The sequence below is a fragment of the Paraburkholderia sp. BL10I2N1 genome (assembly GCF_004361815.1).
Taxonomy (GTDB): Bacteria; Pseudomonadota; Gammaproteobacteria; order Burkholderiales; family Burkholderiaceae; genus Paraburkholderia.
This window is the reverse complement of the sequence record NZ_SNWA01000002.1, coordinates 2,120,097-2,235,439: the sequence shown is the minus strand read 5'-3', so window position 1 is coordinate 2,235,439 and position 115,343 is coordinate 2,120,097. Positions and strand designations below refer to the sequence as shown.

General features: G+C 63.0%; 96 protein-coding genes, 1 tRNA gene and 4 pseudogenes (1 of these 101 only partly in view). 47 read left to right on the top strand and 54 right to left on the bottom strand.

The genetic code is table 11. The features are described from left to right. The first annotated feature begins 630 nt into the window (after nucleotides 1-630). From B0G77_RS32170 to B0G77_RS44765, 4 genes and pseudogenes are all read left to right on the top strand, one after another. Entirely contained in the window at nucleotides 631-900 is a 270-nt protein-coding gene (locus tag B0G77_RS32170; protein WP_133665909.1) for a hypothetical protein, read from the top strand. 50 nt (nucleotides 901-950) lie between these two features. Beyond that, nucleotides 951-1,229, top strand: a pseudogene (locus B0G77_RS32165) (hypothetical protein); the annotation flags it as partial. A 351-nt stretch (nucleotides 1,230-1,580) separates the two neighbouring features. Further along, a complete protein-coding gene (locus B0G77_RS32160) occupies nucleotides 1,581-2,885 on the top strand; it encodes an IS110 family transposase (RefSeq protein ID WP_166656312.1) in 1,305 nt (434 codons plus the stop codon). Between the two features lie 37 nt (nucleotides 2,886-2,922). Continuing rightward, a pseudogene (locus B0G77_RS44765) lies at nucleotides 2,923-3,753 on the top strand (IS4 family transposase); the annotation flags it as partial. A gap of 229 nt (nucleotides 3,754-3,982) precedes the next feature. Here B0G77_RS44765 and B0G77_RS32145 read toward each other — a convergent pair. The 3 genes from B0G77_RS32145 to B0G77_RS32135 all read right to left on the bottom strand — a co-directional run bounded on the left by B0G77_RS32145 (nucleotide 3,983) and on the right by B0G77_RS32135 (nucleotide 5,956). Continuing rightward, nucleotides 3,983-4,342: a DnaJ domain-containing protein gene (locus B0G77_RS32145; protein WP_133665904.1), complete on the bottom strand. Its 360-nt coding sequence runs from the start codon at nucleotides 4,340-4,342 to the stop codon at nucleotides 3,983-3,985. Further along, nucleotides 4,339-4,953 (bottom strand): hypothetical protein, encoded by a 615-nt coding sequence (locus B0G77_RS32140; RefSeq protein WP_133665903.1) that lies wholly within the window; start codon nucleotides 4,951-4,953, stop codon nucleotides 4,339-4,341. The genes B0G77_RS32145 and B0G77_RS32140 overlap by 4 nt, the downstream gene beginning before the upstream one ends. Nucleotides 4,954-5,071: 118 nt before the next feature. Next, nucleotides 5,072-5,956, bottom strand: coding sequence for a DUF2167 domain-containing protein (locus tag B0G77_RS32135; RefSeq protein ID WP_133665902.1), 885 nt, complete (start codon nucleotides 5,954-5,956; stop codon nucleotides 5,072-5,074). Between the two features lie 130 nt (nucleotides 5,957-6,086). Here B0G77_RS32135 and B0G77_RS32130 point away from each other — a divergent pair, with 130 nt between their 5' ends. Together B0G77_RS32130 and B0G77_RS44760 are read left to right on the top strand one after the other, a co-directional pair. Further along, complete coding sequence (locus B0G77_RS32130) at nucleotides 6,087-7,115, top strand: IS4 family transposase (protein WP_243751291.1); 1,029 nt, start codon at nucleotides 6,087-6,089, stop codon at nucleotides 7,113-7,115. After that, entirely contained in the window at nucleotides 7,090-7,467 is a 378-nt protein-coding gene (locus B0G77_RS44760; RefSeq protein ID WP_243751290.1) for an IS4 family transposase, read from the top strand. The genes B0G77_RS32130 and B0G77_RS44760 overlap by 26 nt, the downstream gene beginning before the upstream one ends. 62 nt (nucleotides 7,468-7,529) lie before the next feature. Here B0G77_RS44760 and B0G77_RS32125 read toward each other — a convergent pair. From B0G77_RS32125 to B0G77_RS32090, 8 genes and pseudogenes are all read right to left on the bottom strand, one after another. Then, nucleotides 7,530-8,794, bottom strand: a pseudogene (locus B0G77_RS32125) (IS110 family transposase). 270 nt (nucleotides 8,795-9,064) lie between these two features. Then, a complete protein-coding gene (locus B0G77_RS32120; protein ID WP_133665900.1) occupies nucleotides 9,065-10,027 on the bottom strand; it encodes an IS5 family transposase in 963 nt (320 codons plus the stop codon). A 931-nt stretch (nucleotides 10,028-10,958) separates the two neighbouring features. Beyond that, nucleotides 10,959-11,046, bottom strand: a tRNA-Ile gene (locus B0G77_RS32115). 141 nt (nucleotides 11,047-11,187) lie between these two features. Further along, nucleotides 11,188-13,581 (bottom strand): RNA polymerase sigma factor RpoD, encoded by a 2,394-nt coding sequence (rpoD, locus tag B0G77_RS32110; RefSeq protein WP_133665899.1) that lies wholly within the window; start codon nucleotides 13,579-13,581, stop codon nucleotides 11,188-11,190. Nucleotides 13,582-13,660: 79 nt separating this feature from the next. Further along, a complete protein-coding gene (dnaG, locus tag B0G77_RS32105; protein WP_133665898.1) occupies nucleotides 13,661-15,538 on the bottom strand; it encodes a DNA primase in 1,878 nt (625 codons plus the stop codon). Nucleotides 15,539-15,616: 78 nt separating this feature from the next. Beyond that, nucleotides 15,617-16,063, bottom strand: a complete 447-nt coding sequence (locus B0G77_RS32100; RefSeq protein ID WP_133665897.1) for a GatB/YqeY domain-containing protein — start codon at nucleotides 16,061-16,063, stop codon at nucleotides 15,617-15,619. A gap of 259 nt (nucleotides 16,064-16,322) precedes the next feature. After that, nucleotides 16,323-16,535: a 30S ribosomal protein S21 gene (gene rpsU, locus B0G77_RS32095; RefSeq protein ID WP_133665896.1), complete on the bottom strand. Its 213-nt coding sequence runs from the start codon at nucleotides 16,533-16,535 to the stop codon at nucleotides 16,323-16,325. 69 nt (nucleotides 16,536-16,604) lie between these two features. Then, complete coding sequence (locus tag B0G77_RS32090) at nucleotides 16,605-17,822, bottom strand: NAD(P)/FAD-dependent oxidoreductase (protein ID WP_243751289.1); 1,218 nt, start codon at nucleotides 17,820-17,822, stop codon at nucleotides 16,605-16,607. A 101-nt stretch (nucleotides 17,823-17,923) separates the two neighbouring features. Here B0G77_RS32090 and tsaD point away from each other — a divergent pair, with 101 nt between their 5' ends. Then, nucleotides 17,924-18,949, top strand: a complete 1,026-nt coding sequence (gene tsaD / locus B0G77_RS32085) for a tRNA (adenosine(37)-N6)-threonylcarbamoyltransferase complex transferase subunit TsaD (protein ID WP_133665894.1) — start codon at nucleotides 17,924-17,926, stop codon at nucleotides 18,947-18,949. 77 nt (nucleotides 18,950-19,026) lie between these two features. On the opposite strand, the gene folE2 is transcribed toward tsaD, so the two are convergent. The 4 genes from folE2 to B0G77_RS32065 all read right to left on the bottom strand — a co-directional run bounded on the left by folE2 (nucleotide 19,027) and on the right by B0G77_RS32065 (nucleotide 23,150). After that, on the bottom strand, nucleotides 19,027-19,836 hold the full coding sequence (gene folE2, locus B0G77_RS32080) for a GTP cyclohydrolase FolE2 (RefSeq protein WP_133665893.1): 810 nt from the start codon (nucleotides 19,834-19,836) through the stop codon (nucleotides 19,027-19,029). 132 nt (nucleotides 19,837-19,968) lie between these two features. Next, the gene (gene dxs, locus B0G77_RS32075; RefSeq protein ID WP_133665892.1) at nucleotides 19,969-21,876 is read right to left on the bottom strand and encodes a 1-deoxy-D-xylulose-5-phosphate synthase; all 1,908 of its coding nucleotides are present in this window, start codon (nucleotides 21,874-21,876) and stop codon (nucleotides 19,969-19,971) included. 87 nt (nucleotides 21,877-21,963) lie between these two features. Further along, nucleotides 21,964-22,845, bottom strand: coding sequence for a farnesyl diphosphate synthase (locus tag B0G77_RS32070; protein WP_133665891.1), 882 nt, complete (start codon nucleotides 22,843-22,845; stop codon nucleotides 21,964-21,966). Next, the gene (locus B0G77_RS32065) at nucleotides 22,842-23,150 is read right to left on the bottom strand and encodes an exodeoxyribonuclease VII small subunit (protein ID WP_133665890.1); all 309 of its coding nucleotides are present in this window, start codon (nucleotides 23,148-23,150) and stop codon (nucleotides 22,842-22,844) included. Before B0G77_RS32065 ends, B0G77_RS32070 begins: the two co-directional genes overlap by 4 nt. 277 nt (nucleotides 23,151-23,427) lie before the next feature. Here B0G77_RS32065 and B0G77_RS32060 point away from each other — a divergent pair, with 277 nt between their 5' ends. Further along, the gene (locus B0G77_RS32060; RefSeq protein ID WP_133665889.1) at nucleotides 23,428-24,534 is read left to right on the top strand and encodes an aromatic ring-hydroxylating dioxygenase subunit alpha; all 1,107 of its coding nucleotides are present in this window, start codon (nucleotides 23,428-23,430) and stop codon (nucleotides 24,532-24,534) included. A gap of 154 nt (nucleotides 24,535-24,688) precedes the next feature. Continuing rightward, a complete protein-coding gene (locus tag B0G77_RS32055; RefSeq protein WP_133665888.1) occupies nucleotides 24,689-25,558 on the top strand; it encodes a sulfurtransferase in 870 nt (289 codons plus the stop codon). 95 nt (nucleotides 25,559-25,653) lie between these two features. Here B0G77_RS32055 and B0G77_RS32050 read toward each other — a convergent pair whose 3' ends face one another. The 3 genes from B0G77_RS32050 to polA form a co-directional block, all read right to left on the bottom strand. After that, a complete protein-coding gene (locus B0G77_RS32050; protein WP_133665887.1) occupies nucleotides 25,654-26,526 on the bottom strand; it encodes a dienelactone hydrolase family protein in 873 nt (290 codons plus the stop codon). Nucleotides 26,527-26,613: 87 nt separating this feature from the next. Further along, nucleotides 26,614-27,963, bottom strand: coding sequence for an NAD(P)/FAD-dependent oxidoreductase (locus B0G77_RS32045; RefSeq protein ID WP_133665886.1), 1,350 nt, complete (start codon nucleotides 27,961-27,963; stop codon nucleotides 26,614-26,616). 176 nt (nucleotides 27,964-28,139) lie between these two features. Beyond that, the gene (gene polA, locus B0G77_RS32040; protein WP_133666961.1) at nucleotides 28,140-30,893 is read right to left on the bottom strand and encodes a DNA polymerase I; all 2,754 of its coding nucleotides are present in this window, start codon (nucleotides 30,891-30,893) and stop codon (nucleotides 28,140-28,142) included. A 1-nt stretch (nucleotide 30,894) separates the two neighbouring features. Here polA and B0G77_RS32035 point away from each other — a divergent pair, with 1 nt between their 5' ends. Beyond that, nucleotides 30,895-31,638, top strand: coding sequence for a TIGR00730 family Rossman fold protein (locus tag B0G77_RS32035; protein WP_133665885.1), 744 nt, complete (start codon nucleotides 30,895-30,897; stop codon nucleotides 31,636-31,638). Between the two features lie 63 nt (nucleotides 31,639-31,701). On the opposite strand, the gene B0G77_RS32030 is transcribed toward B0G77_RS32035, so the two are convergent. Then, nucleotides 31,702-32,583, bottom strand: coding sequence for a transcriptional regulator GcvA (locus B0G77_RS32030; protein WP_133665884.1), 882 nt, complete (start codon nucleotides 32,581-32,583; stop codon nucleotides 31,702-31,704). A 101-nt stretch (nucleotides 32,584-32,684) separates the two neighbouring features. Between B0G77_RS32030 and B0G77_RS32025 the strand changes: the two genes are divergently transcribed. Both B0G77_RS32025 and B0G77_RS32020 read left to right on the top strand, forming a co-directional pair. Next, nucleotides 32,685-33,248, top strand: coding sequence for a chromate transporter (locus B0G77_RS32025; RefSeq protein ID WP_133665883.1), 564 nt, complete (start codon nucleotides 32,685-32,687; stop codon nucleotides 33,246-33,248). Then, nucleotides 33,245-33,772, top strand: a complete 528-nt coding sequence (locus B0G77_RS32020; protein ID WP_133665882.1) for a chromate transporter — start codon at nucleotides 33,245-33,247, stop codon at nucleotides 33,770-33,772. The genes B0G77_RS32025 and B0G77_RS32020 overlap by 4 nt, the downstream gene beginning before the upstream one ends. A gap of 24 nt (nucleotides 33,773-33,796) precedes the next feature. Here B0G77_RS32020 and B0G77_RS32015 read toward each other — a convergent pair whose 3' ends face one another. Then, complete coding sequence (locus B0G77_RS32015) at nucleotides 33,797-35,323, bottom strand: AMP nucleosidase (protein WP_133665881.1); 1,527 nt, start codon at nucleotides 35,321-35,323, stop codon at nucleotides 33,797-33,799. A gap of 186 nt (nucleotides 35,324-35,509) precedes the next feature. Here B0G77_RS32015 and B0G77_RS32010 point away from each other — a divergent pair, with 186 nt between their 5' ends. From B0G77_RS32010 to B0G77_RS45625, 6 genes and pseudogenes are all read left to right on the top strand, one after another. After that, nucleotides 35,510-35,905 carry a hypothetical protein gene (locus tag B0G77_RS32010; RefSeq protein ID WP_133665880.1) on the top strand — a complete coding sequence of 132 codons (396 nt, stop codon included), beginning with the start codon at nucleotides 35,510-35,512 and terminating at the stop codon, nucleotides 35,903-35,905. Nucleotides 35,906-36,054: 149 nt separating this feature from the next. Continuing rightward, a complete protein-coding gene (locus B0G77_RS32005; protein ID WP_133665879.1) occupies nucleotides 36,055-37,050 on the top strand; it encodes a homoserine kinase in 996 nt (331 codons plus the stop codon). Next, a complete protein-coding gene (locus B0G77_RS32000; RefSeq protein ID WP_133665878.1) occupies nucleotides 37,041-37,841 on the top strand; it encodes a BPSS1780 family membrane protein in 801 nt (266 codons plus the stop codon). Before B0G77_RS32005 ends, B0G77_RS32000 begins: the two co-directional genes overlap by 10 nt. Before the next feature lie 180 nt (nucleotides 37,842-38,021). Next, nucleotides 38,022-38,474, top strand: a complete 453-nt coding sequence (locus B0G77_RS31995; RefSeq protein WP_133665877.1) for a MarR family transcriptional regulator — start codon at nucleotides 38,022-38,024, stop codon at nucleotides 38,472-38,474. A 141-nt stretch (nucleotides 38,475-38,615) separates the two neighbouring features. After that, entirely contained in the window at nucleotides 38,616-39,035 is a 420-nt protein-coding gene (locus tag B0G77_RS31990; RefSeq protein ID WP_133665876.1) for an organic hydroperoxide resistance protein, read from the top strand. Between the two features lie 148 nt (nucleotides 39,036-39,183). Next, nucleotides 39,184-39,571 (top strand): annotated as a pseudogene (locus B0G77_RS45625) (FAD-binding domain-containing protein); the annotation flags it as partial. Between the two features lie 50 nt (nucleotides 39,572-39,621). Here B0G77_RS45625 and B0G77_RS31980 read toward each other — a convergent pair. Both B0G77_RS31980 and B0G77_RS31975 read right to left on the bottom strand, forming a co-directional pair. Next, nucleotides 39,622-39,798 (bottom strand): DUF3563 family protein, encoded by a 177-nt coding sequence (locus tag B0G77_RS31980; protein ID WP_133665874.1) that lies wholly within the window; start codon nucleotides 39,796-39,798, stop codon nucleotides 39,622-39,624. A gap of 125 nt (nucleotides 39,799-39,923) precedes the next feature. Then, on the bottom strand, nucleotides 39,924-41,084 hold the full coding sequence (locus tag B0G77_RS31975; RefSeq protein ID WP_133665873.1) for a PHB depolymerase family esterase: 1,161 nt from the start codon (nucleotides 41,082-41,084) through the stop codon (nucleotides 39,924-39,926). 305 nt (nucleotides 41,085-41,389) lie between these two features. Here B0G77_RS31975 and B0G77_RS31970 point away from each other — a divergent pair, with 305 nt between their 5' ends. From B0G77_RS31970 to B0G77_RS31955, 4 genes are all read left to right on the top strand, one after another. After that, the gene (locus B0G77_RS31970; RefSeq protein WP_133665872.1) at nucleotides 41,390-42,091 is read left to right on the top strand and encodes a phosphatase PAP2 family protein; all 702 of its coding nucleotides are present in this window, start codon (nucleotides 41,390-41,392) and stop codon (nucleotides 42,089-42,091) included. A gap of 112 nt (nucleotides 42,092-42,203) precedes the next feature. Then, nucleotides 42,204-42,989, top strand: coding sequence for a molybdate ABC transporter substrate-binding protein (modA, locus tag B0G77_RS31965; protein WP_133665871.1), 786 nt, complete (start codon nucleotides 42,204-42,206; stop codon nucleotides 42,987-42,989). A 43-nt stretch (nucleotides 42,990-43,032) separates the two neighbouring features. Next, a complete protein-coding gene (gene modB / locus B0G77_RS31960) occupies nucleotides 43,033-43,707 on the top strand; it encodes a molybdate ABC transporter permease subunit (protein WP_133665870.1) in 675 nt (224 codons plus the stop codon). Between the two features lies 1 nt (nucleotide 43,708). After that, nucleotides 43,709-44,410 carry an ATP-binding cassette domain-containing protein gene (locus B0G77_RS31955; protein WP_133665869.1) on the top strand — a complete coding sequence of 234 codons (702 nt, stop codon included), beginning with the start codon at nucleotides 43,709-43,711 and terminating at the stop codon, nucleotides 44,408-44,410. 73 nt (nucleotides 44,411-44,483) lie between these two features. Here the strand turns inward: B0G77_RS31955 and B0G77_RS31950 are convergent, their stop codons facing one another. Together B0G77_RS31950 and B0G77_RS31945 are read right to left on the bottom strand one after the other, a co-directional pair. Then, a complete protein-coding gene (locus tag B0G77_RS31950; RefSeq protein WP_133665868.1) occupies nucleotides 44,484-45,323 on the bottom strand; it encodes a TOBE domain-containing protein in 840 nt (279 codons plus the stop codon). A 57-nt stretch (nucleotides 45,324-45,380) separates the two neighbouring features. After that, nucleotides 45,381-46,967: a CHAD domain-containing protein gene (locus tag B0G77_RS31945; protein ID WP_133665867.1), complete on the bottom strand. Its 1,587-nt coding sequence runs from the start codon at nucleotides 46,965-46,967 to the stop codon at nucleotides 45,381-45,383. 365 nt (nucleotides 46,968-47,332) lie between these two features. On the opposite strand from B0G77_RS31945, the gene B0G77_RS31940 reads away from it, so the two are divergent. Both B0G77_RS31940 and B0G77_RS31935 read left to right on the top strand, forming a co-directional pair. After that, on the top strand, nucleotides 47,333-48,811 hold the full coding sequence (locus B0G77_RS31940; protein ID WP_133665866.1) for an alkaline phosphatase family protein: 1,479 nt from the start codon (nucleotides 47,333-47,335) through the stop codon (nucleotides 48,809-48,811). A gap of 109 nt (nucleotides 48,812-48,920) precedes the next feature. Then, nucleotides 48,921-49,562, top strand: a complete 642-nt coding sequence (locus B0G77_RS31935; RefSeq protein WP_133665865.1) for a transglycosylase SLT domain-containing protein — start codon at nucleotides 48,921-48,923, stop codon at nucleotides 49,560-49,562. Between the two features lie 188 nt (nucleotides 49,563-49,750). Here the strand turns inward: B0G77_RS31935 and B0G77_RS31930 are convergent, their stop codons facing one another. Beyond that, complete coding sequence (locus tag B0G77_RS31930) at nucleotides 49,751-50,134, bottom strand: tautomerase family protein (RefSeq protein ID WP_133665864.1); 384 nt, start codon at nucleotides 50,132-50,134, stop codon at nucleotides 49,751-49,753. Between the two features lie 97 nt (nucleotides 50,135-50,231). Between B0G77_RS31930 and B0G77_RS31925 the strand changes: the two genes are divergently transcribed. Next, nucleotides 50,232-51,083 (top strand): LysR substrate-binding domain-containing protein, encoded by an 852-nt coding sequence (locus B0G77_RS31925; protein WP_133665863.1) that lies wholly within the window; start codon nucleotides 50,232-50,234, stop codon nucleotides 51,081-51,083. A gap of 47 nt (nucleotides 51,084-51,130) precedes the next feature. On the opposite strand, the gene B0G77_RS31920 is transcribed toward B0G77_RS31925, so the two are convergent. Further along, the gene (locus tag B0G77_RS31920; protein ID WP_133665862.1) at nucleotides 51,131-51,565 is read right to left on the bottom strand and encodes a hypothetical protein; all 435 of its coding nucleotides are present in this window, start codon (nucleotides 51,563-51,565) and stop codon (nucleotides 51,131-51,133) included. 231 nt (nucleotides 51,566-51,796) lie between these two features. Between B0G77_RS31920 and B0G77_RS31915 the strand changes: the two genes are divergently transcribed. The 4 genes from B0G77_RS31915 (at nucleotide 51,797) to B0G77_RS31900 (ending at nucleotide 54,902) form a co-directional block, all read left to right on the top strand. Then, nucleotides 51,797-52,768 (top strand): helix-turn-helix domain-containing protein, encoded by a 972-nt coding sequence (locus B0G77_RS31915; RefSeq protein ID WP_133666960.1) that lies wholly within the window; start codon nucleotides 51,797-51,799, stop codon nucleotides 52,766-52,768. A gap of 128 nt (nucleotides 52,769-52,896) precedes the next feature. Next, a complete protein-coding gene (locus tag B0G77_RS31910) occupies nucleotides 52,897-53,598 on the top strand; it encodes a fumarylacetoacetate hydrolase family protein (RefSeq protein WP_133665861.1) in 702 nt (233 codons plus the stop codon). Nucleotides 53,599-53,766: 168 nt separating this feature from the next. Next, nucleotides 53,767-54,204: an MbcA/ParS/Xre antitoxin family protein gene (locus B0G77_RS31905; protein WP_133665860.1), complete on the top strand. Its 438-nt coding sequence runs from the start codon at nucleotides 53,767-53,769 to the stop codon at nucleotides 54,202-54,204. Then, on the top strand, nucleotides 54,201-54,902 hold the full coding sequence (locus B0G77_RS31900; RefSeq protein ID WP_133665859.1) for an RES family NAD+ phosphorylase: 702 nt from the start codon (nucleotides 54,201-54,203) through the stop codon (nucleotides 54,900-54,902). The genes B0G77_RS31905 and B0G77_RS31900 overlap by 4 nt, the downstream gene beginning before the upstream one ends. A 36-nt stretch (nucleotides 54,903-54,938) precedes the next feature. Here B0G77_RS31900 and B0G77_RS31895 read toward each other — a convergent pair whose 3' ends face one another. The 4 genes from B0G77_RS31895 to B0G77_RS31880 form a co-directional block, all read right to left on the bottom strand. Next, a complete protein-coding gene (locus B0G77_RS31895; protein ID WP_133665858.1) occupies nucleotides 54,939-55,676 on the bottom strand; it encodes a metallophosphoesterase in 738 nt (245 codons plus the stop codon). Nucleotides 55,677-55,838: 162 nt separating this feature from the next. Beyond that, nucleotides 55,839-57,254 (bottom strand): cytochrome c, encoded by a 1,416-nt coding sequence (locus B0G77_RS31890; protein WP_133665857.1) that lies wholly within the window; start codon nucleotides 57,252-57,254, stop codon nucleotides 55,839-55,841. Between the two features lie 25 nt (nucleotides 57,255-57,279). Continuing rightward, entirely contained in the window at nucleotides 57,280-58,881 is a 1,602-nt protein-coding gene (locus B0G77_RS31885; RefSeq protein ID WP_133665856.1) for a GMC family oxidoreductase, read from the bottom strand. Between the two features lie 152 nt (nucleotides 58,882-59,033). Beyond that, on the bottom strand, nucleotides 59,034-59,606 hold the full coding sequence (locus tag B0G77_RS31880) for a sugar dehydrogenase complex small subunit (protein ID WP_133665855.1): 573 nt from the start codon (nucleotides 59,604-59,606) through the stop codon (nucleotides 59,034-59,036). 380 nt (nucleotides 59,607-59,986) lie between these two features. Here B0G77_RS31880 and B0G77_RS31875 point away from each other — a divergent pair, with 380 nt between their 5' ends. From B0G77_RS31875 to treY, 8 genes are all read left to right on the top strand, one after another. Then, entirely contained in the window at nucleotides 59,987-60,649 is a 663-nt protein-coding gene (locus B0G77_RS31875) for a DUF1345 domain-containing protein (protein WP_208116527.1), read from the top strand. Nucleotides 60,650-61,097: 448 nt separating this feature from the next. Next, nucleotides 61,098-64,541 (top strand): maltotransferase domain-containing protein, encoded by a 3,444-nt coding sequence (locus B0G77_RS31870; protein ID WP_133665853.1) that lies wholly within the window; start codon nucleotides 61,098-61,100, stop codon nucleotides 64,539-64,541. Further along, complete coding sequence (gene treS, locus B0G77_RS31865; RefSeq protein WP_133665852.1) at nucleotides 64,538-67,984, top strand: maltose alpha-D-glucosyltransferase; 3,447 nt, start codon at nucleotides 64,538-64,540, stop codon at nucleotides 67,982-67,984. The genes B0G77_RS31870 and treS overlap by 4 nt, the downstream gene beginning before the upstream one ends. After that, nucleotides 67,977-70,187: a 1,4-alpha-glucan branching protein GlgB gene (glgB, locus tag B0G77_RS31860; RefSeq protein ID WP_133665851.1), complete on the top strand. Its 2,211-nt coding sequence runs from the start codon at nucleotides 67,977-67,979 to the stop codon at nucleotides 70,185-70,187. The genes treS and glgB overlap by 8 nt, the downstream gene beginning before the upstream one ends. Before the next feature lie 93 nt (nucleotides 70,188-70,280). Beyond that, the gene (gene glgX / locus B0G77_RS31855; protein WP_133665850.1) at nucleotides 70,281-72,479 is read left to right on the top strand and encodes a glycogen debranching protein GlgX; all 2,199 of its coding nucleotides are present in this window, start codon (nucleotides 70,281-70,283) and stop codon (nucleotides 72,477-72,479) included. A 69-nt stretch (nucleotides 72,480-72,548) separates the two neighbouring features. Then, the gene (treZ, locus tag B0G77_RS31850) at nucleotides 72,549-74,459 is read left to right on the top strand and encodes a malto-oligosyltrehalose trehalohydrolase (protein ID WP_133665849.1); all 1,911 of its coding nucleotides are present in this window, start codon (nucleotides 72,549-72,551) and stop codon (nucleotides 74,457-74,459) included. After that, nucleotides 74,456-76,648: a 4-alpha-glucanotransferase gene (gene malQ, locus B0G77_RS31845; RefSeq protein WP_133665848.1), complete on the top strand. Its 2,193-nt coding sequence runs from the start codon at nucleotides 74,456-74,458 to the stop codon at nucleotides 76,646-76,648. Before treZ ends, malQ begins: the two co-directional genes overlap by 4 nt. Next, the gene (treY, locus tag B0G77_RS31840) at nucleotides 76,645-79,494 is read left to right on the top strand and encodes a malto-oligosyltrehalose synthase (RefSeq protein WP_133665847.1); all 2,850 of its coding nucleotides are present in this window, start codon (nucleotides 76,645-76,647) and stop codon (nucleotides 79,492-79,494) included. The genes malQ and treY overlap by 4 nt, the downstream gene beginning before the upstream one ends. Nucleotides 79,495-79,649: 155 nt before the next feature. On the opposite strand, the gene B0G77_RS31835 is transcribed toward treY, so the two are convergent. Next, on the bottom strand, nucleotides 79,650-80,096 hold the full coding sequence (locus B0G77_RS31835; protein ID WP_133665846.1) for a hypothetical protein: 447 nt from the start codon (nucleotides 80,094-80,096) through the stop codon (nucleotides 79,650-79,652). Nucleotides 80,097-80,392: 296 nt separating this feature from the next. Between B0G77_RS31835 and B0G77_RS31830 the strand changes: the two genes are divergently transcribed. Then, nucleotides 80,393-80,641 (top strand): hypothetical protein, encoded by a 249-nt coding sequence (locus B0G77_RS31830; protein WP_133665845.1) that lies wholly within the window; start codon nucleotides 80,393-80,395, stop codon nucleotides 80,639-80,641. A 144-nt stretch (nucleotides 80,642-80,785) separates the two neighbouring features. On the opposite strand, the gene B0G77_RS31825 is transcribed toward B0G77_RS31830, so the two are convergent. Next, on the bottom strand, nucleotides 80,786-82,546 hold the full coding sequence (locus B0G77_RS31825) for a winged helix-turn-helix domain-containing protein (protein WP_133665844.1): 1,761 nt from the start codon (nucleotides 82,544-82,546) through the stop codon (nucleotides 80,786-80,788). 366 nt (nucleotides 82,547-82,912) lie between these two features. Continuing rightward, on the bottom strand, nucleotides 82,913-83,095 hold the full coding sequence (locus tag B0G77_RS31820) for a hypothetical protein (RefSeq protein WP_208116526.1): 183 nt from the start codon (nucleotides 83,093-83,095) through the stop codon (nucleotides 82,913-82,915). Nucleotides 83,096-83,372: 277 nt separating this feature from the next. On the opposite strand from B0G77_RS31820, the gene B0G77_RS31815 reads away from it, so the two are divergent. From B0G77_RS31815 to B0G77_RS31800, 4 genes are all read left to right on the top strand, one after another. Beyond that, nucleotides 83,373-83,693 carry a DUF4148 domain-containing protein gene (locus tag B0G77_RS31815; protein ID WP_133665843.1) on the top strand — a complete coding sequence of 107 codons (321 nt, stop codon included), beginning with the start codon at nucleotides 83,373-83,375 and terminating at the stop codon, nucleotides 83,691-83,693. 166 nt (nucleotides 83,694-83,859) lie between these two features. Then, the gene (locus B0G77_RS31810) at nucleotides 83,860-85,062 is read left to right on the top strand and encodes an amidohydrolase family protein (protein WP_133665842.1); all 1,203 of its coding nucleotides are present in this window, start codon (nucleotides 83,860-83,862) and stop codon (nucleotides 85,060-85,062) included. Between the two features lie 79 nt (nucleotides 85,063-85,141). Continuing rightward, nucleotides 85,142-85,603: a RidA family protein gene (locus B0G77_RS31805; RefSeq protein WP_133665841.1), complete on the top strand. Its 462-nt coding sequence runs from the start codon at nucleotides 85,142-85,144 to the stop codon at nucleotides 85,601-85,603. 95 nt (nucleotides 85,604-85,698) lie between these two features. Then, the gene (locus tag B0G77_RS31800; RefSeq protein WP_133665840.1) at nucleotides 85,699-86,229 is read left to right on the top strand and encodes a DUF3455 domain-containing protein; all 531 of its coding nucleotides are present in this window, start codon (nucleotides 85,699-85,701) and stop codon (nucleotides 86,227-86,229) included. Between the two features lie 64 nt (nucleotides 86,230-86,293). On the opposite strand, the gene B0G77_RS31795 is transcribed toward B0G77_RS31800, so the two are convergent. Further along, nucleotides 86,294-88,441 (bottom strand): phospholipase C, phosphocholine-specific, encoded by a 2,148-nt coding sequence (locus B0G77_RS31795; protein WP_133665839.1) that lies wholly within the window; start codon nucleotides 88,439-88,441, stop codon nucleotides 86,294-86,296. Nucleotides 88,442-88,505: 64 nt separating this feature from the next. Next, nucleotides 88,506-88,847, bottom strand: coding sequence for a hypothetical protein (locus tag B0G77_RS31790; RefSeq protein WP_133665838.1), 342 nt, complete (start codon nucleotides 88,845-88,847; stop codon nucleotides 88,506-88,508). 248 nt (nucleotides 88,848-89,095) lie between these two features. Between B0G77_RS31790 and B0G77_RS44755 the strand changes: the two genes are divergently transcribed. From B0G77_RS44755 to B0G77_RS31775, 3 genes are read left to right on the top strand one after another with little or no spacing between them, the layout of a single operon-like run. Next, nucleotides 89,096-89,356 carry a hypothetical protein gene (locus tag B0G77_RS44755; RefSeq protein WP_243751288.1) on the top strand — a complete coding sequence of 87 codons (261 nt, stop codon included), beginning with the start codon at nucleotides 89,096-89,098 and terminating at the stop codon, nucleotides 89,354-89,356. Between the two features lie 8 nt (nucleotides 89,357-89,364). Next, entirely contained in the window at nucleotides 89,365-91,323 is a 1,959-nt protein-coding gene (locus tag B0G77_RS31780) for an amylo-alpha-1,6-glucosidase (RefSeq protein ID WP_133665837.1), read from the top strand. Between the two features lie 58 nt (nucleotides 91,324-91,381). Further along, nucleotides 91,382-93,931, top strand: a complete 2,550-nt coding sequence (locus B0G77_RS31775; RefSeq protein WP_243751287.1) for a glucosidase — start codon at nucleotides 91,382-91,384, stop codon at nucleotides 93,929-93,931. 3 nt (nucleotides 93,932-93,934) lie between these two features. On the opposite strand, the gene B0G77_RS31770 is transcribed toward B0G77_RS31775, so the two are convergent. Both B0G77_RS31770 and B0G77_RS31765 read right to left on the bottom strand, forming a co-directional pair. Next, the gene (locus B0G77_RS31770) at nucleotides 93,935-95,278 is read right to left on the bottom strand and encodes a hemolysin family protein (RefSeq protein ID WP_133665836.1); all 1,344 of its coding nucleotides are present in this window, start codon (nucleotides 95,276-95,278) and stop codon (nucleotides 93,935-93,937) included. A 91-nt stretch (nucleotides 95,279-95,369) separates the two neighbouring features. After that, nucleotides 95,370-96,149: a HAMP domain-containing sensor histidine kinase gene (locus tag B0G77_RS31765; protein ID WP_133665835.1), complete on the bottom strand. Its 780-nt coding sequence runs from the start codon at nucleotides 96,147-96,149 to the stop codon at nucleotides 95,370-95,372. A 183-nt stretch (nucleotides 96,150-96,332) separates the two neighbouring features. On the opposite strand from B0G77_RS31765, the gene B0G77_RS31760 reads away from it, so the two are divergent. Further along, on the top strand, nucleotides 96,333-96,674 hold the full coding sequence (locus B0G77_RS31760; RefSeq protein ID WP_133665834.1) for an FKBP-type peptidyl-prolyl cis-trans isomerase: 342 nt from the start codon (nucleotides 96,333-96,335) through the stop codon (nucleotides 96,672-96,674). Between the two features lie 13 nt (nucleotides 96,675-96,687). Continuing rightward, nucleotides 96,688-97,479, top strand: coding sequence for an AraC family transcriptional regulator (locus tag B0G77_RS31755; RefSeq protein ID WP_133665833.1), 792 nt, complete (start codon nucleotides 96,688-96,690; stop codon nucleotides 97,477-97,479). A 91-nt stretch (nucleotides 97,480-97,570) separates the two neighbouring features. Here the strand turns inward: B0G77_RS31755 and B0G77_RS31750 are convergent, their stop codons facing one another. From B0G77_RS31750 to leuC, 17 genes are all read right to left on the bottom strand, one after another. Then, entirely contained in the window at nucleotides 97,571-98,761 is a 1,191-nt protein-coding gene (locus B0G77_RS31750; protein WP_133665832.1) for an O-succinylhomoserine sulfhydrylase, read from the bottom strand. A gap of 288 nt (nucleotides 98,762-99,049) precedes the next feature. After that, the gene (purF, locus tag B0G77_RS31745) at nucleotides 99,050-100,597 is read right to left on the bottom strand and encodes an amidophosphoribosyltransferase (RefSeq protein ID WP_133665831.1); all 1,548 of its coding nucleotides are present in this window, start codon (nucleotides 100,595-100,597) and stop codon (nucleotides 99,050-99,052) included. A 107-nt stretch (nucleotides 100,598-100,704) separates the two neighbouring features. Then, nucleotides 100,705-101,199 (bottom strand): CvpA family protein, encoded by a 495-nt coding sequence (locus tag B0G77_RS31740; RefSeq protein WP_133665830.1) that lies wholly within the window; start codon nucleotides 101,197-101,199, stop codon nucleotides 100,705-100,707. Between the two features lie 7 nt (nucleotides 101,200-101,206). Next, nucleotides 101,207-102,094: an SPOR domain-containing protein gene (locus tag B0G77_RS31735; RefSeq protein ID WP_133665829.1), complete on the bottom strand. Its 888-nt coding sequence runs from the start codon at nucleotides 102,092-102,094 to the stop codon at nucleotides 101,207-101,209. A 28-nt stretch (nucleotides 102,095-102,122) separates the two neighbouring features. After that, the gene (folC, locus tag B0G77_RS31730; RefSeq protein WP_133665828.1) at nucleotides 102,123-103,433 is read right to left on the bottom strand and encodes a bifunctional tetrahydrofolate synthase/dihydrofolate synthase; all 1,311 of its coding nucleotides are present in this window, start codon (nucleotides 103,431-103,433) and stop codon (nucleotides 102,123-102,125) included. Nucleotides 103,434-103,588: 155 nt separating this feature from the next. Beyond that, the gene (gene accD, locus B0G77_RS31725; protein ID WP_133665827.1) at nucleotides 103,589-104,461 is read right to left on the bottom strand and encodes an acetyl-CoA carboxylase, carboxyltransferase subunit beta; all 873 of its coding nucleotides are present in this window, start codon (nucleotides 104,459-104,461) and stop codon (nucleotides 103,589-103,591) included. 82 nt (nucleotides 104,462-104,543) lie between these two features. Further along, nucleotides 104,544-105,359, bottom strand: a complete 816-nt coding sequence (gene trpA, locus B0G77_RS31720; protein WP_133665826.1) for a tryptophan synthase subunit alpha — start codon at nucleotides 105,357-105,359, stop codon at nucleotides 104,544-104,546. 56 nt (nucleotides 105,360-105,415) lie between these two features. After that, nucleotides 105,416-106,312, bottom strand: coding sequence for a site-specific DNA-methyltransferase (locus tag B0G77_RS31715; RefSeq protein WP_133665825.1), 897 nt, complete (start codon nucleotides 106,310-106,312; stop codon nucleotides 105,416-105,418). An 11-nt stretch (nucleotides 106,313-106,323) separates the two neighbouring features. Then, complete coding sequence (trpB, locus tag B0G77_RS31710) at nucleotides 106,324-107,517, bottom strand: tryptophan synthase subunit beta (RefSeq protein ID WP_133665824.1); 1,194 nt, start codon at nucleotides 107,515-107,517, stop codon at nucleotides 106,324-106,326. 62 nt (nucleotides 107,518-107,579) lie between these two features. After that, nucleotides 107,580-108,296 (bottom strand): phosphoribosylanthranilate isomerase, encoded by a 717-nt coding sequence (locus tag B0G77_RS31705; protein WP_243751413.1) that lies wholly within the window; start codon nucleotides 108,294-108,296, stop codon nucleotides 107,580-107,582. Next, nucleotides 108,293-109,102: a tRNA pseudouridine(38-40) synthase TruA gene (gene truA, locus B0G77_RS31700; RefSeq protein ID WP_208116525.1), complete on the bottom strand. Its 810-nt coding sequence runs from the start codon at nucleotides 109,100-109,102 to the stop codon at nucleotides 108,293-108,295. The genes B0G77_RS31705 and truA overlap by 4 nt, the downstream gene beginning before the upstream one ends. Continuing rightward, a complete protein-coding gene (locus B0G77_RS31695) occupies nucleotides 109,099-111,126 on the bottom strand; it encodes a FimV/HubP family polar landmark protein (RefSeq protein ID WP_133665821.1) in 2,028 nt (675 codons plus the stop codon). Before B0G77_RS31695 ends, truA begins: the two co-directional genes overlap by 4 nt. A 202-nt stretch (nucleotides 111,127-111,328) precedes the next feature. After that, nucleotides 111,329-112,450 (bottom strand): aspartate-semialdehyde dehydrogenase, encoded by a 1,122-nt coding sequence (gene asd / locus B0G77_RS31690; protein ID WP_133665820.1) that lies wholly within the window; start codon nucleotides 112,448-112,450, stop codon nucleotides 111,329-111,331. A gap of 319 nt (nucleotides 112,451-112,769) precedes the next feature. Continuing rightward, complete coding sequence (leuB, locus tag B0G77_RS31685; protein WP_133665819.1) at nucleotides 112,770-113,837, bottom strand: 3-isopropylmalate dehydrogenase; 1,068 nt, start codon at nucleotides 113,835-113,837, stop codon at nucleotides 112,770-112,772. A 70-nt stretch (nucleotides 113,838-113,907) separates the two neighbouring features. Next, complete coding sequence (leuD, locus tag B0G77_RS31680; RefSeq protein ID WP_133665818.1) at nucleotides 113,908-114,558, bottom strand: 3-isopropylmalate dehydratase small subunit; 651 nt, start codon at nucleotides 114,556-114,558, stop codon at nucleotides 113,908-113,910. A 114-nt stretch (nucleotides 114,559-114,672) separates the two neighbouring features. Beyond that, the gene (locus tag B0G77_RS31675) at nucleotides 114,673-114,831 is read right to left on the bottom strand and encodes an entericidin A/B family lipoprotein (protein ID WP_133665817.1); all 159 of its coding nucleotides are present in this window, start codon (nucleotides 114,829-114,831) and stop codon (nucleotides 114,673-114,675) included. Nucleotides 114,832-114,836: 5 nt separating this feature from the next. Next, on the bottom strand, nucleotides 114,837-115,343 hold the 3' end of the coding sequence (gene leuC, locus B0G77_RS31670) for a 3-isopropylmalate dehydratase large subunit (RefSeq protein WP_133665816.1). The gene runs 903 nt beyond the window's last position; 507 of the gene's 1,410 nt are visible here — the last part of the coding sequence; its start codon lies beyond the right edge, outside the window — the gene reads right to left on this strand; it ends in the stop codon at nucleotides 114,837-114,839.

The following is a 115,343-nucleotide window of genomic DNA, read 5'->3' as shown; positions in this document are numbered from 1 at the left end:
AATTCGTTAGCTACTATCCGGGACGTGCGCCTCAACTCACGCGTTTGCCATGACTTGCCGGTCGGACGTGCACTCACAAGCGGGGCGATTCGAGGCGCTTTCTGATCTGCGGTCGTACGTTCTCAACGACAACCGCAGTGCTCCCGAGCCAGTCAGCGACCTTGGCCCCACGTAAGAATTCCCAATGCATGATGCGCTCCGCATTCCGCAGTGCGGTAGCCACAGCCCGGTCTTACCCGGAACTCCTTAAGCGAATCCTCCATACATCCGACAACGCGTGAAGTGGTGATCAAAAGCCGGCTCCATTTCATACCACCGTCACTACCGACGCGTTTGATGCCCAGTTGGCATTGGCGATTGGGGGCACGATCGTCCTTGGACGCAGCGCGGTAATCGGCTGTCAGCTCGTCTAGCCGCCAGCATGCATCGTTGCGCCACTGCATTGCTTTGCCGCAGCACCGCTGTGCATGACGGCGCCCTACTTTCGTCGACTCTCGGCCCGGTCTCTGGAGTAGAGCCTCGACATGCGGCAATCCACCACGATTGCGCCCAGCCAAGCTTTCCACGCTGAAAGGTGAAGGGGAACACAGTTCCCCTCCTTTTAGAGTTGGCACGCGAGGTAAGAGGTAAATGATGAACAAGGCTTTGAAATGGATCGGTGGGGGTGTGCTTGTTCTGGTGGCATTCTCGCCCTTTACGCACAAATCGCATGCACCAGGCGAGTCGGCCAAGACGGCCACGGTGGCAACAACCAAACTCACCGCGCCGACAGCCCCACCACCTCCTCAGTTTGACCCTGAGACGATCAAGCTGGCCAAGGATGGAGTCGCGCTGAAGATCTTAAAGTCTGGTCCACGGGTGAGAGCGCTCTGCTGCATGACTGGCATGCCCAAAACCTAGGTTCGCCGGTAAAGGTAACAGCAGTCGATCTCAGCTGAAAGTACGATGCAAATGAAGTCGCGGCCGACAACGAGTACAAGGGAAAAACCTTGTGGATCTCCGGCACGGTTACTGCCATCAGCAAAAACGCGTTCAACCAGCCGTATCTCTCCCTTTGTGGCCATGAAATGTTTCATGAGGTCCAAGCCTCGATGGACAAGTCTGCTGAAGATAAGATCGCAACCATCCAAAAAGCACAAAAGGTCAGGCTGATATGCTGGGGGGCGGGCATGCTGGTTCAGTCGCCAATAGCAACGCAGTGCGTCACTTTAAGTTCGGCCTTTGGATAAGGCAGAACTGACGGAAGCCAACTGGATCGACAGTTTCTTTGCCGGCAAAGCCGAAGGCTACGATCAACTAAAGCGGCCAGTTTTTTGGCAAAAACCGCACACGGACCATGAACCGGGTATCGTTATGCCACGCGCCGTAGCGCCGACAGCGTGGCTGATTCCAGCTGTAGTGCATCGCCTATTCGATTGCCTGTACTAAAGACTAGCTCTGGTCGCTGTCAGTCGCACATTCTGGTGAGCTTTGCTTCCCGTTGGAAAGATTTGGTATCCCTGTGACGCGGCCGGGTCGGTGCTGCGGTGCGCATTGTGATTCGCAGATTCGGAGCTCCCATGTCAGACAACAAGCTTCCTTTGCTGGATCCGCTCGCCGCGTTCGTGGACGTGGGCAGCGAACACATGCATGTCTCGGTGGGTGGTGATACACCGAAAGTGTTCGGTACCGTGACCTCACAGCTTCACACGCTGCGTGACTGGCTGCTGTCAGAAGGTGTCCATTCGGTCGCGATGGAAGCGACCGGCGTTTACTGGCTGCCCCTTTACGGGCTGCTTGAGGCCGCAGGTCTGGAGGTGCGCATGGTTAACGGCCGGCAGACCCGCAATCTGCCCGGACGCAAGACTGACATGGCAGACAGCCAGTGGGGGGCCACCCTCCATATGCATGGGTTGCTGCACGCCGGTTTCGTGCCTGCGGCCGACATCCGCCGGTTGCAGGACTACCTGCGCCTGCGTGCCGATCATGTCGCATCGGCTGCCAGTTGTGTGCAACTGATGCAGAAAGCCTTCGACCGGATGAATATCAAGCTGCACGACGTGATTGCTTCCCTGAGCGGTGTCAGTGGCCTGGCCGTGGTCCGCGCGATCGTGGCCGGAGAACGCTCTCCCGAGGCACTTGCCGCCCTGTGTGCCGTGCAGATCCGGCGCCGGAAAAAGCAGGCTGTCATCGAGGCCTTGCGCGGCACCTGGGCCGACGAGCACCTCTTTTTGCTGGAACAGGCGTTGCAATCCTGGGACCACTACCAGAAGCTCATCGCCGACTGTGACCGACGCATTGCAGCCGTGCTGCCGCCCCATGACGAGGCACCGCCGCCGTTGCCCAGATCCACCAGACAAACGGGTGTCAACGCCCCGCATATCACCCGGCTGCGGGAAATACTCGCCCAGATGTGCGGCGGACGCGATCTGACCAGGCTGCCCGCGCTGTCAGAGTACGGCGTGCTGCAACTGATCGGCGAAGTCGGCATCGACCTGAGCATCTGGCCCACCGAGAAACATTTCACCGCATGGGCCGGGCTGGCGCCGGGTAGCCACGACAGCGGCAAACGCAAGAAAGGCGTGCGGCGCGGGCGTAATCGCACAGGCCAACTGTTTTGCATGATGGCGCAGAGTCTGGTGCGCAGTAAGGACATCGCGCTCGGAGGCTTTTACCGGCGCCTTGCCGCGCGTCGCGGCGGTCTCATCGCGACCAAGGCGCTGGCGCGCAAACTGGCTGGCTGGTTCTGGCGCGTGATGGTGAAGGGAGATGACTATGTCGAGCAGGGGCTCGCGCGCTATGAGGAGCAGGTACGCAAGAGCAAGGAACGCGCTCTGAAGCGGCTTGCAAAGGAATTGGGACGCGAACTCGTTCCGCTATCGACCGCTGATCACGCAACGGCATGAAAACCATGGACGCGGGAGGTTCATGGAAAGGGTGAAGGAAGGCCATGAGCGCATCGCCGAGATGGCGCCGAGTCTGCCATCCACGCGCTTGATGTATGTGGCCGACCGCGAAGCGGATCTGATGGCGCTGATGGAGCGAGTCGATGCGCTGGGCAACCCGGCCGACTGGCTGGTGCGTGCCGCTCATAACCGCTGCCTGCCCGAGGGCGACAAGCTCTGGGAGCGCGCGACCCGCGGCGAAGCGGTGGGAGAAATCGCCTTCACGATGGCTTCACGTCATGGCGTCAAAGCGCGCACGGTGCATCAGCGCCTGTGGCTGCAGCGCGTCGAGTTGCCCGCCAGCAAGGGCAAGTGCATCGCTGCGACGTGCCTGGTCGCGCGCGAATTTGACACGCCGCCCGGCGTCAAGCCGATCGAATGGCGCCTGCTGACCAACCCTGTGGCAACCACGTTGGATGAGGCGATCGAATTGATCGATTGGTATCGAGCGCGCTGGGAAATCGAGTTGTCCAACATCCTGAAAAACGGGTGCCAGGTCGAATAGCTTCAGTTGGGCACGATCGAACGGCCCGAGCGCGCGTTGGCGCTGTTTCTGGTGGTGGCCTGGCGGGTGGCCTATCCTATGCGACTGGGTCGAACCTGCCCCGATCTGGACGCACATCTGTTCTTCGATCCCGATGAAATCCGTGCCGCCTACCTGCTCACGAAAACCCGAGCTCCGGCGCAACCAAAGCTCAACGAAGTGTTGCGGTTGGTCGCGCGCCTGGGCGGATTCCTCGGTCGCAAGGGCGACGGCGAACCCGGCGCGAAAACCATCTGGAGTGGACTCAAGAAAGTTCATATCGCCGCAGAAACAATGCGCTTGTGACGTGATGATGGTCGTAACGACACTTATGTATAACGAAGTGCCCCTAAGGTTCGAATTTGAGGCGTTTGAATTTACAAAGCGTGAAAACGTCTACAGTGCATCTGCCCAAGTCTCAAGCTGGCAAGGGGATTCGTATGCGCCGCCGTCATACTCGCGCCGTAGTAATTATCCTCACCCTTCAGTTCGTGTTGTCCTGCGTCGAGTGCGCGTCGGCGGTTATCGTCGCTTGTCATCTCGGAAATCTAGCTAGTAGGTCAAACGCCCGATTGATTTCCTTCGACTTGCTCTCAGCGAGCTCGCGGAATTCCGGACCGAGGCTATTGACCTTGTCCGGGTGGTATTGCGACATTCGCTGGCGGTACGCCGCGCGCAGCTGTTCCGTTGTGAAAGGACGGTTCAGCTGAAGCACGTGGCAAGCTTCCTCGATGGGGTCAACCCGCGGTGATTCCGGCTCGGGTGTGGGCCTGGGTCCAGCGCCTGAGCTTGCGGACGCAGCCGCTTTCGGAGTCTTCTTCTGGAAATGTTCAACGATGGCGCCTACCACCCAGAACCCGACGAGGGCAGCGATTGTCAGAATGGCGATTTTCATTGCGAATGTCCGGCGAGGCGCGCATCAATGAGCGTCTTGAGTTCAGCGAGAAACGCGAGGTCAGCGGGGTCGTCGCTCACATTCCTCAGCTCTTCGATGTGTGAGGAAAGGTCCTGCAGGTCGGCGGGAGTCAGCTCTGCGTCGGAGCGAAGAACATCGACGAGCGGCACCGACAGTTGATAGCGTTCACTGAGCTTGCGACAGAGATGTGCCCCGTATGGCAAACACAGCAAGGGCTCGAGGAGTGTCTTCCAGTGCTCGCGGAGGCGGTGACGGTCCTCCTGCTTGCCCGCTTGCAGGAGTGCTGCCAGGCCGACTGCGTACAGCACATACGCCAGCGTCGCCATAGCGAGGAATATGAGGTCAGAGCCTCGCATCAATACCCAAACCGGAATGATGAGAACAACGATGCCGGTTACCGCAAGCAGAAAAGGACGGGCAAACCGCATCGGCCGCGCGAGCTGCTGGGCAGACCCTGCGAGTTCGTTCATCGCGCCTGCTCGGCTTGCCGCCAGCAGTTCAACCTCGGCCATTGGCCAGAACGAGTGAATCGGATACACGACCAGCGCGAGACGCCGGCCAAAGGCCGCGCGCCATGACGGGAAGCGCACTCGCGTTCTCCCGTGTATGCAACCCCGTGCCCCGGACTTTTCAGCATCAACAGCCCGCTTGTAAAGAACACCCAGACGGCAATTGCAAGCAGGCGGTTATAGTCACCGAGCAACGTACTCACGCACTGCGCCGCCGTTTGACGAGCGACTTGACGCCGGCGAGCAGCGCCACGACGGCCGCCGCAACAAACTTCCAGCCAGCGGCGAGAATGCCGACCACCCACTTCCATGCGCCCGTCTTGACCGCAGCAGCTGCCGCGCCGCCGACAATCAGCCCGGTCAGTCCGTACTCGGCAATCTTGTCGCCGCCACGGAATTCCGCGTACGTCTGGTCGGGATTGAAGGCGAACCCGTCCAGCTGCGTTTTCAGTTCGGCAACGGACTGGTCGAGGCTGGCTGGGTCAGTAACCAGGATGACCGTCGCCACACCCGTCCGCGAGAGGACCTTCGTCGTGTAGTTGACGATTTTCTGGCCATCCGACTCACTGAGGGTCGCCCACGAAAGCCGCTGGGTATCAGACTCGTAATGTGGCTCTACCTGCCAGCCGATTAGATGCATTTCGGGCCAGCCACGTTTGCGACGTTCTTCATTCGAAAGCTCGGTTCCCTTCTTGAGCTGTTCGAGAATTGCAACTGGGTCAATCTTCTCGTCGTCGTTGACGTGGCCAGTGTCAACGTAGCGGATAACGGCGAACCAACGCTTCAGCCCTTCCGGCGCATACAGCCAGCTATTCTGGACGTTCGGGTTTTGCATCTCCTCCATCAGGCGGGTCGTATCCGCGGGGTCGAGCGATAGATAGCCTTGGTTGACCTTCCATGTACCAATCGACGCGATTTCCTGGCTATAAGGCCCATAGTGAGGGTCCTTGCCCACGGCGTCGGCGGCCTGCGCAGTGGTAACAAGCAAAGCCACCACAGCGGCCACCAGCAGACGCTTACCGGGTTGAGCGAGAGCGAATTTCACGATATATACTCTGATACGTTTGGTTACATAACGTAACAATAGGCTGTCGCTCGAAACTTTGCCCCCCTCTTCACGGGCTCAGGATTACCCACAACTTTCCAGAAAGAGCGCTTGTAAACGGGCTCAGACGATGTTAACTTGCGAGCAAGTCCCGTAAAACCACACGCCATTGCCTTCTGTAGACGACGCCCATAACCATGACTGGGCCGACACCGAATTCGGTGCGGCCAATCTGGGCGATGCTCGTTTGACGAGTCGGCTGGTCGCGCTGGCAAGGCGGCTTGCGACCAGTCCCGACTGCTCCTTTCCGCGCTCGCTTGATGCCGCCGAGCTCAAGGCTGCCTATCGTTTCTTCGACAACGAACAGGTCGATACCGACGGTGTTCTTGCCCCGCACGTCGAGCAAACGCTGCAGCGCATGACACAGGTCCCGGTCGTGCTGGCAGTGCAGGACACGACCGAATTCAATCTGACGCACCTCGAGGCCACTGAAGGACTGGGCTACGGCACCGGCAACACATCGCGTGGCTTCATGCTGCACAGCTTGCTGGCCGTGACGCCGGAGGGCTTGCCGCTCGGCGTGCTGGGCATGAAGACCTGGGCACGCCCGGACGCGAACCTGGGCAAGAAGAAGCAGCGCAAGCAGCGCCCGATCGAAGACAAGGAGAGTGCCAAATGGCTCGAAGGAGTCGAGCATCTGGCCGCGCTCAAGGCGCGCTGCCCCGATACCCGGATAGTGGCAACAGGGGACCGGGAAAGCGACGTCTACGAGGTGTTTGTGGCCGAGCGGCCGGCGGGCGTCGACTGGCTCGTGCGTGCGGCATGGGATCGCCGCACCGCCCACCCGGAGCGGTATCTGTGGGACACCGTGACCGCGACAGCGCCCATGGGCGAGACCGAACTGCAGGTGCCGGCGCAGCGCAACGCGGCGAAGCGCACTGCACGTCTGACGGTGCGGTGCACGCCAGTTCAGCTGCGCGCGCCGAAGCGACCTTCGCCCGGGCTCGCCGGAGTCGAAGTGTTTGCCATTCACGCACTCGAAACCGACCCGCCGGCAGGCGTTGAGCCACTCGAATGGATGCTGCTGAGTTCCGTGCCGACCATCACGCTGGAGGACGCGCTCGAGCGACTTGGCTGGTATGCGGCGGTGGACGATCGAGTCGTGGCACCGTGTGCTCAAGAGCGGATGCAGCATTGAAAAGCGTCAGTTCGGCAATCTGGACCGGTTCGTCCGGTCAACCGCGTTATTTGCCGTGATCGCCTGGCGCATCATGTACGCGACGTTGCTGGGCCGCGTCGATCCCCATCTGTCCTGCGCGGTGCTTCTGCAGCCCGACGAGTGGCGTGCGCTCTATAGCCGCGCTAACCGCACCTCCAAACCGCCGCCTCAAACACCCTCGCTCGGCGAAGTGGTGTTGTGGATTGCAAAACTCGGCGGCTATCTGAACCGCAAGCACGACCACCCACCCGGCCCCACCGTGATGTGGCGTGGCTTCCTGGTCCTGCATGAAATCACCGAGATGTATCGCATCTTCAGGCAGGACGAATAGATCGCTCAGCCGAAATGTGGGTAATCCTGAGCTTCACGGGGGGGGTGCCCCTATGTGATTCGTCAAGCATTTGGGGCGGATTTCGGTTGATAGAAGCTGCCGTCGCGCAGCATGGCGAACAGCACGTCGCACCGTCGTCTGGCGAGCGCGATGAGCGCCTGATTGTGGCGCTTGCCCTGCTGGACCTTGCGAGCGTAGTAGTCCCTCGAGACCGGGTCCCGCAAGGCGGCAAAGGCAGAGAGGAAGAGTGCTCTCTTGAGTACCTTGTTACCGCGTCTGGATGGGTGTTCGCCACGGATAGACGAGCCAGAGCGTCGGGTGACCGGGGCGAGGCCGGCGTAGGCGGCTAGATGCGCAGCTGAAGCGAAGGCTTTATGGGCGACTTCCGTGAGGAGTCTGGCGGCGGTCCTGACGCCGACTCCCGGCATGCTGGTCAGGACCGGCCAAAGAGGGTGTGCGTGCACCAGGCGTTCAACTTCGCTCGCAACCTCTTCACGTTGCTTGCGCAAGGACGCGAGTTGCTGGGCAAGACGCGGCATGACGATGGTTGCTGCCTGAGTACCGGGCACGATTACAGCCTGTTCGCTGAGCGCCTGGAGGATTTCGGCAGCGAGACTCTTGCCCATGCGAGGTGCGAGTTTGGTGAGGCGGTTGGCGAGTGTTTTCTCGCTGGTTGAGGCGAGCTTGGCGGGTGACGGGTATCGCTCAAGCAGATCGAGCACGGCCGGATGGTCGAGGCGCGGTCCCAGAACCCGTTCCAGTGCGGGATGGATCTGGGTAAGCAGGCCACGAATGCGGTTGCTGGTCTGAGTGATCTGCGCGGCAAGATCGTCATCGAAGCCGCACAACATGGTGAGTTCGGCGAGCGGTTCGTCAGCCAGTCGAAGTGAGCGAAGCGTATGCGGCATCGAGCGCGCGGCCTCTGCAATGATGGCAGCATCGCGGGCGTCGGTCTTAGCTTCGCCCGCATGCAGATCGGCGATGCGGCGCATGGCCAGACCCGGCAGATAGGCGACCAGAACGCCTTCGTCGCGGGCGACTGCCAGCGGCAGCGCACCGATGGTGGAGGGCTGGTCGACGACGAACAGAAGCTGGCCGTGCGCCTTGAGTTCGGTGATCAGGGCGCGCAGTTTGGTCTCATCGTTTGGAAGCGCTTTGTTGTACAGGCGCTTTCCGGTCCGATCGAGAGCGACGGCGTGATGATGGCCTTTACCTACGTCAACGCCAACGAAGACGTCGACGGAGTCATGTTGTTGGTTTTCTTGCATCGAAGTGTTTATGCAGATTGAGCTGGTTGGCCTGCAACATCGGTGGCAAGTCTCGGCATCCACGTTACGGACGGCCTCAAAATGTTCCCGGCCGAGCCCCTATTAGCGATCACCAGCCACCCACCAGGCCCGGTGACAACACCCCCCGGATCATTGCTGCGACTGGGGGCGAGAATCATGCCGGGCCTGGCTGGCCAAATCCTCAATTATCGAGGAGTGAAGATAGTAACGGGGGTGCCCCTATGTGTTTCGTCAAGCATTAGGGGCGGATTTGGGTGGCGTTGGTGCACTTAACGCACGCAGGACGAAATGCCCCTTTCCCCGATCAATTATGCGGCGGGTCGCTCAGTGCGGACGGGTTTCGGACGTCCAGTGGCCAGCATGCGGTTGAGCACCGCCACGCCAATGGCAGCCTCGGTCTGGGCCGCGAAACCGCGCGCCCGCAACCGCGCTCCGATCAGGGCCTTGTACCGCCCCATCGCTGTCTCGACCAGTGAGCGTTGGCCGTACCCGGTTGCGCTCTGCCATGCCAGTCGCCCGTTCTCGTTGATCGCCGCCAGATGGCGATCGCGCTGGGTGGGCGGACCCAGTTCGCAGCTGGCCACCGCTGTCGCGCGCGGCGGAATCACGACCTTGATGCCGTCACCGTGCTGCGCGATCGTTTGATAGGTGGGCGCGCCGTCGTAGGCCCCATCGGCCATCACCCGGGCGATCTCGCCATTAATCTGATCGAGCAGCGGCGCCACCTGCGACGGATCGTCAGCATGCTGATCCGTGAGGATCTGCGCGACGATCATGCCACTGTTGGCATCGACCGCCAGATGCAGCTTGCGCCATGTCCGCCGCGACTTCACCCCATGTCTCTCCACCAGCCATTGGCCCGCGCCAAATACTTCCAGCCCGGTGCTGTCGATCAGCACATGCAACGCACCCGACGGCAGTTCGGCCGGCAGCGGGGGCAAGTTTGCTGCGCGGCGACTGACCGTAGTGTGATCAGGCGCGGAGATGTTCACGCCCATCAACGTGATGACCGAATCCATCAGGCCTTCGGTTTGCCGCAACGCCAGTTTGAACGCGATGCGCAGCATCAGGCAGGTCTGGATGGCCGCGGCCGAATAGCGGCACTGCCCATCGGGGCCACAACTTTGCCACCGATCCAGCGCCGCATCTTCGATCCACAAGGTCAGACTGCCCCGCCGGCGCAGCCCAGCCTCGTACTCTGCCCAGTTCTGAACCTTGAACGACATCTTCGGAATGTGGTGACGACGATTGGCGTTGTGCTTGTGCGGCATCGGCAAAAGAAGCGGGCAGAAACGGAGGCACCTATCCTACCATCCGCCCTCCTAATCGCCGAAGTGCACCAACGCCAGGAGAAAGCGAACGCCGCCTTGCTTGGAGGTCGCCGCCACGATGCCCGCTGGAAGCAGTGTGATAAGAAATAACCAGTGGCAGACCGGCCAGTTTTCGGGCTGTGGGGCTGATAGTTGCGTATTCCATCTGCTCGAGCGCAACGCGCAAACGATACGAAAGCTCCCGTTCACGGACGTCCGCTACCTGTGACACCGGATGGCTGCTCTGGCCGATGAAGCAACGTTCAGTATCGGGAAATGAACGGCTGCTTTCTGGCTGCAGCCGACGCCTGAATGTCCTGGCGACGGTCTGGGCGAATGACGCTTCATGGCCGGGAGCCGCCTGACGGGCGCCTATGCGTCGAGCCCTTCGCAACCGAAGCGCCTGACCCGCGAGCTCGCCTGGTTGCGTTCCAGTTGAGTGCAAGCGACCTCACCGTCAATCTGCCACCGCGCGACAGGTTCGCCCGGGTCCACCCGCTCCCTGACAGACAATGCTGGCGGCAGCTTTCCAGAAGCGCTATGCAACACTCTGCCTCACCTGACGCCTGATCGCCACCCACTACTCAGCACTGCAAATGATCAGAGAGAAGTGTCGTCACCAATCCACGAATGTTATCGCCCCCTGTGAATTGTCAGGGTGACCGAAGGACAGGCGCGACGCAAGCCGAAACATCAGGAGACACTGCCAGCCGCTGTCGAAAACCAGATCGACGTGTTGTGCGGTGACGCAAGAAGAGTCCGCTGCCCAAACCGGGCCAACGCAGGCGGGACAAGGCGGACAGACCCGCTGATCGGGAAATTTGCGGAGCGATCTGCAGCTTTGCGGAGCGGAGTCCGTTGACAGTCAAAACCCGCAAACCCAAGCCAGGCTTGGTGGGCCGGGTGGGAGTCGAACCCACGGTGTCCTTTCGGAGGCGGATTATGAGTCCGCTGCCTGCAACCAGCACGGCGTCCGGCCCAATAAAAAGACCCGGTCTGAAGCCCGGGCCTGTTTGCTGATTTGGCCGACATACTACACGAAAAAAGAGGCTTCTGGGACCATCCTGCTCTAGCAAAACGATCTGAAACCCCCTTCAATCGCTGACGGCCACGTCGCCCGATCAATTCCCCTCGAGGAACGACTTCAGCTTGTCCGAGCGGCTCGGGTGACGCAGCTTGCGGAGTGCCTTCGCTTCGATCTGACGGATCCGTTCACGCGTCACGTCGAACTGCTTGCCGACTTCTTCCAGCGTGTGATCGGTGCTCATCTCGATACCAAAGCGCATGCGCAGCACCTTCGCTTCGCGCGGCGTCAACGAGTCGAGCACGTCCTTCACGACGTCGCGCATGCTGGCGTGCAGCGCGGCGTCGGCCGGAGCGACCGTGTTCGTATCTTCGATGAAGTCGCCCAGATGCGAATCGTCGTCGTCGCCGATCGGTGTTTCCATCGAAATCGGCTCTTTCGCGATCTTCATGATCTTGCGGATCTTGTCTTCCGGCATCTCCATCTTTTCGGCCAGCGTTGCCGGATCCGGCTCAAGACCAGTTTCCTGCAAGATCTGACGCGAGATGCGGTTCATCTTGTTGATCGTTTCGATCATGTGAACCGGAATCCGGATCGTGCGCGCCTGGTCCGCGATCGAACGCGTGATGGCCTGACGGATCCACCACGTCGCATACGTCGAGAACTTGTAGCCGCGGCGATATTCGAACTTGTCCACCGCCTTCATCAGGCCGATGTTGCCCTCCTGAATCAGATCCAGAAACTGCAGACCGCGGTTCGTGTACTTCTTCGCGATCGAGATCACGAGTCGCAGGTTCGCTTCGGTCATCTCGCGCTTCGCCTGACGCGCCTTCAGCTCACCGGCCGCCATCTGACGGTTGGTTTCCTTCAGGTCCTTCAGCGGCAACACAACGCGCGCCTGCAGATCCAGCAGACGTTGCTGCTGTTCGCGGATCGCCGGAATGTTACGGGTGAGGATCGCGCTATACGGATGACTCTCGCCGACGATCCGGTCAGCCCATTCGAGATCCGTCTCATTACCCGGGAAGCGGGCGATGAATTCAGCACGCGGCATTCCGCACTTGTCGACGACCGTATGCAGGATCTGACGCTCGACCTGACGCACTTCATCCACCTGCGCACGCAGCGTGTCGCACAGACGCTCGACAGTGCGTGCGGTGAAGCGGATCGTCATCAGCTCGTTCTGGATCGTTTCCTGAGCCTTCAGATACGACTTCGACTTGTAGCCTTCCTTCTCGAACGCACGACGCATCTTGTCGAACCATTCGCTGATCGACGCGAATTTCTCGAGCGCAGCGCGCTTGAGCGCTTCGAGCTGAGCCGCGTTGGCGGTGGCCTGCGCGGTGCCGTCGTCTTCTTCCTCTTCTTCCTCTTCTTCCTCTTCGACTTCCTCTTCTTCGTTCTCGATCGCTTCCGCCTCCTGCTCGGAGAAGCCATCCGCATCTTCCGCGTTGGCATCGATCAGACCGTCGACGAGTTCATCGACACGGATCTCTTCGTTCGCGACGCGCTCGGCCATCGCGAGGATGTCGGCAATCGTCGTCGGGCACGCGGAGATCGCCATCACCATGTGCTTGAGGCCGTCTTCGATGCGCTTCGCGATCTCGATTTCGCCTTCGCGCGTCAGCAGCTCGACGGTACCCATTTCACGCATGTACATGCGGACCGGGTCGGTCGTGCGGCCGAATTCGGAGTCGACGGTGGAGAGGGCCACTTCCGCTTCTTCTTCAACTTCGTCGTCCGACGAAGCCGCCGGCGCGTTGTCGTTCAGCAGCAGCGTTTCGGCGTCGGGTGCCTGCTCGTAGACGGCCACGCCCATGTCGTTGAACGTGCTGATGATGCCTTCGATCGCCTCCGTCTCGGCAAAGTTATCCGGGAGATGGTCGTTGATTTCGGCATACGTCAGGAAGCCGCGCTCCTTGCCCAGCTTGATCAGCGCGCGCAGTTTCGAGCGGCGCTCTTCGAGCTCTTCAGCGGTGCCCGGCTGCGTGGAGGCAAAAGCGTCCTTCAGCAGCGCTTTTTCCTTCGCGCGGCGGTCGCGTGCCTTGGCCTTTTCGCCTTTTCCCGGAGCGACCGGAGTTGCTTCTTCGCTCTGGGCTGCGTCGTCATCGACGGATACTTCGTTCAGCTTTTTCGTCATGGAGTTCGCCATACCGGCTGTAGTCTCGACTCGCGGCTGCTGGACGACAGCCGGTTGAACCGTGGATACTGGAGTTTCGCGCACCACCGCATCGTCCTGGGCGGCAGCCGCTTCCCTTGCACTTCTAGAACCCGATCGCTTCGTTGCCGGCTGGGAGGCCTTTGAGGCTTTCGCCAGAGACGGCGCCGCTCGCGCGGCAGAAACGGTCGAGGACTTTCCCCTCGGGGGGGGCGTAACGTCCGTGGCAGACCCTTTTTTCGCGGAAGAAGTGAACCTGGCCTGCGTAACCGTTCTGGTCGGCTCCCTGGAGCCTGTGCCCGCCGCCTTCTTTCCGCCTGTAGTCTTTACCATCGCAATTCGCCCTTTTGCTTGGAAAACAAACCGCTGAAAACCTTTTATTATAGCACCCCGGTTTTCAGTCCCTCCCTGCTTACAGCCCGAGCTGACGTTTCATGTCGGCCCGCTTCTGATTCAGCTTTGCCAGTTCCGTGAATTCTTCCGGCGTATGTCTTGACTGCCGGGACAACTGTTCAAGCCTGTCACAGCATGCGTCGTAACTCATCCTGAGGATCGCGGCCTTCAGTTCCTCACCAACGATCCGCTCCTGCTCGCGGCGCTCTTCGATGACGGTTTGGTCCTCCGGATCCTTTAGCAGCAAATCCCTCACGTTTTCATCATAGTCCAGAATATCGCGGAAAATTTCTTCGAAAGTCGGGGCATTTGCGCCGTTTCTGAGCAGGTCCGACAGCAACTGAAACTCGGCTGCCTCGCCCAGTGCGCGCGCATGCGTTGTCACTTCTTCGAAGAGTTCGCCGTGCCGGGTAACCGTCAGCAGCGCCTGTTCCGCATCCTCATCCAGTACGCTGACGATGCGCGGATGCATCACCAGGTTGCGCAGCGCCCGCTGCTCGATTCCCGTCACGCTGCGCCGGTCCTTGCGCGGCGGCGCGGCGCGGGACGCCGCAGCAATCCGGGCGTCGACCTCGCAGAGCGCGGCCACCTCGTCGAACGGCACATCGAGCCGGTCGGCGAACATATGCATGATCTGGGCGCGCAGCGCATTGGCGGGCAGCGCCTGCAGCAGCGGCTTGGCGTCAAAGAGCGCACGCGCCCGGCCTTCCGGTTGATCCAGCTCCTTGCCGGTCAGCACCTCGTTCAGCATGAACTGCGACAACGGCATCGCCCGCTCGACGTGCTCAGCGAACGCATCCGGGCCGAACTCGCGCACGAAGCTGTCTGGATCGTGCTCCGTCGGCAGGAACAGGAAGCGAATGGTCCGGTTGTCCGCCGCGTGCGGCAGACAGGCGTCCAGCGCACGCCTCGCGGCGCGGCGGCCGGCCGAATCGCCGTCGAAGCTGAAAATTACCGTATCCGTCTGGCGCATCAGTTTCTGCACATGAATCGGTGTGCAGGCCGTGCCGAGGGTCGCCACCGCGTTCTGGAACCCCAGTTGCGCCAGCGCGACCACATCCATGTAGCCTTCGACCACCAGAACGTAACGCTGTTCGCGGATCGCGAGGCGTGCCTCGAACAGCCCGTACAGCTCGCTGCCCTTGTTAAATAGCGGCGTTTCCGGGGAATTCAAATACTTTGGCTCGCCGCCATCGAGGACACGGCCGCCGAAACCGATCACTTGCCCTTTCACATTACGAATCGGGAACATGATCCGCTCGCGGAACCGGTCGTAGCGGCGGTTCTGACCCTGAGCGTCCGACTTTTCGCTGACAATGACGAGCCCCGATTCGACCAGTGCATCATCCCGATAGTTGGGGAACGCGGCTTCGAGGTTCTGCCAGCCATCGGCCGCATAGCCGAGTCCGAAACGGGCGGCGATCTCCCCCGTGAGGCCACGCTTCTTCAGATACTGAATCGCGTTCGTCGCACCTCGCAACTGCTTGCGATAAAAGTCGCACGCGGTCTGCATCACATCGGAGAGTGCGGTCGTGACGGCCCTGGACACGGCCGGCGTGTAACCTTCGCCACCGCCGCCAGCACCGCCGCCGCGCATTGGCGATGGCTCCTGCGGCACCGTCAGACCGACCGATTGTGCCAGCTCGTTGACCGCCTCGGGAAACGTCAGACCTGCATGCTCGATCAGAAATCCGATCGCGGTTCCATGCGCGCCGCAACCGAAGCAGTGATAGAACTGCTTAGTCGGACTAACGGTGAACGAAGGGCTCTTTTCGTTGTGAAACGGGCAGAGCCCCATGAAGTTCGCGCCGCCCTTTTTCAACTGCACATAGCGACCAACCACGTCGACGATATCGACGCGGTTCAGCAGATCCTGCAGGAACGAATGCGGAATCACAGTGGGGGGCGCAGCCTTGAATACACGGAAACCGCACGTCCCGCCGATGCGCGGGCCGGCCGCTTCCTGATAAGGGAGTTACTTCGCGAGCGCTGCCTTGACGAGCCCGGACACAGCCGTCATGTCGGCACGGCCAGCGAGCTTCGGCTTCAGCACACCCATGACCTTGCCCATGTCCTGCGGACCGGCAGCACCCGTCTGCGCAACGGCCGCCTGCACTTCCGCCGCGACTTCCGCTTCGGACAGCTGCTGCGGCATGTAGGCGCTCAGCACAGCCAGTTCGGCGGCTTCCTTTTCGACGAGGTCGTTGCGTCCAGCCGCTTCGAACTGGCTGATCGAGTCCTTGCGCTGCTTGATCATCTTGTCGATGACGGCCGTCACGGCGGTATCGTCGATCGTCACGCGCTCATCGACTTCGCGCTGCTTGATTGCGGCGAGCAACAGTCGGATCGTGCCGAGACGTTCGGTCTCGCGCGCCCGCATGGCCGCTTTCATGTCGTCGTTGATCTGATCCTTGAGACTCATCACTCACCCGCATGCGTTGAATTTGAACAAGCCTGACGAAACAGGCTCTGAAAACCATCCGGCAAGGCACGCGCCTCAAGACAAAAACCCGCTTGGGACACTTTCCTCAAGCGGGTCGTCGCGGATTCGCGTAATGGATGCGGCCTCACCGGGGATGGCCTCGCGGGCCAGGTTTTTCCGCGTATGGTGGCATCGAATACTGGATGCCATCACTTGTTGGGTTGCCGCCGCTCCGCAAGAAGTAGCGACGACGCCAGAATCAGTAAAACTTCTTTGGCAGTTGCTGGCTGCGCAGGCGCTTGAAATGGCGCTTCACCGCTGCTGCCTTCTTCCTCTTCCGTTCGGCCGTTGGCTTTTCGTAACATTCGCGCGCGCGAAGTTCGGTCAGGAGGCCGTTTTTTTCGACCGTGCGCTTGAACCGGCGCATTGCAACTTCAAAGGGCTCATTTTCTTTTACGCGGATGATCGTCATTTTTCAACAACGGGAACTTTGTAAAGGCTGGGGAGTATAGCAGACGTTTCGCACAAAGGCACGGCGCCGTCAAGCCCCAAGCACGTAATCCGCCGCCCCCTGTCCGGCCGCCACGCCTGATGCCCACGCCCACTGGAAGTTGTAGCCGCCTAGCCAGCCGGTTACGTCGACGGCTTCGCCGATGAAATACAGCCCCGGCACGCGGGCACTCATCATCGTCGAAGACGACAGCTCACGCGTGTCGATCCCCCCGCGCGTCACCTCGGCCTTACGGTAGCCTTCGGTTCCGTTCGGGGTGAGCGACCAGCGCGACAACGCCTCACCGATCTTGCGCAGGGTTTTGTCGGGCAGATCGGCGACGCGCGCCTCGGCCGGAATGGCATGTGTCTCCAGCCAGACGTGCGCGAGCCGCGTCGGCACCCATTCGGCCAGCAGGTTCGCGATCTGTCTCCGCGTGCCGGTTTTGGATTCCAACAGCGCGGTCGCGGCGTCCCGTTCCGGCAGCAGGTTCACGTGAATCGGCTCGCCTGGGTGCCAGTAGCTCGAAATCTGCAGCACGCCGGGTCCCGACAGTCCGCGATGGGTGAGCAGCAGATCTTCGACAAACTCACAACCGGTCTTTTTGTTGCCGGTCGCCAACTGGACTTCGAGCGACACTCCCGACAGCGCCGAGAACGGCGCCCAGTCGTGAGCGGCGAAGGTCAGCGGCACAAGCGCCGGACGCGTGTCGATCAGCTTGTGGCCGAACTGCTTCGCCGTGCGATAGGCGAAGTCGGTCGCGCCGATCTTCGGAATCGACAATCCCCCCGTCGCTACCACAAGGGCGCGCGCCCGGATCGGACCGGCATGGGTTTCGAGGGTGAATCCGTCGGCGGCTTCGCGCCTCACCTCTTCGACCACCAGCGGCCGGCGCCATGTGACGCCGCCGGCGTCGCACTCGCTCTTGAGCACGTCGATGACGGCCTCGCTCGACTGGTCGCAGAATAGCTGCCCCTTGTGCTTCTCGTGCCATGTCACACGGTAGCGTTTGAGCAGCGCCATGAAATCGCGCGGCGTATAGCGCGCGAGCGCCGAGCGGCAGAAATGCGGATTCGCCGACAGAAAATTGGCCGGCGCGGCGTACAGGTTCGTGAAATTGCAGCGGCCGCCGCCGGAAATGCGGATTTTTTCGGCCAGACGAGGAGCATGATCGATCAACACGACGCGCCGGCCAAGCTGGCCCGCCACTGCCGCGCACATCATCCCGGCTGCGCCCGCGCCGATGACCGCGATATCGAAGGGTTCCATGGGGCGCATTGTACCTGCGGCCCCAAGGCGGCACTGCTATACTTTCAGGCTTGCCTTTACCTATCGGACGCCTCGAAGGCGAGCGTCCAGCCTCCCGGATCATGCTCATTCTCGGCATCGAAAGCTCTTGCGACGAAACCGGTCTCGCGCTCTACGACACGAAGCGCGGCCTGCTCGCGCATGCGTTGCATTCGCAGATCGCCATGCATCGCGAGTACGGCGGCGTGGTGCCGGAGCTGGCGTCACGCGACCACATCCGTCGTGCGCTGCCGCTGCTCGAAGAAGTGCTGGGGCGGGCCGGCACCGCGCGCACGGCGATCGACGCGATCGCCTATACGCAAGGTCCGGGGCTCGCCGGCGCGCTGTTGGTCGGCGCAAGCATTGCCAACTCGCTCGCGATGGCGTGGGACAAACCCACGATCGGCATCCATCACCTCGAAGGGCATCTGCTGTCGCCGCTCCTCGTCGATGAGCCGCCGCCGTTTCCGTTTGTCGCGCTGCTCGTGTCGGGCGGCCACACCCAGTTGATGCGTGTCACCGACGTCGGCGTGTACGAAACGCTCGGCGAGACACTTGACGACGCCGCCGGCGAAGCCTTCGATAAAACCGCCAAGCTGCTCGGCCTTGGCTATCCCGGCGGCCCGGAAGTGTCGCGACTGGCCGAATTCGGCACACCCGGCGCAGTATCGCTGCCGCGTCCGATGCTGCATTCCGGCGACCTCGATTTCAGCTTCAGCGGCTTGAAAACGGCCGTACTCACGCAGGTGAGGAAGCTCGGTTCAAACGTTTGCGAACAGGCGAAAGCCGATCTTGCTCGTGGCTTCGTCGATGCGGCTGTCGACGTGCTCGCGGCCAAATCGCTGGCAGCGCTCAAGCAGACGAAACTCAAGCGTCTCGTGGTGGCGGGCGGTGTTGGCGCGAACCAGCAACTGCGCGAAGCGCTTTCCGCCGCGGCAAAAAAACGAGGCTTCGACGTCCACTATCCCGACCTGTCTCTATGCACCGACAACGGCGCGATGATCGCGCTCGCCGGCGCGCTGCGGCTGCAGCGCTGGCCCGAGCAGGCCGGCAAGGACTACGCATTCACGGTGAAGCCGCGCTGGGATCTTTCTTCGTTGGCACGATGAAGCGCAGTACCTTCGCACGGTAAAAACAGCAACGGCCGCACCAACGGCCGTTTGTTTTCCTGCGAGGCACATGGCGCTTATTGCGCCAGACGCCTGTCATGTTCGATCACGGCATAGGCGCTGTGATTGTGGATCGATTCAAAGTTCTCAGCCTCAAGCACATACGCGACGATTCGCGCATCCGCACTCAGACGCTGCGCGACATCGCGCACGAGATCCTCGACGAACTTCGGATTTTCGTACGCGCGCTCGGTGACGAACTTCTCGTCCGGGCGCTTCAACAGACCCCACAGTTCGCAAGAGGCTTCTTCTTCAGTGATGCGGATCAGGTCTTCAACCGGCACGTCTTCGGCCAGTTCGGCGTTGATCGTGACGTGCGAACGCTGATTGTGAGCGCCGTATTGCGAGATCTTCTTCGAGCAGGGGCACAGGCTCGTTACCGGCACCAGCACCTTCAGGAATACACGGGTCGCGCCGTTGCGCGTATCGCCCGTGAGCGTGATCTCGTAGTCGAGCAGGCTCTGCACACCCGACACCGGCGCCGTCTTGTTCACGAAATACGGAAACGAAACTTCGATGCGGCCGGCTTGCGCTTCGAGCTTCTCGAGCATCGAAGCCAGCATCTTGCGGAACGTAGCAGGTTCGAGCGGCGCCTTGTTCTCTTCGAGCAAGGCAACGAAACGCGACATGTGCGTGCCCTTCTGATCCGCGGGCAGATGAACGTCCAGGTTCCAGGTGCCGATCGTGGGCTGCACTTCGCCGCCATGGGTACGAACCGTCAAGGGATGCCGCACCCCCTTCACGCCTACGCGCTGGATCGGGATCTGACGCGTATCGGGCGTGCTTTGGACGTCGGGCATCACAAAGGCGGGGTTCATCTGATTCATCTTGTTATCCTCACTGGTTGCGCCGGACGATGCGCACAACCGCAAGCGCCGGCTCACGCCGGCGCTGCATGATGGGCCCGAAGACCCTTCGAATCATGTTGGAGAGTTGCCATCCTCAGGATGGCAACAGCATCACGCGACGCGCTTGACCGACTTGCCTGCTGAGCCGGCAGCTTGATCCACGAAGCGCTCGCGAATGGACTTCGCGATTCCAGCGCCGTCCAGACCACACTGCGCGAGAAGCTTGGCGGGGTCGCCATGGTCGATGAAGCGATCGGGAAGACCCAATTGTAGTACGGGCTTAATAACCCCACTCGCCAGCAGGGATTCGACGCACGCCGAACCTGCGCCGCCCATCACGCAGCCTTCTTCAACCGTGACGAGCGCATCGTGCGTTTCCGCCAGCTTGCGGACGAGTTCCTCGTCAAGCGGCTTCACGAAACGCATGTTCGCCACCGTGGCGTCCAGTTGCTCAGCAGCCGCGAGCGACGGCGCAACCATCGTACCGAACGCGAGGATCGCGATGCGTTTGCCAACCGGCTGCGACGTTTCGCGCCGGATTTCGCCCTTGCCGAGCGGAATTGCGGCCATCTGCTTGACCGTCGCGACGCCCGTGCCCGCACCGCGCGGGTAACGCACTGCCGTCGGATTCGGCTGTTGCAGCGCCGTATAGAGCATCTGACGGCACTCGTTTTCGTCCGATGCGGCCATCACCGTCATGTTCGGGATGCAGCGCATGAACGCAAGATCGTACGCGCCCGCGTGCGTTGCGCCGTCAGCGCCGACCAGACCCGCGCGATCGATTGCGAACACAACGGGCAGGTTCTGCAGCGCCACGTCGTGGATCAGCTGATCATAGGCGCGTTGCAGGAACGTCGAATAGATCGCGACGACCGGCTTCATGCCGTCGGCCGCCAAACCGCCGGCGAAGGTCACCGCGTGCTGCTCTGCAATGCCCACATCGAAGTAGCGGTCCGGGAAGCGCTTCTCGAACTCGACCATGCCGGAGCCTTCACGCATGGCCGGTGTAATGCCGACCACGCGCGCGTCCAGTTCCGCCGCATCGCACAGCCATTCGCCAAACACCTGCGTGTAGGTCTTCTTGCTGGGCGCAGTCGACGGCTTGATGCCTTCGGCCGGATTGAACTTGCCCGGGCCGTGGTACAGCACCGGGTCGGCCTCGGCCAGCTTGTAGCCTTGCCCCTTCCTCGTCACGACATGCAGGAATTGCGGACCCCGCAGTTCCTTGATGTTCTGCAGCGTCGGGATCAGCGAGTCGAGATCGTGACCGTCGATCGGCCCGATGTAGTTGAAGCCGAACTCCTCGAAGAGCGTGGCCGGCACGATCATGCCCTTGGCGTGCTCTTCGAGCTTGCGGGCGAGGTCGAGCATCGGCGGCGCGACGCGCAGCACGCGTTCGACGCCCGCACGCGCGGCCGCGTAGAAGCGACCCGACATCAGGCGCGCCAGATGTCGATTCAGCGCGCCAACCGGCGGCGAAATCGACATGTCGTTGTCGTTGAGGATGACGAGCAGCGGCACGTCATCTTCGACGCCCGCGTTGTTCATCGCTTCGAAAGCCATGCCGGCGGTCATCGCGCCGTCGCCGATGACGGCGATGCCCATGCGGTTCTCACCCTGTAGCTTGCTCGCGATCGCCATGCCGAGCGCCGCGGAAATCGACGTGCTGGAGTGGGCGGTGCCAAACGTGTCGTACTCCGACTCGTCGCGGCGCGGGAAGCCAGAGATGCCGCCGTACTGACGCAGCGTATGCATCTGGTCGCGACGGCCCGTAAGGATCTTGTGCGGATAGGTCTGATGGCCGACATCCCAGACGATCCGGTCGCGCGGCGTGTCGAACACATAGTGCAGCGCGATGGTCAGTTCGACCGTCCCGAGATTGGACGACAGGTGGCCGCCTGTCTGCGACACGCTGTCGAGCACGAAGGCACGCAACTCGTCAGCAAGCGGTTGCAATTGGCGGCGATCGAGGCGACGCAGGGCCGCCGGGTCGTCGATGGTTTTCAGCAAGTCGTACATCGTCGTTCCATTGTAGGAAAACTTACGCGCCCGCACTTCATTCGCGCACACCCCTTACGAATCGTGCACGGCGGCGGGCTTTCGCGTTCAACTAACCCGGTCTACAACCAGGTCAGCAAGCTCTGACAGACGCTGCGCACGCGCGCCAAAAGGCGAGAGCGCGTTGTGTGCGTCCGTGCGCAGCTGTGCAGCAAGTGCACGCGACGCCTCGAGCCCAATGATAGACACGTAGGTCGGCTTGCCGTCCTTCGCGTCCTTGCCTGCGGTTTTGCCAAGCGTGGCGGAATCGGTCGTCACATCGAGAATGTCGTCGACGACCTGAAACGCGAGGCCCACGGCAGCTGCATAAACGTCGAGCGACTTCATCGCGTCGTCCGTCGGTGTTTCGCCTGCCAGCGCGCCCATGCGTACCGAAGCACGCAGCAACGCGCCGGTCTTCATCCGGTGCATCGTTTCCAGTTGCGGCCGCGTCAGCGTGTGGCCGACGCTCGCCAGATCGATCGCCTGGCCGCCGGCCATACCGATCGAGCCGCTCGCCAGCGCCAGCTCACGCACGAGCGCAGCTTGTTGGACGGGGGCCAGCACATCCGACGTCAGCGTGACGAAAGCCTGCGACTGCAATGCATCACCAACCAGCAGCGCCGTCGGTTCGTCGTACTTGACGTGTACCGTCGGCTTGCCGCGCCGCAGCGCATCGTCGTCCATGCAGGGCATGTCGTCGTGCACGAGCGAATAGACATGGATCATCTCCAGCGCAACCGCAGCCGCGTCCAGACATTCCGCGCGCGCGCCCGTCAGCTCACCTGCCGCATGGACCAGCAAAGGGCGTACCCGCTTGCCACCGCCGAGCACGGCGTAACGCATCGCCTCATGAAGCTGCGCGGGTTCGGTCGTCTGCGCCGGCAAATGGTTTTCGAGTGCCGTCTCGACGCGATCGAGCACCGATCGCATCCATTGTTCGAAAGTCATAGGTCGTCTCCGCTCTCCCCAGCGGCTGTGCCTGCGGCATTTGTCGGCAGCGGCTTGAGCGTCTCGCCATCGAGTACGCGCACCTGCTGCTCGACCTTTTCCAGTTGTTGCTGGCAGAAAGCCACGAGAGCCGCGCCGCGCCGGTAGGCCGACAGCGATTCCTCGAGACTCAGACTGCCGCCTTCCATGCGCCCGACAAGGCCTTCCAGTTCCGCGACCGCCGCCTCGTAGTTTTCTGGCAGGGGCACGCCTGGGGCGTCCTGTCCGGGTAAGGCAGCGGTATCCTTCGATGCGGTCTTCGCCATGAGGTCGTCGCAAAATTAAAACAAGTCGGACATTCTACGGCAAAAGCGCAATTCCCGACCCGCTGGTGGACTTACCTTCACTATCCGCCAGCTTGCACCCGCCAGAAAGAAAGCTGTCGACTCCGCCCTCAAAACGCGAACTTTCGCAACAATTTTGACCCAAATCAGGCACTTAAGCGCCCCAGTCAGGGGGAAACGGGTATAATCGCGGGCTCCCTAAATCGAATCTTCGATGGTTGGGTTGTTCACTGCTTTCACGTCTTCATCGGGAGTGGGAATGTCCAATCTGAGCAATGCATTGCAGCTGAAGTCCATCCACAGCCAGCTGCCAGTCACGGCTTACTTTGACCCAGCGCTTCTTGAGCGCGAACTCGAAACCCTTTTCAGGAAAGGTCCTCGTTACGTCGGGCACGAACTTATGGTGCCGGAATCGGGGAACTATTTTGCCTTGCCCAGCGAGAGCGAGGGGCGTGTGCTCGTACGTAACCAGCAGTCGCAGGTCGAACTGCTGTCGAACGTCTGCCGGCACCGTCAGGCGATCATGCTCAACGGCCGCGGCCAGACGGAGAACATCGTCTGTCCCCTCCATCGCTGGACGTATGACCTCAACGGTCAACTCCTTGGCGCCCCGCATTTTGCTGATAATCCCTGCCTTAATCTTGGCGCCACGCCGCTGCAGAACTGGCAAGGCCTGCTGTTCGAAGCGCAGGGCCGCGACGTCGCGAAGGATCTCGCGCGCCTCGGCACGAAGCAGCACTTCGATTTCTCGGGCTTCATGTTCGATCACGTCGAAGTCCACGAATGCAACTACAACTGGAAGACCTTCATTGAGGTCTATCTGGAGGACTACCACGTCGTGCCGTTCCATCCGGGCCTCGGCAGCTTCGTCTCGTGCGATGACCTGCAATGGGAGTTCGGCGACTGGTATAGCGTGCAGACGGTGGGTGTCCATAACAAGCTGGCGCGCCCTGGCAGCCCGACGTATCGCAGGTGGCACGACGAAGTCCTGCGCTTCCGGGGCGGCGAGCCGCCCGAATTCGGCGCGATCTGGATGGTGTACTACCCGGGCATCATGATCGAGTGGTATCCGCATGTGCTGGTCGTGTCGTGGCTGATTCCGCAAGGTCCGCAGAAAACGACGAACGTCGTCGAATTCTATTACCCCGAGGAAATCGCGCTCTTCGAGCGGGAATTCGTCGAGGCTGAGCGTGCGGCCTATATGGAGACCGCCCGCGAAGACGACGAAATCGCCGAACGCATGGACGCCGGCCGTCGCGCGCTGATGCAGCGTGGCGAATCGCAGGTTGGGCCATATCAAAGTCCGATGGAAGACGGCATGCAGCACTTCCACGAGTTCCTGCGGCGCGAACTCGGCACCATCTGATTGGGGCCGCGGGCATTGGCGGTATAAGCCGCAAAGCCCGCGCGTCGCGCGGTACGCAGCGAATAGACGGAAAGACGGGCTTCGGCCCGTCTTTTTTTGTTTAGACTAACAACATCACCCGGCCGCGCCGGAAACGCCTGCATCAGGAGTTGTCATGCCCCACACTCACTACACCACGCTGATCTCTGCCGCGAATCTCGCGGAACGGCTCGCCGCCGCGCCGGGCAGTGTGCTGATCTTCGATTGCCGCTTCGACCTGGCCGATACCGGAGCGGGCCAAACGGCCTACGCCGATGGGCATGTCGCCGGTGCGCATTACCTGCATCTCGACCGTGATCTGTCCGGACCGAAGACCGGCAGCAACGGGCGCCACCCATTGCCGGACCGCGCGAAGCTTGTCGAAACGCTGGCTGGATACGGACTGCAGCAAGGCCAGCAGGTCGCGGCCTATGACGCACAGGGCGGCATGTACGCGGCGCGCCTATGGTGGCTGCTGCGCTGGCTCGGCCATGACTCGGTCGCCGTGCTCGACGGCGGCCTGCAGGCCTGGCAGGCCGCGGGCCAGCCACTGACGCAGGATGTTCCAGCAAAAACAAAGGGGAATTTCGCTGCGGGCGCACCGCTATCGGTGACCGTCGACGCGGCTGCCGTGCAACGCAACCTGACAACACGAGAACGAGTCGTAGTCGACGCCCGCGCGCCGGATCGCTATCGCGGTGAAAACGAAACACTCGATCCAGTTGGCGGACACATTCCAGGCGCGTTGAATCGATTCTTCAAGGACAACCTGACCGCCGACGGCCGCTTCAAGCCGGCGCACTCTTTGCGCGAGGAATTCGGTGCGCTGCTGCCAGGCACTGCGCCTGATCGCGTGGTATTGCAGTGCGGCTCGGGGGTGACGGCATGCCACAACGTGCTGGCCATGGAAATCGCCGGGCTGCACGGCGCAGCGCTTTACTCTGGCTCGTGGAGCGAATGGAGCGCGGATCCGTCACGCCCGGTAGCGACGGGACCCAACCCGTAAGCCACGAACGGGAAATCGCCATCGTCTGTCAGCAGTGGCGATTTCCCTGCATTCGACCTCACCATAGCGGCAAGGCCCAACTCGCGCTACGCCGCTCAGGCAACTCCGTGCTGCTTGAACCAGACTAGCGCCCGGCGCCAGCCGTCCTCGGCATCGGCCTTGCGGTAGCTCGGCCGGTAGTCCGCAAAAAACGCATGACCCGCATTGTCATACACGACAAATTGTGATCCGCTTGCTGGCGGCGGATCCTTCGCGAGCGCCTGCTTCATCTGTTCGAGCGAGTCCTGCGTGATGCCCGGGTCTTGCCGGCCATAGAGGCCAAGGACGGGCACACGCAGATCAGCGGCATGATCGATCGGATTAGTGGGCATCGTCGCCGTAGGCTGGCCAACGACCCTGCCATACCACGCGACGGCTGCCTTCACGTGAGGGTTGTGCTCCGCGTAGAGCCAGGTGATACGCCCGCCCCAGCAAAAACCGTTGATGCCAACACGATTCAGGTCGCCGCCATGCTCGCCGGCCCACGCAACCGTCGCGTCGAGGTCGGTCATCACCTGCTGGTCGGGCACCTTGCTGAGCAGCTGATCGCTCAGCTGCTGGATGGTTGGGTACACCGTCGGGTCGCCCTGTCGCACGAACAGATCAGGCGCGATGGCAAGATAGCCGAGCCTGGCAAAGCGCCGACATACGTCGGCGATGTGCTCATGCACGCCAAACGCTTCGTGGGCCACGATGATCACCGGCAAATGGGTCTTGCCCATGGGCTGCGCGCGATACGCAGGCACGATGGTGCCTCCCGAATGCACGGCGATCTCGCCCGCTTCGAGCCCTTCTGTACCGGTGTGGATGGTTTGCGCGGAGACCGGCAAGACGGCCGCGGCAAAACCGGTGCCGAGAGCCGCCTTGATGAACCTGCGGCGATCAAAAGGAATATGAGGCACCAGACTGTCGACTTCAGGTTTCAGCATGGGGGCTCCTTCAATGAACGGTGAGGCGGAGGCAACATGATACGACCGCCCACCGCCGCTCCGCAGAACCCGAACCGCCTGGCTGAATCAATGCAGCTTGACGCGCGGCAGCGTCGTGCGACGCAGCCAGTGTGCGAACGTGTCGAGCACCATCCGCGCATAACCATGCAGCGCAGCAATGTGCAGACGATAGAGCGACATGTACATGAAGCGTGCGAACAGCCCCTCGATCAGCATGTTGCCGCCGATCACGCCGCCCATCAGATTCCCGACCGCACTGAAATGCCCCAGCGACACGAGCGAGCCGAAGTCGCGATAGGTAAATTCAGGCAGCGGCCGGTTCTCGAGTTGCGCCGCGAACGCCTTGAGCAGAAAGCTCGCCTGCTGATGCGCCGCCTGGGCACGCGGCGGCACGTTGCGTTCGTTGCCGGGCCACGCGCACGCGGCGCAGTCGCCCAGCGCGAAGATGTTGTCGTCGATCTCGGTTTGCAAAGTACGGCGCACTGACAACTGACCCAGCCGGTTGACCGGCAGTCCGTCGAGCTGGCTGAGAATTTGCGGCGCCTTGATGCCGGCGGCCCACACGGTAAGGTCGGCGCGAACCGTCTTGCCGCTTGCCGTGCGCACGAGGCCCGGCGCGACTTCCGCCACCGTCTCGCCGATCATCAGCTTGACGCCGAGCTTCGTCAGAAGTTCGGCCGTAGCCGTCGACACGCGTTCCAGCAATGCCGGCAGAATCCGCGGACCCGCCTCGATCAGCACGATGCCCACGTCATGGCGCGGGTCGAGCTTGTGCAGCCCGTAGGCGGACAGTACCTGCGCCGTGTTGCGCAACTCCGCTGACAGTTCGACGCCCGTTGCGCCCCCGCCGACAATGGCAACCTGGATGCGCGGCTCGGTCGAAACCGATGCATCAGATTCGGATTCGACGCGCTCGTGCACCTGATGCTCCGCGCGCATGCAGGCCGCGATCAGACGTTTGCGAAAGCGTTCGGCCTGGTCGACCGTGTCCAGCGCAAGCGAATACTCGGGGGCGCCTTTGACGCCGAAAAAGTGAGTCGTGCTGCCGATCGCGATCACGAGCGTGTCGTACTCGAGTTCGCGCTGAGGAAGGAGTTCGGCGCCGTCATCGTCGAAGACGGGCGAGAGCGAGATGCGTTTTGCCGCGCGGTCGAGGCCCGCCAGTTCGCCCTGCTGAAACTCGAAGCCATGCCAGCGTGCCTGAGCCGCGTATTCGAGTTCCTGCGTAAAGGGGTCCATGCTGCCCGCCGCGACTTCGTGCAGCAGAGGCTTCCAGATGTGAGTAGGATTGCGGTCGACGAGCGTCACCTGCGCACGCGCCGCACCCTTGTTCCTTTGCGATCCATAGCGATTGCCTAGACGTGTCGCCAGTTCCAGCCCACCTGCGCCCCCACCAACGACGATAAAACGATGCATCGGGACTCTCCGTAGTTGACGATCGGTTGTGCGTCCGGACGGCATCAATTGCACGCGTATCTGCCGTCCCCCACAGATTGTCAGCGAGCAGTGCGCATTCTCACAAGTCGTCAATACGCATGTGTGACATGCGCACGACGATATCCGCCCGTGTCAACGGGATGACTTGCATGACCTCAATGCGCTTCTTCCCAGTTCGCACCCGCGCCCACTTCGGCGACAAGCGGCACCTTCAACCGGGCCACGCCGCACATCAACTCAGGTAAGCGCTTGCGAACATCGGATAGTTCGCTGTCCGGCACTTCGAGAATCAGTTCATCGTGCACCTGCATGATCATCCGCGTGCCGATGCGCTGTTTCTCGATCCAGTCCTGCACCGCAATCATCGACATCTTGATCAGGTCGGCCGCCGTGCCCTGCATCGGCGCGTTAATGGCAGCCCGTTCGGCAGCCTGACGGCGCGGTCCGTTGCCGCCGTTGATTTCAGGCAGCCACAGACGCCGTCCAAATACGGTTTCGACGTAGCCCTTTGCCTTCGCGCTCGTGCGCGTTTCGTCCATGTAGCGCGCGACGCCCGGATAGCGCTGGAAATAGCGGTCGATGTAGAGCTTGGCCGCATCGCGCGTGATCCCGAGGTTCGACGCGAGACCGAACGAACTCATCCCGTAGATCAGGCCGAAGTTGATGACCTTGGCGATACGCCGCTGATCGCTCGATACCTCGAGGGGGGTGACGCCAAACACCTCCGCAGCAGTCGCCCGGTGAATATCTTCCCCCTGCGCGAACGCGCGCAACAGCGATTCGTCGCCGGAGATGTGCGCCATGATGCGCAATTCGATCTGCGAATAATCCGCTGACACGAGCTTGTGGCCAGGCGGCGCGATAAACGCCTCGCGAATGCGCCGGCCTTCCACCGTGCGAACTGGAATGTTCTGGAGATTTGGATCGTTCGATGCAAGACGTCCCGTGACGGCCACAGCCTGCGCATAGTTAGTATGCACGCGGCCGGTCTGCGCATTCACCATGCGCGGCAGCTTGTCGGTATAGGTCGATTTCAGCTTTGACAACCCGCGATGTTCGAGCAGCAGCTTCGGCAAGGGGTAGTCTTCGGCGAGCTTTTGCAGCACTTCTTCATCGGTGGACGGAGCGCCGCTCGGCGTCTTCTTGACAACCGGCAACTGGAGCTTCTCGAAGAAGATCTGACCGATCTGCTTCGGCGAGCCAAGATTGAATTCGCCGCCAGCCAGCGTGTAGGCCTCGGTTTCGAGTTCGACAAGACGCGTGGCGATCTCACCGCTTTGCACGCGCAGCTTTTCGGCATCGATTAGCACGCCCGTGCGCTCCATCTTGCGCAACACGCGCGAGGTCGGAATCTCGATGTCGCGATAGACGTGCTCGAGGCCTTGCTCCGCCGCGATCTGCGGATACAGCACCTGGTGCAGACGCAGCGTGATGTCGGCGTCTTCCGCCGCGTACTCCGCCGCCTGCGCGAGCGCCACTTCGTCGAAGCCGATCTGTGCCGCGCCCTTGCCTGCGACATCTTCGTACTTGATGGTCTTCAGGCCGAGATGACGCAGCGCGAGGCTGTCCATATCGTGCGTGCGATGCGACTCCAGCACATACGACTGAAGCAGCGTGTCGTGCTCGATGCCGTTCATTTCGATGCCGTAGTTCGCGAGCACCTGTTCATCGTATTTCAGATGCTGACCGACCTTCTTTTTGTCGGCACTTTCGAGCCAGGGTTTCAGCTTCGCAAGCACTTCGTCGCGCGGCAGTTGCACCGGCGTGTCCGGGCCGCGGTGCGCAACCGGGATATAGGCGGCACGCCCCGTTTCGGCGGAGATCGACAGCCCGACCAGTTGCGCCGTCATCGGATCCAGCGACGTGGTCTCCGTATCGAACGCGGTTATTTCCGCTGCGTCGAGCTTCGCGAGCCATGTGTCGAACTGCTCCCACGTCTGCACGGTGTCGTACTGGTGGCCGCCGTCGATGGTCGGCGCAGGCGGCACGTCGGTCTGCGGGCCTTCGACCACGTCCTCAATCTCTACCTCGCGCAGCCACGTCTTGAAGCCATGCCGCGCGAAGACATCGCGCAGCTCGTTACGCGATTCATCACGCGTGGCGAGCGTTTCCTCGATCGACGCGACATGCTGGGTCAGATCGCAGTTCGTATCGACGGTGACGAGTTTCTTCGCCAGCGGCAGGAAATCGAGCGCGCGGCGCAGATTGTCTCCTACCGCACCTTTGATTTCGTCCGCGTGTGCGACGATGTCATCAAGCGTCCCGTATTGCGTGAGCCACTTGATCGCAGTCTTGGGCCCGCACTTCTCGACGCCCGGCACGTTGTCGACGGTATCGCCGATCAACGACAGATAATCGACGATCCGCTCCGGCGGCACGCCGAACTTGGCGAGCACGCCGGCACGGTCGAGCGTTTCGTTCGTCATCGTGTTGATGAGGGTGACATGATCCGTCACGAGCTGTGCCAGGTCCTTGTCGCCCGTCGAAACGATCACGTTCATGCCGCGCTTTTCGGCGGCCTTGCTGAGCGTGCCGATCACGTCGTCGGCTTCCACGCCTTCGATCATCAGAAGCGGCCAGCCGAGCGCGCGCACTGCGACATGGATCGGTTCAATCTGCTTCGCCAGATCGTCGGGCATGGACGGCCGGTTGGCCTTGTACTCCGCGTACCAGTCGTCGCGAAACGTCTTGCCTTTGGCATCGAACACGCACGCGCTATACTCTGCCGTGACTTCCTTGCGCATGCGGCGCAGCATGTTGATGATTCCGTAAAGCGCTCCCGTTGGTCCGCCGTCGGGACCGCGCAGATCAGGCATAGCATGGTAGGCCCGGTACAGATAACTCGAACCGTCCACCAACAGCAGGGTCTTACCTTCCAGCTCGTTTCCCACGATTAGTTCTTCAGGCATTATGGACAAGAGAAAAGTGATTCCGAGTCTGCGATCACTCGCAGATCAAGAGCGCGCGACGGCCAAGAAGGCTCGCGCATCGTGGCAAATGTTCACGATTATGGCAGAGTTTATTGAGGCAACCGAGTACCTCTCGGAGATCCGCCCGGCTGTCAGCATCTATGGTTCCGCACGTCTGAAACCGAACTCACCGTACTACAAACTCGCCACGGTGATTGCGCGCAAGCTCTCCGATGCAGGCTTCGCCGTGATCTCCGGCGGCGGTCCCGGCATCATGGAGGCGGCCAACAAGGGCGCTCATGCAGGCAAGGCGCCTTCGGTCGGCCTGAACATCGAACTGCCTCACGAGCAATCGGGCAACCAGTGGCAGGACATCTCGCTGCGCTTTCGCCACTTCTTCACGCGCAAGGTTACGTTCGTCAAGAACTCCGACGCGGTGATCGTCATGCCAGGCGGCTTTGGCACACTCGATGAACTCGCTGAAGTCCTCACGCTGATCCAAACCAAGAAGTCGCGCCATGTGCCGATCATTCTGGTGGGCGCCGAATTCTGGAAGGGCCTGCTCGCGTGGTTCCAGGCTTCGCTGGTGCCGATGGGCCTCATCAATCCGGACGACATGAATCTGATGCAGGTCATCGACGATCCGGACCAGGTGCTCGAAGCCGTCCTCGCGTTCTACGAAGACCGCGATGAAGGCGAGCAGCCGCCGTCGAAGTCCGACGAAGACCGGATGTTCTATCTGTGATCCTGCGACGGGCGGCTCGCGTGCCGCCCGGTTCGCTGATACCCGACCGGTATCAGAGGCCGGTCAGACGGGCCCTGCCTGCGACTCCAGCCAGCGGCAAAATTGCGCGACGAGCGGCGCCTCGGCCACTTCACGCCGGGCCACCCACCAGTAGCCGCGCACATCGATCCGTGGGCCATCCAGCGGCAACACGAGCCGCCCGGAAGCCAGTTCGTCGGACAAGAGTGGTAGCGGCCCCAACGCTACGCCGAGACCATCGACCGCAGCCTGTAATGCCAGATAGAAGTGGTCGAACGACTGCTTCTTCCTGCATTTCGCCTTCACACCTGCCGCGGCCAACCAATTGCGCCACGCGTCCGGACGCGTGTCCGAGTGCAGCAACACGTGTTTCGCGAGATCGTCAGCGACGACGATTGGAGAGCGTTGCAGCAAGGCGGGGCTGCACACCGGAATTTCCGTCTCGTCCAGAAAGTGGCCGCTCGCGCAGTTGGGCCAGTGAGCCGGGCCGCGCCTGACCGCGACATCGAAACTCTCCAGCGTCTCCACCGGTGCGTTCGACGTCGCCAGCCGCAACTCCACGTTCGGGACCATGCGCTGGAACTGGCTCAGACGCGGCAACAGCCACTTCATCGCGAACGTCGGCAGCGCGTTGACGCGCAGCACGTGCACCACGCCCGTATCGCGCAACTGCTCGGTAGCGACGGCGATGCTGTCGAAGGCCGCCTGAACGGTCGCCAGGTAGCGGCGGCCGTCGTCGGTCAGCCGCACGCGCTTGCCGTTGCGATGAAACACCTGCACGCCAACCCACGCCTCGAAAGCCGCGACCTGACGGCTGATTGCACCGTGAGTCACATGCAGTTCGTCGGCGGCGGCCGTGAAGGTCTCATGCCTGGCAGCGGCTTCGAAAGCACGCAGCGCTGGAAAAGGAGGAAGTTTGCGCTTCATCCTTGTGATTCTAGATCACAAGCCATTGGTGAAAAAATCGTTTTGCCGCGCAACAGATCGGCGCTACGCTCGACAGCCTGAAATCACTACGGCTTTCGAACATGGATCACGACACCACCGCCATAGACCTGGCGCGGACACCCAGCCTCGGGGAACTGTTCCGGGGCTTTCTCGGCCTTGGCCTGATCTCGTTTGGCGGCGCACTGCCACATGCTCGGCGCGCACTCGTCGAAGAGCGGCGCTGGCTTTCCCCTGCCGAATTCACGGACCTGCTGGGTCTGTGCCAGTTTCTGCCGGGTGGCAATGTCATTAACCTTTCAGTTGCCGTCGGCATGCGTTTTCGCGGCTTGCCCGGCGCACTGGCAGGCATTCTTGGGTTGATCGCCGGGCCTTCGCTTGTCGTCATCGGCCTTGGCGTGCTCTACGAGCGCACGCAAGACGATCCGCACGTGCGCCACCTGTTTGCTGGCCTCGCCGCAGCCGCGGCCGGGCTGCTGGTCGCGATGTCGCTAAAGATCCTGCTGCCGCTGCGCCGCGATCCGGCCGCAGCGACCATCGCCGCGATCGGGTTCATCGCAATCGCGATCCTGCGCATTCCGTTACTGCCGACCATGCTCGTCCTCACGCCGCTGAGCATCGTCGTCGCCGCGAGGGCCGCACGATGACTGACACGCTGGTCTCACTTGCGCTGATCTTCAGCCAGTTGTCGTTGCTGGCGTTCGGCGGGGGCAACACAATTCTTCCGGAGATGCAGCGGCAGGTCGTCGACGTGCATCGCTGGATGCCCGCCAGCGAGTTCAGCGCGCTCTTTGCCCTGGCGCAGGCGGCTCCCGGACCGAACATGATGGTCGTGACGCTGGTCGGCTGGCATGTGGCTGGCTGGGCCGGGATGCTGGTGACGTCGCTGGCGAAGTTCGGACCGTCGTCGATCGTGACGATCCTCGCACTTCACGCATGGGAGCGCTTCAAGGACCGTCCCTGGCGACGCATCGTGCAGAAAGCCCTGGTGGCGGTAACCGCCGGGATCGTCACGGCGAGTGCGGTGCTGATCGCTCGCGCATCGGACGCGACGTGGATCGCCTGGCCAATTACCGCCGGGTGCGCACTGCTTGCCTGGCGCACGCGCATTCATCCACTCTGGCTGCTGGCGGCCGGCAGCCTGATCGGGCTGACCGGTTTCGGACAGTGATATCGCGGCGCGACCGCGCGGGCCTTACTGGAAGGCCACCTCAGCAAAGCTGCGCAGCTTGCGGCTATGCAACCGATGCAGCCCGTTGGTGCGCAGAATCTCCATCGCCTTCACGCCGATCTGCAAATGCTGATCGACCTGCGCGCGGTAGAACTGGTCGGCCATGCCGGGCAGCTTGAGTTCCCCGTGCAGCGGCTTATCCGACACGCAAAGCAAAGTGCCGTAAGGCACGCGGAAGCGGAAGCCGTTCGCCGCAATCGTCGCGCTTTCCATATCGAGCGCAATCGCACGGCTTTGCGACAGGCGCTGCACCGGTTCGCGATGATCGCGCAGTTCCCAGTTACGGTTGTCGACGCTTGCGACCGTGCCCGTGCGCATGACCCGCTTCAGTTCGACGCCATCGAGCCTCGTCACCTGAGCGACCGCGCGCTCGAGCGCAACCTGCACTTCAGCGAGCGCCGGAATCGGCACCCACAGCGGCAGATCGGCATCGAGCACGTGATCCTCGCGCACGTAGCCGTGCGCAAGCACGTAGTCGCCGAGCCGCTGCGTATTGCGCAGACCCGCGCAATGACCGAGCATGATCCACGCATGCGGACGCAGCACCGCGATGTGATCGGTGATCGTCTTGGCATTCGACGGCCCGACGCCGATGTTGATCATCGTGATCCCGCTTCCGTCGGCGCGCTTCAGGTGATATCCGGGCATCTGCGGCAGACGCGGGGGCGCATGGCCCTCGTCCTGCTGCTCGCCGAGATTCGCGTTGTATGTGACCACGTCGCCCGGCTCGACGAACGATGTGTATTCGCTGCGATACGCGCGCAACTCTTCGTCATCGGTGTGGGCCATCATCGTGCGGCCCAGCTTCACGAATTCGTCGATATAGAACTGATAGTTCGTATAAAGCACGTAGTTCTGCACGTGCGTCGGCGAGGTCGCCGTGTAGTGCCGCAGACGATGCAGCGAGAAATCGACCCGCGCCGCCGTGAAAAGCGCCAGCGGATGCGGCTCGCCCGGCGGCGGTTCGTACGTGCCGTTGACAATGCGATCGTCCAGCAGCGCGAGATCCGGCGTGTCGAACACGTCGCGCATGGCGAGCAGCCGGTCGCGGTCGAGGTCGCCTTCCAGGTGGATGCCTTCTGCAAAAGCGAAGTGAATCGGAATCGGCTGGTCCGAGACGCCGACTTCTATCGCGACATGATGATTCTTTGCGAGCAGCCGCAGCTGTTCGCGATAGTAGTTGCCGAACAGGTCGGGGCGCGTCACCGTGGTCTCGAACACGCCCGGACCGGCGACGAAGCCATACGAGCGGCGCGAATCGACATGCGTGTTGACATCCGTGCGCACGCGCACGAAGGGATAGCAGGCGCGCACCCGGCGCTCGAACGGCTCGTTGCGGCGGTAGCGCGCGAAGGCGTCGCGCAGGAACGATGTGTTCGCTTCGTAGATGGCGGACAGGCGCGTGACGGCGTCGGTGGCGTCGTCGAAGGCCTCGGTCGGGAAGTCGTTGGCAGGCGTCTGCACAGTGCGCCGTTTCGTGTCGTAATTCATCTTCAATCGCCTCATTCGATGAAACGACATTACCACGGAACCACGACGCATTGATGGGGTGGCGTGCATACATCAGCGGCACGGTGTTTCGCTGCAGCCGGCGCGAAAGCAGCGCAAAATAAGGCGATGACGCCCTTCTATAAGGTCGGATTTGCTAGAATCTGGGCATCCAATCGGAGAATTACCATGAAGCCGCTCCTTCCCGTCGCCGTCGCGGCGATGCTTGCCTTCGGCGGCGTCGCGCTGGCCGCGCAGCCCGCCGACGACGCACAGGCTGCCGCAGAGGCCCAATCTGCGAACGAACGGGCGGGCCTGCCGGATCTGAAAGCGATCAACCGTCCGGCTGCGCAAGTCAGCTCGAAAGTCGAAATCAATCAGCCGCGCACGCCGAGCTTCTACGAGCGCAGCGCCAATGGCACGGAAATCACCGAATACCGCGACAAGGGCAAGCCGGTCGAGATCGACGTGCGTTCGAACTTCGGCACGCACTATCAAATGAGCCCGCCGCTCGAGACGTCGCCCGCCGTGCGCGACAACGGCCGTCCGAGCACGCGCCTGCCGTCGGTGAATCTGCACTACTGATCCGATGACGTGGCGTAGCGCGCAGCTACTACGCCACCTGCCTGCATGCCGGGCGTGCCTTGCGCGCGCCGGTTATCGCCGTGTTTGCCGCAGTTGTTTTAGCGCTGGCCGCACGCGCCAGCCCAACCAACCTGATTCGACCTTCCCGCATGGCCGTCTTTACCGCTGTCACCGACACCCAACTCGCGCACTGGATGCATCATTACGATCTCGGCGAAGTCGTCGATTTTCGGGGCATCCAGTCTGGAATCGAAAACAGCAACTTCTTCCTGACGACCACGCGCGGCGAATTCGTCCTGACGATCTTCGAAAAGCTGACAGCGCAACAACTGCCTTTCTATCTGGATCTGATGCGCCATTTCGCTGCGCACAAGGTGCCAGTGCCGGACCCGATGCCTCGCGACGACGGCGCGCTGTTCGGCACGCTGCACGGCAAGCCCGCCGCGATCGTCACGCGCCTTGAAGGCGCGCCCGATCTTTCGCCACGCGAAGAACACTGCGTGGAAGTCGGCCAGATGCTGGCCCGCATGCATCTGGCGGGCCGCGATTTCCCGCATTCCCAGCCGAACCTGCGCAGCCTCGCGTGGTGGCGCGAAACCGTGCCGTCGGTGCTGCCGTTCCTGACAGACGCCCAACGCGAACTGCTGACCTCGGAACTTGCGCATCAGCAAGCCTTCTTTGAGTCCGACGACTATGCTGCGCTGCCCGAGGGCCCCTGTCACTGTGATCTGTTCCGCGACAACGTCCTGTTCGCGCATGCGCAACCGGGCAGCGGTCACGAAGTGCGTCTCGGCGGCTTCTTCGATTTCTATTTCGCGGGCTGCGACAAGTGGCTGTTCGACGTCGCCGTGACGGTCAACGACTGGTGCGTCGATCTTGCGACGGGCAAGCTCGATATGCCGCGTGTCGAAGCGATGCTGCGCGCGTACCAGACCGTCCGTCCATTCACCCCAGAGGAAAACCGCCACTGGGGCGATATGTTGCGCGCAGGCGCCTACCGTTTCTGGATATCGCGCCTATACGACTTCCACATGCCCCGTGCGGCCGAACTGCTGAAGCCACACGATCCAGGCCATTTTGAGCGCATCCTGCGCGAACGCCTGTCCGGCGTTGCACTCCCTGGCATTCATACCCCATGCAACTGATCGAAGTCCCCGCGAAGACCGGCTATGTGTGGTTCCGGCAGGGTATCTGGCTGTTTCGCAAGAACCCGCTGGCCTTCCTGACGCTGTTCTTCACGTATCTGCTCGCGATGATGCTCGTCTCGCAGATCCCCGTGGTCGGCGCGTTTCTGCCGCTCGTGTTCATCCCCGGCGTCGCCGTCGGCTTCATGGCGGCTTGCCGCGACACAATCGCCGGCAAGCCGGTGTTTCCGACCATCCTGGTCGACGGTTTCCGCTCGTACGGCGCCGGCGTGGCGAAACGGCTCGCGATACTCGGTGTGCTGTACGTGGTCGCGATGGCCCTCGTGCTGGCTGGCTCGGCGCTCGCCGACGGCGGCATGCTGCTACGCGCGATGATCGGCAGCGCGGCAATGGAACCGCAAGCGATCGCAAACAGCGACATCCCGCTCGCCGTGCTGGCGGCGTTTGCGTTCTACATCCCGGTTGCGATGCTGTTCTGGTTCTCGCCGGTACTCGCCGCATGGCACGACGTGCCGGTGGCCAAAGCGATGTTTTTCAGCATCGTCAGCTGCTGGCGGAATCGCGGCGCCTTCATTGTCTTCGGCGCCCTTTGGTTTGCGATGGCGATTACGGTTTCGCTGGGCCTGTCGGCGCTGATGCAGGCGCTCGGTGCGACCGACTACTCGTTTGTCGTGCTGATGCCTGCGACCATCGTCGTCACCACAATGCTTTATTGCTCGTTCTACGCGACCTATCGCGGATGCTTCGGCATTCCCGAAACGACTGACGCACCGACCAAGCCGGTCGACTGACGCCTGCGATCCGGCGCAGGCGGCGCTTTAACGTTCTTGCACCGCCTGCGTTCTCTCCCCTGTTCGCCGGCTTTCCTTCCCATCGATGCAACCGCTCCCGCGCCTCGTCAACGCGCTGCAATCGGCGCACAATGCTTAGTGCGCAATTCATTTGCACGCACTTTCTGGACGACACGCACCATGACCCAACGCCCGGCTCTCCCCTTCACGCTAGACGAACAGCTTTGCTTCGCGCTTTATTCAACTTCGCTTGCGATGACGAAGGCGTACAAGCCCATTCTCGAGCGGCTGGGACTGACATACCCGCAATATCTCGCCATGCTGGTGTTGTGGGAGAGTGACGACATCAGCGTGAAGGACATGGCCGCGCGCCTGAATCTCGATCCCGCCACCGTCACGCCGCTGCTCAAACGGCTCGAGTCGCAGGGCTACGTAGAACGCGCAAGAGGCACGGAGGACGAACGCATCGTCTATATCCGGCTGACAAAGGCTGGTGCGGCGCTCAAACGCTCCGCCCGGGAAGTGCCCGCGGAAATCTTGTGCGCGACCCAGCAGACGCCCAAATTCCTCCTCAGATTACGCGACGATCTGACGAGCCTGCGTACCACCCTCAACGACTACATCGACCAGTAGAAATCACACCCGCGCAGCGCCGGCTATCGACGCGATGCGCAATTTAATTTGCACACAAATGATTTGTGCACTATCTTAACGACATGCCGATTCGACGGCGTCCGCCACAAGTGTGGCATTTACTGAAAAAGGAGCAGCAACATGAGCATTCTTTACACGGCAACGGCAACCAGCACCGGTGGGCGTGATGGCCGTGCGGTTTCGTCGGATAAGGTACTTGATGTGAAACTGGCTGCCCCGCGCGAACTTGGCGGCAACGGCGCAGAAGGCACGAATCCGGAACAGCTGTTCGCAGCTGGCTATTCGGCGTGTTTTCTCAGTGCAATGAAATTTGTCGCCGGACAGCGCAAGGAGGCGATTCCGGCTGACACGACCGTAACGGGGAACGTCGGCGTCGGTCCGAACGACAAGGGTGGCTTCGCACTCGACATCGAACTGCGCGTCTCACTGCCGGGTCTTTCGGCTGAAGCAGCTCGTGAACTCGTCGATGCAGCTCATCAGGTCTGCCCCTACTCGAATGCCACGCGCAACAACGTAGCCGTGCGCCTGCAGATCGCCTGAGGCTGCTGGACGGACGGGACGGCCGGTTACGCGTAGTAGACGCGCATCAGACACGCAACACGCCGGTACGTATTGCCTGAGCAGGCAACGCTGACCGGCGGCGTCGATGGCTGGAAGCGCGGGAACGCTTTTCAAAAGCCTCAGGACTGGCGCGGCGACGTGGCTTTCGGAACTGATCTGGCGGGATTTTTACTTCATGGTGCCGCACCATCATCCTGGACTGGCCGATGGCGCGCTATTCAAACCCGAGTTCGACGCGATCCAGAGGGAGACCGGCAAGCATGCCGACGGTGCGTTTCCCGCATGATACGAAGGGAGCGCCGACTTTCCGCTGAAGGCGATTCGACGCCGACGGACACTTCATCAAGCGTTATCTGTGCAACTCGCCAACGTGCCACCGAAATGGATTCACGCCATGATCGGCTGGCGCCGAGCAGCTGGCGACACTCGGGGGGACGCTGGGAAGGAACTACCTGCCACCGATCATCGACCATGCCGAAGCGCGGCAACGAACACTGGCCCGCTTCGGTAAATGACGTGATGCTGTGGTACTACGTGATGCTGCTCAGTATCGAGCCAGGTGGACTTAGCGCTGGCTCATCCACGCCGGGCGGAGCGCGTTTGCTTCGCGATCCAGCTTGCGCATGCGGAATTCGAGATCGTACAGATCAGTCGCTTCCGACAGATAGGCGTCGCTACGCTCTTTGGCGATCTGCTCAGGGGATTTCGTGAGAAACAGGAACAGGCGGCTCAGCAGGTACATGATCAACCTCCGGGATAGAGTGACTAGGCGTTTCACCTAGTGGATAACCCTTATTATAGGGAAAACCCTAGTAACTTTCCAGCCCCATTCAGTCCTGCTGTTGCAACATTCCGACAGGCTTCCCGCTATGCCCGCCGCGCCGCCACCGGCACGACCTCAAGCGGCTCGGCTGCGCCCAGTCGCCGCTGATACCGGAGGAATTCCCAGGCCCGCGCACTGGCATCTGGCCCTTTCGAAGAGTGGAACGGCACTGCATCGTCGCCGCCACTCCACTCGTGGCCCAGTCCCTGCACACGACACAGCCGCACGATGCGCCGGCCCCCCTTGATGTAGTCGCGCGTCACTACGCCGGCCTTTCGTTCTTCGCGAACTTCGCCGCTGCGCCGCTCACCTTCTGCATCGACCAGCCCATTCAGGCGCGCGAATTGAAGGGCCAGTTGCTCCGCGTTCTCGGGCGACACGACGTGATCCGCGTCGCCATGAAAGATGATTGCCGGCATGCCCGGATAGCTTCTCACGTCGACGGCAGCGTCGATCAGCGCCGCCGGTTCGTGGCGCGTGCCTCGCCGCATCACATCCATACCGGCAACGCCAGAGCGGGCCTCGCCAAACGCCGGTCCGGAGTGCAGCGCGACCGCCGCGAACCGGTTCGGATGGTGAACCGCCAGCAACGAAGCCAGTCCCGCACCCGCAGACAGACCGGCCAGATACACCCGCCCGGCGTCGAATTCATAGGTGGCGACGAGCGCATCGACGAGGGAAACGACCGCCCGCGCCTCCGCACCTCCCGCGCGGTCGCTAAAGTCGTACCAGTGCCAGCAGCGATGAGCGTGAACGTGCTTCGACTGCTCCGGATAGACGACAGCGAAGCCGTAGCGGTCAGCCAGCAGATTCATCCGCGTGCCTTCCGCGAATTCGTCGATGGACTGCTTGCAGCCGTGCAGCATCACGACGAGCGGCATGCCGGCAAGCGCATGGCCCGACGGGACGTACAGACCATAGGACAGGTGATTGACGAGACGCCCCGGCGCCGCAGGCGCCGAATGGAACGAACGAGCCCAGTTGCCGCTCGCCCATGCCGCGGCGCGCGGACGCACGCGCGATTCGCGCGCGCCCGGACGAGGCGTTTCGCGCCTGGTTTTCGAGCGCAACTTGGCCGCGGGTTTTGCAACCGGTCGCGCCGGTCGTGCTGCAGCGCGTTTCAGTGTGTCGCGTGCTAGTTCAGTCTGGGCGGCAAACAGGCGCTTGAGCCCACCTAGCCATAGTTTCGTCAGACTTTTTGCCATTCCATAACCTCGCAAAAAGGGGACCGTTCCCGGCCAGAAATCGCCGGATAGTTGTGCAATGCACAATAACACCAATCTGGATGCGACGCTGGTCGCGCGGCGGAGGTAGGTCTACCCGCATAGGACAGCACGTCACGGCCCACTGTCCCTTCAGTCACTCTATACTGGTAAGTAAGCCGCGACGCGTGGCCTGGTCGTTGATTGCTTCTATCTGATAGTTGTGTCAGCCCTTCGGGCAGCGTGCGCGTTAATCCAACATCGTCTTCATTGCGGCTTGCCACCGGCTGTCGCGACGCGTTCTGTCCATGCCCGCTCTACCTTCTCACCTGTGGTATTCGATCACCAGCCTTGGCGGCGCCGGTCTGACGCTGCCGCTCGCGATCGCCATCGCGTTGTGGCTGGCGCTCGGCTATACGTGGCGCATGGCTGTACTCTGGCTCGCGACGCTTGGCGCGGCGATAGGTCTGGTTACCGTCACGAAGCTGGCATTTCTCGGCTGGGGCGTTGGGATACGGGAGCTGGATTTCACCGGCGTCAGCGGTCACGCAATGCTGTCGACGGCGGTCTACCCTGTCGCGCTGTTCCTGGTGCTGCTGTCTGCCCGGCCGTCAATCCGTCTCGGGGGGGTGCTGTTGGGTATAGCCGCCGGCATGGTGGTCGGGGTGTCGCGCGTCGTGCTCGTAGCCCATTCGCCGGCTGAAGCGATCACCGGGTGTATCATCGGCGCCCTGGCCGCGCTGGTGTTCGTGCGCGCCGCCTGGCATCTACAGCCGGGCCGGCTGTCGGCGTTGCCCGTCGCCGTGAGCCTGATGGCCCTGTCCATCGCGCTGCATGACGTGCGCGTGCCGACACAACGCTGGGTCACCCATATTGCGCTCAAGGTCTCGGGCCACGATCACCCGTTCGTCCGCGCACGCTGGAAGGCCGGCCACCATAGACCGGCCGCCGCGCCGCTCTCGCAGACCATCAACACACTCCAGCCCGCTCCCCACTCAAGCGACGTCTGATTGCGCGTATCTGTACGCGCCCGGGTGTTCACCCTGTCGAGCGTTATAACTGCGGCTATATTACGATAGCGGTTCCGCCACCTATGCCGGCCTCGCCGGACCTCAAAACCCCATGTCGCTCTCCTTCCGTCGTCCGCTGAAGCATGCGCTGCTCGCTGCCAGCGCCCTCTCCATTGCGATCTGTACGAATGCCCGCGCCGATGAACTCATCGTGTCGGCGGCGGCCAGCCTCACGAATGCGTTCAAGTCGGTCAGCGATGCCTTTGAGGCACAGCATCCCGGCACCAAGGTTCTGCTGAACTTCGGGGCATCCGACGTGCTGATGCAGCAGATCGTGAAGGGCGCGCCGGCGGATGTGTTCGCGTCGGCGGACCAGAAGGCGATGGACAAGGCTGCCGCCGAAAAGGTGATCGTGCCTTCGACCCGGCAGGATTTCGCGGCCAATTCGCTCGTGCTGATCGTGCCGGCCGACAGCCGCCTCGCACCGGCGTCGCTGCGTGACCTGACGGATGCGGGCGTGAAACGCATTGCCTTCGGCGACCCGGCTTCGGTGCCGGTCGGCCGCTATACGGAAGGTGCGCTCAGGGCAGCAGGCGTATGGGATGCGGTCAGCGCGAAGAGCGTGCTCGCGGCGAACGTCCGCCAGAGCCTCGATTACGTTTCGCGCGGCGAAGTGGACGCCGGCTTTGTATTTGGCACCGACGCTGCGGTCATGCCCGAGCGCGTCAAGGTCGCGCTGACCGTGCCGACGCAGACTCCCGTCACCTACCCGATTGCCCTGGTCGAAGGTAGCCACCACGCGGCGGACGCCCAGGCATTCGTTGCGTTCGTGGTGTCGCCGGCTGGCCAGGCGGTGCTGGCGAAATACGGTTTCAAGCCGGCCGGCGCCGCCCACTAGGCCGCGCCTCCCACCACCGCACCCGACAGGAAGTCCGACAACGATGCAACAGGCCTGGATTCCACTCCTGCTCTCGCTCAAGGTGGCCGGCTGGGCGACTGCGCTGAATCTGGTGTTCGGCGTTGCCGTCGGCTTCGGGCTGTCACGCTGGCGCTCGGGCGCGCGCGACGTCGTCGATTCGCTGCTGACGTTGCCGCTCGTGATGCCGCCCACCGTGCTCGGCTACTACCTGCTCGTGCTGCTGGGACGGCGTGGTGTAATCGGCGGTTGGCTCGACAGTCTGGGCATCCAGCTCGTGTTCACCTGGCAGGGCGCCGTGATTGCGTCGACGGTCGTGGCTTTCCCGCTGGTGCTGAAATCGGCTCGCGCCGCGTTCGAATCGGTCGACCCGCAACTCGAACGCGCTGCGCGCACACTTGGCGTCAGCGAGACGGCCATCTTCTTTCGCGTGACACTCCCGCTCGCCACGCGCGGCATCCTCGCGGGCACGCTGCTCGCGTTCGCGCGCGCGCTCGGCGAATTCGGCGCGACGCTGATGATCGCGGGCAACCTGCCAGGACGCACGCAGACGCTTTCAGTGGCCGTCTACGCGGCCGTGCAGGCCGGCGACGACAGCACCGCCAATTTCCTCGTGCTCGTCACGTCGGTGACCTGCGTGGTGATCCTGCTCGCCGCGGGACGGCTCGTGCCGCAACATTCGCTTCTAACGTCCCGCTGACATGCCGCTCACCGTCGACATCCGCAAGACCTTCGTCAGCGCCGAACGGCGTTTTACACTCGATGTCTCGTTCGCGACGACGAATCAGCGCGTCGTGCTGTTCGGTCCGTCAGGCGCAGGCAAGAGTCTGACGCTGCAGGCGATCGCGGGCCTCCAGCACCCCGACGAAGGCACGATCACACTCGACGGCGCCCCGCTCTTCGACAGCGCGCGCGGCGTCGACCTGAAGCCGCAGTCGCGCAGGTTCGCCTATCTGTTTCAGGACTACGCGCTGTTTCCGCATCTCAACGTCCGGCAGAACATCGCGTTCGGGCTGCATCCTGGGTGGCTCAATCCGCGGGCAAGGGTCCGGCATCCGGAAGTCGACTACTGGCTGAACGCACTTGATCTTCACGGCGTCGCGGGCAATCACCCTCCACAGTTGTCGGGCGGGCAGAAACAGCGCGTCGCGCTGGCTCGCGCGCTGGTCGCGCAACCTCAGTTGCTGCTGCTGGATGAACCGTTTTCCGCGCTCGACCACGCGCTGCGCCAGCGCATGCGCCGCGAGCTGTCGGATCTGCAGACGCGGCTCGATATTCCGATGCTGCTGATCACGCACGACCCCGACGACGTCGCCGCATTTGGCGACCAGGTCGTGCAGATCATCGACGGCCGGGTTCAGCCGGAAACGCCCTTCGCGGGCTACGTGCGCAGCTTGTCCTGAACACGAGCGCATCTGCGCGGCGCGAAGCGCGGCCAGCTGAGCCTCGTCGCATGCGACGACGCCCCGCGCTTTCTCAGTCGCTCACACCGAGAATCACGCTTGACGCCTTGAACGCCGCAATCGCCGGCGTGCCGTCGGCAAGACCGAGCGCATCGACGCTTTCGTTCGTGATCACTGCAGTCACGACGATGCCGCCGTCCAGTGCCAGCGACACTTCCGAATTCACCGCCCCGTGCTTGAGAGCCGCCACGGTGCCGCGCAACTGGTTGCGGGCAGACAGCCTGACCGACGCGCCGCCGTCATCGACCATCAACATGACCCACGACGCCTTCACGAGCGCAAACGCCGCCGCGCCGACGGCGAGACCGAGCGCCTCGGTACTTTCGTGCGTGAGCACGGCAACCACCGTCTGACCGCCTGGCAAAGCCAGCGAGACTTCGTCGTTGACGGCGCCGCGCGTGATCGCCGACACCGTGCCGTATAGCTGGTTGCGCGCGCTCGTCTTCATGCCGATTCTCCCGATCAGTTCCCAGTCGTTCGCGAAGCCTTCGATCGCGGCACCGGCCCGCTCGAGAAACCGGCGGTGCTCGCGCTCCACGGCGCGGAACGTGTCGATCAGACGCACGGCGCGCGCCGTGAGCGTGGTGCCGCCACCGCCCTTGCCGCCTGTTGCGCGCACCACGAGCGGCTCGCCCGCGAGGTTGTTCATCGTGTCGACGGCGTCCCATGCCGCCTTGTAGCTCATGCCGACCGCGCGCGCCGCCCCCGTGATCGACCCCGTCTCGCGGATGGCCGCAAGCAGCGCGATACGCGACGCGCCGCCGAGCGTCTGCTCGCCGGCCTGAAACCACACTGAACCGCCGAGTTCGAGCGGTTCGCCAACGGCATCGTCGGAAGGTTTTTTTCCGGTCATCGTGGTGGGATCAAGAGAGCAGGGAAAGAGGCCAAATGTTATATCGACGCCGCTCCGTCACTCGCCGCCGCCGATCTTCGGCTTCTTCAGCGTACGAAGCAGACGCTCGCCCTCTCTTGCCGTGTAGAGCCGCGTCGCAGCCGACCAGCCCTGGGTGAATCCCTGTTGATACGGGCTCAGGTCGAGTTGCTCGAGATAGCGCAGCGCGACGACCGCATCGTTGCCTTCGCCGAGGACGGTCTGGATCCGCGACACAGTCTTTGCGACCTCGGAGCGGGTCTTGTGCGACACAATGGGTGCGAAGAATTCCAGCGTGTAACGCAGGCGTTTGGCCTGGATGCGTTCACGATGACGCGTCGCGTCATCGAGCGTCGTCAGCCTGGGCGCACTCGCCACGCGCCGGTAGTACTTGCGCACGCGCTTTCTGGCGTAACCGCGCAGCGTGCGCGCCTTGACGCCGGCCGGAGTGTCCCGCGATGCCAGCGCAGACAGCCATTCCATCCACGCCAGCGAAAGCTGCGCGTAGCGACGCGAACGCAGCGCTTCCTGTGCGCGAGTGCGGGCTTCGAGTCGCTGCGCGGATGCCGCGTCGCACACAGTGCCCCAGCGCTCGGGATCAGTGTCGGCGGCGGCGAGCGCGGGCAACGTCGCATCGGTGAAGACGTCCCGGTCGCGCGCCTCGCCGAGCAGCCCGCCCAGCCAGGTGAGGTCAGGCGCAATGCGCGTGGACCAGGCCTCATCGACCCAATGCGGAAAAATCGTCAGCGCCGTTTTCAGGCGGCGTTGCGCAACCCTCATTTGATGGACGCTTTCAGGAACGGCTGCGTCGCGCACGCCAGCCTCGTTGCCAAACCAGTGCTGCGCAATGTTGTGCCCGATAGCCCTCAAGGCTTCATGCGGCGTGTCCACGTCGGCGAGATCGATCGGCGCTGCACGCACAGGTTCTTCAGCCCGCTCGGGCTCGCTGCGGCAAGCCCGCTCCGTTGCGCTCAGGAGGACCGGAAACGCAGGCAGCGTGCCGACCAGCTCTCTCGCCGCGGCGAAGAGTGCGTCCAGCAGGGGTTGGGCCGCCTCGCCGGGTTCCGGCCAGGGCGCACTCACCCGCAGTTCGTACAGACGGGTTGGCGTCGGTAGACCAGCGACGCAGTCGAGCACGATGTCGATCGGCACGTCATCCGAAGCGCGCCATTGCCAGCGCGTGCGGTCGAATTCGAGCCTTGCAACGGCTTCCAGATTGCCGGCGCGGGCCAGCGCATGTTTGAGCGGCCCGGGCGCGTCGTCCAGAGCCGCGTCGGTGAGTTCGGCCGTGGCAAGCGAAGTCTCGTACATCGTGTCGCGCATCGTCACACCCGGCGAATACGATTCAACCCGTGACGCGACGAACTGCCGTCCCTCGGGCGCATCTTCGATCGATATCTGCCAGCCCGCATTCGACATCGCCTGCCCGTTGTCGAAGCAGCACACTTCGAGGCGGTCCTCACCAGCGCGGGCGCGTGTGGTTTGCGGCAGGGCGTCGAGCGCCTGGATCAGCGCGGCACCCAGCCGGTCCGGTGTTTGAGCATCGCCTTCGCGCTCCCGTTGGCCGAGCCCCTCGTCCGCGACCGACACGGGAATATCCAGCACAACTTCGACAACACGGCCCATATGCGCTCCGATAAAAGCACGCGGTCAACCGGTGCAGCGCGCCCGCCGAATCGGCGGATGTACTTTTTCATGGTACACGGCCACACGTGACAAGCAACTTCTCTCGGGGGACAGATGGTCTGTTTGCCTCTTGCTGCCGGGTGTCCTATGTTCTGATGGCTTGCCAGCGAAACGCGTTCATCGACCACGGACGCACGGCGGCACACGATTGCGGGCTTCAATTTCCGGACCATGGAATCGTCCCTTTCTGTATGGCGGCGTCCATGGGTGTATGTGGCTATGCCGGCAATAGCAGCCGCCTTTTCAGAAGATCTACGCCGGGCGAGGCGTTTTGCACGTCCCGGCGCCCTACCGAGGAGTTCGCGATGGCGACGCTGTCCGACATCAAGCATGTCGTTGTTCTGATGCTGGAGAACCGTTCTTTCGACAACGTGTTCGGCCACCTGTACACCGATGGCCGCGACTTCAATGGCCTCGCGAGTGCACAAAACCCGGGCAATCCCGGACCGGACGGCACGCCGATTCCGCCATGGACCGACCCTGGCAGCGCCTCCGCCGCCACGCTGCCCACGCCTGATCCTGGCGAACTCTTCGTCGACATCACGCAGCAGCTGTTCGGCAATGGTCCCGCAAACGGTGTTCCGCCGATGAACGGCTTCACCGCGAATTACGTCCAGCACGGCGGCAATGCGCGCGACATCATGCATTGCTTCAGCCCAGAGGAACTGCCCGCGCTGACGCAACTCGCGAAGAGCTACGCGGTGTCCGATATGTGGTTCGCGTCTGCGCCATGCCAGACCTGGCCGAATCGCTTCTTCGTACACGCCGGTACGGCGAACGGCTACGAAAACAACGACAAGGCCGGCTTCCCGTTCCCGATGCAGACCATCTTCAACGAACTGGCGCCCACGCATGAATGGCGCATCTATTTCCACGATTTCTCCCAGGCGGCGTTGCTGCAGCGGCTATGGCCTTACTTCGCGAATTTCCGGCCATTCTGCGAGTTCCTCGCCGACGTGAATTCCACCGACATGCCTGCATACTCCTTTCTGGAACCTCAATATTTTCCGGGCCTCGAGATGCCAAGCGACTTGCATCCACCGCACAACGTGGCATATGGCGACGCGCTCGTCGCACTGGTCTACAACGCGGTGCGCAACTCGCCGAACTGGGCGTCGACGATGCTCATCATCACCTGTGACGAACACGGTGGCTGCTATGACCATGTTCCGCCGCCCGCCGCCGTGCCGCCCGAGACGCCCCGTCCGGGCCAGGTGTTCAACTTCGACCGCTACGGCGTGCGCGTGCCAGCGGTGATCATCTCGCCGTACACGAAGCCGGAAACGATCCTGCGCTCAACGGGCCCGCAACCGTTCGATCACACGTCGATCATTCGCACGGTGCGGGCGTGTTTCGGTCTGCAAGCGCCGTTGTCGGCCCGCGAAGCATCCGCGCCCGATCTGAGCGCGGCGCTCAACGATTCCCTGAATCTGGATCGTGCGCCGGCGCAACTGGACGTCACGGCCCCGCAGACCACCGGCGCGGAATTGCAGGCGGCGCAAAATGCCGTGCCGAACGGCTTGCAGACCCTGTTTCACGATATCGCGGCCCGATTGGCGCCACTCACTCAACCGGGCGTATCGGTGGAGCAGCATCTGCAAACGGTTGTGCAGCCGAATCCGCCCGGGCCACCAATGAGCGGTGATGCGGTTCAGGCGGGGACGTATGCGGCGCAAATCATGCGGTCGCTATCGGACGCATTTTCGGGCGGGCAGGCGCCGAAGGTGTCGCCAGCTCCGCTGGATTCGACATCGCGGGACGACGTGTATTTTGGGGGGAGTTAGGCGCGAATATTGGCGTGTGCGGGTGGCCTGTGTGGGCTGGGGGTGGGTTTCGTCTGATTAATCTACCCACCAGCTATAATCCGGGCTTCCCCCCGCGCGTCCACCGACCATGAGCCGCTTACTCTGCCTGATCGTGCTTTCGCTGGGCCTCGCGCAAAGCGCGATGGCCGAAACGAGCGACCAGATTTCCGCCTACCTGACGCAGAAGTTCGGCGTGGCAAAGGAAAAGGCTGAGCAGATCTCGGTGGCAGTCGCGTCGGCGGCGTCGAAATATTCCCTTCCGCCCGCGCTTTTGCTCGCCATCATTTCCATCGAATCCCGTTTCAGGGAAAAGGCCAAAGGCGCGCACGGCGCGACCGGGCTGATGCAGGTGGTCCCGAGTGCTCACAAGGGGCTCCTGAAAAACGTCAGCGATCTGACGGAGCCGGACACCAATATCGAAGTGGGATCGGCGATCCTGTACGGCTACGTGCGGTCTGCAGGCGGCGATGTGAACGCGGCGCTGAAAAACTACGGCGGCTCGAAGGCGTATGCGCAAAAGGTCAGCCTGCGCGCCAATGCCTTCGCGCATGTCGTCGAACAACCGGACAGCGACGCTTCATTGCAAATCGCACAACCCGGCTCCTGCAACGTCCAGTGGACTGACAGCGGCCCCGCGCCGGTCATCGGACCGAACACGTTTTCTATCGCCACCAGCAGTTGCACCGTCTCGCCGACGAAGACCAGCCTTCTCAACGGCTTACTGCCATAGCGCTGAACGCAGCTTTCGCCGCCGGCCTCGCGGCCTCGAAAGTCGCGCTGTGTGCAGGCGGCGGGGTGGTCGATATGCTCGCCTGAGCGGTTCTCGAACAGACGTCAGCGAAATACGGGCCGTGGTGTCGCAAGACCCAGGCCCGTTTCGTTGTGCGGTTTTCAGGCGGCGCACGTCACCGCATGATGTCAAAGCGCGTACTGCGCGATCCCGTTGCCGAACGACCAATTCTCTTTCAGCACCTCAACAAGATTGATGAACACATCCTCTCGACGCAAACCGGGGCTTTCGGCAAGGTTATCGGCCACCTGCCTGTAAAGCGCCTTCTTCTGCTCGACCGTGCGCGTGTTGTTGAACGTGATCTGGATGACCACCAGGTCGTCGCTGCGATGGACGCCGAGGTACTGCCGGTCGAATACGAAGTTAGCTTCGTCGTGCTCGTTGATGAGCATGAAAATGTCGTCCGCCGGCACGTTGCATGTGTCGATCAGTGCGCGCTGGATGCCTTGCGTCAGCGCCTTGCGGTATTCGGCCGGCTTGCCGGTACGGAGTGCGATTCGGGTGAGCGGCATAAAAAAGCTCCATCAGGAAAAGTTTATGTAGCGACAATAGACCCCATGGATAATAATGAATAGATATCAATGGATATATCATTCATTTTCAACTGAAATGAAGGTTCTCGACCTCGATGCTGTACGGGCGTTCGTGCTGGTGGCCGACCTGAGCAGCTTCACTCGCGCCGCCGACGCGCTCGATACCACCCAATCCGCCGTCAGCCTCAAGCTGAAACGGCTGGAAGTGCATCTCGGCAAACAGCTTCTTGAGCGCACGCCCCGGCTGGTGCGCCTGTCCAGCGAGGGTCAGGCATTCCTCAAGGCCGCACGCGATCTACTGAGCGCCCATGAGCGGGCGCTGGGCTCGCTGTCGGTCGGAAATCGGCGGCTGGCGTTGGGCCTGAGCGAGCATGTGGCTGGACCGAACCTGCCCGACCTGCTCGCGAGACTAAAGGCATACGATCCCGCGCTGGTACTCGAGTTGCATCTTGGCATGTCGGCGGCCTTGCTGGAGCAATTCGACGAGCGGCGGCTCGACGCCGTGATTATCCGCAACGAGCCAGAAGAAACCTCGCGCGGCGACGGAGAGGCGCTTTTCACCGAACCGATCGCGTGGCTGGCCACGCCTGACTGGCTGCCGCGCCCGAACGAACCGTTGCCGCTCGCGCTGCTCGCCCCGCCCTGCGCCGTTCGCGCGGCGGCGCTGCGGGCGCTGAATGAAGCCGGTATCGCGTGGAACGAAGCGTTTATCGGTGGCGGTGTGGCCGCCGTCGGCGCTGCAGCAGCGGCGGGAATTGCGGTTTCACCGCTGGCGCGGCGGGTGGCGCCGCGCGGATTGGTCGACGTCGGCGCAAGGCTTGGATTGCCTGCATTGCCCGCATCCCGTGTGACGCTGCATTCGCGAGTGCGCGACGCGCGCTCGCTGGAGACGTTGAAGCTGGTGGTGAACGGCCTGGAAAGCGCCTGAGCCGTCGGCGCGGATCGTCGAACCGGGACGCGCGGCGCTGGCCGGCGTCAGCGCAGGATCGGCGGCAAATCGCGGCCGGACGCGGAAGGTGTCGTCCTGCCGCTGGCGGAGCCCGATGTGTCGGCGACCTTTGTCGTCGCTTGCGGGCGGCTGCTTTTCGTTGGCAGGCCTTGAGCTTTCGGCTGACGTTGCTGTGCATCTTTCGACGGCACCATCACGACAGAAACCCGCGGTTTGGGCTTTTCTGGTGTCGGTTTCGATGAAACCTTGAGCGTTTTGTGCACCCCGCCTGCCTCGCACTGCGCCAACTGCCTCCGCGTTTGCGTGACCGCATGCTTCGGCGCCTTCACGGCCGGCTTGCGCTTCTTCACGTTCGAATGCTGGCTGGTTTCGGGCGGATTCCAGACTTCGACGTACTGGCCCGCCGCCATCGCCGCACTGGAAAACAAGCCGACGGCCACTGCTACCATGACTGCTCGCACACCCATCTCCTGATCTTCGATTGAATGTCGGGGGCGCGATTATACCCACGGGGGAAATTGAAACGGACAACTCATCAAGCTCGAATCTCGTCAGAATGGCGTCACACCCGCCAGCCACGGCCGCGGGCCTGCCCCGTCGAAAAAGCCCGCGCGCATGTACCATGGCGTCTGAACCGTCCCTCCCGACCAGCCATGCACCCGGCAGCCAGTGAACCGACCCGTACCTACGGGATGCCCGAACGCAGCGACCGCCTCGATTTCTACATCCGCGATCAGACGACGCGACCAGCGATCACCGAGCCGCACCGTCACGACTACTTCCAGATCCAGATCAACCTTGGCGGCGACACGGTGCAACGGATCGGCGGCGCGACGCGCCCTTTTCCGCGCGGCGCGGTCGCCCTTATCCTGCCGTACCGGTTGCATCTGATTCCGCATCCGCCGGAATCGCGCTTCATGGTCATCAACTTCTCGCAGCAGTTCCTGCGTGCCGACCTGGAAGACGATCCACTCGATCTCGAAGACGTATCCGTGCATCGCGCCGTCGAACTCGCACCGTTCCGCTTCCAGGAGTACCTCGATTTCGTGCTGACGGACGCGGATCTGGCCGAAGTGCGTCAACTGCTCGCGCGCATGCTCGAAGTCGACGGCGCGCGCGGTTTCGGCGCCACGGCGCTGCTGCGCGGCTATCTGCTGCAATTGATCGGTATCGTCTGCGCGCGACACGCTGAACCGCTGCTGCGCCTCGCCGACAACGAAAAGCAGCGCACCGGCCGGCGCGACGCGCTGGCCCGCGTGATGCGGCACATTCGCGCGCGGATCGCGAGCGACGACCTCTCGCTGACCAGCGCGGCCGCCGCCGCGTTCCTGTCGCCGAACTATCTCGCGCATCTGATCAAGAAGGAAACCGGCCGGACCTTCACGGAACTCGTCACCGACCGGCGAATGGCACTTGCGCAATCGCTGCTCGCGCACAGCACCAAACGGGTGGGCGAGATCGCCCAGGCGGTCGGATTCCGCGACGAAGCCTATTTTTCCCGCCGTTTCCGGCGAACCACGGGCATGTCGCCGAGCGACTACCGCAGCGCGCACCATACGACGGCCGATGCGCAGCCATCGACGGCGGCAAACCCGGCAAATGCGGCAAATCCGGCGAGGCGGGACCAGCCGGCGAAGCCAGCGCCACGTCGGGCGCGAGCGTAATCCAGTCCAGAAAATCCACACATCCTTCGCCGGTCGGCCGGCGATGGGCTGCTATCTTTGACTCATCGACGTGCCGGTTGCCGCCACGCATGCCAGCACGCTTCGTTCATCCCAATCGAGACCTGAAGATGACTACTTACGTCGTACCTCAACCCGAACAGCCTTCCGTCGAAGTCGCCGGCTCGTCGAGCCGCTTTCCCGTGCGCCGGGTCTTCTGCGTGGGCCGCAACTATGCCGACCACGCCCGCGAAATGGGCGCGGACCCAGACCGCGAACCGCCGTTCTTCTTCACCAAGCCCGCTGACGCGGTGGTCGCAGCACGCGGCGTGGTTCCCTATCCGCCGCTGACGTCGGACCTGCATCACGAAATCGAACTAGTCGTCGCAATCGGCAAGGGCGGGCAGTCGATTTCGCCTGACAAGGCGCTGGATTACGTCTGGGGTTACGGAGTCGGAGTCGACCTGACGCGCCGCGACCTGCAGGCCGTCGCCAAGAAACAGAGCCGTCCGTGGGACTGGGCCAAGGGCTTCGACGCGTCGGGTCCGGTTACGCCGCTGCTTCCGGTTGAGAAAACCGGCCATCCGGGCACGGGCCGGATCTGGTTGTCGGTCAATGGCGAAGTCCGTCAGCAAGGCGATCTCACCGAAATGATCTGGCCGGTGGCCGACGTCATCAGCTACGTCTCGCAATCGGTGGCGCTCAAGCCTGGCGACCTGATTTTCACGGGTACACCCGCTGGCGTCGGCGCTCTCCACCCGGGAGACAAGGTGACGGGCGGTGTGGACGGCGTGACGGAATTGGCGTTCGAAGTAGGCGCTGCACCGCGCTAAGCCGGGGCCGGCAACAGGAAGGCAGCAATCCGGGGCGCGGCCAGCACACTGCGTCCGGTTCGTGCCGGTGCAATACCGCCCCGCAGACCCGGACGTGATTCTGTTAATCCTTGCATAAATCCATAAATGGACTAATATTGACTTAAAGTTCAATTAAGGACTAAAGCCATGTCCAATGCCGCCCGCGTCCTTCCCAACGAGCGACCGCTACCACGACCCGCTGGAGAGCCGTCGCTGACCGAAATGTCGGCGGCCGGCCTGCGCGCATTCTTCAAGATCGCCCGCGACTGGGATCTGAGCGCCGACGAGCAGATCGTCCTGCTAGGGTCGCCCGGCCGCTCCACCTTCTTCAAATGGAAAGCCGAACCGCAGACCGCGCGGCTTGGCCGCGACACGCTCGAACGCCTGTCGCTGCTGCTGGGTATCTACAAGGCGCTGCAAATCCTGCTGCCGCAGCCGTCCGCAGCCGATACCTGGATCAAGCGCCCGAATAGCGCGCCGCCGTTCGGCGGCCGGCGCGCGCTCGACCGCATGCTGGCGGGCAATATCAGCGATCTCGTGGCCGTGCGCCAGTATCTCGACGCAATGCGAGGCGGCTGGGCGTGACTTCTCCGCACTGGCAGGCCCGCTGGCGCGCCGCGCCGCTCGACTGGTCGCCCGCGTATCGGGTGATTCCCACACGTTTTCCGGCTGTGAACCTGTTCGACCGCGTCGCATCGCCGGACGATTTCGAGGCGCTCTATGCGCTCGAAGCAATGACCAACGACCGGCTGCGCACCGAAGTCGGCGAACTGGATCTCGTGCCGCCCGAAGAGCGACGCTTCGGCCCCGGCTGGGGGCCCATCATGGCGGCGTTCACGCATCTGAATCCGCTCGGCAGCCGCTTTTCCGACGGCACGTATGGGGTGTTCTATTGCGCCCGGTCGCGCGCGACGGCGATTGCCGAAACGCGCTATCACACGGGCAACTTCCTCGCGGCCACGCACGAACCGCCGCTGCGGCAACAGATGCGTCTGTACACGGTGATCGCACGCGGGGAAGTGGCCGATCTACGCGACGACCCGTCGCTCGATCCTGCGGTGCTGTCGCCCGAAGACTACGTCGCCGGGCAGTCGCTCGGCCGCGCGGCGCGAACGGCGGGCGTAGCGGGCATCGTGTATCCGTCGGTACGAGATAAGGAAGGCGAGTGTCTCGCTGCGTTCAGGACGACGCTGCTGCGCGACTGCCATCATGCGGCGTATCTGGAATACAACTGGAACGGCAGCGCCGTCGACATTGTCTTCGAACTGAATCAGGTCGGCTGAACGCCGCCTTTCGCACAACCGACGGGACGGAACAGGTCAAGGCAGCGCCAGCGCAGCCGCGCCTTCGGCACGCGCGGCATCGACCGTCACCTGCCAGCGACGGGACCTGCGCGCTTCGACGACGGTCAGCTTGCCGCCCGGCCCGAACGCACCGGTGTCGATGAACACCTGCGAGCCGATCTGCTGCAATTCGCACATCGGCGTGTGACCGCAATAGGTGAGCGAAAGCCCACGCTGCCGCTCGGGGTCGCCATTGCCGATCGCAAGTTCGCGGCCCCACAACAGCTTCTGGCGAGCGTCGTCGGAAAAGACACCTGCATCGAGATCGGCATCGGAGCCGAAGAACTCCGCGTGCAGAACATTGAAGCGCTCAGTACCACTGCCGACCACCCGCGCGAGCGGCAACGTGCGCAATTTCTCCGCGTAGTGCCGCAACCGTTCGTCAGGGAGCGCTGCAGCCCACGAGCCGCCGATTCCATACCACCACTGCCGCCGCAAGCGGCCTTCGGCGACCGCAATCAGTGTGTCCTCGTGATTGCCGAGCACCGCATGGAACCATGGCCTGTCGAGCAGCGCGAGCGCCTCCTCGGACTGCGCGCCACGGTCGACCAGGTCGCCCACTGAGAACAGACGGTCACGCGCCGGATCGAATTCGACTTCGTGCAGCAGATAGCGCAACGCATCGACGCAGCCATGAAGATCGCCAACGATAAAGTCGCGACCCGCCCGGTTGGCCGAGTGATGGAAAACGTCGGTGACAAGTTTTGAGCCCATAGCACAATGATAGTGCCAAGAGCAGATCCCGTATGCGCGTTGCCTCTCGTTCCAGATCTGCGCAAAGCCGCTAAACATCGTTGCGGCAAAGGATTCGTAAGGGGTCGGTGAGCCGGACCCGGGTCATCCGGCAATCTCTACCCGACGCTCGGGCATCAAAGGTCATTGTTGCGCTACACGCAGCTTCGCAACCTGATCGACGGTCACGCTCGACTGCGGATTGCCGAACTGTTTCGTCACATAATTCGTGATCGCTGCCACCTGATCATCGGTGAGTTCACCGGCGAATGATGGCATCAGCACATCGGCGGTTTTCGTCGTGCGATTGACGCCATGCAGAATGACCATCGCGAGGTTATTCGCTGTCACCGCGCCCACTGTGCTGTTATGAATCAACGACGGATACGCACCCGGCGCACTCGCACCAATCCCCTGGCCGGTCCAGTGATGACACGTCGCGCAGTTTGCGACGAACAGTTGTGCTCCGTTGACGCCGCTGATCTTTGTGCCGCGCAGACTGATGACGTCGTTGGCGGGCTGCCCCCACGTATCGCGCCGACGCACTTCGCCGCCGCTGATCGCGGGCACCGATCGCATGTAGATAGCAACCGAACGAAGGTCTTCGGTGCTCAGGTATTGCGTGCTGTCCGCGACGACTTCCGCCATCGGTCCGGCCGCACCCGCTCGTCCTGGCACAACGCCGGCAGACAGGTAGCTGACCATATCGGCATCGCTCCAGTTGCCGATGCCGCTCGTTTTGTCAGACGTGATATTGAAGGCATGCCAGCCGGCCTGCGTCGCACCTGCAAAGCGCTCGCTCGTCTTCAATCCCTGCGTGAAATTGCGCGGCGTATGACATTCCTCACAATGCGCGAGTCCTTGAACCAGATACGCGCCGCGATTCCATTGAGCGCTCGCTTTCGGATCGGGAACGAAGCGCCCTTCCGTGAAGTTGAACAGATTCCAGAACAGCATCAGCCAGCGCTGATTAAACGGAAACTTCAGGTCATTGCGTGGGGGCGTGTAGTGAACCGGTACGAGCGTATTCAGATACGCACGGATGGCGAGCACGTCACCCTCGGTGACCCTGGTGTATTCAGCATAAGGAAACGCGGGATACAGCCGTTCGCCGCCCTTGCCGATGCCTTCATGCATCGCGCGCAGGAAATCGGCATCCGTCCAGCGGCCGATACCCGTGTCCGGATCGGGCGTGATGTTCGGCGTGTAGATCGTGCCGAACGGCGTGTCGATCGGCAGTCCACCCGCAAACGGGCGGCTTCTGTCCGACGTGTGGCAGGCGATGCAGTCGCCTGCGCGCGCGAGATACTCGCCGCGCTTCACGAGACCCGGCGAAGCGAACGCCGCGCCGCCCTGCGATGCATCCTGCGCGAACACAGCCGTGACCGATGCTTCGCGTTGCTCATCCGGATCGTTCGATGCATGCCACGCGAGGTACAAGGCGAACACAGAGAAAACAGCAGCCAGCGAAGCGATGCGCAGGCGGCCGCGACGCTGAATCTGAATTTGCATCTGTGCACCCGGCCCGGCCGGCTGCACGCGAGACGTTTTATTCGTCATGGTGGCTCTCTCCGTCAGGGTTGGGTCAGATTTCGCGCTTCAACTTGTCGGCTAGCCTCAACGACAGCGCCGCGATGGTCAGCGTGCAGTTCACCGACGCCGCAGTGGGCATCACCGCACTGCTCGCGATGAACAGATTCGGGTGATCGTGCGTGCGGCAATCCGCGTCGACGACCGAATCCGCTGCGTCGCTGCCCATGATCGTCGTACCCATGATGTGATTGTTGGGCGCGAAATTATCGTCGAACGACACTTCAGTGCCACCGAACAGGTTCGCGATCTGCGCGTAGAGTTCGTGCGTGTTCGCCGCACTCTTCTTCACGTAATCGTTGATCGAGTAATAGATCTCCGGCTGCGGAATGCCGAGCGCGTCCTTGTGATCGGCAGACGGAACGATGCGGTTTTGCGGCTCCGCAAGATGCTCATGGAAGCTATTGATGTTCAACGTGCGTGATGCCCGGTCGCGAATCTGCCGGTCGAGTTCAGCGCCCGTCAGACCTTTCTGCAGCAGGTCGGCGGTGACGGACATCGTCGGCACACCGTTCGACAGGTGCAGTTTCTTCGCTGCGTAATTCGAGCGGAATGCGCCGTCGCGGAAGTTGACGATCGACGTCATCTCCATCGGCCCGCGCCCTGGCCACAACGGCTCATTGGCGAGGAAGGTCACGCCGGTGCCCGGATGATCCATCAGGTTGCGGCCGACCTGGTCGGAGCTGTTGCCGACACCATGGGGAAATTTGTCCGACGTGGACATCAACATCAGTTTCGGCGTCTCGATGCCGTTTGCCGCCAGCACGAACAGCTTGCCGGTCACGCGCGTGCTCTTGCCGTTCGGATCCTTGTAGTGCACAGCAGTAACAAGCCCCTTCTCGTCCGACTCGACCCGGTACACCACTGCCTGCGGAATCAGTTTCGCGCCGGCCTGCTCGGCCTTTTCCGCATGCACGACGCCGTTGTACATCGCCGCGATCGGGCAGATCGGCATGCAATTGTTGTTACCGCAACAGGTCGGGCGCGCATCGTACGGACGGCTGTTGCGCGCGACCGGCTCGGGCACGACCTTGAAGCCCTGCGGGTTCAGCACGGCGGAGAAACGCTGGTCCATATACGACAGCGGTAACTGACTCATCGGATAGGGCTTCGAGCGCGGCGAGCCCAGATCGATCGACGTCTCAGGACCGGACACACCCAGTTGCACCTCGGCTGCGAAGTACCACGGCTCGAGCGCTTCGTACGGGATCGGCCAGTCACGGCCGACGCCGTACAGGCTCTTCAGCCTGAAGTCGGAGGGCAACAGGCGCCATGCCGCCGCGGCCCAGTGCCACGTCGTGCCACCGACGAGCCGCACGTACTGCGAGTTGTATGGGTAGTCGCCTTTCTGGATCAGATAGTTGTTCGCGGGGGAGTATTCGGGATGCGGCGCGTAAGGGTTGGAGGGATAGGGCGTTGCGAAATCGGACTTCGTGGGGGAGTTGCGGAAGTTCTCGACGATCTGCCAGCGCGGGATGCGCGGCCCCGCCTCCAGCAGGATGACCGACGCACCAGCGAGCGCCAGTTGATGCGCGACGAGACCGCCCGCCACGCCTGAGCCGACCACGACGATGTCAGCGGAAACTGAATTTGCCATTGCTATCCTCTACTGCTGGCTGATCGGTGCGTCACGTTGTTTAACGTTGATTACCGGAGGAAACGGTTTGCGGGTGCTGTCTGAGTGCGCGCGGACGACGATGCCGTGACCGGTCCATGCACGCCACTCACCTCACTCGTCACTCGAGCCACTCAGGCATTGCCAGGCTTTTGCGTCCAGTAGAACGGCACGTCGCGGCAATACGACGGGATCGTCAGCACGTCCTTCACCGGATCGAACATCAGCGCGCGTTCGTACGCCACCACCTGCACATGAGGCATGTCGCCCACGAGGCCGAGATACCACGCCCGCATGATCGCGCCGACCGCTTTCGCAAGCGGCGGCTGATCGACCTGCAAGGCTTGAATGACGGTATCGGAGGGCACGCCGCCGTGAATTTGCAACCAGCTGTTGAGCGCGGCGACGTTCTGCGGAAACTGGCTGTCGCCTTTCAGCAGGGTGCCGTAGACACGCTGGCCGAGCACCGGGTCGAAGCTGCTGCGACCTGTCAGGTGCTGCGACAGCGCGACAAAGGCATCGAGGCCGCCGCCAGCAGGGGCGTCGGCAAACGCGGGAGAAATGCCCAGCAACCCGAGCGGCTGGCCGAAGCGGCCTGCCATTGTGAAGGCGAGCGCAGCAGCACCTGCACATGCACCGAGGACCCAGGCGCGGCGCTTCGCCGATAGCGGTGCTACAGGTGCGTCGTTCTGACGAACATCTGTCATGGGGGCTCCAGATGATGTTTATGTGTCAGCCTGCACGCGGCAGCGGTCCGGTCACCGCCACTGCTGCCGTCATGCAGGCCGCCTGCCCCAAACCCGGTCCGCGCCGCGTTTTGCGGCCTATGGTTTTGTGGTCCCATGACACGTACATGTCACAGACATCGAACGCGCGGAGGGCGAGAGGCGCCCCGCCTGCAACCCGATCTATCGCTCATCCCTGACACCGGCCTTTCAGTCGAAAGGCCAGTGTCAGGCCGACGCGAAAGACTATAGCTGTCGCGTGACCATTCGACAAATCGCGTCCGAACATAACGGTAGAATCGACCACCCGTTCAACGCCTGCTGCCGACCCGCGAATCCTTCGCAGACAACCTCTTACATCAATGCAAATGAACCTTTATCCGCAGGTGCTTCGCAACCGGCCACGCATGATCATCGGACTGATCGTGGGTGTGCTCGGCGCGTTGCTGATACCCATGACGATGCGCCCCACGGTCCGTGTGCTCGTCGCCTGGGACCTTGCCGTATGGACCTATCTCGCGCTCATCTGGTTCCACATGGCCGTCGCCGATCACAGCAGCGTATGCGATCTCGCCGCGCGCGAAGACGAGAATGCGGGCGTCGTGCTGATCGTGATCTGCGTCGCAACGGTCGCGAGCATCGCCGCGATCGTGCTGGAACTCGCGACGGTCAAAAGCGTGAAGGGCAGCCTCGGTGTGTTGCACTATCTGCTGACCGGCATGACGCTGATGGGCGCGTGGTTCATGATTCCGACCATCTTCACACAGCACTATGCCCGGCTCTATTACGGTCCCGGGCAGACGGAGACGCCGCTCCGCTTCCCCGACCACAAGCTCGAACCGGATTACTGGGACTTCCTGTACTTCTCGTTCACGATCGCCGTGGCCTCGCAAACCTCGGACGTCGTGCTGCGCTCGCGCTCGATACGGCGCGCGGCGCTCGCGCAGTCGGTGCTGTCGTTCTATTTCAACGTCGCGGTGCTCGGGCTGTGCATCAATATCGCCGCCGGGCTGCTTGGCTCGTGACAACCTGACCTGACGTCAAGGCGCGGCATCGTGGCCGCCGCGATTGTTCGAGCGGCGGCGTCCCCGCTCATTTCCCTGCATCCGTGTAAAAGCCGCGCATCGACCGCAGGTTTTACACGGCGCCCCTTCCGCCCCCCCGCCACACTCGCAGGCGCGGCTTTCTGCCGTCTCTCCCGGTTGGCACAGCGTTTGCTGGAGCCCTTCTGTCGACCCAGGCCGGACCCAGGCCGGACCCAGGCCGGACCCGCGCCACCGCCGTCCGGCATGGCCTCGCGAATTCCTTTCAGGCGACATGTCGATCTTTGCACTACATTGACCTGTACGCGCCCTCGCCCGACGCATCCCGGTCAGGCGAAGACACGGCATCCGGCCCTGGAAGCCCAACGAGCGATGTGATCGCACAGCACGTGCATCCACATAGCAGCAGGACGAACCTGGAACACGACCGATGGAACCTCCACACGCTTCCCTTGCGTATGCGCCGCGGATCTATTTCCTTCCCCCCCTTCTCGTCGGGCCGATCGAGGCCTGGGCCGCCCAGTTCGGGCATGCGGCGTCGCTCGGCTTCGATCATGTGCTGATTGGCGCGCCGTTCCGGCCCGGGCGGGCGGGTCACGGTCAGATCGTCGCGGATCATGACCGCCTGCATCCGGTCTTCGATACCCAGCAACCGTCAAGCGAAGCGCTTCACGAGCTCGCCGAAGCTGCCCGCGAGCAAGGTCTCAAGCTGCTGCTCGACATCGTGCCCGATCGCGTCGCCGCCGATGGCAAGCTCTTCAGCGAGCATCGGGACTGGTTTCACCCGTTTGAGCCCGAAGAAGCCCGGCTCGACCCGCGCCATGGGCACCGGGAAGACAACGTCGCGTATGCGAATTTCGCGGCCAATGGACCCGGGGCGCAACTGGTCGACTGGTGGACGCAGAAACTGGTGTCACTCGCGGCGGCTGGCGTCGGCGGCTTTCGCTTCGATTCGCCGCATAGCGTGCCCACCGCCCTGTGGCAGCGGCTCGGCAGCGCCGTGCGCACGCATCATCCCGGCGTGCGTTTTCTGGCCGCCACGCCCGGCCTTGCCCGCCACGATCTGCTGGCGCTCGAAGGCGCGGGCTTCGACAGCGTGTTCTCGTCGGTACGCTGGTGGGACTTCCGCGCCGCCTGGCTCACCGAAGAACACGCGACGCTCACCCGGGTCGCCAGCCCCATCGCGTTCCCCGAAGCGCCGTACGGCACGCGGCTCGTGGCCGACCTCGCCGACATACACGATGCGGGCGCCGTCGAGCGGACGTACCGGCGCGCCCTGAATGCCTCCGCGGCGGTCGGCACCGGCTGGCTGATGCCGATGGGTTTCGAATACGGCCTCGCGCTGCCGATGTCATACACGCGCGGCAGCGAAGCCGACTACGCGTCTGCACGGCAGTCGGCGCGCTTTGACCTGTCGAAGGACGTCACACACGCGAACGCGCTCCAGCGCGACGTGCAGCCGCTCGCCACCGTCGGCGAACTGCGCGCGCTGAGCGGCCCCGGCGCGCCGGCTACCGTGCTGCTGCGCAGCAACCGCGCCGATCTGCGCGACGCCAGCCAGGCCGTGCTGATCGTCGTCAATCCCGATCGCGATGTCCCGGTGCATGTCGACCCGGCGGGTTTCCTCGACGGCGTACCGGGAAACTTCACCCGCTTCGTCCCGCTCGACGCGGATGCCCGCAGTGCCCCCGGCTCGCTGCAGCCGTTCACGCTGAAGCCCGGCGCGTGCCGCCTGTTCGGCGCGGAGCCGGAAAACGCTGTCGTGCTCGCCCCGCCCATCGACAAAGCGACCAGCAAGCACAGCGCCCACAAATCGGTGATGGACGCGATCGCCGCGCCGCGCGTGGCGATCGAAAGCGTGAGCCCGTCGTGCGACGGCGGGCACTTCCCGGTCAAGCGGGTGGTGGGCGAGCGCGTCGAGGTGAAAGCGGCGATCTTCGCCGAAGGCCACGACAGGATCGCGGCCGCCGTGATCTGGCGCGCCGCCGACGAAACCGCCTGGCAAGAAGCACCCATGCACCCGGCAGAGCCTCCCGGCCTCGATCTGTGGGCAGCACGCATTCCACTCGAACGCCTCGGCCGCCACGAATTCACGGTGATTGCGTGGCGCGACGACTTCGCATCGCTCGTCGAGCACGTGCAGAAGAAGCTGAAAGCCGGGCAAACCGTCGAACTCGAAATCGAAGAGGCGAGCCATCTGTTCGCGCTGGTGCTGGCGGAGGTCGAGACGGCAGGAGGCGCGCTCACCGAGCCGCTCGAGCATATCGTCAAGGAATTCGCCAGGTCCGATGCGGCCGGCCGCGTCGAACTGCTGCTCGCGCCCGCCACAGCGCGCGCGGTCATGGCCGCGCGCCATCGGCCGTTTCTCGCGCGCGATCCGGTCGTCTACCGGATCGAAGCCGAGCGGAGCGCGGCGCGCTTTGCGAGCTGGTATGAGATCTTCCCGCGCTCGATGAGCGACGATCCGAACCGGCACGGCACCTTCGCAGACGTCATCGCCAAACTGCCGCGCATCCGCGACATGGGCTTCGACGTGCTCTATTTCCCGCCGATCCACCCGATCGGCGTCACCAACCGCAAGGGCCGCAACAACACGCTGAACGCCCAGCCCGGCGACCTGGGCAGCCCCTACGCGATCGGCGGCAAGGAAGGTGGTCACACCGCGGTGCATCCCGAACTCGGCACGCTCGACGACTTCAGCACGATGCTTGCCGCCGCGCATGAACACGGTCTCGAAATCGCGCTGGACTTCGCCATTCAATGCTCCCCCGACCACCCGTGGCTGAAGGAGCATCCGACATGGTTCGCGTGGCGCCCCGACGGCACGCTGCGCTACGCGGAAAATCCGCCGAAGAAGTATCAGGACATCGTGAACCCGGATTTCTACGCACACGACGCGAAGCCGGGGCTGTGGCTTGCGTTGCGCGAAGTGATCCTGTTCTGGATCGAAGCGGGCGTGCAGATCTTCCGCGTCGACAATCCGCACACGAAGCCGCTGCCGTTCTGGGAGTGGATGATCGCCGACGTCCGAGCGCGCCACCCCGACACGATCTTCCTGTCGGAAGCGTTCACACGGCCGCGCATGATGTATCGCCTCGCGAAGGTCGGCTTCTCGCAGTCGTACACCTATTTCACGTGGCGCGAATCGAAGCGCGATTTCACCGACTACCTGACCGAACTGACGCAAAGCAACGCGCGCGAGGTGTACCGGCCGAATTTCTTCGTCAATACGCCGGACATCAATCCGCGTCATCTGCAGTCGTCGGGGCGCGCGGGCTTCGTGATTCGCGCGGCGCTCGCCGCAACGCTGTCTGGCCTGTGGGGTGTCTACAGCGGCTTTGAACTGTGCGAGGCGGCCGCGCTGCCGAACAGCGAGGAATATCTCGACTCCGAGAAGTACCAGCTGCGTGCGTGGGACTGGCATCGGCCAGGCAACATCGTCGGAGAGATTACGGCGCTCAACCGCATCCGCCGCGCGAACCCTGCCCTGCACACTCATTTGAACGTCACGTTCCTGCCCGCGCACAATGAACATATCCTGTTCTTCGAGAAAGCGACCGAGGTGCGCGACAACGTGATCATCGTCGCGATCAACCTCGATCCGTTCAACGAACAGGGCGCGGATATCGAGCTGTCATGGGCGACGTTCGCGCACTGGCATCTGCACGATCAGGCGGCGATCGAAGTCGTCGACCAGATGACCAGCGAGCGCTTCGAATGGTACGGCCGATGGCAGCACATACGGCTCGACCCCGGCGTGCGGCCGTTTGCGATCTGGCGCATCGCCCCCACCGGCGGGCTGCCACGCCCTATTCCCGAGCCCGCCAGCGAGACGGACATCGGGTTCGACTCTCCGAATGAAGGTGCGATATGAAACGCGACGATTCTCCCGAGGGCACCTCGCACGCGCACACGAGCGCCGCGGCATCGCCCGGCGACAGCGCGAAAGCGGCCAAAAGCGTGGCGCGGCGCGGCAAACCGTCGGCCCTGCACGACGATCCGCTCTGGTACAAGGACGCAATCATCTATCAGGTGCACATCAAATCGTTCTTCGACGCGAACAACGACGGCGTCGGCGATTTTCCGGGGCTGATTGCGAAGCTCGACTACATCGCCGAACTCGGTGTCGATGCGATCTGGCTGCTGCCGTTCTATCCGTCGCCGCGCCGCGACGACGGCTACGACATCGCCGACTACCGCAATGTGCATCCGGATTACGGCAGCCTGTCCGACGTCAAGCACTTCATCCAGGAAGCGCATGCGCGTGGCCTTCGCGTGATCACGGAACTGGTCATCAACCACACGTCGGATCAGCATCCGTGGTTTCAGCGCGCGCGGCGCGCGAAACCCGGTTCGAACCATCGCAACTACTACGTATGGTCCGACACCGACCAGAAATACATAGAGACGCGGATCATCTTCATCGACTCGGAGCCGTCGAACTGGACCCACGATCCCGTCGCGGGCGCGTACTTCTGGCACCGCTTCTACTCGCATCAGCCCGACCTGAATTTCGATAATCCCGCCGTGCTGCGCGAGGTATTGCATGTCATGCGCTTCTGGCTCGACATGGGCATCGACGGGCTGCGGCTCGATGCGGTGCCGTATCTCGTCGAACGTGAAGGCACGAACAACGAGAACCTGCCGGAGACGCACGCCGTCCTCAAGAAAATCCGCGCGACTATCGACGCCGAATATCCGAACCGGATGCTGCTCGCCGAAGCGAACCAGTGGCCGGAGGACGTGAAGGAATATTTCGGCGACGAAGACGAATGCCATATGGCGTTCCACTTCCCGCTGATGCCGCGCATCTACATGTCGATCGCGAGCGAAGACCGCTTCCCGATCACCGACATCATGCGGCAGACGCCGGACCTCGCCGAATCCAACCAGTGGGCAATTTTCCTGCGCAATCACGATGAACTCACGCTCGAGATGGTCACCGATTCCGAGCGCGACTATCTGTGGAATACCTACGCAAGCGATCGCCGCGCACGGCTGAACCTCGGTATTCGCCGGCGCCTTGCGCCCTTGATGGAGCGCGACCGTCGCCGGATCGAACTGATCAATTCGCTGCTGCTGTCGATGCCCGGTACGCCCGTCATCTATTACGGCGACGAACTCGGCATGGGCGACAACATCCACCTCGGCGACCGCGATGGGGTGCGCACGCCGATGCAATGGTCGTCGGACCGTAACGGCGGTTTTTCGCGCGCCGATCCCGAACAGCTCGTTCTGCCGCCTGTGATGGGTGCGCTGTATGGCTTCGATGCGGTCAATGTCGAAGCGCAAAGCCGCGATCCGCATTCGTTGCTGAACTGGACGCGCCGCATGCTCGCCACCCGTCGCGCGAAACAGGCGTTCGGTCGTGGCGGCATCCGCTTCCTGAAGCCGGAGAACCGCAAGATCCTTGCGTACCTGCGCGAAATGCCGGGCGAACCGGCGATCCTGTGCGTCGCCAATCTGTCGCGTGCGCCGCAGGCCGTCGAACTCGATCTGTCGGAATTCGCCGGTTCGGTGCCGATCGAGATGACAGCCGACTCCGTATTTCCCGCGATCGGCCAGCTCACCTATCTGCTGACGTTCCCGCCATACGGTTTCCTGTGGTTCCTGCTCTGCTCGGGTGGCCAGCGCCCGACATGGAGCCAGGCGCAACCCGAGCCGCTGCCCGAATTCGTCACGATCGTGATCCGCGAAGGGCAAACCGGAGCGACACCCGAAAACGTCCGCCTGCTCGAATCGGAAGTGCTGCCGTCCTGGCTGAGCCGCCGCCGCTGGTTTGCGTCGAAAGACCAAAAGATGGGCGCGGTGCGCCTTGCCGCGCTGACCACGATCCCCAACGGAGGCTTCGCGTTCACCGAAATCGAGGTGGACGTCGCCGACCATACCGAGCGTTACGTGGTGCCCATTGCGATTACATGGGGCACCGACACCACGACGCCGCTCTTCATGCAACTCGCGCTGGCGCGCGTGCGCCGCGGCCGCAACGTCGGGCACCTGACGGACGCGTTCTCACTGCCTCTGTTCGCACACGGCGTGCTGCGCAAGATGCGTGAGGGCGCGGCCGTCCCGACTGTGCAGAAGAGCGAAATCCGCTTCGTGCCGACCGAGCGCTTCGACGAACTCCGCGACCTGGGCGAAATGCCCGAAATCCGCTGGCTTGCCGCCGAGCAGAGCAACAGCTCGCTCGTGATTGCGGATGCGGCCGTGCTGAAGCTGGTGCGCCGGCTGGTCGACGGCGTCCATCCGGAAACGGAAATGAGCCGCTATCTGACGGAGATCGGCTATCAGAACACCGCCCCGCTCTATGGCGAAGTCGTACGGGTCGATCCGGCGGGCGTGCCGCATACGCTGGCGATCCTGCAAGGCTTCATCGACAACCAGGGCGACGCGTGGAACTGGGCGCTCGACTATCTGCGCCGCTCAGTCGATGAACTCGCGCTGGCGATCGAAGGCAACGAAGCGTCGTCGGACCGCGCTAACGAGGAAGAAGCCATCGAAGGCTATTGCGCGCTTGCCGGCACCATCGGCAAACGGCTCGGCGAACTGCACGTCGCGCTGGCGTCGCCTTCGGACAAACCCGCCTTCGCTCCTGAGCGGGCGACGGCGGAACAGGTCAAGGCGTGGACGGATGGCACGGAGTCGATGCTCGCCGCTGCGCTCGACGTCCTTGGCGAAAGGCTCGACCATCTCGCCGACGACATCCGCGAACTCGCGCAGAGCCTGCTCGACCGCCGCACCGCGTTGACGGCCGCCGTCGCGCAACTCGTGCCGCCGGAAGCGAATGCGCTGCGCATCCGCATTCATGGCGATTTCCATCTGGGCCAGGTGCTGGTAGCGCAGGGCGACGCCTACCTGATCGACTTCGAAGGCGAACCGGCGCGCACGCTCGAAGAGCGGCGCATGAAGTCGAGTCCGCTGCGCGATGTCGCGGGCCTGTTGCGCTCGCTGTCGTATGCAAGTGCCGCGGCGCAATCGACCACCGAAAACGCGCCGCAGCAAACCGCCGATCGCAAACGTGCTCTTTTCGACCGCTTCCGCGGCTATGCGGGCGAGGCTTTCCTCGAACAATACCGCGCAGCGGTGGCGGACTCCCCGCAACCACTCGTTGCACCCGACTTCGAGGAAGCCTTGCTCAATCTGTTCCTGATCGAAAAAGCCGCCTACGAAATCCGCTATGAAGCGGCCAACCGGCCCACATGGCTCGGTCTGCCGGTACGCGGACTGGCCTCGCTCGCGAGCCGTCTGCTCGGCGACACGGGAACGCCGCACGACGCACCGGCGTCTGGCCCGAAGGCCGGAGGCGACGATGAATGATCGCGACCCGACCATCGGTCTGAGCCCGCTCGACATCGATGCGCTCATCGAAGCCCGCCATCCCGATCCGTTCTCGCAACTCGGCCTGCATTACACCGACGCCGGGCCGGTCGTGCGCGTCCTGCTGCCGAACGCATCGCACGTGACGGTGATCGCGCGCGACGACGGCCGCACGCTCGGCGAACTCGCAACGATCCGCTACGGGCTCTTCGCGGGGTTCGTCACCGAAGCGGTGCCGTACCTGCTGCGCGTCGACTGGCACGGCACACCGCAGGAAATCGAAGACACCTACTCGTTTGGCAACGTCCTGTCCGACGAAGCATTGACGCGGCTGTCGCATGGCGATCCGTACGCAGTGCTCGAATGTCTCGGGTCGCGGCCAGTCACGCACGACGGCGTGCCAGGCGTGCGCTTCGCGGTATGGGCGCCGAATGCGCGGCGGGTCTCGGTGGTGGGCGACTTCAATTCCTGGGACGGACGCCGCCATCCGATGCGTCTGCGTCATCATGGGGGCGTGTGGGAACTGTTCGTACCGCGCGTCGGCGCGGGCACACGCTACAAGTACGAAATGCTGACGCGCGATGGCCACCCGCTGCCGCTGAAGGCCGATCCCTGTGCGATGCAGACCGAGCGGCCACCTGGAACAGCGTCCGTCGTCGCACACGTCGACGAGGTCGAGCAGTTCGCGTGGACCGACGGCGCGTGGATGCAGTCGCGTGCGGGCAGGCAGACCCCGCAATCGCCGATCTCGATCTACGAAGTGCATGCGGAGTCGTGGTTGCGCGTCGCGGAAGAAGGCCGGCGCGGCCTGACCTGGTCCGAACTGGCGGACCGGCTGATTCCGTACGCAAAGGGTATGGGCTTCACGCACCTCGAATTCATGCCGATCGCCGAACATCCGTTTGGCGGCTCATGGGGCTATCAGCCGCTCTCGCAGTTCGCGCCCTCGGCTCGCTTCGGCCGGCCTGAAGCGTTCGCCGACTTCGTCAACCGCACGCACGAAGCGGGGCTTGGCGTCATTCTCGACTGGGTGCCGGCGCACTTTCCGAACGACGCTCACGGGCTCGTCGAATTCGACGGCACACCGCTGTACGAGCATGCCGATCCGCGCGAAGGCTATCACCAGGACTGGAACACAATGATCTACAACCTCGGCCGCAACGAGGTGAGCGCGTTCATGGTGGCATCCGCGCTGGCGTGGTTGAAGCGCTATCACGTCGATGGTCTGCGTGTCGATGCGGTTGCGTCGATGCTGTATCGCGACTATTCGCGCGCCGCCGGCGAGTGGGTGCCGAACATCTACGGCGGCCGGGAAAACCTCGAATCGATCGCCTTTCTGAAGCGCCTGAATCATGAGGTCCGCCACATGCCTGACGTGCATGGCGCAATCACGATCGCGGAAGAATCGACGGCATGGCCTGGCGTCACGGCGCGCATCGAAGACGGTGGCCTGGGGTTCGACTTCAAATGGAACATGGGCTGGATGCACGACACGCTCCACTACATGCATGAGGATCCGGTCCACCGGAACTACCACCATCACAGCATGACGTTCGGCATGGTCTACGCGTATTCGGAGCGCTTCGTGCTGCCGCTTTCGCACGACGAAGTCGTGCACGGCAAGGGGTCGCTGCTCGGCAAGATGCCGGGTGACCGCTGGCAGCGCTTCGCGAATCTGCGTGCGTACTTCGGTTTCATGTGGACGCATCCGGGCAAGAAGCTGCTCTTCATGGGCGGCGAATTCGGACAGATGGCCGAGTTCGATCACGATCAGTCGCCGCACTGGCATCTGCTCGACGACCCGCTGCATCACGGCGTACAGAGGGTCGTGCGCGACCTGAACCGCCTCTACGACGAAGAGCCTGCGCTGCACATGCTCGATAGCGACCCCGGCGGCTTCGAATGGCTGATCGGCGACGACAGCGGCAACAGTGTGTTCGCGTACCGGCGCGTCGATGGCGCGGGGCGCGAACTCGTCGCGGTCTGCAACTTCACGCCGGTGCCGCGGCTCGGCTATCGCATCGGCGTACCGCGAGCCGGACGGTGGAGCGAAGTGTTCAACAGCGACGCGAGCGTGTATGGCGGTTCCAACCTCGGCAACAGCGGGCTCATTTATACGGAGGAAGTCGCGAGTCACGGCAAACCGCAATCGGCCGTTCTGGTGCTGCCGCCGCTCGCCACGATCATCCTGCGGGCGGACTGATGTCGCCCGGCACGCGCCGCGCTCAGCGCGGCTCGGGTGCGTACCCGCCGGGACTTCCCGATAACGAACGAATCAGAACAAGGAACGGGAAACATGTCGCATGCATTGCCCGACCGGCTGTCGCCGGGCTCACCCTATCCGCTCGGCGCAAGCTGGGACGGTCTCGGTGTGAACTTCGCCGTGTTCTCGGCGCACGCGCATCGGATGCAACTGTGTCTGTTCGATCCCACCGGCCGCAAGGAACTGACCCGCTTCGACCTGCCCGAAAATACCGACGAGGTGTGGCACGGCTATCTGCCCGGCGCGCATCCGGGCACCGTCTACGGGTTTCGCGCGGACGGTCCTTACCAGCCGCAGCACGGCCACCGCTTCAATCCGCACAAGCTCCTGCTCGACCCATACGCCCGCAAGCTCGTCGGCCAGTTCCGCTGGTCGGATGCGCTGTTCGGGTACCGCGTGCATTCGAACCGGCTCGACCTGTCGATCGACCGTCGTGACTCGGCGCCGGCGATGCCGAAATGCGTCGTGATCGACGAAGCTTTCGACTGGTCGCACGATGTGCGGCCGAATACCCCCTGGGGTGAATCCATCGTCTACGAAGCGCATCTGCGCGGCGTCTCGATGCTCCGCCCCGATCTGCGCCATCACGAACGCGGCACGTTCGCCGCGCTCACCGCGCCCGAGTTCATCGACCATCTGCTGAGGCTCGGCGTCACCGCTGTCGAACTGCTGCCGGTGCATGCATTCCTCAACGACCGCTTTCTCGTGAGCCGCGGCCTGCGTAACTACTGGGGCTACAACACGGCCTCGTTCTTCGCGCCGGAGCCGTCGTATCTGTCGATGCATCGTCTCGACGAAATGCGCATCGCCGTGCGCCAGCTACATGCGGCGGGTATCGAGGTGATTCTCGACGTCGTCTACAACCACACCTGCGAAGGCAACGAACTGGGCCCGACCGTCTCGTGGCGCGGCCTCGACAACGCCAGCTACTACCGGCTGATTCCGGGCGACGAACGGCATCACATCAACGACACCGGCTGCGGCAACACGCTGAACATGCCCCATCCGCGTGTGCTGCAGATGGTGATGGATTCGCTGCGTTACTGGTCGACGGCGTTCAACATCGACGGCTTCCGCTTCGATCTCGGCGTAACGCTTGGCCGCGAGTACAGCGGCTTCGATCCGGGCTCCGGCTTTTTCGATGCGGTCCGTCAGGACCCGGTGCTGTCGCAGCGCAAGCTGATTTCCGAACCATGGGACATCGGCCCGGGCGGCTATCAGCTCGGCAACCATCCCCCTGGCTTCTCCGAATGGAACGATCGTTTTCGTGACACGGTGCGCCGTTTCTGGCGCGGCGACGCCGGCCTGCGTCCCGATCTCGCGGCGCGCCTGACCGGCTCCGCCGACCTCTTCAACCGGCGCAGCAGAAAACCCTGGGCGTCGGTGAATTTCGTGGCGTCACACGACGGCTTTACGCTGGCCGATCTGGTCTCGCACGAGCAGAAGCACAATGAGATAAACGGTGAAGACAACAACGACGGCCACAACGAGAACTGCAGTTCGAACTGGGGTGTCGAAGGTCCGACCGACGATCCGGACATCGTCGAAACGCGCGCACGCGTAGCGCGCTCGATGTTCGCGACGCTCTTCACGGCGCTCGGCACACCGATGTTTCCTGCTGGCGACGAGTTCGGCCGCACCCAGCAGGGCAACAACAACGCCTACTGTCAGGACAACGAGTTCTCCTGGCTCGACTGGGAGCGCGCGACGTTGCCAAGCGGTGCGCGGATGACGGAGTTCGTCGCGCGCGTGATTGCGCTGCGCAAGCAGCATCCGCTGCTGCGCGAGACGCGCTTTCTGTCCGGCGACCATGAAGTGCTGCCCGGTCTCTACGATGTGGGCTGGTTCGATGAACGCGGCGAGCCGTTGACGATCGAAGCGTGGCAGGACCCGGAAGGACGCGCGCTCACGCTGCGGCGCGCGGGTCCGGATCTGAGTGACCAAACGGAAGTATTGTTGTTGATGTTGAACGCGAGCGGCGAGGCGCTGACGTTTACCCCGCCTCCGCCGCACCTGGAATGGAATGTGCTCCTCGACACGGCTAATCCGGACGCGCCGCCGCGTCCGTTGACGACCCCCGTGCTGGACGTGGCTGCCCACGCGCTCGTCATAGTGGCTGCGCTGCCTGTCGGCGATGCGGACTGGCAGGCTGGCTGGCGTGCGGGCGCGCAGTACGGCCCGCGCCTCTTGACCGCGCTGCCGCCCGACCCCGGCACGCAGACGCACGATTGAGCTGGAGCGCAGGCACCGCGTGAGAGGCCCGATGGCGGGCCCGGTTGTCCAACCGAATGGTGATGAATCATGTCTCAAATTCCTGTCGACCCGCATACGCACCATCATGCGCACTGCCTGCCATTTGGCGCCCAGCTGCTCGGCGCCGGCCGCGCGAAGGCGCGCACGCGCTTTCGCTTCTGGGCGCCATCCTGCAAGGCGGTAACGGTCGAGATCGAGGGTGGGGCGCCGGCTGCATCGGTTGACATGACGTCGACCGGCAATGGCTGGTTCGAAGCGGAGGTCGCGTGCGGCGCGGGCACGCTGTATCGCTACAAACTCGACAACGGGATCATCGTGCCCGATCCCGCCTCGCGCTTTCAACCGCAGGATGTGCATGGTCCGAGCGAAGTGATCGATCCGCGCGCGTACCACTGGCAGCACACGCACTGGCACGGCCGGCCATGGGAAGAGACTGTGTTGTACGAGCTGCATGTCGGCGCGCTGGGCGGCTATGCGGGGGTGATGGAGCGCCTGAAGGCGCTCGTCGAGCTGGGTGTCACCGCCATCGAGCTGATGCCGCTGAACGATTTTCCCGGCAGCCGCAACTGGGGTTACGACGGCGTGCTGCCCTACGCACCCGATTCATCGTACGGCCGGCCGGACGACCTGAAAGCGTTGATCGACACGGCCCACGGTCTCGGCCTGCAGGTGTTTCTCGATGTGGTCTATAACCACTTCGGCCCGGACGGCAACTATCTGCATCAATATGCCAGCCCGTTCTTTCGCGAAGGCACGCATACGCCGTGGGGTCTCGCAATCGATTTCGCGCGTGTCGAAGTCAGTGAATTCTTCTGCGACAACGCGCAATACTGGATCAACGAATACCGCTTCGATGGCCTGCGTCTCGACGCGGTGCACGCAATCGACAACGACGCCTGGCTGCGCGATTTTTCCGATCACGTGCGCGCCTCGGTTCAGCACGGCCGGCATGTGCATCTGGTGCTGGAAAACGAGCGCAACACGGCCAGCCTGCTCGACACGCATTTCACCGCGCAATGGAACGACGACGCGCACAACGCGCTGCACGTGCTCTTGACCACCGAACACGAAGGTTACTATCGCGCGTACGCCGACCGGCCGATCGAGCGTCTTGCGCGCGTGCTCGGCGAAGGCTTCGGCTATCAGGGCGACCCGTCGCCGATTCACGACGGCCGGCCGCGCGGCGAGCCCAGTGGCCATCTGCCGCCGACGTCGTTCGTGATGTTCCTGCAGAATCACGACCAGATCGGCAATCGTGCGCTCGGTGAGCGGCTCCGTTCGCTGTGTCCGCCCGACGCGCTGCGCGCCGCGACAGGTCTGTTGCTGCTGTCTGCGCAGATCCCGCTGCTGTTCATGGAAGAAGAATACGGTTCGGAGCAGCCGTTCCTGTTCTTTACCGACTATACGGGCGAACTCGCCGACGCCGTACGCGAAGGACGCCGGCGCGAGTTCGCGCGCTTCTCCGCATTCAGCGATGAGAGCCGTCGCGCGCACATTCCCGATCCGAACGATGCGCGAACGTTTGCGTCATCGTCGCCACCGAGGGCAACAGAGCCTGCGCCCGATGCAGACGAAAGGCTCGAATGGATGCACTTCTATAAATCGGCGCTCGCCGTGCGCGGAAAACTGATCACACCGCGCCTTGCCCACGCGAAACCGCTCGGCGCGAACGTGCTGTCCGCGCGAAATGGCGCACACGCCGATGCGCTCGTCGCACGCTGGCGGCTCGGCGACGGCCAGACCCTTTCGATCGCGCTCAACCTGTCGAGCAACAGTGTGCCGCTGGTGGAAACGCCCGTCGGCAAGGTTGTCTTCGAAACACCGCCGCGGGTACGCGATTCCATTGCAGCCGGGGAATTGCCGTCGTTCTCGTTCGTCGCATGGCTGACGGGCGACATCAGCGAATACGCGATTGGGCATGATGCGCGCAAGGTCGCCAAACGGGAGCCCCACGCGTGAACGCCTCCAGACGATCCGGCGATGCGGTCGAAAGCCTCGCTGTGCGTGCGGGTTTCGAAGTCGAGTGGCACAACGCGCACGGCGAGATAGAACGTGTCCCCGAGCGCACGCTCACCACACTGCTCGAACGCATGGGCCTGCCATGCAGCAACCCGGCGCAGCTCAGACATAGCGTGACCATGCTCGACGCCGAAACCTCGGGACGCCGGCTCCCGCCGCTGATGACGGCCGAATGCGAACGCGGCATCGCCCTGCCTGCCGCGGCGGTGAAATCGGGTAGCCGCTACCGGATCGAACTCGAAAGCGGCTCGTTGATCGACGGCCGGTTCACGGCCCCCAAAGGCGAAGCAGCGTTGCTGTCACCGATCAGCGAAACGGGTTATCACACGCTCGTCATCAATGAACAGCGCGTCACACTCGCTGTTGCTCCCGCGCGCGGTTATACCGTCGCCGATGCATGGCGCGCCCTGCACGAAGATGCCGCCGGCACGCCGCCTCTATGGGGCATTGCGGCTCAGCTCTACGGGCTGCGCCGCGTGGGCGATGGCGGTATCGGCGACTATTCGGCGCTCGCGACACTGGCGACCGAAAGCGCAAGACGCGGCGCGCATGCGCTCGCGATCAGCCCGACCCACGCGATGTTCAGCGCACAGCCGCAGCGCTTCAGTCCGTATTCGCCATCGTCGCGCCTATGGCTGAACGTCACGCACATCGATCCCGCTGCCGTGTTCGGCACAGAAGCCGTGCACGCAGCACTGGAAGCGGCGCACGCAAGCGAAGCGTGGTCCCGGCTCGAAAGGTTGCCGCTGATCGACTGGCCCCAGGCTGTGCCGCTGAAACTCAAGGTGTTGCGCACGCTGTTCGAGCAGTTCTGTGTCCACGACCGCGCTCAGGACCTGCCGCGCGCGCTCGAATTTCACGGCTTCTGCACGCGAGGCGGACGCGCACTCGAAGATCACGCACGCTTCGAAGCATTGCAGGCCGCCCAGCTCGCGCAAGCGGAAGGCGACGGCCACTGGCGCAACTGGCCTGAAGCTTTGCGCGACCCGCGCAGTTGCGAGGTCGACGCGTTTGCGCTCGAGCATCGTCATGAAGTCGAATTTCATCTGTTCCTGCAATGGCTCGCGGCGAAGGGACTGTCGCACGCGCACCATGCGGCCCGCGATGCCGGGATGGCAGTCGGCCTGATCGCCGACCTCGCAGTGGGTTGCGACAGTGCCGGGAGTCACGCGTGGTCGTATCGCGACGAGATGCTGACGGGCGTATCGGTCGGCGCGCCGCCTGACCTGTTCAATCAGGCCGGTCAGGCGTGGGGCCTCACCACCTTCTCTCCGCGCGCGATGCGCACGCAGGGTTTCGCCGCGTTCATCGACATGCTGCGCGCGGCGTTTGTCCACGCGGGCGGCGTACGCATCGATCACATCCTCGGCCTGCGACGCCTGTGGCTCGTGCCGGAAGGCGAGCCCGCCCGCAACGGCGCGTATCTGCGCTATCCGCTCGACGACCTGCTGCGCCTGATCGCCCTCGAATCGTGGCGGCATCGTTCGATCGTCATTGGTGAAGATCTCGGCACAGTGCCCATGGGCTTCCGCGAGCGCCTCTTCGAACATGGGCTCGCCGGCATCCGCGTGCTATGGTTCGAACGCAGCGGCTCGGGCGAAGGGTTCAAGGCCCCGCGGGATTGGGACCGTGATGTGGTGTCGACGACCACGACGCACGATCTGCCGACCGTCACCGGCTGGTGGCGTGGCGAGGATATCGACTGGCGCAACCGCATCGGACAGACAGCCTTGCGTGCCGACGGCCGCGATCATGTGGCGCTCGCTCACGCGGAACGCGCCGCTGATCGCGATGCGCTGTGGCGGGCCTTTCAGCAGGCCGGCGTCGCCGCAGCCGATGTGCCCGCGCCTTCGACAGACAATGCACCGGTCGATGAAGCGCTGGCGTTTGTGGCGGCGACACCCGCTACGCTCGTCACGTTCCCGCTGGAAGACCTGCTCGGCCTTGCGGATTCGCCGAACCTGCCCGGCTCGATCGATGAACATCCGAACTGGCGCCGCCGCGTCGCACAGAGCGTAGACGAACTGTTTCTCGACGCAACCTTCTGCGACCGCCTGCTCGCGGTCGGCGAGATGCGCGCCCCTTCTTCCGCCGCTTCTTCATCCTCTCGATCGCCCCACACGCCATGACCGTCCCACGCGCCACGCTCAGACTTCAGTTTCACAAGGACTTCACGTTCGACGATGCACTCGCGCACGTCGGGTACTTCGCTGCGCTCGGAATCAGTCATCTGTACGCGTCGCCGGTCACGACAGCCGAACCCGGTTCGACACACGGCTATGACACGGTCGATTACAGCAGGGTCAGCGCTGAACTGGGCGGCGAGGCGGGCCTCAAGCGTCTGGTCGAAAAGTTGCACGCACACGGCATGGGGTTGATTGTCGACGTGGTGCCGAATCACATGGGCGTCGGCGGCTCGCACAATGCCTGGTGGCTCGACATCCTCGAATGGGGACGGCATAGCGCGTATGCGCGGCACTTCGATGTCGACTGGCATTCGCCGGATCCGGCCTTGCGCGGCAAGGTGCTCGCGCCGGTGCTCGGCGCATCGTACGGTGACGAACTCGCCGCGGGCCAGATCGCGCTGCGCTTTTCGGCAGACAGCGGGCGTTTCGTCATCGCGTACCACGATCATGTTTTCCCGGTCTGCCCGATCGAGTACGCGAACATCCTGAAGGGTGCGGACCGCGCCGATCTCAGCGCGCTCGGCGAACACTTCGAAGGGCTGACCACCCAGCCCGCCGATCAGCCGCGCGCGGCTGAAGCCCGCGCGGTGCTGCGTGAGTTCGTCGCACAGAACGGCGCGCCGGCCATCGAGCTCGCTCTGGAAACTTTCGATCCCCGCGACCCGGTCACGCGCGACCGTCTGCATCGTTTGCTCGAACGGCAGCACTACCGGCTGGCCTGGTGGCGCACGGCCGCCGATGAAGTGAACTGGCGGCGCTTCTTCGACATCAGCGCACTCGCGGGCTTACGTGTCGAGCGTCTGGAGGTGTTCGACGCGGTCCATGCGCTGATTTTCCGGCTGTATGCAGAAGGAGTAATCGACGGTGTGCGCATCGATCATGTCGATGGGCTCTCCGAGCCGCGCGAATACTGTCAGCGCCTGCGTCAGCGGTTGAGCGAATTGCGCGAAGGCAATCCGTATTTCGTCGTCGAGAAAATCCTTGGGCGCGGCGAACCTTTGCGCGACGACTGGCCCGTCGACGGCACGACCGGCTATGACTTCATGAATGACGTCGGCGCGCTGCTGCACGATCCGGCTGGCGCGGAAACACTGGCGGCGACGTGGTCGGAACTGACCGGCCGCAGTGCGTCGTTCGCCGATGAAGCCTTGCAGGCGCGGCGCAAGATCCTCGCGGAGAACCTGCCCGCGGAACTGGATCGCGCAGCCCGTGCGTTGCATCGCATCGCACGCGATCAGCTCTCGACGCGCGACCTCACCTTCACGGCGATCCGTCGTGTGCTTGGCGAACTCGTCGCGCATTTTCCGGTGTATCGCATCTATCCGCAGAACGGCATGCGCAGCGAGGTCGATAACCTCTACTTCGGACAGGCCTTCGATGCCGCGAAGCAGGCCCTGTCACTCGCCGATCACGGGATACTGGAGCGGATCAGCGAGTGGCTGGGCGGCCCGCCCTCCGATGATAGCGGCGCGGGACGGCCACAAGCCGCGCCGCAGTCGCACAACAGCGGCAATACAGCCAACTCCGCGCCCAACCATGCAGGCTCGTCGCGACGCACGGCGCAAACGCTTTTCTCGCAGCTCACCGCGCCGGTTGCCGCCAAGGCCATCGAAGATACAGCGTGCTACCGCTACGGCCGCCTGCTGTCACGCAATGAAGTCGGCGCCGATCCGGGCGAATTCGCGCTGACGGTCGAGCAGTTTCATGCAGGCAACCTCGAACGGGCGCGCCGCTTCCCGCACGCGATGCTGGCCACCGCGACGCACGATCACAAACGCGGCGAAGACGTGCGTGCGCGCCTCGCCGTTCTGAGCGAGATCGCAGAGGACTGGAGCGCGACGTTGCGCGCGTGGTCGACGCTCAACGCACCGCATCGTCGTCATGTAGTTGACGACAACGCTCGCAACTGGGCGCCCGGCCCTGACGCAGAGGCAATGCTGTATCAGACGTTGGTGGGCTGCTGGCCGCCGGGCCTCGCGCCGGATGACGCGAACGGCGTGAAGGCGCTGGCCGAACGCGTCGCACGGTGGCAACTGAAGGCGCTGCGTGAAGCGAAACTGCGCACGAACTGGCTCGCGCCGAATGAGGACTTCGAAACCGCCTGCCGCGATTTTCTGTTCGATATCGTCGCGCCGCAGCGGCGTGACGGCTTCCTGCGCGAACTGCACGCGTTCGTCGAACGGATCAGCCCGGCCGGGGCGATCAACAGCCTGCAGCAGACCGTGCTGCGGCTGGCGTCACCGGGCGTGCCCGATCTGTACCAGGGCACCGAGTTGTGGGATTTCAGCCTGGTCGACCCAGACAACCGGCGACCTGTCGATTTCGCGAGACGCCAGGAATGGCTCGTCGTGACGCCTCCGTCTGAACAGCTTGCAAACTGGCGCGACGGACACGTGAAGCTCGCCGTCGTGCACCGGCTGCTCGCTTTGCGGCAGCTCCAGCCGGCGCTGCTCGGCAATGGCGTGTATCTGCCGCTCAAGGTGCGCGGCCGCCAGGCCGCCCATGTGATCGCGTTCGCGCGCCGTTACGGGAATGCCTACGCCGTCGTGATCGCGACGCGTCTCGCGGCTTCGTTGCTCGACGCGCACAGCGATCTGCCGCTAGTCGATACCGCCCGGTGGGAGGATACGGCCATCGAAATGCCGGAGGCACTCGCCTCACGCGCGCTGTTTGACTGTCTGGGTCATGCCGCGCCCAGGGTCGACGACTCAGGGCTGCTGCATCTGCACGACGCGCTCACGACCATGCCTGTCGCGGTGCTCGTCGAAGAAGGCGTACCGCCCGCATAAGGCTTCTGTCAACTGAGCCCGACCGACCCTGACAGTCTGTCGCCCAACGCTGCGGGCTGCCACGGCCTCGACGCACAGGCAATCCGTCCTGCCACGGCCTCTCGAGCTGCCTTGCCAGGCGCCGCGATAGCCCGGATGCACCTGAGTGACACACGTCAGTGCCCGTTGCAGAACACGGCCGTCAGCACGAGCGGAACGACCGGACGGATGGCGGCGTCGCTGCCCGCCTGACGTGCGCGCGCCTCCACCGTTTCGGAAGGTCCGAAGATGACGACGCCATACGCCGAGTCCCCTACCGGCTGACCGCTGCCCTGTCTGAACATCTCGTCGTCGTGTTGGTATCCGAGAACGGCGTAGACGCGATAACCGAATGCCGTCAGATCGCTGCCGCGCACCGGCCGAAATACATTGACCGAGTTCGCCTCGACGCGCATCGGATTCGGGTCGATATATCGATCATCCAGAAGCGCGGCGACAAATGAATGCGCAGACGATTTGCAGTCGAGCTGCTCATCGAGCGCATGTGCATGACACAGCAATGGGGTGAGACCTGCGGTGATTGCAGCAAGCATGCCACGCGTCTTGAGGGCGGCCCTGGTCATGATGACTGTGCAAAAGGTCCAGACCCGGCTCACCGTATCACGTCTGTAAGAGAATGTCTTTACACCGGCGGGCACGCCCCGCGGCCCGCGGCGATCCACGGGGCGTGTCGGCGTCGCCGCCGCAGCAGCACCGGTTAACGATTTCTTCATGATGCGTCCATCGCAATCTCCGCCGTCTGGTCGCACAATTACAGAAGCGAGTCAGGTTCGACGCCGTGCCCGGTTTCGTTCCGAATCGCCTTTCCGGCCAGCCATCTGTTGACCGTGCCCGCATTCCCTTGCTGGAGTCAATCAACATGAAAACGCTTCGATTCTTAGCGATCTGCGCCGCCGCCCTCTCCTTTGGCCAGGCGTGGGCGCAAGACAAACCCTTGCCAACCAGCACGCCACCGACCACGCAGGACGTCGGCGGCTCCGTTACCGGAACAGCCGGTCAGTCTGGATCCACGATGAAAATGACACAACCGACGTACCAGGATTCCATGCACCAACAGCAATATGGAAATCAAAGTCGCTGGCTGAACAACACCTACCACGGTCGCTGAAATGCCCATCGATGGTGCGTCCCGTCTGCGTCCGTTCGGCCTCGACGCCGAACGGACGCGATAACACCCAACCTTGGGCGGTGCGTGTAAACGCAACGCATGAAAGATGCCAGAGCGCTGCGTACGCCCGGCGCCTCGGCCAGATCAATAACCAATACTCTTTTCGATGCTGCGGAACCTGCCCATCGACCGGTAGCGATGGAACCACGCATTCGTGCGCAGTTCACACAGGCGCGGCGAGCGCTCGGCGCGTGCCGCCTCCAGCCAGTGAAACATCTCGTCCGGCTGCGCGAGCCGCGCATACAGTTCCGCAAAAAGAAACGGCGACGTATAGCGCTTTGCGCGTCTCACCTGCAAGTCCTGCAGATACCATTGAAGAACCCGTTGATAGCCGCCCGAATCCCAAAGTGTGCGAATGGTCTCCGCTCTCGCAAATTCGTTGCACCGCGTCAACGCATCGACAGTGGCTTCGATCGCTTCCTCGTAGCGCCCCTCCACTTCGAATGCTGTCGCCAGCAGCTGACAGATCAGCGGCGAGCGCGAGCCCTGGCTGGTGCTCAGGTACTCCCGGATCACTTCCTCAAACTGGCCCGCCTGCACGAGACCGAATACGCGTGAGCCTTCACACCCCAGCGGATCGACCCGCTCGGCGCGCTCGAACTGTGCCCGGCCTTCCGCGTCCCGTCCGAGGACCAGAAGAAGTCGCGCGTACAGGCGGCTGGTTTCCGCGTGGCTCGGATTGAGCCGCAACGCCTCGAGGAACTCCGCTTCGGCACGGCGCCAGTCCCAGTCATAAAAGTAGTACACACCGGCCAGCGCCTGATGCGCTTCCGGAAGGTTCGCGTCGAGTTCCAGCGCGCGAAACGCCGCCTCGCGCGCTTTCGGGTAGCCCTGCGAAGCCGCGCAGAACCCATGCGTCGCGGTTGCCCCGAAGACATTCGACACGCCGACATACCCAAGCCCGTAAGTCGGATCCCGTTCTATCGCATTCTCGAAGTAGCTGCGCGCGCGAATGAAATCCTCATCGCTCAGGTCGTGATGTGCGGCGAAGCCGGCATCGAAATGCGCGCGACGGGTCCAGAAGTACCGGCCACGCAGGTACGCGTCGTGCGCGACGGGATCAACCGGCAAGCGTCTTGCGAGCCTGTGCCGCTGCTGCTCCGCAAGCGCGGGGGATACTTCCAGGGCGAGCGCCGTACCGACTTCTTTCTGGATTTCCAGCGCGCCTCTTGCCATCGGCTCGTGCGCGCGACTCCAGATCTGCACCTGGTCCACGCAGCGAATCAGTTGCGCCAGTATGCGTACCCTTCCGGCATCCCGCATCAACGAGCCTTCCAGCACGTAGTCGACCGACAGTTCGTGCGCGATTTCCGCAATGCTCTTGCTGACCCGCCGGTAGCGGGCGGCGGTCGTCCTCGCGATGACGAGAATGCGCTCAGGATTGAGCATGCCGAGGTTCGCCGAAGTCTCGTCGGCAAGCGCGTCGCAAAATGTGTTCTGCCCCGAGTCGCCGGTCTGGTTTTCGAACGGCAGAACCAGGACCCGAACGGCTTCCTCCGGAGGGTGCAAAGGCTCCTCGGACGAGGCATTCACGCCGTTCAGGCGATAGCCCTTTCCTTTCACCGTAACCAGATGCTGCGGGTTGGCGGGATCTTCATCCAGCGCCACGCGGATCTTGCGAATCGCAGTATTGATGCTGTTGTCCGTTGCACGAAACGTATTGCCGCCCCATAGCGCCTTAACGATATCGGTGCGCGTGACGAGCTGTCCTGTGCGTGAGGCCATCAGGATCAGCAACTCCATCGGCAGGCGCTCGAGGCGGATTTCCTGGCCCGCGCGCCGCAGTTCGTAACGCTGGATATCGAGTTCACTATCCGCAATCCGCACGAACTCCTGCTTGCTCATTTTCGCTCCCGAAGCAGCGATTCATGGTTCGCTTCAAACATTCCGCCCTCCCTGCCATGCGCACCATGAGTGCTCCCCCGTACTCGCGACGAAAATCGTCCAGCGCTGGCGGGCGGTCATTGCCTCGCTCCGGATCGTAAGCGAATCGTCGATCATGCGACCCTCGATGTCGATGAACGCAGCGAAGATACATCGCGATTCCCTCTGAATATTCTGGACGACAATCGGCTCTTTCCAAAGCCTTTCAGAGCAATCTCTTCGTTGTTCGCCACACCTGCCAACGGGGTCAATGTGCACGCCCTCGGCACGGTATTGGGCGTATGGCGGGGCACGATGGCGCGCCATGGCCACTTGCAAGGCGCCCAGTCAGGTGAGCTTCAGCAACCTATCTGCCAGCACGCCGGGCGCGCTGATCATCGCGTCGTGTCCCGTCCTGATCTCGTCCCACATCCAGCCGTCCTGGGCCCGCACGAAATTGCGGCTTTCCTGCAGCGGTGCATAGACCGGGTTCGTGCACTGGATGTACACCTTCGGCAAAGTGCCGCCCACAGGCCCTTTCAGGACTATCGGATCGTCGAACGTCTTGACGCGGATCTGGACTCATCGCAAAGCGACCCGGGAAAGGCCGCTTTTATAAAGACTCTCCCGCGTTGTGTGCATGATTTATGCAGAAACTCATCCGCTCATATACATTCGAGGTTCCCGTCCACGGCCTTCGTTGTCATGCAACAAGGCAGCGATTCATGAGGGGAAACGACGACTATCGCGGAATACACGCCGCATATGACGTTGCCGTTAAATATCGACAGTCAACTGGAGAATAAAGATGACGCTCTTACCTGCAAAGAAAATGGCTATTCTGCTGGCATCCAGCGCGTTGACCTTCGGAGCGATCGCTCCTGCCATCGCGCAAAGCAGCGGAGCATCCGCTGGCGGCGACACTAACGCTGTCACGCCTGCGTCAGCGGCGAAACCGACCAAGGCGGAGCGCAAGGCCGCGCGCAAACAGGCCCGTGCGAAGAAGAATGCCGAGCTGAAAAAGCTGGAAGAAGCGGGCTACAACCCGGGGCAAAACGATCCGAACTACCCGGCCAATCTGCAGAACGCGCAGAAGAAAGCAGGAATCGGCCAGGCCGCGAGCCAGTAAACGTATGGTGCGAGCGGGCGCATGACGGTCGACGCGCCCGCCTTTTCGTCGCGTTGGCCGCGAAGCGTGTCATCAACTCTGCCTTCGTCCGCTCGCTGCCAGTGTGTCGTGACTGGCGTGGCCCGCGCACGGCGCGCGAGGGTCGCGATACACGCCTGGAGTCCGCATGAAGCAGAGTCTTTTGATCACCGACGTGCGCCTGCCCGACGGCGCCCGCGTCGACATATCGATCGCCGATGGCCACATCGAGGCGATCGGCCCGGCGCTCACCCGCAAACCCGGCATCGTGCACGAGCAAGGTGGCGGGGCGCTGGTACTGCCGGGTTTCGTCGAAGGCCACACGCACCTCGACAAGACCCACTGGGGTATGCGCTGGTATCGCAACGAAGTCGGTGCAAAGCTGACCGACCGGATCGAGAACGAACGCCACTGGCGCGCGAGCACGGCGCACGATGCCGGCGCACAGTCCCTGGCACTCGCACGCGCGTTTCTTCATGCAGGCACCACGCGCCTGCGTACGCACGTCGATATCGACACCCAGGCAGGCCTGCGTCATCTGGAGGGCGTGCTGGCCACGCGCGACACGCTGAGCGACGTCATGGAGATGCAGATCGTCGCGTTCCCGCAGTCGGGCATGCTGATCCGCCCAGGCACCGATACGCTGCTCGAGCGCGCACTGGGCGCGGGGGCGGACGTACTCGGCGCACTCGACCCCGCGCTGATCGACGGCGATCCCGTCGCATCGCTGAACGCCACGTTCGACATCGCGCAACGGTATCAGAAGCCCATCGATATTCATCTCCACGAGCCGGGGGAAATCGGCGCGTTTACGTTGAATCTACTGCTGGACCGCGTCGAAGCGCTCGGCATGGAGGGCCGCGTGGTGGTCAGTCACGCGTTCTGTCTCGGCGCGTTGCCGGAGCGCGCACGCGATGGACTGTTAGCGCGGCTCGCCGACCTGCGCGTGGCCCTGCTGACCACCGCGCCGCCGTCAGTCCCGGTGCCGTCGCTCAAGACGTGCATTGCAAAGGGCGTGACGATCTTCGCGGGAAACGACGGCATACGCGACACCTGGTCGCCCTATGGCACGCCCGATATGCTCGAACGTGCGATGCTGGTCGGCATGCGCTACGACCTGCGGCGCGACGACGATCTGGCCATCGCATTCGATTGCGTCAGCGCCACCGCGGCGCAGGGGTGCGGGTTCACCCGCTATGGGCTGCATGCAGGCGCGCGGGCTGACCTCGTTTTGCTCGACGCGGATACGATTGCCCATGCGGTCGCCGCGCGGCCGCCACGCAGGCTGGTGGTCGCCAACGGAAAGATCGTCGCGCGTAACGGCGAAGGCAGCGAAGGCACCAGCCAGTGACCCCCTGCGGCCAGACTTTTGCAGGGTCCCGCAGAACAAGTGAATTGATAACGCCTTTCAGCAAGGAGACATTCCCGCCATGAGCAAAAGCCTTCAGGATACGCTTGCAGAACTCGGACTCGAACTCCCGGCACCTGTCGGGCCGCTCGGCTCGTACCAGACTGTCGTGGCTTCCGGCGATCAACTGTTCGTATCCGGCCTCGGGCCCTTCAAGGACGGCAAGCCCGTGACCGGCAGGGTCGGCGACGACCTGTCCCTTGTCGACGCACAGCAAGCAGCGCGACTCACGATGTTGATGATCCTCGCGTGTGTACAGCAGGCGTGTGGACTTGAAAAGATCGAGCGTTGCCTGCGCCTGACCGTCTACGTGCGAGCAAAGAAATCGTTCATCGATCATCCGAAGGTTGCCAACGGCGCAAGCGATATCCTGCTATCGCTGTTCGGCCCGGACAGGTTGCCCGCGCGCAGCGCAATCGGCGTTCACACGTTGCCGATGGGCATTCCCGTCGAAATCGACAGCATCTTTCAGTTGAAACGATAGCCGCGTCAGTCGTCCTCCCAAGACGTGTATGCCGCTGCACGCGACGCGCCTGTCAACGCTATGCATCGCACGTGATGCTTCAGCAAGGAGCACTTATGTCGCAAGACTCCAGAAAACGTAGCGCAGCATTTCGCGTTGCCGTTGTCAGCACATGGCTGCTCGCGTCCTGCGCCGCGATGGACCACCCGGCGGTTCCGTCCGCGCTCAAGCCCGCCGATGCGCAGCGCACCGTTGCATCGCTCACTGCATCGGGCGTGCAGATATACGTTTGCAAACGCGACCAGAACAATCAGCTGGCGTGGACATTCAAGTCCCCGCAGGCCGACTTGTATGACGGATCCGGCAAGCTCGTCGTCAAACACTATGCAGGTCCGAGCTGGGAAGCCTCCGATGGCAGCAAGATCACCGGCAAGGTGCTGCAACAGGCTCCGAATACGGGCGAGCCCGGCAGCATTGCGCTCCTGCTGCTGCAGGCGACGAACGCTGGCGGTCCGGGCCTGCTCGGCTCGGTGCGCTACGTGCAACGCCTGAATACGCGCGGTGGCATCGCGCCTCTTCAGCCTTGCACGCAGGAAGGACAGGAAGGCCGGAGCCCCTATCTCGCCGACTACGTATTCCTCGATTGAAGCCGCCGCCTCAGAGCGCGACTGCTCTGAGGCGTGCCCTCGACCTCACTTCAGGCTTCCACGCTCAGACCGCTGCAGTCACCGGTGCGACCGCTGCCGGATCGCTGATGCTCGGCCGCCCTGTTTCGACGTGACCCGCGAGCCGGCGAACGAAGGCGCCGTCGTCGTTGCTGGTGACCGTGAGGTCGTACCAGTGATGACTCGCCGCGAGAATCCACGGCTCGTCGGCCTGGCCTCCCGGCGGCACGACCACCGGGCGCGGATGCGCACCATAAGCATTGTCGGCAACGGAAAGTCGCGCGGGACCCTCGCCGCGATTCGTGAACCGAAGGAACACGTTCCCGTTGGCGACATCGTAGTGCACCCTGACCTCGGGCAGCGCCGGCTTGTCGTGTCCGCTCCTGCCAGGCGCCTGGGTCGGCGCCTGGCTCGGGGCGTTGCCAGCAAACTGCCGGACGAAACCATTCGGCCCGTACACGGTGAACGCATAGATACCGCTGGTAGACGTCAGATCGAACGTCTCCTTCAACGACTTGCCTGCCTCGACGGTATAGCGCCACGGCCCATCGCTGCGATTCGTCGCGTACACATAGAAGTGCGCACCCTGATCGCCGGTGTTGCCGAATTCGATCACCAAGCTGTTCTGCTTCCCGTCGATGCGTCCGTTCGCATGCAGCTCGTACGGCAACGGACGCGCGAAGCGGATCCCTGATTCCTGCGGATCGATCGGGCCCGGCGTCGCGGGAACGGCCGGCGCAGGCTGCGTCGCGCACTGGTTGTCGGCGATGCTCTTGTAGTTGCTGGTATCCGGCAGCGACGGCATTTGCGCGTCGGGCGTGCGGAAGTCGAACGCCGAAATCAGATCGCCGCACACCGCACGACGCCACGCCGTAATGTTCGGCTCGTGCACGCCGAAGCGCGTTTCGATGAAGCGGATCACCGACGTGTGGTCGAACACCTGCGAGCAAACGAAACCGCCCTTGCTCCACGGCGACACTATCGTCATCGGCACGCGCGGCCCGAGACCGTATGGCAGGTTGTCGACGGTGTAGCTGCCGCCGCGGCCAGGATTCACGACGTTGTGGATCTCACCTTCGGTGGTAACCGTCGACAGGCCCTGTGCACGCGAAGTCGCCGGCTGTGGCGGCACGATGTGGTCGAAGAAGCCGTCGTTCTCGTCGTACATGATGAACAACACCGTCTTGCTCCAGACCTCGGGGTTCGCGGTAAGCGCATCGAGAATCTGCGACGTATATTCCGCCCCGTACGCCGGCGTGTACTTCGGATGCTCGGAATAGGCAGCCGGCGGGCACAGCCACGAGACTTGCGGCAGCTTGCCGGCGAGCACATCGGCCTTCAGGTCGTCGATCGTACGCACTGTCTGCGCGCGTTCATACAGGGGTGAGCCTGGCTGGGCGTTGATGAAGTTCGTGAAGTTCTGCAGGATGTTGGTGCCGTAGTTGCCATTCAGTGGATCTGCACCCGTCAGGCCCTGCTGGTAGATCTGCCACGAAATGCCCGCCGCCTGCAGTCGCTCCGGGTACGTCGTCCACGATAGCAACTGCCAGGTCGGCGGCCCGTCGCCGTCGACGTAATCGTTATTGTCGAGCAGCGGGCCGCCCAGCTTGCCGGTGGGGTCGACCATACCGGTCATCAGATACGAGCGGTTCGGGTGCGTTGGCCCCGGCAGCGAGCAGAAGTAAGCGTCGCACACGGTGAAGGCATCGGCGAGCGCGTAGTGGAAGGGGATGTCGCTACGCAGGTGATAGCCCATCGTCATGTCGGTCTTGTTCGCAGGCCACTGGTCGTAGCGGCCCGCGTCGATCGCGGCGTGAGTCTTGTACCAGGTGTGATCCAGATCGCCGACACACTGCGCGCTCGTGGTCTGTGTGTTCAGGTGGAACGGCAGCACCGGCTTCGTCGCATCTTCCTTCGACGGCTGATACCACACCGGCTTGCCGCCTGGCAGCGGAATCGGGAAGCGGTCGTTATAGCCGCGCACGCCGCGCAGATGGCCCATGTAGTGGTCGAACGAGCGGTTCTCCTGCATGAACACGACGATGTGCTCGACATCGCGGATCGTTCCGGTGCGCGACGCCGCGGGCACGGCAAGCGCGTTTCTGATCGATTCGGGAAATGCAGTCAGCGCGGCGGCTGCGCCGGCAGACGACGCTATGGTTTGCAGGAAACGGCGACGGCTATTCGAGGTCATTTCTTATCACCTTCTTCTGGAGAAAAGGATAGCGCGATCGAGGCACGCGCATCGGCTGGCCGGGTCAGTTGCTGTTTTCGCCCGGCGCGTAGTGCATCACGGGGGCGATCTGCCGGCTGTCGGCGGCAAGGCTCGCCTGCACACCGGTGACGGCGCCTCCGGACGCGGCGTCGGCGGCTGTCGCCGGATCGGCCGGAGCGGCGGAGGGTGCTGCCGTGCTTGCGGCAAGCGAATTCGTAAGCGCAGGGGCACCCGAAGGGCTCACAGCCTGCGACACCGGTATCGAACTGGTTTGCGCGGCGTTGTTGCCCGCAGCCGTGTCGTCTGGACCGCAGGCAGTTAGCGCAACCGTTGCAGTTGCAACGAGTAAGGCCGTCAGCGTGGAGGAGATGGCGTATCCGGTCATTGGCGTGTCCCGTTCTTCAATCAACTCGACGATGGCGGTCCACTGGAGATTGCGCCGCCCGTTACTGGGACGCAGTCTCCATCCTTACGAAGAAAAAATTGTGAAACGTTTGCGAGAAGGCGAATATTCGTCTTTCGTTCGCTTCCAGCAAGTTAAAAGGAAGCATCATGAAACAAACGCGCTGATGGCGAACTCGATAGAATCGAACTCTGCGCGACCGATGACGTCCACCCTGGATGACAACTTCGATGAGCAATGACGCAACGGTGACACAGGCGCTGATGTCACGCCGCTCAATACGCGCGCGCCTTCCCGATCCGGTTGACGAGGCGACGCTGCAGCAGATCTTCAACCGCAATCACCGCATCATCGGTGAACACCTGCGATTGCCGGAGGATGAGATGGTCGTGTGCGGGATGAGCCTCGGCTACGCCGATCTGTCGCAACCGGAAAATGCGCCCGTCAGCCAACGCGAAGACGTCGACGACTTCGTACAATTCGTTCGCTGAGTGTATTCATGACGCGCGTTGAGATACCCTTCGACGCAAGCCGCCTCGAAGACGAGTGGCTCGAAGCGGACGGCCTCGGCGGCTTCGCGTCGGGCACTGTCGGCACGGCACGCACGCGCCGGTATCACGCACTGCTGCTCGCAGCCACCCGGCCGCCGGCTGGACGCGTCGTGCTTGTCAACGGCGTCGAAGCCTGGCTGGAGCGCGATGGCAAGCGCTATCCGCTGACCATGCAGCGCTACGCACCCGATGTGATCTTTCCCGATGTGTCCGGCAGCCTGCTGGACTTCGATACGACACCGTGGCCGACATGGCGCTTCTTGATCGACGCTCGCACGGTGCTCACGGCCGAAGTGTTCGTTTCGAAAGCGAGCGGCGAGACGGTGCTGCGCTGGCGCCTGCAGCAGAACGACGGAATATCTGGCGATTTCGCGCTGAAGGTGCGGCCCTTGTTATCCGGCCGCGACTATCACGCGTTGCACCACGAGAATCCCGCGTTCAACTTCAACGTCAGCGCCGATCCCGACGTGCAAGCGGATTCGACGCGGTTTAGCTGGCAACCATACGGCGATCTGCCTTCGATCCACGTATCGACCAACGGCACTTACACGCACGCGCCCGACTGGTACCGCAACTTCTGCTACGTTCACGAACGCGAGCGCGGACTCGATTTCACCGAAGACCTCGCTACGCCCGGTGTGTTCTCGTTCGATCTTGCAAACGGCGAGGCGCTGATGATCCTGAGCGCCGGGACAACAAGCGCAAAACGCGCAGGCGAGCGCGCAGGCGAACTCATCGACAGCGAGCAAAGACGCCGCGCAGCGTTCGGCTCGCGACTGCAACGTTCAGCGGACGCATACGTCGTATCGCGCAACGCGGGCCGCACGATCGTCGCCGGGTATCCGTGGTTCACCGACTGGGGACGCGACACGTTCATCGCGATGCGCGGGTTGTTGATCGCATCGGAACGTCTCGCAGACGCGGAATCGATTCTGCTCGAATGGACGGGCACGCTGTCCGAAGGCATGCTGCCTAACCGCTTTCCCGATTACGGCAGCGCGCCGGAATACAACTCCGTCGATGCGTCGCTGTGGTTCGCCGTCGCTGTGCACGATTATCTCGCGACGGGACATGCCTCGAGCGCAACGCGGACGCGCCTGCAACAAACCGTCGACGCCATTCTCAGGGGCTATGCGCGCGGTACACGCTTTGGCATCGTCGCGGACGCTGACGGCCTGCTGCGCGCCGGCGTGCCTGGCGTGCAGCTTACATGGATGGATGCAAAGACCGGTGACTGGGTTGTGACACCACGCATCGGCAAGCCGGTCGAGGTTCAGGCGCTGTGGATCAACGCGTTGCGCATTGCCGCGCAATGGGACACACAGTGGCGAGACATCGAACACCAGGCTACGCGGTCGTTCAGAACGCGCTTCATCGATCCGTCCACGGGCGCGCTGTTCGACGTCGTCGATGTCGATCATGTGGCGGGAACAGTCGATCGTTCCCTTCGGCCGAACCAGATATTTGCGGTCGGCGGATTGCCTTTCGCGCTACTCGAAGGTGCGCCGGCGCGCGCCGTCGTCGATCAGATTCAGGCGCATCTGCTCACGCCGCCCGGTTTGCGCACGCTCGCACCCTCCGATCCGGCCTATCGCGGGCGCTATAGCGGCGGCCCGCTCGAACGCGACGGGGCCTATCATCAGGGCACCGTGTGGCCGTGGCTGCTTGGGCCGTTCGTCGAGGCATGGCTGCGCGTGCACGGCATGAACAGCGTTAGCCGTGCCGAAGCCCACGCAGGTTTTCTTGCGCCACTGCACGCGCATCTCGATCACGCGGGCCTCGACCACCTGTCCGAAGTCGCCGACGGCGACGCACCGCACACGCCAGGCGGCACGCCCTTCCAGGCGTGGTCGCTCGGCGAGTTGATGCGGTTGGAAAAACTGCTTGCCGGCAACAGCCAGGGGTAGCGCAAACCGCGCTACGATATGGGTCTGACCGCCCAGGCCAAAGCAAAAGGACACCCGTATGTCACCGCTGCGCGCCGTCAATCTGCTCGACACCATCGAAGGCTCTCGCCTGCACTCTCCCGAATGCGCCCGCTGGCAGCGCTGGGGGCCCTATCTCAGCGAACGCCAGTGGGGCACCGTGCGCGAGGATTACAGCGCGAACGGCACGGCCTGGGACTATTTTCCGCACGATCATGCGCGCAGCCGGGCGTATCGCTGGGGCGAGGACGGCATCGCCGGTTTCGGCGACGACACGCTGAGCTGGTGCGTCTCTCTCGCGCTGTGGAACGGCCATGATGCGATCCTCAAGGAGCGCCTGTTCGGTCTCACGAACGCGCAGGGCAATCATGGCGAGGACGTGAAGGAGCTGTACTTTTACCTCGACGGCACGCCTACGCATTCGTACATGCGGATGCTCTACAAGTACCCGCACCGCGCTTTTCCGTATGAGGACCTGATCCGTGAAAACGCGCGGCGAGGCGCGGACATGTCCGAGTATGAAGTGCTCGATACCGGCGCATTCGACGACGGGCGCTATTTCGACGTACAGGTCGAATACGCGAAGCACACCGCCGATGACATCTTGATGCGCGTGACCATCGAGAATCGCGCCGATCAGCCTGCTCCGCTGGACGTGCTGCCGCAGATCTGGGCGCGCAACAAGTGGTCGTGGAAAGGGCGGACCGACAAGCCATCGCTTGCAAGAAGCCCGGCCTCGCACGGTGAACCGCATCTGATCGGACAACAGCACGGCCACGAGCCGATCATCGTGACAGCATGGACCGCGGCCTCGAAGGACACGACGAACGCGCCCGAGGTGGACTGGGTCTTCTGCGAGAACGAGACCAACGTCAAACGCCTCTTCGGCATGGACGGCGCGGGGCCGTTCAAGGACGGTTTCAACGATTGGCTCGTCCATCGCGACGCCGGCGCGGTGCGGCACGACGCTGGCACGAAAGCCGCCGCGCATGTGCATCTCGACCTCGCGCCGCATGGGCGTGCGGTGGTCATGATGCGCTGGCGCCCTGAGTCGACGCCAGATGAGGTGCCGCTCGACGTCGACGAATTGTTCGCGCGCCGCATCGCGGAAGCCGACGAGTTCTATGCGGCCCTGCAACATGAGATGGACGATCCGGATGCGCGTCTCGTCCAGCGTCAGGCGCTCGCCGGCATGCTGTGGTCGAAGCAGTACTACCAGTTCGACGTCCAGCGCTGGATGGACGGCGACCAGGCGCAGCCGAAGCCGCCAGCCGGCCGCCGCCACGGCCGCAACGCCGACTGGCGGCATCTGTGCAACGCGGACATCGTGTCGATGCCCGACAAGTGGGAATACCCGTGGTACGCATCGTGGGACCTGGCCTTCCACGCGGCGGCGTTCGCGCTGATCGATCCGGCGTTTGCGAAACGTCAGTTGCTGCTGCTCGTCAAAGACCGCTATCAGCACCCCAATGGACAACTGCCGGCCTACGAGTGGGCTTTCAGCGATGCCAATCCGCCGGTTCATGCGTGGGCGGCCTGGCGCGTGTACGAAATCGACCGCGCCATCACCGGCAAAGCGGATCGCGAATTTCTGGAACTGGTGTTTCACAAGCTGCTGCTGAATTTCTCCTGGTGGGTGAACCGCAAGGACGTCGCTGGCCACAACATCTTCCAGGGTGGTTTCCTCGGGCTGGACAATGTCGGCATTTTCGATCGCTCGTCGCCGCTGCCAACCGGCGGCCGTGTCGATCAGGCCGACGGCACCGCATGGATGGCGGCCTATGCGCTCGACCTGATGCGCATGGCGCTCGAACTCGCGTACGCGAACCACGTCTTCGTCGACATCGGCGTTAAGTTCTTCGAACACTTCCTGTACATCTCCGAGGCGGTCAGTTGCGAAGACGGCTGCGATACGGGTCTGTGGGACAGTCAGGACGAATTCTTCTACGACAAGCTGCGGCTGCCCGACGGCACCAATGTGCCGCTGCGCGTACGGTCGATCGTCGGCCTGATTCCGCTCTTTGCCGTGCATGTGCTCGAGCAGCGCCTGCATGGCGATCTGCCGGGATTGCGCGACCGGCTGGTCTGGTTTCTCCAGCATCGCCCCGATCTCGCGAGGCTGGTGTCGCGCTGGAACGAACCCGGCAAGGGCAACAGCCTGCTACTGTCGCTGCTGCGCGGGCATCGCATGAAAGCGCTGCTGCGGCGCGTCCTCGACGAATCCGAATTTCTTTCCGACCATGGCGTGCGGGCGCTCTCGCGTGTGCATCGCGATCAACCGTTCGTGTTCCAGCACGACAGCAAAAGCTTCTGCGTGAAGTACCTGCCGGCGGAATCGGATTCGCGTGTGTTCGGCGGCAATTCGAACTGGCGCGGCCCTGTCTGGATGCCGGTCAACTATCTGCTGATCGAATCGCTGTACGAATTTCACCGCTATTACGGCGACGATTTCCGCGTCGAGTATCCGACAGGCGAAATAGGGGTCCTTGCTACGAGGCATTCGAGATTATTCAAATGTACCGGGAAAACGCGCGATCTGCTGCGGACGGCCGCCCTCGTGCAATGCAGCGGAGTCGCCCTGAGTCGATGACGGTTAACCGCCTTCGTCTTCAAATTGCTTCGGATACACCCGGACGAGCACGATGCGCGGGCCCTTCATCTTCTTGACGACCACGTCGAAGCGGTCGAACGACACACGCTGCCCCTCAACGGGCAGATCGTTGAGCAACTGAATCACCAGTCCGCCGACCGACTCCGCGCGCCCTTCGTCGATATCGATCCCGAGCGCCCGTTCCAGCGATACCACCGGCAGGCTGCCCTTGCCCATCAGCGTGCCGTCGTCCATGCGGGTCCAGTCGGCATCGCCCTGACGGAACTCGTCGTGAATCTGCCCGACCAGCGCCCCGAGCAGGTTGTCGAGCGTCAGAAAACCGATCGGCTTTTCGCCCTTGTGGCCGACCAGCGCCAGATGCGGTGCACCCTTGCGAAAGCGCCGGAACAGCTCCAGCGCCGGCAGGTTCGGCGTGACGTACTGCACCGGCCGTACGTACTTCGACAGATCGTCAAGCGTGCTGCCCGCGTGACGCGCGAGCAGCACATCCTTCAGGTGAATCATGCCGACGATGCGCTCGCCCGACGCGTCCTCGAAGAGCGGATAGCGGCTGAAGCGGTGGCGCGCGACGATCTGCATGTTGTCGCGCAGCGGCAGATCGCGTCGCAGGCCCACCATCTCGTACGCGGGACGCATCAGGTCCGACACTGTGAGGCGGGAGAAGTCGAGCGAATGCGCGAACGTGTTCCACTCCTCCTGGCTGTACGCCGCGCTCGCCGCGGCGATGCTGCCCGCAGCGCCATCCCGGCGCCCCCGCAGAATGAGCTTGAGTTCTTCGTTCGAGTAGTGGCTGTCGCCGCCATGATCCGCCGTCAGACCGGCAATGCGCAGCACCGCGTTAGCGCTCCTGTTGAGAACCCAGATCGCCGGATACATCGCCCAGTAAAAGCCATACAGCGGCATCGCAACCCACAGCGCGATCTTCTCGGCCTGACGGATGGCGAGCGACTTCGGCGCCAGTTCGCCCACCACGATATGCAGGAACGAAATGCAGGAGAACGCGAAGAACAGCGAGATCCCATGGATCAGCGGCGGCGATTCGATGCCGAGCACACTGAACACGGGAGTGAGCAGTGTCGCGAACGCCGGCTCGCCGATCCAGCCAAGACCCAGCGATGCGAGCGTAATGCCAAGCTGACAGGCGGACAGATAGGCGTCGAGTCGTCCATGCACTTTGGCGAGCAGACGTCCGCGCATTCCGTATTTGGCGGCGAGGGTCTGCACGCGTGTCTGCCGCAGCTTCACCAGTCCGAATTCGGCGGCGACGAAGAAACCGTTGAGTGCAACGAGCAGCAGCGCACCGATAAGGGCGACGACCTGAATCAAGGCAGAAGGCTCCAAAAACAAAAGTCGTCAGTATAGAGCGCGCAAGCAAAATGAAAGCAGATGCATGACAGCGGGTGGGCCTGCGCGGCCATCAAGAGACGCGCGGAATGCGCAGCGTGAGTGTGTCTTCCTTCTGCTCGAACTGGCCGCCGTGTGCTTCCGCGATGCGCTTGCACAGCGCCAGCACCCAGGCGATCCGCCCTGCTTCGCGCGGTTCCTGTGCCTGGCGACGCGCGAATGCTTCGAGCAGATGCGCAACTGCAGGATCGCCGAGCGCGTCGGCGGTCGAGACGAAGCTGGCGGATGCGTGCCATGTCGAGGCATCGGCGGTGCAGGCGAGCGTCACGGTGGCCTCGCGTGCGCTCGATTCCACGGCATACGTCAGCATCAGCCACAGCGCCTGCGCGAGTCGCTCCTTGTCGCCATCGAGCGTTTCATCTGCAAGGGGTGAAGCGACCACAAGCGTGACCGCGCGCGCGCCTGCCAGCGCGCCGCGCACTTCGCCGGCGGTTGCATCGATCATCGGCTGCAGCGCAAACGGCGCGCGGATGAGCGCGATCGATTTCGTCTCGGCCCGCGTGGTATCGACGATGCTCTCCAGCAACTTCACCTGCTGTTCGACCCCGCTGCGGATGCCGCCGAGCGCGCGCTGAGCGGTCGCATCCGCGGTATCGACCTTGCGTTCGAGTACGTACGCCCAGCTATGAATCGCATTCAGCGGACCACGCAGATCGTGCGATACGAGCGACAGCACGTGATCGCGCATGAAAAGCGCCGTCTCGGCGCACAGATGCACGGTGCGTTCAGATCGCGAGGAAAAGCCTTCAGGGCCGGTTGCCGGTTGGTCAAAACCGCTGGGAAACGTCGTCACGATGAATATCCTGGTGCGCGAGGCGGGGTCTGGAGCGAACACACATTATAGGCACGGCCAGCGACGCAACCGCCTGAACGACGCCATGGTCCGGATTTCCTGGGGCCGGTCGGGCTATCCGCCGGCATGCTGCCAACGCGCCTACAATGTCGGTTTTGAACGATTTGTCTGAAGGAGTTCCTCATGTCGATTGTGACGACCGAATCGGGTCTCAAGTACGAAGATCTGACCGAAGGCACGGGCGCCGAAGCACAGGCCGGTAAAACCGTCAGCGTGCATTACACCGGCTGGCTGACCGATGGCCAGAAGTTCGATTCGAGCAAGGACCGCAATGACCCGTTCGCCTTCGTGCTGGGCGGCGGGATGGTCATCAAGGGCTGGGATGAAGGCGTGCAGGGCATGAAGGTCGGCGGCGTGCGCCGTCTGACGATTCCGCCGCAACTCGGCTACGGCGTGCGCGGCGCGGGCGGCGTGATTCCGCCGAATGCGACGCTCGTGTTCGAAGTGGAACTGCTGGACGTCTAAGTTCGGTTCGACAATGGATCACCACGCAGCCGTCACTGCGCCGACCGTTTCGTTGCGCCGCTATGGCGCAATCGAAGCGTCGGATGTGCACGATTTCCATCAGGTCGTGCTCGGCCTCGATGGCTCGATGGTCATGGCCGTGGACGGCATCGGCCAGGAGATCGACAGCCATTCTGCGTGGCTGATTCCTGCGGGCGCCCGTCATGATTACGCCGGTATCGGTGAGAACCGGCAACTGGTGCTCGATCTGCCCGCCGCGTCGCTGGCGGTGCCGGAACGGCTCTTTGACCGCTCGCGAGCCGTCGAGATCGATAGCTCGCTCAAGCAACTCGTGCGCAGCATTGCGGCCAGCGCGACGGGCGGCACGCATGCGGGCGACGAAGCCCACATGCGACGTTTCTACTGGGATGCCGCTGCGCGACTGTGCGCTGCGATTCTTTCGGATCCAGGTGCGACGGGCACCAAGGCAGGGGATGTGCCTGCCGAAGGGCTCGACTTCGCCCGCATCGACCGCTGGTTGCGCGCGCATCTGTCCGAGCCGCTCCGCATTGCCGATCTCGCAGCACATTGCGGCTTTGGCATGCGGCGTTTTCATCAGCTGTTTACCGAAGCCTTCGGCGAGACACCGCATCGCTATCTGCAGCGCTTGAGGCTCGATACGTCGGTGACACTGCTCGCCGATCCGCGCCATACACTTACGGATATCGCGTTCGAAATCGGCTTCGGCGACCAGAGCGCGTTCACGCACGCTTTCACGCGGCGTTTCGGATTGGCGCCCGGCCAGTGGCGCGCGCTGCGGCATTGAAGCGCCGTTGTGGCGCTTTCGGTCCACAACGACGTCAGCGCGCGATCCGGATCAACCCGATCGGCGCTGACGTCGCCATGTCAATACCGAATCAGCCAGCCAGACCGCGTGCGAGATCGCCGCGGATATCTTCTGCATTTTCCAGACCCACGGCGAGACGGATCAGCCCTTCCGTGATGCCTGCTGCCGCGCGCGCTTCCGGCGTGACACGGCCATGTGTCGTGGTAGCCGGGTGCGTGATGGTCGTGCGCGTATCGCCGAGGTTGCCGGTAATCGAGCAGATCTTCGTGCTGTCGATCACGCGCCATGCGTTTGCGCGCATCGCTTCCGGCGTGTCGCCTTTCAGTTCGAAAGACACGATCGCGCCGCCTGCTTTCTGCTGGCGTTTGGCGATCGCATATTGTGGATGTGATTCGAGCCCGGGGTAAAACACGCGATTCACGGCCGGATGCGCTTCGAGCCAGCGAGCGATTTCGAGCGCGTTCTCCGACTGCTTTTCGACGCGCAACGACAGCGTTTCCATACCCTTCAGCAACACCCACGCGTTGAACGCAGACAAAGTCGGGCCTGCGCTGCGCACGAACGGAAACACCTTTTCCATGATGAACTGCTTCGAACCCACCAGCGCGCCGCCCAGCACGCGGCCCTGACCGTCGAGGAACTTGGTCGCCGAATGCATCACGACGTCCGCGCCCAGTTTCAGCGGCTGTTGCAGCGCAGGGCTACAGAAGCAGTTGTCAACGACGAACAACGCATTCGCGGCCTTCGCAATTTTGCCGATCGCTTCGATGTCGGCGATTTCGGTCAGCGGGTTCGACGGTGTTTCGAGGAAAAACATCTTCGTCTCAGGACGCACCGCTTCTTTCCATGCATCGAGGTTGGTCGGATCGACGAAGGTCGTCGTGATGCCGAACTTGCTGAAGATCTGCGAGAACATGCCGAGCGTCGAACCGAACAGGCTCTGCGAGCTCACGAGATGATCGCCCGCCTGCAACGCCGACATGACCACCGACATGATCGCGGCCATGCCCGAAGCCGTCGCCATGCAGGCCTCGCCGCCTTCGAGCGCGGCCAGACGGTCCTGGAACATCGTGACGGTCGGGTTCGTAAAGCGCGAGTACGTGTAATAGTCCTCGGAGTTCTTGAAGCGGTCGGCGGCTTCGGCGGCGCTCGCGAAGCAGAAGCTCGACGTCAGGAAAATCGCTTCCGAGTGCTCATTGAACTCGCTGCGCAGCGTGCCCGAACGTACGGCGAGGGTGTCGAAGTTGAGAGAGTCGTCCATGTTCTTTCTGTTTCCGTTTTTCAGGCTGGGTTGATCGTCGTGCGGCTTTGCAACAAACCAGGCAACGACAAACGACAGCGACAAAAAAGCCCGCTTTGCGTCGGCATAAGCGGGCTTCATGTGCGGGGAAAGCTGGAGCGGCGGCGGCGTGTTGCTGATTCTCCACCGTTCGCTTTAGCTGTTTTGGGTTGCCCCGCGTCCGCAAGCTGAGATCAAATCGACGCAAGCCATCATGCTAACACGCGCGGCGCAGCGCGTGAATGCAGCGATCGCGCCACGCATCACGCCTTACTCCACCGACAGTTGCAGGTGCAGCTGCGAACGCGCCGTGCCACCGTCGATCGCTTCGCTGGCCGCATCGCGATCCGACTGGGCAGCCGGAGCAAGACGCGCCATTTCGATGCGATCGAGGTATTCGGTCGTGATATCGCCGGTGATGTAGTTGCCGTCGAAGCACGACGCCTCGAAGTCCTTCAGCGCCGGATTGATATCGCGCACGGCCTGCTTCAGCGCCTCGACGTCCTGGTACACAAGGTGATCCGCGCCGATCATGCGCGCGACTTCCTCGTCCGAGCGGCCATGTGCGACGAGTTCGCCGCGCGTCGGCATGTCGATGCCGTAGACGTTCGGGAACTTCACCGGCGGCGCCGCCGACGCGAAGATGACCTTTTTCGCGCCTGCATCGCGCGCCATTTGCACGATCTCGTGCGAGGTCGTGCCACGCACAATCGAATCGTCGACGATCAGAACGTTTTTGCCCTTGAACTCGATGCCCATCGCGTTGAGCTTCTGACGCACCGACTTCTTGCGTACGGCCTGGCCGGGCATGATGAACGTACGACCGACATAACGGTTCTTGAAGAAGCCTTCGCGATACTCGACGCCGAGCTTTTCCGCGACCTGCATCGCCGCAGGGCGCGACGAATCGGGAATCGGCATCACGACGTCGATCTCGACGTCAGGCAGTTCGCGCTTGATCTTCTCGGCAAGATAGTCGCCCATGCGCAGACGCGCGTTGTAGACCGGTACCCCATCCAGCACCGAATCCGGACGCGCGAGGTACACGAGTTCGAAAATGCACGGGTTCAGACTCGGGTTCGTCGCACATTGCTGCGTGTGCACATTGCCTTCGAGGTCGATGAAAATTGCTTCGCCCGGCTCTACGTCGCGCACGAATTCGAAGCCGATACCTTCGATCGCCACCGATTCCGAGGCCAGCATCCACTCGACGCCTGCAGGGGTTTCCAGCTTGCCGAGGCACAGCGGACGGATACCGAACGGGTCGCGGAACCCGACCAGCCCGAAGCCGGCGATCAGCGAGACGATCGCGTACGAGCCGCGCACCCGACGATGCACGCCCGACACCGCCTTGAAGAGCGCGGCCGGATCGAGCTGCAGGCCCGAACTGGACAGTTGCAGTTCGTGCGCGAGCACGTTGAGCATCACTTCGGTGTCGGAATTGGTGTTGATGTGGCGCCGATCGATGCGGAACATCTCATCTTTCAGTTGCTGCCAGTTGGTCAGGTTGCCGTTGTGAGCGAGGATGATGCCGAACGGCGCGTTCACGTAGAACGGCTGGGCCTCTTCTTCGCTCGACGCGGAACCGGCGGTCGGGTAGCGCACCTGGCCGATGCCGGAAGTGCCTGGCAGGCTACGCATGTTGCGCGTGCGGAACACGTCGCGCACCATGCCGTTGGCCTTGTGCATGTGGAAGTTGCTGCCGTTCGCTGTCGCGATGCCGGCGGCGTCCTGACCGCGATGCTGCAGAAGCAGCAGGCTGTCATAGATCAGCTGGTTGACCGGGGATTGAGAAACTACGCCTACGATGCCGCACATGGCATGTCCTTCAAAGGTACAAAATTCGTAACGGCGGCGGCCGGTGCTGGGGAAGCAGCCGGATTGCGCCGGAGTGCTGCGCACTTCCTTCGGCTCCCGCCTGATCGTCACACACGGACGTAAGCAGCGAGTGTCTCGGGAAGCAGCGGTTTCAGTTCCTGTACACCCTTCTCGGCGTAGGGCCGGAGCAAGGCGTGTCGCCAGAATTCCTGCTGGGGCAGTTCGGTCAGTCCCGCGAGCGCGACCAGAACCAACACCAGTACGACCCCGCGCACGAGGCCGAACATCAAACCCAGCGAGCGGTCGACGCCGCTCAGACCCGTCGCCTGCACCAGTCGGCTCAGCAGCGCGTTCGCCACCCCGGCCACCAGCACCACGCCGATGACGATCAATGCGAACGCGACCAGCCACTGGGTCAACGCCTCACCGGGCCACGTCGCCGGGATATAGGGCACGACGTAACCGACGAACCGGCACGCAATCACAAAAGCAGCTATCCAGCCAATCAGTCCGAATATTTCGGACAAAAATCCGCGCCACGTTCCGCGCAGCGCCGACAGGCCGATCACCGCCATTACAGCGTAGTCGAAGGCGGTGAACATTGGCGATTTACTGTGCAGCACCGTTGTTCGGGCCTGACGTCAGGCCCGCTTCACGAACCTTCGCAATCGCCGCCGAAGCCGCCGCACGGTCTGCGAACGGTCCAGCGCGCAACAGCGTGTGCATCGAACCGTCGGCTTGCTTCCGACGTTCGGTATATGCGGGCACTCCGGCCGCTTTCAACTTCGTCGCCCAGTTGCGTGCGCTGACGTCATCCGAAAACGAGCCGAGTTGCACGGCATAGCGGCTGCCTGCCGGCGCGGCCGGCGTTCCGGAATCGGCTTCGGCGGCTGCCGCGCCCTGGGTTGCAGTGTCAGCGGCTTGCGTTGATTTCGCAGGCTGTTTCGCCTGAGTCTGAACCGTCGGCTGGGCCGCGGGTGTCTGGGACGGCGTCTGGGGTTTCGTCAACTTCGCGGCGGACGCTGGCGCAACGTTCGCGGTTTGCGTTGTTGCTGATACAGCCGGCACCTTCACAGCCGTGTCCGTTTTCGGTGCCGCTGGCGCAAGGCCCGATGCCACCATTGCCGTCGCAGCGGTCGGGTTGTCAGGCGCGACGCCTGCCTGAGAATCTTCGCTGGTTGCGCTCACCTTCGGGGCAGGGCGACTCGGAATGTCGATTGAGATGTCGTCGGTGACGGGCTTCGGGTGCGAATCGAGCACCATCGGCAGCACGACCACTGCGGCTACCACCAGCGCAATCGCGCCGACCAGCCTGCGCCGCGCCCGCTGCTTTTCGGGCAGCGAGGGGTCGAGCAGCATCGCATCGGCGTCGCCGGCCCGCTCCGTGCGGCGGGTTCGCCGCTCCACCCGCTCGCCGCGGGTGGCCCTGCTGGCACTGGAGTTTGCACCGCGCCGGGTAGGCGCGTCGTCTTTCTTGCCGAACGAGAAAAGTCCCATGAATGGCCTGGTTCGAGGCTGCGCGCGTTCAGTGTTGCTGCGTTTTACGGTAGGCCATGACACCCGCTACCGTATAGAAACTTCCGAAGACCACGATTCTATCATTGTCGGACGCGCGTTTTAACGCGTCTTCGAAGGCTTCAGCGGGCGAATCGAAGCGATTTATGCTGCTATCCGGACCATCCGTTACGCCCGCTTCGCGCAGGGCGGCTTCCAGATCCGCAGCGGGTGCGCCGCGCGGCGTCGGCAGATCCGTCACGCACCAGTGATCGATCTCGCCCTTCAGATGCGCCAGCACGCCCGCGATATCCTTGTCGCGCATCGAACCGAACACGGCGTACGTGTACGGAAAGAAGCCCATGTTGCCCAAATTCTGCGCGAGTACCGCCGCCGCGTGTGGATTGTGCCCGACATCAAGGACGATTGAAGGCTTGCCCGGCAGCACCTGAAACCGGCCCGGCAATTCGACGTTCGCGAGGCCGAGGCGGATGTCCTGCGCGGACACCGGCAGTCGGTCGCGCAGAGCTTCCAGGCCGGCAAGAGCCGCCGATGTATTGATCAGCTGATTGGCGCCACGCAACGCCGGATAGGCGAGCGCCGAGCGCCGCATCGTGCGGCCGACGTAATTCCACTGCTGCCGCTCGCTGCCCGCCTGGGCTTCATAGCGGAAATCGCGGCCAACCAGCCATAGATCGGCGCCGATGCTTGACGCGTGATCGATCAGCGTCTGCGGCGGCATGGGGTCGGCGCAGATGGCCGGCTTGCCCGGCCGGAAGATGCCGGCCTTTTCGAAGGCGATTTTTTCGCGCGTATCGCCCAGGTATTCGGTGTGATCGATGTCGATGCTCGTGATGATCGCGCAGTCGGTATCGATGATATTGACCGCGTCCAGCCGGCCGCCAAGGCCGACTTCAAAGATCACCACGTCCAGCCCACGCGACGCAAACAGATGCATGATCGCGAGCGTCGTGAATTCGAAGTACGTCAGTGAGACTGGCTCCGGCAAGCTCAGACGGGCCTTTTCGACGGCGTCGAAGTGCTGCAGGAGCTCTGCGTCGGTCGCATTCTGGCCGTTCACCCGGGCCCGCTCGTTGAACGATAGCAGATGCGGCGACGTATGGCAGCCAACCGTGTATCCGGCGCGCAGCAGGATCGTCTCGAGGACGGCACACGTCGACCCCTTGCCGTTCGTGCCACCGACCGTGATGACCGGGCAGTCAAACGACAGCTGCAACGCATCGCGCACCTTGCTGATACGGGACAAACCCATGTCGATGCCGACAGGATGCGCGGATTCAAGGTGCGTGAGCCACGCGTCGAGGGTCGGGAATGAGGTCATCGGATGAAGCGGACGGGGACAATTAAACAGCAAGGCCGACATTATCCCGGAAACGACAGCGCGCCGCTTGATTGCTCTCGCAGCGCGCGTTTTGGTACGGCTTATCGCGACGTCGCTCTATCGCACGACGGCGTGCCCAGTGGCAGGTCTACGCCTTAGGCCACTGCGTCGGCAGGCAGGCGGGTCATCAGCGCCATCAGTTGAGCGAGTTCCTCGCGCAGCTTGCGACGGTCGACGATCATGTCAATCGCGCCCTTCGTCAGCAGGAATTCGGCGCGCTGGAAGCCTTCCGGCAGCTTTTCGCGGACGGTCTGCTCGATCACACGCGGACCGGCGAAGCCAATCAGTGCCTTCGGCTCGGCGATTACGACGTCACCGAGGAATGCAAAGCTCGCCGACACACCGCCCATCGTCGGATCGGTCAATACGGAGATGAACGGCAGCTTCGCTTCCGCAAGCTTCGTGAGCATCGCCGTGGTCTTTGCCATCTGCATCAGCGACAGCAAGCTTTCCTGCATCCGGGCGCCGCCCGATGCGGTAAAGCAGATGAACGGCACCTGCTGCTCGAGCGCGTTCTGCGCGCCGCGCACGAAACGCTCGCCGACCACCGAACCCATCGAGCCGCCCATGAACGAGAACTCGAAGCACGCCACCACCACCGGCAGCGTGTGAATTGCGCCACCCATGACGACCATCGCGTCGGTTTCGTCGGTGTCTTCCATCGCCTCTTTCAGGCGGTCCGGATACTTGCGGCTGTCCTTGAACTTGAGCGCGTCGACCGGCAGGATCTCCTGGCCGATTTCATAGCGGCCTTCCGGATCCAGCAGGCCGTCGAGCCGCTCGCGCGCGCCGATCCGCATGTGGTGGTCGCACTTCGGGCAAACATGCAGATTGGCTTCGACGTCGTTGCGGTACAGCACCGCTTCGCACGAAGGGCATTTGATCCAGAGACCTTCTGGAATGCCCTTGCGGTTTTTCGGATCGGTTTGCTTGATTTTCGGCGGCAGCAGTTTGTCGAGCCAGCTCATGTTCTTTCCTTCAAGGGTCTTCTTCTATGCGCAGAGCGGCGGGACCTGCCCGCCGCCACACGAAAGACGACAAAAGTGAGTGTTATCGCGCGGCCGTGCTCACGCTGTCCACCGCCTGACGCACTTCCGCGATGAAACGCGTCAGGGTGTCGGCTGCAGCCTTGGGCGCGGCCTGTTCCAGCAACTGCACAATACGGCTGCCAATCACAACGGCATCAGAGACCTCGGCCACGGAGCGCGCCGTCTGGGCGTCCCGGATGCCAAAACCAACGCCGACCGGCAGGGGAACGCGCGACTTGATGGCCGGGATTTTACCCGCGATGCTGGCAACGTCCAGATTTGCCGCTCCGGTGACCCCCTTGAGCGATACGTAGTAGACGTAGCCGCTCGCGATCTTGCCGACTTCCGCAATGCGGTCGTCAGTCGATGTCGGCGCCAGCAGGAAGATCGGATCGATGCCGGCGGAGCGCATTTTTTCGGCGAAGATACCAGACTCTTCGGGCGGATAATCGACCACCAGCACGCCGTCGACCCCAGCATCCTTTGCCGCGGCGGCGAACGCATCCGCGCCCATCCGCTCGATCGGATTCGCGTAACCCATCAGCACGACGGGCGTCTTGTCGTCGCGTTCGCGAAAGCGCTTCACATCCGCCAGCACGTGACGCAGCGACACGCCGCGCGCCAGGGCACGTTCCGATGACGCCTGGATCACCGGGCCGTCGGCCATCGGGTCGGAAAACGGCACGCCAAGTTCGATGACGTCCGCGCCGCCGGCGGCCAGCGCGTGCATGAATTCGACCGTGCGGGCCGGATCGGGATCGCCTGCCGTCATGAACGGGATCAGGCCTTTCTTGCCCTGCGCGGCCAGTGCCGCAAATGTGTTCTTGATACGGGACATGGAATTTTCTCGGGAATCGTTTAACTGCGCGATCGCTATATGCGGACCGTGGCGGCTCAAGCGGTTTCGGCCGGAGCCGCTAGCGATGCCGGCGCGGCCGCACTGACGCGTTCGCGCGCTATTGCGCAGTAACTTTCATTGATCTCATAGCCGACAAATTCGCGCCGCTGACGGGCGCAGGCGACTGCTGTGGTGCCGCTGCCCATAAACGGGTCGAGCACGCGCCCGCCCGGTGGACAACTCGCGAGCACCATACGCTCGACGATTTCCAGAGGCTTCTGGGTCGGATGATCCACTCGCTCGGCATGTTGCCGATGCAGCCGTGATACCGACCAGACATCCTTCGGATTATAGCCAAGCTCGAGCCACTTGCTGCCTTCGAACAACTTGCGCGAACGCGCCTTCTTCGTGACGGCATCGTACGGGATGCGGACGGGATCGAGATCGAAGTAATAATCCTTCGATACCGCGAAAAAACCGATGTTGTCGTGCACCGACGTAAAGCGGCGGGTCGTGCCCCCCATGCTCGGCACGCGCCGGTCCCAGATGATCTCGTTGACCATCGTGAGCCTCGACTTCAGGAAACAGAAGATTTCCGGCGCGTATTGCCAGGTGCAGAAAATGTACAGCGAACCTGACGGCTTCAGCTTCGGAATCGCCAGATCGAGCCAGTGCCGCGTCCAGGCGAGAAAATTCTCGCCCGAACGCATGTCCGAGTCGTTGCCATAGTCCTTGCCAAGCCCATAAGGCGGATCGGCGACGATCAGGTCGATCGATCCATCCGGCAGGTTCATTGCATCGGTCAAAAAATCGCGGTTCAACAACTCGATGCCACCCGGCACCCTTGGCAGTGAATCTCCCAGGGGCGCCGAGGGCAACGCCGGAGCCTCGACGGCTGTAGCCGCCTCTGCGTCTTCGATGATTGGTTCCGGCTCGTTGAACTCGTCGCGCATCGTCGGGGCGCTCAGAACTTGATGCCCGATCGCTCAGCGACCGTATGCATGTCCTTGTCGCCACGACCCGACAGATTGACCAGAAGGTACTTGTCCTTCGGCAACGTCGGCGCGAGTTTCGCCGCATAAGCGAGCGCATGACTCGATTCCAGCGCTGGAATGATGCCCTCGATCCGGCAGCAGTCGTGAAACGCCTTCAGCGCCTCATCGTCGGTGATTCCGACGTATTGCGCGCGGCCGCTGTCCCTGAGCCACGCGTGCTCAGGCCCGACGCCGGGGTAGTCGAGACCAGCGGACACTGAATGCGTCTCGATGATCTGACCGTTTTCATCCTGCAGCAGATAGGTGCGGTTGCCGTGCAGCACGCCCGGGCTACCGGCGATCAGCGATGCCGCGTGACGTCCCGTATCGATCCCATCGCCCGCCGCCTCAACGCCGATCAACTGCACCGATTGATCATCGATGTACGGATAAAAGATACCCATCGCATTCGATCCGCCGCCGACGCATGCAATCACCGCATCCGGCTGACGGCCGACGAGTTCGGGCATCTGCACCTTGCATTCATCGCCGATCACGCGCTGAAAATCACGGACCATCATCGGATACGGATGAGGACCCGCCACCGTGCCGATGATGTAGAAGGTGTTTTCGACGTTCGTGACCCAGTCGCGCATCGCTTCGTTGAGCGCATCCTTCAGCGTGCGCGAGCCCGATTCGACGGGCACGACGGTCGCGCCGAGCAGTTTCATCCGGTACACGTTCGCAGCCTGACGACGCACGTCTTCCGAGCCCATGTAGACCACGCATTCCATGCCGAAGCGCGCGGCGATCGTCGCCGTGGCCACGCCGTGCTGGCCTGCGCCGGTTTCCGCGATCACGCGTGGCTTGCCCATGCGCTTCGCCAGCAGCGCCTGGCCAATCACGTTATTCACCTTGTGGGCGCCCGTGTGATTCAGGTCTTCGCGTTTCAGGAACACCTGCGCGCCGCCGAGCAGTTCGCTCCAGCGCTGGGCGTGGTAAATCGGGGAAGGACGACCAACAAAATGCTTCAACTCACGCTGATATTCAGCGATAAAGTCGTCATCCTGCTGGTATTTTTCGTAGGCCGCGCGAAGTTCATCAAGCGCATGAACCAACGTCTCAGCGACGAACACGCCGCCATACTGGCCGAAATGGCCTCTTTCATCGGGCAAGTTATACATTTGTTTCACTCTTTCTCAGTGTGCAGCGCCGGTTTCTGTTGAAACCGCGAGCGCCGCCTGTATCACCCGGCATCCGCTTCGCGCACCGCGCGTACGAATGCCGCCATCCGGGCGTGATCTTTCACGCCCTTCGCACCCGGCACTTCGATGCCGCTCGAGACATCGACCGCGTACGGGTGCAAGCGATGGATGGCATCACTGACGTTTTGCGCGTTCAACCCACCACTCAAAACGCCCTGACGCGCGAGCTCTGGAGAAATAAGTGACCAATCGAATACCTTTCCGCCGCCGCCGTAGCCCTCGACATGTGCGTCGAACAGGAGGGCGCTGGCAGCTGAATAGTTAAGCGCTGATTTTACCAAATCGGCCCGCTGAGTATCAGCCCCGACGCGCAATGCACGCAACCAAGGCAAACCCGCAATGTTCGCCAGCGTTTCGCACTGTTCCGGCGTCTCGTCGCCATGGAATTGCAGCAAGGTGAGCTGCGCATTGCTGGCAACCTCACGCATCCATTCCGGCGATGCATTGACGAAGAGCCCGACCACCGACACAAACGGCGGGATATCGCGCGTCAGGTCGACGGCCTGCGCCACCGTCACGGAACGCGGGCTGGGTGGATAGAACACGAGGCCGATCGCATCGGCGCCAAGATCGATCGCGTGTGCGACGTCTTCCGCTGTCGACAGGCCGCACAGCTTGATGCGCGTGCGGTGCGGGCGTGGCGCCGCCTGTGCTTCGGTCGCGGGCAAACTGGAGGACTCAGGCTGGGATGGGATCATGATTCCGGTTGCGTCCATACGGCGCTCCACGGCACGCTGCCAGCGTGCGCGGCGGGCACCGCGAATTCCTCAGGATAGCCGACCTGCGCGAGATACAGGCCGTCTGGCATGAAAGTCGGCGCGGCGTTGTTACGGTCGCGGCTCGCGAGGACATCGGCCAGCCAGCCGGCCGGCTGGCGTCCACGTCCCACTGCCACGAGGCAACCCATCAGGTTGCGCACCATGTGGTGCAGGAAAGCGTTGGCGCGAAAGCGAAAGTGAATGAAATCGCCCTGCTGCCGAACGTCGATCTGATACAGATGCTTAACCGGCGTCTTCGCCTGGCATTCCGACGAACGGAACGCCGAAAAATCGTGCTCGCCGATCAGGCAGGCGGCCGCGGCGCGCATCGCTTCGACGTCGAGCGGGGTGTGGATCCAGCCCGCGCTCCCGTCCAGCATCGGCGAGCGGACCGGGTGCACGTACAGCACGTAGAAGTAGGTCCGCTCGAACGCCGAGAAGCGCGCGTGGAATGCTTCCGGCATCGGCTGCGCCCATTGCACGGCGACAGTTTTCGGCAGGAACGCATTCGTGCCGCGCACCCACGAAAACGGCGCGCGATCGAGTTCAGTATCGAAGTGAACGACCTGTCCCAGGCCATGTACGCCGGTGTCCGTTCGGCCAGCCACGACGGTCTGCAAGGGCGTCTGAGCGAATTCGCGCAGCGCACGTTCCAGTTCGTCCTGCACGGTCTTGCCATGCGGTTGTGACTGCCACCCGCAAAATGCGGCGCCGTCATACTGGATCCCTAGCGCAATCCGCATCACGAAAGCGGCGCGAGCGTCGACAGCAAGGCGCGAGCCTCACTGCGCGTCGCGGCGTCGTTCGATTCGATCACTTCGTTGATCAGCGCACGAGCACCGGACAGATCGCCCAGCTCGATATATTCGCTCGCGAGTTCGAGCTTGTTGCGGGCGATTTTTGCGATGTCTTCCGGGGTGAATGCCGGCAGCGGTTGCGCCGGGCTCGGAGGCAGTTCGAGGTCGAAATCGAGTTTCAGCGCGCCGAATGGCATCGCGCCGAGCCCCGCAACCGCTGCCGAACCCGCCGTGCCGGCTTCGATTTCCTCGGATACATGTGACGCTCCGGGCGGCGGGACGATCGCCTGCCGCGCCGTGATCTCCGGCGCGACGACGGGTTGGGTCGTCAAAGGTGCCGGCGACGAGGTCCCGTCGAACGATGCCGGCGACTCCGTGCGCGGCGGCAACGGCATATCGAGACTGCCGAGGGCCTGGACCGCGTCGTGCGGGAATTCGATCGGGTGTGGCAGGTTGGTACGCGGCGCTGTCGGCGCTACAGACGGCGCTGCAAGATCGAGCGGCGGCGCGGGTGGTTGCGCTACGTCGAACGCTTCGTCATGATGACCCAGCGTTTCCAGTTGGACCGGATAGTCGGGTTCAGCGTGCGCCCCGTGCCGAAGTGGGTCGTCCTGCGGCGCGACAGGAATCCCAGGGGTCGCGGACGAGCCGGGTTCGACGTACTGCACCGGCTCACTGTGGAAACCAGAACCTACGTACTGGACACCGTCGTCGTCCTGTTCGTCGGCCGATGGCTCAAACTGCTCTTGCGGGAGGGCATCGGCGCCCAGTTCGGCGGCGGCTGCCAGGCTCGCCGCACCGGTTGCGTCGGCCAGCGTCTCGGCGTGCCTCGTTGAAGGCAGCACGTCCTCATGTACGGACCCCGCCGCCGGCGTTGCAATCGAACCGTGATCTGGGACCGAACCTTGATCGCCCATCGCCTCGCTCTCATTCGCACCTGCCGCGGCGGCCTCATCATTCGCCGCCGTGCGACTACGGCGACGACGCGCCGCCAGGCTCGCGATCAACGCAATCACCGCCGCGACGCCGCCCGCAACGGCAGCGACCACTGGCTGCGACAAGCCCGCCATTCCACCATTGGTTTGCGGGGTGCTCACGATAGCGGACGAGGCAACCGTGGCCCCGGGCGCCACTCCGACACCCGTTGCCTGTTCCGTAGACGGTTGGACGGCCATTACGCTACCACCCTGCGGCGCCTGCTTCGACGTTCCAATGCCGTGTTTCTGCAGTTCCATCAACACCCGATTTTTCAACGCAAGCAGTTGCTGGAGGCTCGAAACCGGCGCACGAACCTGCGATGCGGGCTGAGGCGCTGCAACCGCCGGGGTCGCGCCAGCGCCGGACGCGCCTTCGACAGGAGCACTCGCGACCGGTTGAATCGCGCCAGCCCAGACATGCGCACCGCTTGCCGACGCCGCCGGCGATGCAGCGGATTCCGCAGCCTGCGACGCCACACCGGCTGCAACCGACGAAGCTGCCACGACTGCCGGAGCACTCGCCGAAGCCGGAGCGCTCGCGACATTGGCGGTCGCCGCACTGGCGGACGCCGGCTGGCCGGAAGTTGCGGCCGAAACGGCAGCAGACGACGCAACCGCGGGCACGGACGAGGCTACCGTGCCGGACACCCCTGTCGCGGCCGCAGCTCCAACGGCTCCGCTCGCCGCGACGCCCAGCGTATCGAGCGACGGGACATTCAGCACCGCGCCGAGCTTCAGGCGGCTCGGATCGTGTCCCATGAACGCGCTGGAGTTCGCGTCGAAGATCGCCTTCGCCGCACGCGCCAGCGTCGCGCGATCATGCGACTGAGTCAGCGCAATCGCGACATCGTTCAGCGACTGACCCGGATGCACCGTGTACTGAGCGTCGGACTCGACGACTGCCGCTCCGCTCGCTGCGCTTGCCGGGTCGGTCGGCGCGGCATGGACGGCGCCAGCACCGGTCAGCGCAAATGCGAAGGCAACAGTCGCCGTCATACAGGCTGAACGCGCGGCACGGACTCGAAATGCCGCTGCACGAGGGGAATGGAATCGAACGATCATCGGGAGCTCTTGCGCGTAGTCGCGCTGCCCATTTTGGGGGTTGGATGGAAACAAGATTTCGAGCACACAATGAAAAAAGCGCCGCGCAAGCGCGACGCTTTTGAATTTTCTACGCGTCGTAAGCGCGTAGTTTACTTTACTTGTCGAGCAGAATGCGCAGCATCCGACGCAGCGGTTCGGCCGCGCCCCACAGCAACTGGTCGCCGACCGTGAACGCCGACAGATACTCGCCGCCCATCGCCAGCTTGCGCAGACGGCCGACCGGCACCGTCAGCGTGCCCGTCACCACTGCCGGCGACAGATCGCGCATCGACGCCTCGCGCTCATTCGGCACAACCTTCACCCAGTCGTTGGCCGACGCGAGGATGCCGTTGATCTCGTCGAGCGGCACGTCCTTGTTCAGCTTGATCGTCAGTGCCTGCGAATGGCAGCGCATTGCGCCGATCCGCACGCACAGGCCGTCGACCGGGATCGAACCCGGCGTGCCCATGGCCGGCTTGCCCAGAATCTTGTTGGTTTCCGCGCCGCCCTTCCACTCTTCCTTCGACATGCCGTTGCCGAGATCCTTGTCGATCCACGGAATCAGCGAACCGGCGAGCGGCACGCCGAAATGATCGGTCGGCATGCTGTCGCTGTTCATGGCGGCCAGCACGCGGCGATCGATGTCGAGAATCGCCGACGACGGATTCGCGAGTTCTTCCTTCACGGCGCCGTGCAGCGTACCCATTTGCGACAGCAGTTCGCGCATGTTCTGCGCGCCCGCGCCCGATGCGGCCTGATACGTCATGGCCGTCATCCAGTCGACGAGGTTTTCGCGGAACAGGCCGCCGAGCGCCATCAGCATCAGGCTGACCGTGCAGTTGCCACCGATGAAATTCTTCTGGCCCTTAACGAGCGCATTCTTGATCACGTCAAGGTTGACCGGATCGAGAATGATGACCGCATCGTCCTTCATGCGAAGCGACGAAGCCGCGTCGATCCAGTAGCCGTTCCAGCCTGCTGCGCGCAGCTTTGGGAATACTTCGTTCGTGTAGTCGCCGCCCTGGCAGGAAATGATGGCGTCGCACTTCTTCAGGTCGTCGATGCTCGACGCGTCCTTGAGCTTCGTCTCGTTTTTGGCGAACGACGGTGCATTGCCGCCCGCATTGCTGGTGCTGAAAAACACCGGTTCGATCAGATCGAAATCGCCTTCCTGCTGCATACGTTGCATCAGGACACTGCCGACCATGCCGCGCCAACCTACGAGACCTACGTTCATGACTTCATACCCTTCGAGTGGATGCTTCCCCGCAACTTTGCCCGGCGTGACCGCGCGGGGAAGACGGGCGGGCACGACGGACGATCAGCGCTTCGTGATCGTTTTCGGGGTAATCGTTTTGACAGTAATGGCGAACTCAACCGCACGGGCCGTTTTGCCGTGGAGGTTCGAAATCGAGGAGATTTGAGGAAACTTCGCCATCGCTAGAGTCTACACGAAAAACGCAAACTGGCGGCCCAATCGGCCACTTTGCGCGCGAAATGGCCACTTTAGGACCAATTCGCGCCCTACTGCCCGTTATTTCACGACAACTGACCGCTTACAGCGCCGCCAGTACTGCGTCGCCCATCGCCGCCGTGCCCACCTGCCTGCAGCCGGGCGTGAGGATGTCGCCAGTGCGGTAGCCCTGCTCCAGCACCTTCTTCACTGCGCTTTCGATGCGATCGGCCTGCTCTGCCTTGTTCAGCGAGTAACGCAGCATCATCGCGGCCGACAGGATCGTCGCCAGCGGGTTCGCCACGCCTTTTCCTGCGATATCTGGCGCCGAACCGTGGGACGGCTCGTACAAGCCCTTGTTGTTCTTGTCGAGCGAAGCCGAAGGCAGCATGCCGATCGAGCCCGTCAGCATGGCGGCTTCGTCCGACAGGATGTCACCGAACATGTTGCCGGTCACGATGACGTCGAACGACTTCGGCGCCTTCACGAGTTGCATCGCCGCGTTATCGACATACATGTGTGACAGTTCGACATCTGCGTATTCCTTCGCGACGTCGATCATCACGTCCTTCCAGAGCTGCGAAGTCTCGAGCACATTCGCCTTGTCGACCGACGTCAGCTTCTGGCCGCGCTTTTGCGCGGCCTGGAACGCGACGTGGGCGATGCGGCGCACTTCCGGCTCCGAATAACGCATCGTGTCGAAGCCTTCCTTCGCACCCGCGAACGGACCATCCGGCGCCTCGCGCACACCGCGCGGCGAACCGAAGTAAATGTCGCCGTTCAGTTCGCGCACGATCAGGATGTCGAGGCCCGAAACGATTTCTTCCTTCAGCGACGACGCGCCTGTGAGCTGCGGATAGCAGATTGCCGGACGGAAGTTGGCGAACAGTTGCAGATGTTTGCGCAAGCCGAGAATGGCCTGCTCCGGGCGCAATGCGCGTTCGAGCGAATCGTACTTCCAGTCGCCAACCGCGCCGAACAGGATCGCATCGGCGGCCTTGGCCAGCGCGAGCGTCGATTCCGGCAGCGGGTGCCCCTGCGCCTCATATCCCGCACCGCCAACGGGCGCTTCTTCGAGCTCGAACTTCTCGTCGAGCGCGTTCAGAACCTTGACTGCTTCCTTGACGATTTCCGGACCGATGCCGTCGCCGGGCAACACTGCAATCTTCATTCGATTTCCTTGCCTGTTTTTGTGAGTACTGTGACGCGTTCGACTTCCCGACCACGCGTCAAAGCGCGCGTCAGCTGACGATGCGGTGATTCAGCCACGGCTGTTTGGCAAGCCGCTCAGCTTCGAACTGACGGATCTTGTCCGCATGACGCAACGTGAGTCCGATGTCGTCGAAACCGTTCAGCAGACAGTACTTGCGGAAGGCCGCCACGTCGAACGGATATTCGGTGCCGTCGCCCACGCGCACCACTTGCGCTTCGAGGTCGACGGTCAGTTTGAAGCCGTTGAATGCGTACGTTTCGTTGAACAGGTGGTCCACCTGCAACTCGGTCAGCACGATCGGCAACAGGCCGTTCTTGAAGCAGTTGTTGTAGAAGATGTCCGCGAAACTCGGTGCGATCAGGGCGCGGAACCCATACTGCTGCAACGCCCAGGGAGCATGTTCGCGCGAACTGCCGCAGCCGAAATTCTTGCGTGCCAGCAGGATCGACGCGCCCTGATAGCGCGGCTGGTTCAGGACGAAATCCGGATTCAGCGGACGCTTCGAATTGTCCTGACCCGGCTCGCCGTGATCAAGGTAGCGCCACTCGTCGAACGCGTTCGGACCGAAGCCACTGCGCTTGATCGATTTCAGGAACTGCTTCGGAATGATCGCGTCCGTGTCGACGTTCTCGCGATCGAGCGGCGCCACGACGCCGGTGTGTACGATGAATTTATCCATGACGCTTGCGCCTGTTCAAAACCGTTCGAAACACCTTCGAAACACCTGGAACCGAAGGCCGTATCGCCGGCAACAATCAAAAAACGCTTCTATCTGCTCAGCGCTCGCCGACGCTCATTTTTCCGCGTGGTTGCTGATGGATCCGCCGAGGTGCTGCAAATCCTCGCCGAAGCCGTGCATCGTGTTGCATCCGGTGAGACCAAGCAGCGCAGCCGCAAGCGACCCCAGCGCAAGGCGGCGCAACCACGTGATGCGAATAGTGCTTTTGATCATGTAATTCATCCCAGCTTGCGAATATCTACGAAATGCCCTTCGATAGCCGCCGCTGCGGCCATTGCGGGGCTCACGAGGTGGGTACGGCCACCCGCGCCTTGACGACCTTCGAAATTGCGGTTCGACGTCGACGCACAACGCTCACCCGGTTCGAGCCGGTCGGCATTCATGGCGAGACACATCGAACAGCCCGGTTCGCGCCACTCGAAACCGGCGTCGGTAAAGACCTTGTCGAGGCCTTCGCGTTCCGCCTGCGCCTTCACGAGGCCCGAGCCCGGCACCACCATCGCGAGACGAATGTTCGGCGCGACGCGGCGACCCAGTTTCTTCACAACGTAAGCGGCAGCACGCAAATCTTCGATGCGCGCGTTCGTGCACGAGCCGATGAAAATCTTGTCCGGCTTGATCGACTCGATCGGCAGATTCGGTTCAAGCGCCATGTAATTCAATGCACGCTCCATCGCGTCGCGCTTGACGGGATCCTTCTCGCGTTCCGGATCCGGCACCCGGCC

What these genes read in the sequence shown, in the direction of transcription:
- treY (WP_133665847.1), top strand. Translation starts at nt 76,645, where the DNA reads ATGACCGTCCCACGCGCCACGCTCAGACTTCAGTTTCACAAGGACTTC.
- accD (WP_133665827.1), bottom strand. Translation starts at nt 104,461, where the DNA reads ATGAGCTGGCTCGACAAACTGCTGCCGCCGAAAATCAAGCAAACCGAT.
- B0G77_RS31885 (WP_133665856.1), bottom strand. Translation starts at nt 58,881, where the DNA reads ATGGCAAATTCAGTTTCCGCTGACATCGTCGTGGTCGGCTCAGGCGTG.
- B0G77_RS32030 (WP_133665884.1), bottom strand. Translation starts at nt 32,583, where the DNA reads ATGAAGCGCAAACTTCCTCCTTTTCCAGCGCTGCGTGCTTTCGAAGCC.
- B0G77_RS31935 (WP_133665865.1), top strand. Translation starts at nt 48,921, where the DNA reads ATGAGCCGCTTACTCTGCCTGATCGTGCTTTCGCTGGGCCTCGCGCAA.
- B0G77_RS31995 (WP_133665877.1), top strand. Translation starts at nt 38,022, where the DNA reads ATGACCCAACGCCCGGCTCTCCCCTTCACGCTAGACGAACAGCTTTGC.
- B0G77_RS31870 (WP_133665853.1), top strand. Translation starts at nt 61,098, where the DNA reads ATGGAACCTCCACACGCTTCCCTTGCGTATGCGCCGCGGATCTATTTC.
- rpoD (WP_133665899.1), bottom strand. Translation starts at nt 13,581, where the DNA reads ATGGTAAAGACTACAGGCGGAAAGAAGGCGGCGGGCACAGGCTCCAGG.
- B0G77_RS32015 (WP_133665881.1), bottom strand. Translation starts at nt 35,323, where the DNA reads ATGAATTACGACACGAAACGGCGCACTGTGCAGACGCCTGCCAACGAC.
- B0G77_RS31740 (WP_133665830.1), bottom strand. Translation starts at nt 101,199, where the DNA reads ATGTTCACCGCCTTCGACTACGCTGTAATGGCGGTGATCGGCCTGTCG.
- purF (WP_133665831.1), bottom strand. Translation starts at nt 100,597, where the DNA reads ATGTGCGGCATCGTAGGCGTAGTTTCTCAATCCCCGGTCAACCAGCTG.
- B0G77_RS31975 (WP_133665873.1), bottom strand. Translation starts at nt 41,084, where the DNA reads ATGGCAAAAAGTCTGACGAAACTATGGCTAGGTGGGCTCAAGCGCCTG.
- B0G77_RS32065 (WP_133665890.1), bottom strand. Translation starts at nt 23,150, where the DNA reads ATGGCGAAGACCGCATCGAAGGATACCGCTGCCTTACCCGGACAGGAC.
- B0G77_RS31715 (WP_133665825.1), bottom strand. Translation starts at nt 106,312, where the DNA reads ATGCGCGACGAGTTCAACGAGCCGGAACCAATCATCGAAGACGCAGAG.
- B0G77_RS31880 (WP_133665855.1), bottom strand. Translation starts at nt 59,606, where the DNA reads ATGACAGATGTTCGTCAGAACGACGCACCTGTAGCACCGCTATCGGCG.
- asd (WP_133665820.1), bottom strand. Translation starts at nt 112,450, where the DNA reads ATGAACGTAGGTCTCGTAGGTTGGCGCGGCATGGTCGGCAGTGTCCTG.
- B0G77_RS31790 (WP_133665838.1), bottom strand. Translation starts at nt 88,847, where the DNA reads ATGACCGGATACGCCATCTCCTCCACGCTGACGGCCTTACTCGTTGCA.
- B0G77_RS31815 (WP_133665843.1), top strand. Translation starts at nt 83,373, where the DNA reads ATGACGCTCTTACCTGCAAAGAAAATGGCTATTCTGCTGGCATCCAGC.
- trpB (WP_133665824.1), bottom strand. Translation starts at nt 107,517, where the DNA reads ATGTATAACTTGCCCGATGAAAGAGGCCATTTCGGCCAGTATGGCGGC.
- B0G77_RS31675 (WP_133665817.1), bottom strand. Translation starts at nt 114,831, where the DNA reads ATGATCAAAAGCACTATTCGCATCACGTGGTTGCGCCGCCTTGCGCTG.
- trpA (WP_133665826.1), bottom strand. Translation starts at nt 105,359, where the DNA reads ATGTCCCGTATCAAGAACACATTTGCGGCACTGGCCGCGCAGGGCAAG.
- B0G77_RS31825 (WP_133665844.1), bottom strand. Translation starts at nt 82,546, where the DNA reads ATGAGCAAGCAGGAGTTCGTGCGGATTGCGGATAGTGAACTCGATATC.
- B0G77_RS32005 (WP_133665879.1), top strand. Translation starts at nt 36,055, where the DNA reads ATGGCCGTCTTTACCGCTGTCACCGACACCCAACTCGCGCACTGGATG.
- B0G77_RS32045 (WP_133665886.1), bottom strand. Translation starts at nt 27,963, where the DNA reads ATGCATCGTTTTATCGTCGTTGGTGGGGGCGCAGGTGGGCTGGAACTG.
- leuD (WP_133665818.1), bottom strand. Translation starts at nt 114,558, where the DNA reads ATGGATAAATTCATCGTACACACCGGCGTCGTGGCGCCGCTCGATCGC.
- B0G77_RS32170 (WP_133665909.1), top strand. Translation starts at nt 631, where the DNA reads ATGATGAACAAGGCTTTGAAATGGATCGGTGGGGGTGTGCTTGTTCTG.
- B0G77_RS32090 (WP_243751289.1), bottom strand. Translation starts at nt 17,822, where the DNA reads ATGGAACCCTTCGATATCGCGGTCATCGGCGCGGGCGCAGCCGGGATG.
- rpsU (WP_133665896.1), bottom strand. Translation starts at nt 16,535, where the DNA reads ATGACGATCATCCGCGTAAAAGAAAATGAGCCCTTTGAAGTTGCAATG.
- glgX (WP_133665850.1), top strand. Translation starts at nt 70,281, where the DNA reads ATGTCGCATGCATTGCCCGACCGGCTGTCGCCGGGCTCACCCTATCCG.
- polA (WP_133666961.1), bottom strand. Translation starts at nt 30,893, where the DNA reads ATGCCTGAAGAACTAATCGTGGGAAACGAGCTGGAAGGTAAGACCCTG.
- B0G77_RS31940 (WP_133665866.1), top strand. Translation starts at nt 47,333, where the DNA reads ATGGCGACGCTGTCCGACATCAAGCATGTCGTTGTTCTGATGCTGGAG.
- B0G77_RS31895 (WP_133665858.1), bottom strand. Translation starts at nt 55,676, where the DNA reads ATGGGCTCAAAACTTGTCACCGACGTTTTCCATCACTCGGCCAACCGG.
- glgB (WP_133665851.1), top strand. Translation starts at nt 67,977, where the DNA reads ATGAATGATCGCGACCCGACCATCGGTCTGAGCCCGCTCGACATCGAT.
- B0G77_RS32070 (WP_133665891.1), bottom strand. Translation starts at nt 22,845, where the DNA reads ATGACTTTCGAACAATGGATGCGATCGGTGCTCGATCGCGTCGAGACG.
- treS (WP_133665852.1), top strand. Translation starts at nt 64,538, where the DNA reads ATGAAACGCGACGATTCTCCCGAGGGCACCTCGCACGCGCACACGAGC.
- modB (WP_133665870.1), top strand. Translation starts at nt 43,033, where the DNA reads ATGCAACAGGCCTGGATTCCACTCCTGCTCTCGCTCAAGGTGGCCGGC.
- dxs (WP_133665892.1), bottom strand. Translation starts at nt 21,876, where the DNA reads ATGTACGACTTGCTGAAAACCATCGACGACCCGGCGGCCCTGCGTCGC.
- folC (WP_133665828.1), bottom strand. Translation starts at nt 103,433, where the DNA reads ATGACCTCATTCCCGACCCTCGACGCGTGGCTCACGCACCTTGAATCC.
- B0G77_RS31990 (WP_133665876.1), top strand. Translation starts at nt 38,616, where the DNA reads ATGAGCATTCTTTACACGGCAACGGCAACCAGCACCGGTGGGCGTGAT.
- B0G77_RS32050 (WP_133665887.1), bottom strand. Translation starts at nt 26,526, where the DNA reads ATGCTGAAACCTGAAGTCGACAGTCTGGTGCCTCATATTCCTTTTGAT.
- modA (WP_133665871.1), top strand. Translation starts at nt 42,204, where the DNA reads ATGTCGCTCTCCTTCCGTCGTCCGCTGAAGCATGCGCTGCTCGCTGCC.
- B0G77_RS32055 (WP_133665888.1), top strand. Translation starts at nt 24,689, where the DNA reads ATGCCCCACACTCACTACACCACGCTGATCTCTGCCGCGAATCTCGCG.
- B0G77_RS31780 (WP_133665837.1), top strand. Translation starts at nt 89,365, where the DNA reads ATGACGCGCGTTGAGATACCCTTCGACGCAAGCCGCCTCGAAGACGAG.
- B0G77_RS31930 (WP_133665864.1), bottom strand. Translation starts at nt 50,134, where the DNA reads ATGCCGCTCACCCGAATCGCACTCCGTACCGGCAAGCCGGCCGAATAC.
- B0G77_RS31875 (WP_208116527.1), top strand. Translation starts at nt 59,987, where the DNA reads ATGCAAATGAACCTTTATCCGCAGGTGCTTCGCAACCGGCCACGCATG.
- B0G77_RS31795 (WP_133665839.1), bottom strand. Translation starts at nt 88,441, where the DNA reads ATGACCTCGAATAGCCGTCGCCGTTTCCTGCAAACCATAGCGTCGTCT.
- B0G77_RS31830 (WP_133665845.1), top strand. Translation starts at nt 80,393, where the DNA reads ATGAAAACGCTTCGATTCTTAGCGATCTGCGCCGCCGCCCTCTCCTTT.
- B0G77_RS32060 (WP_133665889.1), top strand. Translation starts at nt 23,428, where the DNA reads ATGTCCAATCTGAGCAATGCATTGCAGCTGAAGTCCATCCACAGCCAG.
- leuB (WP_133665819.1), bottom strand. Translation starts at nt 113,837, where the DNA reads ATGAAGATTGCAGTGTTGCCCGGCGACGGCATCGGTCCGGAAATCGTC.
- folE2 (WP_133665893.1), bottom strand. Translation starts at nt 19,836, where the DNA reads ATGAATCAGATGAACCCCGCCTTTGTGATGCCCGACGTCCAAAGCACG.
- B0G77_RS31890 (WP_133665857.1), bottom strand. Translation starts at nt 57,254, where the DNA reads ATGACGAATAAAACGTCTCGCGTGCAGCCGGCCGGGCCGGGTGCACAG.
- B0G77_RS31910 (WP_133665861.1), top strand. Translation starts at nt 52,897, where the DNA reads ATGACTACTTACGTCGTACCTCAACCCGAACAGCCTTCCGTCGAAGTC.
- B0G77_RS31915 (WP_133666960.1), top strand. Translation starts at nt 51,797, where the DNA reads ATGCCCGAACGCAGCGACCGCCTCGATTTCTACATCCGCGATCAGACG.
- B0G77_RS32000 (WP_133665878.1), top strand. Translation starts at nt 37,041, where the DNA reads ATGCAACTGATCGAAGTCCCCGCGAAGACCGGCTATGTGTGGTTCCGG.
- B0G77_RS31945 (WP_133665867.1), bottom strand. Translation starts at nt 46,967, where the DNA reads ATGGGCCGTGTTGTCGAAGTTGTGCTGGATATTCCCGTGTCGGTCGCG.
- B0G77_RS31970 (WP_133665872.1), top strand. Translation starts at nt 41,390, where the DNA reads ATGCCCGCTCTACCTTCTCACCTGTGGTATTCGATCACCAGCCTTGGC.
- B0G77_RS31775 (WP_243751287.1), top strand. Translation starts at nt 91,382, where the DNA reads ATGTCACCGCTGCGCGCCGTCAATCTGCTCGACACCATCGAAGGCTCT.
- tsaD (WP_133665894.1), top strand. Translation starts at nt 17,924, where the DNA reads ATGCTCATTCTCGGCATCGAAAGCTCTTGCGACGAAACCGGTCTCGCG.
- B0G77_RS32145 (WP_133665904.1), bottom strand. Translation starts at nt 4,342, where the DNA reads ATGAAAATCGCCATTCTGACAATCGCTGCCCTCGTCGGGTTCTGGGTG.
- B0G77_RS44755 (WP_243751288.1), top strand. Translation starts at nt 89,096, where the DNA reads ATGAGCAATGACGCAACGGTGACACAGGCGCTGATGTCACGCCGCTCA.
- B0G77_RS32025 (WP_133665883.1), top strand. Translation starts at nt 32,685, where the DNA reads ATGGATCACGACACCACCGCCATAGACCTGGCGCGGACACCCAGCCTC.
- B0G77_RS32035 (WP_133665885.1), top strand. Translation starts at nt 30,895, where the DNA reads ATGGACAAGAGAAAAGTGATTCCGAGTCTGCGATCACTCGCAGATCAA.
- B0G77_RS31800 (WP_133665840.1), top strand. Translation starts at nt 85,699, where the DNA reads ATGTCGCAAGACTCCAGAAAACGTAGCGCAGCATTTCGCGTTGCCGTT.
- B0G77_RS32100 (WP_133665897.1), bottom strand. Translation starts at nt 16,063, where the DNA reads ATGAGTCTCAAGGATCAGATCAACGACGACATGAAAGCGGCCATGCGG.
- B0G77_RS31750 (WP_133665832.1), bottom strand. Translation starts at nt 98,761, where the DNA reads ATGGACGACTCTCTCAACTTCGACACCCTCGCCGTACGTTCGGGCACG.
- B0G77_RS31955 (WP_133665869.1), top strand. Translation starts at nt 43,709, where the DNA reads ATGCCGCTCACCGTCGACATCCGCAAGACCTTCGTCAGCGCCGAACGG.
- B0G77_RS31760 (WP_133665834.1), top strand. Translation starts at nt 96,333, where the DNA reads ATGTCGATTGTGACGACCGAATCGGGTCTCAAGTACGAAGATCTGACC.
- B0G77_RS32010 (WP_133665880.1), top strand. Translation starts at nt 35,510, where the DNA reads ATGAAGCCGCTCCTTCCCGTCGCCGTCGCGGCGATGCTTGCCTTCGGC.
- B0G77_RS31735 (WP_133665829.1), bottom strand. Translation starts at nt 102,094, where the DNA reads ATGGGACTTTTCTCGTTCGGCAAGAAAGACGACGCGCCTACCCGGCGC.
- B0G77_RS31950 (WP_133665868.1), bottom strand. Translation starts at nt 45,323, where the DNA reads ATGACCGGAAAAAAACCTTCCGACGATGCCGTTGGCGAACCGCTCGAA.
- B0G77_RS31905 (WP_133665860.1), top strand. Translation starts at nt 53,767, where the DNA reads ATGTCCAATGCCGCCCGCGTCCTTCCCAACGAGCGACCGCTACCACGA.
- B0G77_RS31925 (WP_133665863.1), top strand. Translation starts at nt 50,232, where the DNA reads ATGAAGGTTCTCGACCTCGATGCTGTACGGGCGTTCGTGCTGGTGGCC.
- B0G77_RS31705 (WP_243751413.1), bottom strand. Translation starts at nt 108,296, where the DNA reads ATGATCCCATCCCAGCCTGAGTCCTCCAGTTTGCCCGCGACCGAAGCA.
- B0G77_RS32020 (WP_133665882.1), top strand. Translation starts at nt 33,245, where the DNA reads ATGACTGACACGCTGGTCTCACTTGCGCTGATCTTCAGCCAGTTGTCG.
- B0G77_RS31755 (WP_133665833.1), top strand. Translation starts at nt 96,688, where the DNA reads ATGGATCACCACGCAGCCGTCACTGCGCCGACCGTTTCGTTGCGCCGC.
- B0G77_RS31695 (WP_133665821.1), bottom strand. Translation starts at nt 111,126, where the DNA reads ATGACGGCGACTGTTGCCTTCGCATTTGCGCTGACCGGTGCTGGCGCC.
- B0G77_RS31980 (WP_133665874.1), bottom strand. Translation starts at nt 39,798, where the DNA reads ATGTACCTGCTGAGCCGCCTGTTCCTGTTTCTCACGAAATCCCCTGAG.
- B0G77_RS31810 (WP_133665842.1), top strand. Translation starts at nt 83,860, where the DNA reads ATGAAGCAGAGTCTTTTGATCACCGACGTGCGCCTGCCCGACGGCGCC.
- B0G77_RS31835 (WP_133665846.1), bottom strand. Translation starts at nt 80,096, where the DNA reads ATGACCAGGGCCGCCCTCAAGACGCGTGGCATGCTTGCTGCAATCACC.
- B0G77_RS31805 (WP_133665841.1), top strand. Translation starts at nt 85,142, where the DNA reads ATGAGCAAAAGCCTTCAGGATACGCTTGCAGAACTCGGACTCGAACTC.
- treZ (WP_133665849.1), top strand. Translation starts at nt 72,549, where the DNA reads ATGTCTCAAATTCCTGTCGACCCGCATACGCACCATCATGCGCACTGC.
- B0G77_RS32120 (WP_133665900.1), bottom strand. Translation starts at nt 10,027, where the DNA reads ATGCCGCACAAGCACAACGCCAATCGTCGTCACCACATTCCGAAGATG.